The organism is Nocardia sp. NPDC056541, from assembly GCF_042794235.1.
Classification (GTDB): domain Bacteria; phylum Actinomycetota; class Actinomycetes; order Mycobacteriales; family Mycobacteriaceae; genus Nocardia.
Genome location: NZ_JBHTUD010000003.1, coordinates 283,521 through 398,863 on the forward strand (window position 1 = coordinate 283,521; position 115,343 = coordinate 398,863).

Annotated in this window: 101 protein-coding genes and 3 tRNA genes (1 of these 104 only partly in view); 46 read left to right on the top strand and 58 right to left on the bottom strand. The window is 67.7% G+C overall.

Translation table 11 applies throughout. From position 1 onward, the window contains the following. On the bottom strand, positions 1 to 495 hold the 5' portion of the coding sequence (locus ACFQ9R_RS06810; protein ID WP_378989548.1) for a pirin family protein. Its footprint begins 225 nt before the window's first position; only the first 495 of its 720 coding nucleotides appear in the window; its start codon is at positions 493 to 495; the stop codon falls past the left edge of the window. 142 nt (positions 496 to 637) lie between these two features. Here ACFQ9R_RS06810 and ACFQ9R_RS06815 point away from each other — a divergent pair, with 142 nt between their 5' ends. Further along, positions 638 to 1,951, top strand: coding sequence for an MFS transporter (locus ACFQ9R_RS06815; RefSeq protein ID WP_378989355.1), 1,314 nt, complete (start codon positions 638 to 640; stop codon positions 1,949 to 1,951). Here ACFQ9R_RS06815 and ACFQ9R_RS06820 read toward each other — a convergent pair. Beyond that, entirely contained in the window at positions 1,920 to 2,156 is a 237-nt protein-coding gene (locus ACFQ9R_RS06820) for a hypothetical protein (protein ID WP_378989356.1), read from the bottom strand. The genes ACFQ9R_RS06815 and ACFQ9R_RS06820 overlap by 32 nt on opposite strands. Positions 2,157 to 2,248: 92 nt before the next feature. On the opposite strand from ACFQ9R_RS06820, the gene ACFQ9R_RS06825 reads away from it, so the two are divergent. Further along, positions 2,249 to 3,772, top strand: a complete 1,524-nt coding sequence (locus tag ACFQ9R_RS06825) for a DUF4185 domain-containing protein (RefSeq protein ID WP_378989358.1) — start codon at positions 2,249 to 2,251, stop codon at positions 3,770 to 3,772. Position 3,773: 1 nt separating this feature from the next. On the opposite strand, the gene ACFQ9R_RS06830 is transcribed toward ACFQ9R_RS06825, so the two are convergent. The 7 genes from ACFQ9R_RS06830 to ACFQ9R_RS06860 form a co-directional block, all read right to left on the bottom strand. Then, complete coding sequence (locus ACFQ9R_RS06830) at positions 3,774 to 4,631, bottom strand: biotin-dependent carboxyltransferase family protein (RefSeq protein WP_378989359.1); 858 nt, start codon at positions 4,629 to 4,631, stop codon at positions 3,774 to 3,776. Positions 4,632 to 4,700: 69 nt separating this feature from the next. Further along, complete coding sequence (locus tag ACFQ9R_RS06835) at positions 4,701 to 5,375, bottom strand: allophanate hydrolase subunit 1 (RefSeq protein ID WP_378989360.1); 675 nt, start codon at positions 5,373 to 5,375, stop codon at positions 4,701 to 4,703. A 15-nt stretch (positions 5,376 to 5,390) separates the two neighbouring features. After that, a complete protein-coding gene (locus ACFQ9R_RS06840) occupies positions 5,391 to 6,140 on the bottom strand; it encodes a LamB/YcsF family protein (protein WP_378989361.1) in 750 nt (249 codons plus the stop codon). 99 nt (positions 6,141 to 6,239) lie between these two features. Next, complete coding sequence (locus ACFQ9R_RS06845) at positions 6,240 to 7,481, bottom strand: sulfate/molybdate ABC transporter ATP-binding protein (protein ID WP_378989362.1); 1,242 nt, start codon at positions 7,479 to 7,481, stop codon at positions 6,240 to 6,242. Between the two features lies 1 nt (position 7,482). Then, on the bottom strand, positions 7,483 to 8,313 hold the full coding sequence (locus tag ACFQ9R_RS06850) for an ABC transporter permease (RefSeq protein ID WP_378989363.1): 831 nt from the start codon (positions 8,311 to 8,313) through the stop codon (positions 7,483 to 7,485). Positions 8,314 to 8,434: 121 nt separating this feature from the next. Further along, positions 8,435 to 9,178 carry a molybdate ABC transporter substrate-binding protein gene (gene modA, locus ACFQ9R_RS06855; RefSeq protein ID WP_378989364.1) on the bottom strand — a complete coding sequence of 248 codons (744 nt, stop codon included), beginning with the start codon at positions 9,176 to 9,178 and terminating at the stop codon, positions 8,435 to 8,437. After that, positions 9,175 to 9,573: a molybdopterin-binding protein gene (locus ACFQ9R_RS06860; protein WP_378653545.1), complete on the bottom strand. Its 399-nt coding sequence runs from the start codon at positions 9,571 to 9,573 to the stop codon at positions 9,175 to 9,177. The genes modA and ACFQ9R_RS06860 overlap by 4 nt, the downstream gene beginning before the upstream one ends. A 138-nt stretch (positions 9,574 to 9,711) precedes the next feature. Between ACFQ9R_RS06860 and ACFQ9R_RS06865 the strand changes: the two genes are divergently transcribed. Continuing rightward, on the top strand, positions 9,712 to 10,527 hold the full coding sequence (locus ACFQ9R_RS06865; RefSeq protein ID WP_378989365.1) for a hypothetical protein: 816 nt from the start codon (positions 9,712 to 9,714) through the stop codon (positions 10,525 to 10,527). On the opposite strand, the gene ACFQ9R_RS06870 is transcribed toward ACFQ9R_RS06865, so the two are convergent. Beyond that, complete coding sequence (locus ACFQ9R_RS06870; protein ID WP_378989366.1) at positions 10,528 to 11,991, bottom strand: CCA tRNA nucleotidyltransferase; 1,464 nt, start codon at positions 11,989 to 11,991, stop codon at positions 10,528 to 10,530. It abuts the gene before it with no gap. Between the two features lie 243 nt (positions 11,992 to 12,234). Between ACFQ9R_RS06870 and ACFQ9R_RS06875 the strand changes: the two genes are divergently transcribed. Further along, on the top strand, positions 12,235 to 12,690 hold the full coding sequence (locus tag ACFQ9R_RS06875; RefSeq protein WP_228536794.1) for an NUDIX hydrolase: 456 nt from the start codon (positions 12,235 to 12,237) through the stop codon (positions 12,688 to 12,690). Beyond that, positions 12,687 to 15,155, top strand: coding sequence for a DUF6049 family protein (locus tag ACFQ9R_RS06880; protein WP_378989367.1), 2,469 nt, complete (start codon positions 12,687 to 12,689; stop codon positions 15,153 to 15,155). The genes ACFQ9R_RS06875 and ACFQ9R_RS06880 overlap by 4 nt, the downstream gene beginning before the upstream one ends. Positions 15,156 to 15,227: 72 nt before the next feature. Here the strand turns inward: ACFQ9R_RS06880 and ACFQ9R_RS06885 are convergent, their stop codons facing one another. After that, positions 15,228 to 15,833, bottom strand: a complete 606-nt coding sequence (locus ACFQ9R_RS06885) for a hypothetical protein (RefSeq protein ID WP_378989368.1) — start codon at positions 15,831 to 15,833, stop codon at positions 15,228 to 15,230. A gap of 660 nt (positions 15,834 to 16,493) precedes the next feature. Between ACFQ9R_RS06885 and ACFQ9R_RS06890 the strand changes: the two genes are divergently transcribed. The 6 genes from ACFQ9R_RS06890 to ACFQ9R_RS06915 all read left to right on the top strand — a co-directional run bounded on the left by ACFQ9R_RS06890 (position 16,494) and on the right by ACFQ9R_RS06915 (position 24,624). Then, positions 16,494 to 20,111 (top strand): murein biosynthesis integral membrane protein MurJ, encoded by a 3,618-nt coding sequence (locus ACFQ9R_RS06890; protein ID WP_378989369.1) that lies wholly within the window; start codon positions 16,494 to 16,496, stop codon positions 20,109 to 20,111. Positions 20,112 to 20,406: 295 nt separating this feature from the next. After that, a complete protein-coding gene (gene sigM, locus ACFQ9R_RS06895) occupies positions 20,407 to 21,003 on the top strand; it encodes an RNA polymerase sigma factor SigM (RefSeq protein ID WP_378635242.1) in 597 nt (198 codons plus the stop codon). Between the two features lie 96 nt (positions 21,004 to 21,099). After that, a complete protein-coding gene (locus tag ACFQ9R_RS06900) occupies positions 21,100 to 21,840 on the top strand; it encodes a hypothetical protein (protein ID WP_378989371.1) in 741 nt (246 codons plus the stop codon). Between the two features lie 88 nt (positions 21,841 to 21,928). Then, positions 21,929 to 22,915 carry a thioredoxin-disulfide reductase gene (gene trxB, locus ACFQ9R_RS06905; RefSeq protein ID WP_378634632.1) on the top strand — a complete coding sequence of 329 codons (987 nt, stop codon included), beginning with the start codon at positions 21,929 to 21,931 and terminating at the stop codon, positions 22,913 to 22,915. 32 nt (positions 22,916 to 22,947) lie between these two features. Next, complete coding sequence (gene trxA / locus ACFQ9R_RS06910; RefSeq protein WP_189031738.1) at positions 22,948 to 23,280, top strand: thioredoxin; 333 nt, start codon at positions 22,948 to 22,950, stop codon at positions 23,278 to 23,280. A 132-nt stretch (positions 23,281 to 23,412) separates the two neighbouring features. Beyond that, the gene (locus tag ACFQ9R_RS06915) at positions 23,413 to 24,624 is read left to right on the top strand and encodes a peptidoglycan-binding protein (protein ID WP_378989372.1); all 1,212 of its coding nucleotides are present in this window, start codon (positions 23,413 to 23,415) and stop codon (positions 24,622 to 24,624) included. Positions 24,625 to 24,681: 57 nt separating this feature from the next. Here the strand turns inward: ACFQ9R_RS06915 and ACFQ9R_RS06920 are convergent, their stop codons facing one another. The 9 genes from ACFQ9R_RS06920 to rpmH all read right to left on the bottom strand — a co-directional run bounded on the left by ACFQ9R_RS06920 (position 24,682) and on the right by rpmH (position 32,400). Further along, on the bottom strand, positions 24,682 to 25,407 hold the full coding sequence (locus ACFQ9R_RS06920) for a GNAT family N-acetyltransferase (protein WP_378635240.1): 726 nt from the start codon (positions 25,405 to 25,407) through the stop codon (positions 24,682 to 24,684). Positions 25,408 to 25,487: 80 nt separating this feature from the next. Continuing rightward, positions 25,488 to 26,531: a ParB/RepB/Spo0J family partition protein gene (locus tag ACFQ9R_RS06925; protein WP_378989373.1), complete on the bottom strand. Its 1,044-nt coding sequence runs from the start codon at positions 26,529 to 26,531 to the stop codon at positions 25,488 to 25,490. Positions 26,532 to 26,565: 34 nt separating this feature from the next. Continuing rightward, on the bottom strand, positions 26,566 to 27,561 hold the full coding sequence (locus tag ACFQ9R_RS06930; protein WP_378989374.1) for a ParA family protein: 996 nt from the start codon (positions 27,559 to 27,561) through the stop codon (positions 26,566 to 26,568). Between the two features lie 1,477 nt (positions 27,562 to 29,038). Continuing rightward, on the bottom strand, positions 29,039 to 29,785 hold the full coding sequence (gene rsmG, locus ACFQ9R_RS06935; protein ID WP_378989375.1) for a 16S rRNA (guanine(527)-N(7))-methyltransferase RsmG: 747 nt from the start codon (positions 29,783 to 29,785) through the stop codon (positions 29,039 to 29,041). An 84-nt stretch (positions 29,786 to 29,869) separates the two neighbouring features. Continuing rightward, on the bottom strand, positions 29,870 to 30,406 hold the full coding sequence (locus ACFQ9R_RS06940) for a R3H domain-containing nucleic acid-binding protein (protein ID WP_266294803.1): 537 nt from the start codon (positions 30,404 to 30,406) through the stop codon (positions 29,870 to 29,872). A gap of 25 nt (positions 30,407 to 30,431) precedes the next feature. After that, a complete protein-coding gene (gene yidC / locus ACFQ9R_RS06945) occupies positions 30,432 to 31,514 on the bottom strand; it encodes a membrane protein insertase YidC (protein WP_378989376.1) in 1,083 nt (360 codons plus the stop codon). A 4-nt stretch (positions 31,515 to 31,518) separates the two neighbouring features. Continuing rightward, positions 31,519 to 31,818 (bottom strand): membrane protein insertion efficiency factor YidD, encoded by a 300-nt coding sequence (gene yidD, locus ACFQ9R_RS06950; protein ID WP_101465063.1) that lies wholly within the window; start codon positions 31,816 to 31,818, stop codon positions 31,519 to 31,521. Next, positions 31,815 to 32,234, bottom strand: a complete 420-nt coding sequence (rnpA, locus tag ACFQ9R_RS06955) for a ribonuclease P protein component (protein ID WP_378634616.1) — start codon at positions 32,232 to 32,234, stop codon at positions 31,815 to 31,817. Before rnpA ends, yidD begins: the two co-directional genes overlap by 4 nt. Positions 32,235 to 32,256: 22 nt before the next feature. Further along, positions 32,257 to 32,400, bottom strand: coding sequence for a 50S ribosomal protein L34 (gene rpmH / locus ACFQ9R_RS06960; RefSeq protein ID WP_082843828.1), 144 nt, complete (start codon positions 32,398 to 32,400; stop codon positions 32,257 to 32,259). Between the two features lie 648 nt (positions 32,401 to 33,048). Between rpmH and dnaA the strand changes: the two genes are divergently transcribed. The 11 genes from dnaA to ACFQ9R_RS07015 all read left to right on the top strand — a co-directional run bounded on the left by dnaA (position 33,049) and on the right by ACFQ9R_RS07015 (position 46,601). Next, the gene (gene dnaA / locus ACFQ9R_RS06965; RefSeq protein WP_378989377.1) at positions 33,049 to 35,334 is read left to right on the top strand and encodes a chromosomal replication initiator protein DnaA; all 2,286 of its coding nucleotides are present in this window, start codon (positions 33,049 to 33,051) and stop codon (positions 35,332 to 35,334) included. A 786-nt stretch (positions 35,335 to 36,120) separates the two neighbouring features. Continuing rightward, positions 36,121 to 37,296: a DNA polymerase III subunit beta gene (gene dnaN / locus ACFQ9R_RS06970; protein WP_378634611.1), complete on the top strand. Its 1,176-nt coding sequence runs from the start codon at positions 36,121 to 36,123 to the stop codon at positions 37,294 to 37,296. 24 nt (positions 37,297 to 37,320) lie between these two features. Then, a complete protein-coding gene (gene recF, locus ACFQ9R_RS06975) occupies positions 37,321 to 38,523 on the top strand; it encodes a DNA replication/repair protein RecF (RefSeq protein WP_378989378.1) in 1,203 nt (400 codons plus the stop codon). Between the two features lie 132 nt (positions 38,524 to 38,655). After that, positions 38,656 to 39,192 carry a DUF721 family protein gene (locus ACFQ9R_RS06980; protein WP_245914449.1) on the top strand — a complete coding sequence of 179 codons (537 nt, stop codon included), beginning with the start codon at positions 38,656 to 38,658 and terminating at the stop codon, positions 39,190 to 39,192. A gap of 441 nt (positions 39,193 to 39,633) precedes the next feature. Continuing rightward, positions 39,634 to 41,667, top strand: coding sequence for a DNA topoisomerase (ATP-hydrolyzing) subunit B (gene gyrB / locus ACFQ9R_RS06985; RefSeq protein ID WP_378989379.1), 2,034 nt, complete (start codon positions 39,634 to 39,636; stop codon positions 41,665 to 41,667). A 58-nt stretch (positions 41,668 to 41,725) separates the two neighbouring features. Beyond that, positions 41,726 to 44,233 carry a DNA gyrase subunit A gene (gyrA, locus tag ACFQ9R_RS06990; protein WP_378634601.1) on the top strand — a complete coding sequence of 836 codons (2,508 nt, stop codon included), beginning with the start codon at positions 41,726 to 41,728 and terminating at the stop codon, positions 44,231 to 44,233. 42 nt (positions 44,234 to 44,275) lie between these two features. Further along, positions 44,276 to 45,247: a DUF3566 domain-containing protein gene (locus tag ACFQ9R_RS06995; RefSeq protein WP_378989380.1), complete on the top strand. Its 972-nt coding sequence runs from the start codon at positions 44,276 to 44,278 to the stop codon at positions 45,245 to 45,247. A gap of 133 nt (positions 45,248 to 45,380) precedes the next feature. Beyond that, positions 45,381 to 45,454, top strand: a tRNA-Ile gene (locus ACFQ9R_RS07000). A 29-nt stretch (positions 45,455 to 45,483) separates the two neighbouring features. Continuing rightward, on the top strand, positions 45,484 to 45,591 hold the full coding sequence (locus ACFQ9R_RS07005; protein WP_214516728.1) for a DLW-39 family protein: 108 nt from the start codon (positions 45,484 to 45,486) through the stop codon (positions 45,589 to 45,591). A gap of 32 nt (positions 45,592 to 45,623) precedes the next feature. Further along, positions 45,624 to 45,696: transfer RNA gene (locus ACFQ9R_RS07010), tRNA-Ala, on the top strand. A gap of 5 nt (positions 45,697 to 45,701) precedes the next feature. Next, complete coding sequence (locus ACFQ9R_RS07015; RefSeq protein ID WP_378989381.1) at positions 45,702 to 46,601, top strand: acyl-CoA dehydrogenase; 900 nt, start codon at positions 45,702 to 45,704, stop codon at positions 46,599 to 46,601. 62 nt (positions 46,602 to 46,663) lie between these two features. On the opposite strand, the gene ACFQ9R_RS07020 is transcribed toward ACFQ9R_RS07015, so the two are convergent. Then, positions 46,664 to 48,247 carry a serine hydrolase domain-containing protein gene (locus ACFQ9R_RS07020; RefSeq protein ID WP_378989382.1) on the bottom strand — a complete coding sequence of 528 codons (1,584 nt, stop codon included), beginning with the start codon at positions 48,245 to 48,247 and terminating at the stop codon, positions 46,664 to 46,666. A gap of 607 nt (positions 48,248 to 48,854) precedes the next feature. Between ACFQ9R_RS07020 and ACFQ9R_RS07025 the strand changes: the two genes are divergently transcribed. Beyond that, complete coding sequence (locus tag ACFQ9R_RS07025) at positions 48,855 to 49,856, top strand: ATP-binding cassette domain-containing protein (protein ID WP_378989383.1); 1,002 nt, start codon at positions 48,855 to 48,857, stop codon at positions 49,854 to 49,856. Further along, positions 49,853 to 50,707, top strand: coding sequence for an ABC transporter permease (locus ACFQ9R_RS07030; protein ID WP_378989384.1), 855 nt, complete (start codon positions 49,853 to 49,855; stop codon positions 50,705 to 50,707). The genes ACFQ9R_RS07025 and ACFQ9R_RS07030 overlap by 4 nt, the downstream gene beginning before the upstream one ends. A gap of 13 nt (positions 50,708 to 50,720) precedes the next feature. Here ACFQ9R_RS07030 and ACFQ9R_RS07035 read toward each other — a convergent pair whose 3' ends face one another. Continuing rightward, entirely contained in the window at positions 50,721 to 50,870 is a 150-nt protein-coding gene (locus tag ACFQ9R_RS07035) for a hypothetical protein (RefSeq protein ID WP_170112099.1), read from the bottom strand. A gap of 52 nt (positions 50,871 to 50,922) precedes the next feature. On the opposite strand from ACFQ9R_RS07035, the gene ACFQ9R_RS07040 reads away from it, so the two are divergent. Continuing rightward, a complete protein-coding gene (locus tag ACFQ9R_RS07040; protein ID WP_378634585.1) occupies positions 50,923 to 51,456 on the top strand; it encodes a peptidylprolyl isomerase in 534 nt (177 codons plus the stop codon). A 74-nt stretch (positions 51,457 to 51,530) separates the two neighbouring features. On the opposite strand, the gene ACFQ9R_RS07045 is transcribed toward ACFQ9R_RS07040, so the two are convergent. Next, positions 51,531 to 51,980 carry a PH domain-containing protein gene (locus ACFQ9R_RS07045; protein WP_378989385.1) on the bottom strand — a complete coding sequence of 150 codons (450 nt, stop codon included), beginning with the start codon at positions 51,978 to 51,980 and terminating at the stop codon, positions 51,531 to 51,533. An 84-nt stretch (positions 51,981 to 52,064) separates the two neighbouring features. After that, positions 52,065 to 52,328, bottom strand: coding sequence for a cell division protein CrgA (gene crgA, locus ACFQ9R_RS07050; RefSeq protein ID WP_378634580.1), 264 nt, complete (start codon positions 52,326 to 52,328; stop codon positions 52,065 to 52,067). Positions 52,329 to 52,391: 63 nt separating this feature from the next. Between crgA and ACFQ9R_RS07055 the strand changes: the two genes are divergently transcribed. From ACFQ9R_RS07055 to ACFQ9R_RS07065, 3 genes are all read left to right on the top strand, one after another. Beyond that, entirely contained in the window at positions 52,392 to 53,054 is a 663-nt protein-coding gene (locus ACFQ9R_RS07055; protein WP_378989386.1) for an aminodeoxychorismate/anthranilate synthase component II, read from the top strand. Positions 53,055 to 53,062: 8 nt separating this feature from the next. Beyond that, the gene (locus tag ACFQ9R_RS07060) at positions 53,063 to 53,737 is read left to right on the top strand and encodes a RibD family protein (protein WP_378989387.1); all 675 of its coding nucleotides are present in this window, start codon (positions 53,063 to 53,065) and stop codon (positions 53,735 to 53,737) included. Positions 53,738 to 53,881: 144 nt separating this feature from the next. Then, entirely contained in the window at positions 53,882 to 54,340 is a 459-nt protein-coding gene (locus ACFQ9R_RS07065; RefSeq protein ID WP_378989388.1) for a deaminase, read from the top strand. 1 nt (position 54,341) lies between these two features. Here ACFQ9R_RS07065 and ACFQ9R_RS07070 read toward each other — a convergent pair whose 3' ends face one another. From ACFQ9R_RS07070 to ACFQ9R_RS07105, 8 genes are all read right to left on the bottom strand, one after another. Then, positions 54,342 to 54,761 (bottom strand): CBS domain-containing protein, encoded by a 420-nt coding sequence (locus ACFQ9R_RS07070; protein WP_378634571.1) that lies wholly within the window; start codon positions 54,759 to 54,761, stop codon positions 54,342 to 54,344. Positions 54,762 to 54,861: 100 nt separating this feature from the next. Further along, on the bottom strand, positions 54,862 to 56,757 hold the full coding sequence (gene pknB / locus ACFQ9R_RS07075; RefSeq protein ID WP_378989389.1) for a Stk1 family PASTA domain-containing Ser/Thr kinase: 1,896 nt from the start codon (positions 56,755 to 56,757) through the stop codon (positions 54,862 to 54,864). Beyond that, positions 56,754 to 58,283: a protein kinase gene (locus tag ACFQ9R_RS07080; RefSeq protein WP_378989390.1), complete on the bottom strand. Its 1,530-nt coding sequence runs from the start codon at positions 58,281 to 58,283 to the stop codon at positions 56,754 to 56,756. Before ACFQ9R_RS07080 ends, pknB begins: the two co-directional genes overlap by 4 nt. A gap of 37 nt (positions 58,284 to 58,320) precedes the next feature. Beyond that, a complete protein-coding gene (locus tag ACFQ9R_RS07085; RefSeq protein WP_378989391.1) occupies positions 58,321 to 59,793 on the bottom strand; it encodes a peptidoglycan D,D-transpeptidase FtsI family protein in 1,473 nt (490 codons plus the stop codon). Then, the gene (locus tag ACFQ9R_RS07090) at positions 59,790 to 61,262 is read right to left on the bottom strand and encodes an FtsW/RodA/SpoVE family cell cycle protein (RefSeq protein ID WP_378634561.1); all 1,473 of its coding nucleotides are present in this window, start codon (positions 61,260 to 61,262) and stop codon (positions 59,790 to 59,792) included. The genes ACFQ9R_RS07085 and ACFQ9R_RS07090 overlap by 4 nt, the downstream gene beginning before the upstream one ends. After that, positions 61,262 to 62,713: a PP2C family protein-serine/threonine phosphatase gene (locus tag ACFQ9R_RS07095; protein ID WP_378989392.1), complete on the bottom strand. Its 1,452-nt coding sequence runs from the start codon at positions 62,711 to 62,713 to the stop codon at positions 61,262 to 61,264. Before ACFQ9R_RS07095 ends, ACFQ9R_RS07090 begins: the two co-directional genes overlap by 1 nt. Beyond that, complete coding sequence (locus ACFQ9R_RS07100) at positions 62,710 to 63,186, bottom strand: FHA domain-containing protein (protein WP_062992366.1); 477 nt, start codon at positions 63,184 to 63,186, stop codon at positions 62,710 to 62,712. Before ACFQ9R_RS07100 ends, ACFQ9R_RS07095 begins: the two co-directional genes overlap by 4 nt. 168 nt (positions 63,187 to 63,354) lie before the next feature. Beyond that, positions 63,355 to 64,800: a DUF3662 and FHA domain-containing protein gene (locus ACFQ9R_RS07105; protein ID WP_378989393.1), complete on the bottom strand. Its 1,446-nt coding sequence runs from the start codon at positions 64,798 to 64,800 to the stop codon at positions 63,355 to 63,357. A 219-nt stretch (positions 64,801 to 65,019) separates the two neighbouring features. On the opposite strand from ACFQ9R_RS07105, the gene ACFQ9R_RS07110 reads away from it, so the two are divergent. Continuing rightward, positions 65,020 to 65,102: transfer RNA gene (locus ACFQ9R_RS07110), tRNA-Leu, on the top strand. 51 nt (positions 65,103 to 65,153) lie between these two features. Here ACFQ9R_RS07110 and ACFQ9R_RS07115 read toward each other — a convergent pair. The 4 genes from ACFQ9R_RS07115 to ACFQ9R_RS07130 all read right to left on the bottom strand — a co-directional run bounded on the left by ACFQ9R_RS07115 (position 65,154) and on the right by ACFQ9R_RS07130 (position 69,369). Further along, positions 65,154 to 65,690: a TetR/AcrR family transcriptional regulator gene (locus ACFQ9R_RS07115; protein WP_378989394.1), complete on the bottom strand. Its 537-nt coding sequence runs from the start codon at positions 65,688 to 65,690 to the stop codon at positions 65,154 to 65,156. Continuing rightward, positions 65,687 to 66,526: an alpha/beta hydrolase gene (locus tag ACFQ9R_RS07120; protein WP_378989395.1), complete on the bottom strand. Its 840-nt coding sequence runs from the start codon at positions 66,524 to 66,526 to the stop codon at positions 65,687 to 65,689. The genes ACFQ9R_RS07115 and ACFQ9R_RS07120 overlap by 4 nt, the downstream gene beginning before the upstream one ends. A gap of 43 nt (positions 66,527 to 66,569) precedes the next feature. Continuing rightward, entirely contained in the window at positions 66,570 to 67,208 is a 639-nt protein-coding gene (locus ACFQ9R_RS07125; protein ID WP_378989396.1) for a class I SAM-dependent methyltransferase, read from the bottom strand. Between the two features lie 1,126 nt (positions 67,209 to 68,334). Continuing rightward, positions 68,335 to 69,369, bottom strand: a complete 1,035-nt coding sequence (locus tag ACFQ9R_RS07130) for a stage II sporulation protein M (protein WP_378989397.1) — start codon at positions 69,367 to 69,369, stop codon at positions 68,335 to 68,337. A gap of 18 nt (positions 69,370 to 69,387) precedes the next feature. Here ACFQ9R_RS07130 and ACFQ9R_RS07135 point away from each other — a divergent pair, with 18 nt between their 5' ends. Further along, a complete protein-coding gene (locus tag ACFQ9R_RS07135; protein ID WP_378989398.1) occupies positions 69,388 to 70,134 on the top strand; it encodes an RDD family protein in 747 nt (248 codons plus the stop codon). A 178-nt stretch (positions 70,135 to 70,312) separates the two neighbouring features. Here ACFQ9R_RS07135 and ACFQ9R_RS07140 read toward each other — a convergent pair whose 3' ends face one another. From ACFQ9R_RS07140 to ACFQ9R_RS07165, 6 genes are all read right to left on the bottom strand, one after another. Continuing rightward, a complete protein-coding gene (locus tag ACFQ9R_RS07140) occupies positions 70,313 to 71,599 on the bottom strand; it encodes a DUF58 domain-containing protein (protein WP_378989399.1) in 1,287 nt (428 codons plus the stop codon). Positions 71,600 to 71,603: 4 nt separating this feature from the next. Next, positions 71,604 to 72,599 carry an AAA family ATPase gene (locus ACFQ9R_RS07145; protein WP_378634537.1) on the bottom strand — a complete coding sequence of 332 codons (996 nt, stop codon included), beginning with the start codon at positions 72,597 to 72,599 and terminating at the stop codon, positions 71,604 to 71,606. Next, the gene (locus ACFQ9R_RS07150) at positions 72,596 to 73,621 is read right to left on the bottom strand and encodes a DUF4129 domain-containing protein (protein ID WP_378989400.1); all 1,026 of its coding nucleotides are present in this window, start codon (positions 73,619 to 73,621) and stop codon (positions 72,596 to 72,598) included. Before ACFQ9R_RS07150 ends, ACFQ9R_RS07145 begins: the two co-directional genes overlap by 4 nt. Then, the gene (locus ACFQ9R_RS07155; RefSeq protein ID WP_378989401.1) at positions 73,618 to 74,472 is read right to left on the bottom strand and encodes a hypothetical protein; all 855 of its coding nucleotides are present in this window, start codon (positions 74,470 to 74,472) and stop codon (positions 73,618 to 73,620) included. The genes ACFQ9R_RS07150 and ACFQ9R_RS07155 overlap by 4 nt, the downstream gene beginning before the upstream one ends. A gap of 167 nt (positions 74,473 to 74,639) precedes the next feature. Further along, a complete protein-coding gene (locus tag ACFQ9R_RS07160; protein WP_378989402.1) occupies positions 74,640 to 76,253 on the bottom strand; it encodes an adenylate/guanylate cyclase domain-containing protein in 1,614 nt (537 codons plus the stop codon). 163 nt (positions 76,254 to 76,416) lie between these two features. Beyond that, positions 76,417 to 76,962: a TetR/AcrR family transcriptional regulator gene (locus tag ACFQ9R_RS07165; protein WP_378989403.1), complete on the bottom strand. Its 546-nt coding sequence runs from the start codon at positions 76,960 to 76,962 to the stop codon at positions 76,417 to 76,419. An 80-nt stretch (positions 76,963 to 77,042) separates the two neighbouring features. Between ACFQ9R_RS07165 and ACFQ9R_RS07170 the strand changes: the two genes are divergently transcribed. After that, positions 77,043 to 78,554: an MFS transporter gene (locus ACFQ9R_RS07170; RefSeq protein WP_378989404.1), complete on the top strand. Its 1,512-nt coding sequence runs from the start codon at positions 77,043 to 77,045 to the stop codon at positions 78,552 to 78,554. 36 nt (positions 78,555 to 78,590) lie between these two features. Here ACFQ9R_RS07170 and ACFQ9R_RS07175 read toward each other — a convergent pair whose 3' ends face one another. Further along, a complete protein-coding gene (locus ACFQ9R_RS07175) occupies positions 78,591 to 80,414 on the bottom strand; it encodes a DUF4407 domain-containing protein (RefSeq protein WP_378989405.1) in 1,824 nt (607 codons plus the stop codon). 928 nt (positions 80,415 to 81,342) lie between these two features. Between ACFQ9R_RS07175 and gltB the strand changes: the two genes are divergently transcribed. From gltB to ACFQ9R_RS07215, 8 genes are all read left to right on the top strand, one after another. Further along, positions 81,343 to 86,010: a glutamate synthase large subunit gene (gene gltB, locus ACFQ9R_RS07180; protein WP_378989406.1), complete on the top strand. Its 4,668-nt coding sequence runs from the start codon at positions 81,343 to 81,345 to the stop codon at positions 86,008 to 86,010. Continuing rightward, the gene (locus tag ACFQ9R_RS07185) at positions 86,003 to 87,475 is read left to right on the top strand and encodes a glutamate synthase subunit beta (protein WP_378989407.1); all 1,473 of its coding nucleotides are present in this window, start codon (positions 86,003 to 86,005) and stop codon (positions 87,473 to 87,475) included. Before gltB ends, ACFQ9R_RS07185 begins: the two co-directional genes overlap by 8 nt. 256 nt (positions 87,476 to 87,731) lie before the next feature. Beyond that, positions 87,732 to 88,358: a tetratricopeptide repeat protein gene (locus ACFQ9R_RS07190; protein ID WP_378989408.1), complete on the top strand. Its 627-nt coding sequence runs from the start codon at positions 87,732 to 87,734 to the stop codon at positions 88,356 to 88,358. 340 nt (positions 88,359 to 88,698) lie between these two features. Next, positions 88,699 to 89,046 (top strand): hypothetical protein, encoded by a 348-nt coding sequence (locus tag ACFQ9R_RS07195; protein WP_378989409.1) that lies wholly within the window; start codon positions 88,699 to 88,701, stop codon positions 89,044 to 89,046. Next, on the top strand, positions 89,043 to 89,975 hold the full coding sequence (locus ACFQ9R_RS07200) for a hypothetical protein (RefSeq protein ID WP_378989410.1): 933 nt from the start codon (positions 89,043 to 89,045) through the stop codon (positions 89,973 to 89,975). Before ACFQ9R_RS07195 ends, ACFQ9R_RS07200 begins: the two co-directional genes overlap by 4 nt. Continuing rightward, positions 89,972 to 90,448 (top strand): roadblock/LC7 domain-containing protein, encoded by a 477-nt coding sequence (locus ACFQ9R_RS07205; RefSeq protein WP_378989411.1) that lies wholly within the window; start codon positions 89,972 to 89,974, stop codon positions 90,446 to 90,448. Before ACFQ9R_RS07200 ends, ACFQ9R_RS07205 begins: the two co-directional genes overlap by 4 nt. A gap of 10 nt (positions 90,449 to 90,458) precedes the next feature. Beyond that, positions 90,459 to 90,830, top strand: a complete 372-nt coding sequence (locus ACFQ9R_RS07210; RefSeq protein ID WP_378653460.1) for a hypothetical protein — start codon at positions 90,459 to 90,461, stop codon at positions 90,828 to 90,830. 223 nt (positions 90,831 to 91,053) lie between these two features. Then, positions 91,054 to 91,953: a cutinase family protein gene (locus ACFQ9R_RS07215; RefSeq protein WP_378989549.1), complete on the top strand. Its 900-nt coding sequence runs from the start codon at positions 91,054 to 91,056 to the stop codon at positions 91,951 to 91,953. A 54-nt stretch (positions 91,954 to 92,007) separates the two neighbouring features. Here ACFQ9R_RS07215 and ACFQ9R_RS07220 read toward each other — a convergent pair whose 3' ends face one another. The 3 genes from ACFQ9R_RS07220 to lysX all read right to left on the bottom strand — a co-directional run bounded on the left by ACFQ9R_RS07220 (position 92,008) and on the right by lysX (position 96,535). After that, positions 92,008 to 92,628 (bottom strand): histidine phosphatase family protein, encoded by a 621-nt coding sequence (locus ACFQ9R_RS07220; protein WP_378989412.1) that lies wholly within the window; start codon positions 92,626 to 92,628, stop codon positions 92,008 to 92,010. 118 nt (positions 92,629 to 92,746) lie between these two features. Then, positions 92,747 to 93,064 (bottom strand): hypothetical protein, encoded by a 318-nt coding sequence (locus tag ACFQ9R_RS07225; RefSeq protein ID WP_378989413.1) that lies wholly within the window; start codon positions 93,062 to 93,064, stop codon positions 92,747 to 92,749. Between the two features lie 162 nt (positions 93,065 to 93,226). Then, positions 93,227 to 96,535 carry a bifunctional lysylphosphatidylglycerol synthetase/lysine--tRNA ligase LysX gene (gene lysX, locus ACFQ9R_RS07230; protein ID WP_378989414.1) on the bottom strand — a complete coding sequence of 1,103 codons (3,309 nt, stop codon included), beginning with the start codon at positions 96,533 to 96,535 and terminating at the stop codon, positions 93,227 to 93,229. Between the two features lie 121 nt (positions 96,536 to 96,656). Between lysX and ACFQ9R_RS07235 the strand changes: the two genes are divergently transcribed. After that, positions 96,657 to 96,878, top strand: coding sequence for an RNA-binding S4 domain-containing protein (locus tag ACFQ9R_RS07235; protein ID WP_378989415.1), 222 nt, complete (start codon positions 96,657 to 96,659; stop codon positions 96,876 to 96,878). A gap of 22 nt (positions 96,879 to 96,900) precedes the next feature. Here ACFQ9R_RS07235 and rraA read toward each other — a convergent pair whose 3' ends face one another. The 7 genes from rraA to ACFQ9R_RS07270 all read right to left on the bottom strand — a co-directional run bounded on the left by rraA (position 96,901) and on the right by ACFQ9R_RS07270 (position 101,342). After that, positions 96,901 to 97,389 (bottom strand): ribonuclease E activity regulator RraA, encoded by a 489-nt coding sequence (gene rraA, locus ACFQ9R_RS07240; protein WP_378989416.1) that lies wholly within the window; start codon positions 97,387 to 97,389, stop codon positions 96,901 to 96,903. Positions 97,390 to 97,435: 46 nt separating this feature from the next. Next, entirely contained in the window at positions 97,436 to 97,891 is a 456-nt protein-coding gene (locus tag ACFQ9R_RS07245; protein WP_378989418.1) for an SRPBCC family protein, read from the bottom strand. A 65-nt stretch (positions 97,892 to 97,956) separates the two neighbouring features. Then, positions 97,957 to 98,901: a CopD family protein gene (locus ACFQ9R_RS07250; RefSeq protein ID WP_378989419.1), complete on the bottom strand. Its 945-nt coding sequence runs from the start codon at positions 98,899 to 98,901 to the stop codon at positions 97,957 to 97,959. 6 nt (positions 98,902 to 98,907) lie between these two features. Then, entirely contained in the window at positions 98,908 to 99,432 is a 525-nt protein-coding gene (locus tag ACFQ9R_RS07255; protein ID WP_378989420.1) for a copper resistance protein CopC, read from the bottom strand. Continuing rightward, positions 99,432 to 100,085, bottom strand: coding sequence for a YcnI family protein (locus tag ACFQ9R_RS07260; protein ID WP_378989421.1), 654 nt, complete (start codon positions 100,083 to 100,085; stop codon positions 99,432 to 99,434). The genes ACFQ9R_RS07255 and ACFQ9R_RS07260 overlap by 1 nt, the downstream gene beginning before the upstream one ends. 41 nt (positions 100,086 to 100,126) lie before the next feature. After that, positions 100,127 to 100,660 (bottom strand): hypothetical protein, encoded by a 534-nt coding sequence (locus tag ACFQ9R_RS07265; RefSeq protein ID WP_378989422.1) that lies wholly within the window; start codon positions 100,658 to 100,660, stop codon positions 100,127 to 100,129. Between the two features lie 7 nt (positions 100,661 to 100,667). Then, positions 100,668 to 101,342 (bottom strand): DUF6474 family protein, encoded by a 675-nt coding sequence (locus ACFQ9R_RS07270; protein ID WP_378653445.1) that lies wholly within the window; start codon positions 101,340 to 101,342, stop codon positions 100,668 to 100,670. A gap of 134 nt (positions 101,343 to 101,476) precedes the next feature. Here ACFQ9R_RS07270 and ACFQ9R_RS07275 point away from each other — a divergent pair, with 134 nt between their 5' ends. The 4 genes from ACFQ9R_RS07275 (at position 101,477) to ACFQ9R_RS07290 (ending at position 106,565) form a co-directional block, all read left to right on the top strand. Next, entirely contained in the window at positions 101,477 to 103,225 is a 1,749-nt protein-coding gene (locus ACFQ9R_RS07275) for a TM0106 family RecB-like putative nuclease (protein WP_378989423.1), read from the top strand. Between the two features lie 13 nt (positions 103,226 to 103,238). After that, entirely contained in the window at positions 103,239 to 105,200 is a 1,962-nt protein-coding gene (gene htpG / locus ACFQ9R_RS07280; RefSeq protein ID WP_378989424.1) for a molecular chaperone HtpG, read from the top strand. Between the two features lie 100 nt (positions 105,201 to 105,300). Continuing rightward, positions 105,301 to 105,750, top strand: a complete 450-nt coding sequence (locus ACFQ9R_RS07285; protein WP_378989425.1) for a GNAT family N-acetyltransferase — start codon at positions 105,301 to 105,303, stop codon at positions 105,748 to 105,750. An 8-nt stretch (positions 105,751 to 105,758) separates the two neighbouring features. Further along, entirely contained in the window at positions 105,759 to 106,565 is an 807-nt protein-coding gene (locus ACFQ9R_RS07290) for a class I SAM-dependent methyltransferase (protein WP_378989426.1), read from the top strand. 56 nt (positions 106,566 to 106,621) lie between these two features. Here the strand turns inward: ACFQ9R_RS07290 and ACFQ9R_RS07295 are convergent, their stop codons facing one another. Beyond that, complete coding sequence (locus ACFQ9R_RS07295) at positions 106,622 to 107,389, bottom strand: SDR family NAD(P)-dependent oxidoreductase (RefSeq protein WP_378989427.1); 768 nt, start codon at positions 107,387 to 107,389, stop codon at positions 106,622 to 106,624. Positions 107,390 to 107,538: 149 nt separating this feature from the next. Here ACFQ9R_RS07295 and ACFQ9R_RS07300 point away from each other — a divergent pair, with 149 nt between their 5' ends. Next, positions 107,539 to 108,417 (top strand): SDR family NAD(P)-dependent oxidoreductase, encoded by an 879-nt coding sequence (locus ACFQ9R_RS07300; protein ID WP_378637828.1) that lies wholly within the window; start codon positions 107,539 to 107,541, stop codon positions 108,415 to 108,417. Then, positions 108,414 to 109,052 carry a TetR/AcrR family transcriptional regulator gene (locus tag ACFQ9R_RS07305; RefSeq protein WP_378989428.1) on the top strand — a complete coding sequence of 213 codons (639 nt, stop codon included), beginning with the start codon at positions 108,414 to 108,416 and terminating at the stop codon, positions 109,050 to 109,052. The genes ACFQ9R_RS07300 and ACFQ9R_RS07305 overlap by 4 nt, the downstream gene beginning before the upstream one ends. Here the strand turns inward: ACFQ9R_RS07305 and ACFQ9R_RS07310 are convergent. The 4 genes from ACFQ9R_RS07310 to ACFQ9R_RS07325 form a co-directional block, all read right to left on the bottom strand. After that, complete coding sequence (locus ACFQ9R_RS07310; protein WP_378989429.1) at positions 109,049 to 112,633, bottom strand: P-loop NTPase fold protein; 3,585 nt, start codon at positions 112,631 to 112,633, stop codon at positions 109,049 to 109,051. The two genes, ACFQ9R_RS07305 and ACFQ9R_RS07310, sit on opposite strands and share 4 nt — an antisense overlap. Before the next feature lie 117 nt (positions 112,634 to 112,750). Further along, positions 112,751 to 113,458 (bottom strand): TMEM165/GDT1 family protein, encoded by a 708-nt coding sequence (locus tag ACFQ9R_RS07315; RefSeq protein ID WP_378989430.1) that lies wholly within the window; start codon positions 113,456 to 113,458, stop codon positions 112,751 to 112,753. A 359-nt stretch (positions 113,459 to 113,817) separates the two neighbouring features. After that, entirely contained in the window at positions 113,818 to 114,345 is a 528-nt protein-coding gene (locus ACFQ9R_RS07320; RefSeq protein ID WP_378989431.1) for a peptidase, read from the bottom strand. A 271-nt stretch (positions 114,346 to 114,616) separates the two neighbouring features. Then, positions 114,617 to 115,240 (bottom strand): superoxide dismutase, encoded by a 624-nt coding sequence (locus ACFQ9R_RS07325; protein ID WP_194825332.1) that lies wholly within the window; start codon positions 115,238 to 115,240, stop codon positions 114,617 to 114,619. Positions 115,241 to 115,343 lie beyond the last annotated feature (103 nt).

Consider the following 115,343-nt stretch of genomic DNA (forward strand, 5'->3'; position numbering starts at 1 on the left):
GGCGGCATGTGAGGAATTGATCGCGATGGCCGTGCGGTCGCGATAGCGGGGCAGGCCCGACGCGACCGTCACCAGATCGCCGCGCGCGAGTTCGTCGTCGATCTCGAGCTGCTGGTAGCCGGGGTCGACGCCCGGCTCATCCGGAACCACCCACATCTGCACGAAGTGCACCGGCTCGTCGTGGGTCTTGCCGTCGAGGCGCCACGAATCATTCTTCTCCGAGTGCTGGATGCCGGTGCCCGCGCTCATCCGCTGGGCCAGACCCGGATAGATGACGCCGTTGTGGCCGAGCGAATCCTGATGCACGAGGCTGCCGCCGAGCACCCAGGTGACGATTTCCATGTCCCGATGCGGATGGGTGTCGAAGCCCTCGCCGGGCAGCACCACGTCCTCGTTGTTCACCAGCAGCAGCCCGTGATGGGTGTTGTCGGGGTCGTAGTGCTCGCCGAAGGAGAACGAATGCTTGGAGTCGAGCCACGGGATCCGCGTCTTCATCCGGTCGCCACCGCGGTGTAGTTCGATCCGCGGCGGTGTCGTCGATGTGGGCGTCACCCTTCAATTCTGGCACCACTATGGTCATGACGTGTCGACTCATCCCCCTGACGGCTCGAATACGGCGGATGAGCAGCCGATCTCGATGAGACATCTGCTTCGCGACACCCGCGAGGTGGTCCGCCGGAACCCGCGGGTGCCACGTCTGGCCCTGTTGCGGCTGGCCGCGCAGTTCGGTGACGGGATGTTCCAGGCGGCCCTGTCGGGCGCGATCCTGTTCAACCCGGAACGCGAGACCGATCCGCTGGCCATCGCCGCCGGTTTCGCGGTGCTGCTGCTGCCGTATTCGGTGCTCGGGCCGTACGCGGGCGCGCTGCTGGATCGATGGGATCGGCGCAATGTGCTGCTGGTGGCGAGTGTGGCGCGGGCGGTGCTGATCGGCGTGGCCGCGATCGGGCTGTTCGTGGGCGTGGGGGAGACGCCACTGCTGGTGCTGGCGCTGGCGACGGTAGGGATCAGCAGATTCGTGCTGGCCGGTGTGTCGGCGGCGCTGCCGCGCGTGCTCGAACAGCGCTGGCTGGTGCCGATGAATTCGGTACTGGCGACGGTGGCCTCGGTATGTGCCGGGATCGGCGCCGCGGCGTCGGTGGCGGTGATCGCGCTGATCGGCGCGGGTGACGCGGCCTCGGCGGTCGCGGTCGCGTTGAGCGGGATCGGCTCGATGGTCGGCGCGGTGCTGGCCTTGGGGTTCCGCCCGCATGTGCTCGGTCCCGACCGCGGCTCGGCGGGGACCGAGAGCACCGTGCACGCCATCGCGACCGGTCTGCGCACCGGCGCACGAGCCGTGTGGCATTCGGCCCAGGTGACCACGGCGATGATCGGAATCGGCGCGCATCGCGTCGTCTTCGGGATGAACACGCTGATCATGGTGCTGGTGCTGCGTCAGCCCACCGACGGCACCGAGATGAGCGGCGGGCTGGTCGGCTTCGGGGTCGCGATCGGCTTCGCGGCGGCGGGCATGTTGCTGGCCGCGATCGGCGCGCCGATCCTGATTCCGCGCCTCGGCAGGCCGCGCACGGTACTGGTGGGGCTCTCGACGGCGGTGATCGTGCAACTCACGCTCGTGACGCCCATCGCGCTGGCCACCGGGCCCGCGGTCGACAACGCGCACCGGCTGCTGCTGGCAGGCGCGTTCGGGCTCGGCCTCGCCGGGCAGACGATCAAGCTCACCGGCGACGCGAGCATGCAGATCGACATCGACGACGACCAGCGCGGGCAGGTATTCGCCCTGCAGGACACGGTTTTCAACGTCTGTTTTGTCTTGGCGATCGCGGTGACCGCGCTGGTGATCCCGGCCGACGGACGTTCGATCGGGGTGGTGCTGGCCGGCGCCGGGGTGTACGCCCTCGGCATCGCGGCCATCGCGCTCAATTCCCGTCGAGCCAGGGTGGCCTGCTGAGGGTGCCCGCGGTTTCCTGGGCCAGCACCGTGCGGTGATCGGCGGTGGCCAGCGGGATATCGGGGAGGAGCGTGTCGTGGTCGATGCCGGTGTCGTAATCGATCCAGAGGGCATCGACGACGCTCGTGTCGGCCAGTCCGTCGTGGCTCGACCAGTGGTGCACGACCGCGTCGCCGGTTCCGAAGACGTACTCGATTTCGTTCACATGTGTTTGGACGCACGGCAACAGCGATCGGTTCCGGTAAGTTCTCACAAGATCACAGGTGTTCCTCGCCGACACCGATTCGAGGGAGCCAGATGCGCGCAAGACCGGTATCGCACGGAACTGCCGCCGTGGGTGTGGTGCTGTCCGCCATCCTCGCCGTCCCCGCGCAGGCGGGCCCACTGCCGTGGGTGCCTCCGCCGGTGAATCTCTGCGGAGAAACAGGATTCGACCCGGTCAACCGGCTGCCGGACCCGGCCGCACCGCCGGCGCCGGTCCTGCCGCCGAGCATCGACATCCCCGTCTGGGTGCCGCAGCTGACGCCGGTACCGATTCCCGACCCGCCGCACGACAACACGCGCGTTGCACAGGTTCCGCTGCCCACCGATCCGTGCCGCAATCCGTGCCCGGAGGTCCGTGACACGCCGGAACCCGAACCCGAAAGTTCGGACGAGTCCACCTCGACCGGATCGGCGATCGCGTTGCCGCGGATCAGGATCAACCCGGAGATCGAGCCGATTCCGATCCCGGTGCCCGGCGGCGAGAGCGAACCGGCCCAGGAAGCGCCGGAACCGGTGATCCGGCCGATCGAACGTGGCCCGCTCGCGGCGCCGGTCGCGCCTGCGAAGGTGGAGTCCGTCCGCCTCGTGGACCAGGTCACCGGACACGGCTCGACCAACCGGACCGATATGCGCTGGCAGGTCGACGGCACCGACCTCGGGCTGTTCTGGGAAACCGAACCGGGCAAGGTGGCCATGGTGTTCGGCGACACCTTCGGCGAGGGCTGGGCCTACGGCGGCGCGGGCTCCGACGGCGCCGACTGGCGATCGAATGTGCTGGCCTACAGCACCGACAAGGATCTGAACGACGGCATCACCATCGACTCGATGGTGCAGGACAGCCCCTGTCACGCCGCCGAACTCCTCGGCAGCCGCAAGATCAAGAACTGGGAGACCACCACGATCCCGACCTCGGGGTTCGCGCTCGGCAAACGGCAGTTCATGAGCTACATGTCGGTGAACCACTGGTCGAAGATCCCCGGCATGTGGATGACGAACTACGGCGGACTCGCCTACTCCGACGACGGCGGCTCGACCTGGACCAAAGATCAGCATGCCCGCTGGGAGAACATGTTCGGTCTCGGGCAGTTCCAGGTGGCGGCGATGGTGCCGCACGGGGATTACGTCTACATGTTCGGCACGCCCAACGGCCGGATCGGGATGATCGGCCTGGCCAGGGTGCGCAAGGCCGACGTGCTCAACAAGACCGCCTATCAGTACTGGGTGGACGGCAATTGGGCGCCCGCGGCGCAGAACTCGGCGACACCGCTCGTGAACGGGATGGCCAGCGAGCTGTCGGTGCGGTTCGACGAGGAAAGCCGGCAGTGGCAGATGGTCTATCTCGATTCGGCCGCGAGCCAGATCGTGTTGCGGACCGCGGGTCAGCCGCAGGGCGCCTGGACCTCGACCGTGCCGCTGGTGTCCACCGAGATGTATCCGAAGGCGTACGGCGGGTTCATCCATCCCTGGTCGACCGCGCAGGACCTCTACTTCACGATGTCGGCGTGGGACAGCTACAACGTGTACCTCATGCACGCGCGATTGAATCCGCCGCGCTGAGTCAGGACGCCGCCACGAACAGCAGCCGGTCGCCGGGGCGAGCCTGCGCGACACGGTCGACATCGGCATCGAGGACGACGGCGATCACCGGATAACCGCCGGTGATCGGGTGATCGGCCAGGAAGACGACGGGCTGACCGCTCGGTGGCACCTGCACCGAGCCCAGCGCCACACCCTCGGAGGGCAATTCGCGGCCGATCGACCGCACCAGCGGGGGTCCGTCGGCGCGATCCAGCCGGGCGCCGACCCGGTCGGTGTCGGTGGAAACGATCCAGGAACCGCGGAACAGCTGGTCGGGATCGGTGAACCAGTCCGCGCGCGGGCCCGGACACGCTCGGACCGTGAGCACTTTCGGCGGTAGCGGAACCGGCGCGAATTCCACGGTCGGCAGGGTGCGCGGCGGGGGACCGACCGGCAACTGCGTGCCGACCACCAGCGGGTCGGGACCGATGCCGGACAAGGTGTCGCGGCTACGCGAACCCAGCACCTTGGCCACATCGATTCCGCCACGCACCGCCACGTAGCTGCGCAGACCAGTGTTCGCGAGGCCGAGTCGCAGCACCTGGCCCTCGTCGAGTTCGAGCACACTCGCATGCCCGACCGGGGTGCCGTCGACGGTGGCGGGGGCGGGCGCGCCGGTGACCGCGACGGTGAGGTGACCGTCGGCGCGCAGGGCGAGGCCGCCGAGCAGTGCTTCGATGGCGGCGAAGTTCTCCGGATTGCCGACCAGCCGGTTCGCCAGCCGCAGCGACCCGCGGTCGGCCGCACCTGCCTGGCCGACGCCGGAATCGAACCAGCCCTGTCTGCCCAGGTCCTGCACTGTCGCGAGCGGCCCCACCCGTTCGATGAAGATCAGCATTCGATCTCTCCCCGATTCGCTGTCGAGGCGGCGCACCGTTGAGCAGCCCTTGATTTTCCGCCGAAGCAGCTATTCCTCGGAAGCGACGAACCTGATCGCCGAACCCGCCCGCACCAGCGCGGGTGGATCGCGGTCCACCGCCCACATTCGCAGATCGGTGGTGCCGATCAACTGCCAACCGCCCGGCGTGCCGCGCGGGTAGACCGCCGAATATCCGCCGGCCAGCGCCACCGCGCCCGCCGGGATGGCCGTGCGGGCATGGGTGCGGCGTGGCACCGTGAGCCTGCCGTCGGGCGAGGTGAGGTAGCCGAAACCGGGCGCGAAACCGACGAACGCGCACCGCCAGACAGTGCCGGTATGCGCCGCGATCACCTCCGGGATCGACAGGTCGAGCAGCCGGGCCACCTCGGGCAGGTCCGCGCCGTCGTAGTGCACCGGGATCTCCACGACCGCCTCGGTATCCGGCACTGTTCCACGGGAAACATCTGGCGAATCCGCTTGCGGTGGCTCGTGATCCAGCCGGTCGAGCAGCGCGACGAGTTCACGGCGGACCTGCACGCCATAACTCACCGAATGCATGGTGACCAGCACGGTTTCCGCCGCGGGCAGCACATCCTCGACACCGGCTATCGCGTGCACGCGCAGCGCGGAGGCCAACCGCTGTACCGGGCGCGGGTCGTCGAGGGTGATGAGCACGGCGCGGTCACCCGCGGGCCGGATCCGCGCGTTCCAATCGATGTCCATCGTGCCTCCCACCCCTCAGCTGAACGGCTCCACCGGTATCCCGGCTTCGTCGAGCGCCCCCCGGATCCGGCGGGCCATCTCGACGGCCGCCGGAGAGTCGCCGTGGACGCACACGCTGGCCACGGACACGGCGACCGTACCGGGACCGTCTACGGTACGCGCGGTCCCCGACAGCGCAAGAGTTGTCGCCTGGGCCACGGCGTCGTCGGCCGACAGCACCGCCCCGGCAACTCCGCGCGGGGCCAGCGAACCTGTTGCAGTGTAAGCCCGGTCGGCGAATCCCTCACCGACGAAACGCACCCGCTGAGCGGCCCGTTCCAGTTCGGTACCCGCCGGTCCGAGCAGCGCGAGACCGGGTTCGGCTTCGGCCACCGCGGCGACAAGGGCTTCGGCGAGCAGGCGATCGCGGGCGGCCGCGTGGTAGAGCGCGCCGTGCGGTTTCACATAGCGGACCCGGTCGCCCGCCGCCCGCGCGAAGGCCGCGAGCGCGCCGATCTGATAGAGCACCTCGTCGCGCAGATCGGCCGGGGCGATGGCGATATCGCGGCGGCCGAAACCGACCAGATCGCGATAGCCGACGTGCGCGCCGATCCGCACACCCTTGGCCACGGCGAGTTCGCAGGTGCGGCGCATGGTGGCCGGATCGCCTGCATGGAAACCACACGCGATGTTCGCGCTGGTCACGATGTCGAGCATGGCGGCGTCGTCGCCCATCCGCCACGGGCCGAAGCCCTCGCCCAGATCACTGTTCAGGTCCAGCGGCATGTGATGCCCTCCGGTCTTCGCGGGTCACTCGCCGGGAATGTACCCCGGTATTTCGAGCATGAACGCACAGATTCATACCGTTATCACCCGGGGCGTGGTTCAGCAGGCGTACACGCGGACCTCGGTGGCCTTCACCGCGAAGTACACCCGCGCACCGATGGTGAGCTGGAGTTGGGCGACGGCCGCCGGGGTCAGATCGGCGCACAGGCCGGGAGCCCGCGGTGCGTCACCGCGGACTCGGACGATGCCGCCCCGGTCGGTGATCTCCGCGATGTCGACGGTGAAGACGTTGCGTGGACTGCCGCCGGGCCGGGTGCGAAAGACCGACACCGCGGCCGGGGAGAACACCGCGGCCGCGCGGGCACCGGGTACGAAATCCCCGACAACGCGGCCGTCGACGCCGAGGTCTTCGACCAGCACAGTCCCGAAGGCCGGGGCCTGCTCGTCGAGGGGCGTACGCGGCATCGCCGGTTCGTCGGTACCTGGCTGGTCCGCTGAACTCGGCTGATCCCAGGATGGAGCCGACGCAGGCAGCAGCACCGACTCGACCCCGGTGCCGCGCAGGAGGTTGAGGCCGGCGACGCGGGCGGCGAAGGGGTTGCGCGGGTGCGACATCACCTCCGCGACCGGGCCGGACTCGACGATGCGGCCCGCCTCCAGAACGACGAGGCGGTCAGCGAGGGTGATGGCATCGATGATGTCGTGGGTGACCAGGACGGCGCATCGGGGGTGGGCGCGGCCGGGTTCGTCGCGCAGGACACGACGCAGCAGGGTGCGCATGGCCGGGGCCACGTCGACGTCGAGCGCCGACATGGGTTCGTCGAGGAGCAGCAGGTCGGGGTCGACAGCGAGGGCGCGGGCCAGGGCAACGCGCTGAGCCTGGCCGCCGGAGAGGGCACCGGGGTGGCGGTCGGCGAAAGCGGTCGCGTCGACCGCGGTCAGCCAGTCTTCCGCGATTTTCCGGGCGGTGCGGGTGCTCGCGCCGCGGCTGCGCGGGCCGAACGCGACGTTGTCGCGCACGCTGAGGTGGGGGAACAGCAGCGGATCCTGGGCGAGGAGGGAGACGGCGCGTCGATGTGGCGGTAGCGCGATGCCTTCGGCGGTGTCGGTGAGGCTGCGATCGCCGAGTCGTACGTGGCCTTCGTCTGGGACGACCAGCCCGGCGATCACCTGGAGCAGACTGGATTTGCCCGCACCGTTGGGGCCGAGCACGGCAAGCACCTCGCCCGGGGCGACGTCGATCCGCACGTCGAGATCGCGGGCGGCGATCCGCGCCGATACCGACAGACCGGTCGGACAGTTCAATGCCGCAGCGGGCGAGGGCACGGATTCCTCGGTCACTTCACGCCGCCGATCGCTCTCGCGGAGCACCGGCGCCGCTGCGCAGCTGGGTGCCGGGGATCGGGCTGGTGCGGCGGTAGGCGAGCAGGACGATCAGGACGGCGACGACGATCAGCACCACCGACAGGGCGACGGCAGCGTCGGGATCGGCTTCCCGCTGGAGGTAGATCTCCAGCGGGAGGGTGCGGGTGCGGCCTTGGAGACTGCCCGCGAAGGTGAGGGTGGCGCCGAATTCGCCGAGGGCGCGGGCGAAGGCGAGGACCGCGCCGGAGATCAGCGCGGGTCGAAGCAGGGGCAGGGTGATCCGCCACCAGACCGTATTCGGGCCCGCACCCAGCGTCGCGGCGATCTGCTCGTAGCGGCTACCCGCCGTCCGCAACGCCCCTTCGAGGGTGAGCACCAGAAAGGGCAGTGCCACAAAGGTTTGCGCCAGCACGACCGCGGTCGTGCTGAACGCGATCTGAATCCCCGCGGCTTCCAGGTGTTCGCCGAGCAGCCCCCGTCGGCCGAAGGTGTAGAGCAGCGCGATACCGCCGACTACCGGCGGTAATACCAAGGGCAACAACACCAGAGCGCGCAACACCGGCATCCCCGGCCACCGGGCCCGGGCCAGCACCGCCGCCATCGGCACCCCGAACACCAGGCACAGCACGGTGCTCGCGGTCGCGGTGCGCAGGCTCAACCACAGTGCGTCCCTTGATGCTTCGGTACTCACGAGCTCGACGAACCGACCCCACTCCACTCCCCAGGCCAACGCGGCCAGCGGAAGCACCACCAGCGCGAACCCGATGACGGCGGGCACCGGCAACCACCGAGGCAACCCGGTGCTCACGCGACACCGACCCCCGGCCGATCCGGAATCTTCACGACACCAGCCAACCAGCAGGACCGGGCACGGCCCGCGCAACACGCGGCGATGCCGGGTCCGCCTGCGCCGCCGATGCCGACACCGATCACGGCGCGCCGAACCCCGCCGCGGCCAGGGCTGCCCGACCGGTGGGGCCGGTGACCAGTTCGGAGAATTTCTGCGCGTTCGCGGCTTGCTTCGAATCCGCCACCACGGCAATCGGATACGTGTTCACGGCCGCCGACGCCTCGGGCACCGCCACGACGCCCACCTTCGCGCCCGCGGCGGACGCATCGGTGACGTAGACGAAGCCGGCGTCGGCCTGGCCGGAGGTCACCTTGGTGAGAACATCGGCCACGGAGGACTCCTCACTCACCGGACGCAGCGTGGCGCCCGCGGCGTCGGCGACCTTCTTCGTCGCCCGGCCGCACGGAACCTGGGGAGCACAGACCACCAGGGTGGCGTCGGCGAGGTCGTTGATTCCGGTGATGCCCTTGGGATTTCCCGGTGCCGTGACCAAGGTGAGGACGTTGGTGGCGAAAGTGGCCGGGGCCGCGGTGATTCGGCCGCTCTGGACCGCCTTGTCCATGGTCGGCTGGTCGGCCGAGGCGAAAACATCAGCGGGAGCTCCCGCTTGGAGTTGGGCGGCCAGATCCGACGAACCGGCGAACGAGAACTGCACATCCACACCGGGATTGGCGGTCTCGAAGTCTTTCTCCAAACCGGTGAACACGCTCTTCAGTGACGCCGCGGCGAACACGGTGAGCGTGGATTGCTCGGTACCGCCACTCCCGCAACCACTCACGGTGACCAGCACCAGCGCGGCACCGAGCGCGACCCGGCCGATCATTCGGCGGCCTTCTCGACCACCACTGTCGTGGCCTTGACGCTCGCCAGCGCGACGCTGCCCGGCTCGAGCCCCAGCTCGCGCACCGATTCGCTGCTCATCAGCGAAACCACCGTGAAAGGACCGCATTGCATCTCCACCTGTGCCATCACCGTGTCGGTCACCACGCGAGTGACCAGACCCGGAAACCGATTGCGTGCCGAGCTGGCACTACCCACCTGGGTGTGTGGCGTGCGTGCCTGGTCGACGGCGTGTTCGGCCAGCTCCCGGCCGTCCAGCACCAGGCGGCCCGCGGCGTCCTTGGTCGCCGTGAGGGCGCCCGTGTCGATCCAGCGACGCACCGTGTCGTCGCTGACACCGAGCAGATCGGCCGCTTCCTTGATTCGCAGTTTCGCCACCCGATCAGGATATGTCCGCATATTCGGATGTAACAAGAAAACAACTCCGCACCTTCGGAAGCAACCGGTGGTGATATCCCATAATCGGGTCACACTTCATGGCCACCGGCGACGCGGCCAAGTACGCTCGGAGCCATCATGGCCACGTATTTCGATCCGAAGTCCTGGTCACTGGCAGGCGCTGTCGATATGGGCAAACGTCTGCTCGACCCGTCATGGATCGACCAGTGGCTCGGCTTCACCACGTCCTGGGCCGACCCCGTCGCCGACCTCGGTTCCGGCACCGTCACCGCGCTCATGCCCGATGTGCTGATGACCGTGCTCAGCGAGGGCATCCTCAGCCGTTTCGGCGGCCAGGAGATCAGTGCCACGCTGCTCGGGCACGACCTCACCGCCACCCTCGACACGTTCAAGCTGCGCAGACGCGGCGCTCACTTCCAGAGCAAGACCGTGCTGTCGAACCTGGTCTGGGACTCACATCCGTTCGACACGGTCACCGTGGTCGCGCACGGTGTGCGGCTGATTCCCGGTGTGCCGACCAAGGTCCGGGTCCAGCAGCTCGACATCGAGGGCGCCATCGGCATCGGCGCGCTGGCGGACTGGGTGGACGCCCAGAACCTGGATTGGCGGGTGCGCCTCGACCAGCGCGGACAGATCGTCGCGACGCATCGCACGCGCAAGATGCGGGCGGTCGTCGACGGGCAGGTCTACGACAACCTGCTCACCCTCGACATCCGCAAGGCCAGTTGGTACGGCATCCGGCTCCCCAAGCGCGTGGTGCCCGCGCCCGCGCTACTGCTCGACGACCTGCCCAACCGGGCCAGCATCTCCTACGCGCACCGGCGCGGTGACGTGGTGAAATTCCGGCTCGAACTGCCCGAGACCACCGGCTCGTTCGACCTGACCCAGATCCGCGACGCCATCATCGCGGGAACAACGCTGATCGTCTTCTGATCAGTTCTGCGTGGCCCACCATTCCCGCAGGGCGGCTTCGGCCTCGTCGTGGGTCATCGGGCCGCGGTCGAGTCGCAGATCCTTCAGGTACTTCCATGCCTTACCGACCTGCGGCCCCGGCGGCAGCCCGAGCAGTTCCATGATCGCGTTGCCGTCCAGATCCGGGCGCACCCGGGCCAGGTCCTCCTGCTCGCGCAGCGCCGCGATCCGCTCCTCCAGCTCGTCGTAGGTCGAGCGCAGGGCCGCGGCGCGGCGCTTGTTGCGGGTGGTGCAGTCGGCGCGCACGAGCTTGTGCAGGCGTTCGAGCAGGTCGTCGGCGTCGGTGACGTATCGGCGCACCGCCGAATCCGTCCACTGTCCCTTGCCGTAACCGTGGAAACGCAGGTGCAGGAACACCAGGCGCGCAACCTCTTCGGTGAACGCCTTCGGGTACTTCAGCGCTCGCATCCGCTTGCGCACCATCTTCGCGCCGACCACCTCGTGGTGGTGGAAGCTCACGCCGCCCGCGGGCTCGTTGCGTTTGGTGTCGGGCTTGCCGATGTCGTGCAGCAGTGCCGCCCAGCGCAATACCAGGTCGGCGTCGCCTTCCTCCTGGTCGATCGCCTGCTGCAGCACGGTCAGCGAATGCTGGTACACGTCCTTGTGCTGGTGGTGCTCGTCGATCTCGAGCTTCATCGCGGGCACCTCGGGCAGCACGCGCTGCGCCAGACCGGTGTCGCACATGAGGTTGATGCCGTCGATCGGGTGGTCGGCGCCGATCAGTTTGTCGAGTTCGGCGCGCACCCGCTCGGCGGTGATCCGGTCGATCTGATCGGCCATCTCGATGATCGCCGCACGCACCCGCGGCGCGACCTCGAAACCTAGCTGGGCGACGAAGCGCGCGGCCCGCAGCATCCGCAGCGGATCGTCGTCGAACGAATCCTGTGGCGCCGCAGGAGTATCCAGCACGCCTTCGAGCAGCGCTTCGATCCCGTTGAGCGGGTCGACGAATTCCAGCGACCCGTCGGCGGCGATCTTGACCGCCATCGCGTTCACCGTGAAATCGCGGCGCACCAGGTCGCCCTCGAGTGAGTCGCCGAAGGTGACCTCGGGATTACGCGAGACCCGGTCGTAGGTATCGGCGCGGAAGGTGGTGATCTCGAGCTGCTGATCTTTCTTGGCCGCGCTGACCGTACCGAAGGCCAAGCCGCCGGTATCCCACAGGTGGTCGGCCCACCCACGCATCAGCTCCTGCACGACCTCCGGCCGCGCGTCGGTGGTGAAATCCAGGTCGTTGCCGAGCCGGCCGAGCACCGCGTCACGCACGCTGCCACCGACCAGATAAAGACTGTGCCCCTTCTCGGCGAACATCGCCCCCAACGGCGCCAAAACATCATTGAGCTGCCCCAAAGTCACCGCCGCCCCCGCCAGCAGGCGAGCACGACGATCCGCCACAGCATCAGGGACAACATCGGGGGAAACCACGAACGTCGACTTTACCGACCCGGTCCAATCGATTGCGCCCCTGCCGCCTCTGAGCACCCACACATCGAAGGGTTTGCGCCCCCAACTGCGGGACACCAGGGGGCGCAAACCCCGCGGCACCGCAGGTGCCGCAAAAACAAACCCAGCTAAGCTGGCGAGGTGTCTCCTCCGGCCGATCGCGCGAACAGTCGACGCCGCCAGCCGCGGCGGCGCGGTTCGGCGAACAACGCCGGCAAACCCCGCATGCGCACCGTCCGGGAAACCTCGGCGGGCGGCCTGGTCGTCGAAGGGCTCGACGGCCCCAAGGAGCAGCGCACCGCCGCGCTGATCGGGCGCACCGACCGTCGCGGACGACTGTTGTGGTCGCTGCCCAAAGGGCATATCGAAGAGGGCGAGACCTCCGAGCAGACCGCGATCCGCGAAGTCGCCGAGGAAACCGGAATCGACGGGGAAGTGGTAGCCGAGCTCGGCAGCATCGATTACTGGTTCGTCACCGAGGGCAGACGGGTACACAAGACCGTGCACCATTTTCTGCTGCGGTGTCTGGGCGGTGAGCTGTCCGACGCCGACGTCGAAGTGACCCAGGTTGCGTGGGTTCCGTTGAGCGAGTTGGATTCCCGACTGGCCTACGCCGACGAACGGCGGTTGGCCGAAGTGGCGAACCGATTGATCGACCGGATGGAGACCGGCAAGCGATGACGGGTGGACTGATCCGGCTGATCACGGCGGTCCTGACCATCTTGGGTTCGATGACGCTGCTGCCCGCGGTCGCGCACGCTCAAACGGACGGGTCGGGAACGCCGAAGTTTCTCAAGCTGACCCTGGACGCGGTGGCGCCGGGCACGGTCACCACCGGCAGCGACCCGAAGCTGACCATCTCCGGCACAGTCACCAATATCGGCGACCGGGTCGTCGACGATGTGAGCGTGCGGATCCAACGGGCCGCCGCGGTGGCTTCGCCGAGTGGGTTGCGCAGTTCGCTACGGCTGGACCAGGTGAACTACGAGGTGACCGGTCCGTTCCAGGATGTGGCGCCGCAGTTGAGTCCCGGTCAGCGCAAACAGTTCTCGGTGAGCATCGCGTTGCGCGCGGGCTCGGAGGCATCGCTCGGGCTCACCGATCCCGGGGTGTATCCGCTGCTGCTCAACGTCAACGGTGAACCCGCCTACGGCACCCAGGCCAGGCTCGACGACGCGCGCTTCCTGCTCCCCGTCCTCGGACTACCGCCCACCGGTGTGGACGGCAGCGCGGAACCGGCGGTGACACCGCCGCCGGAAGCGTCACCGATCGCGACCACGATGATCTGGCCGCTGGCCGACCGGCCGCGCATGGTCGCGGGCAAGCCCGGCTCGGTGAACGGCCAGGCCGAACTGCTCGATGACGAACTGGCGGCCTCGGTCGGCAAGGGCGGGCGGCTGGAACAGCTCGTCGCCGCGCTGGAATCGGTGGTGCCCGCGCCGGGCAAAGACAGAAGTGTGGCCGGATCGGTGTGTATCGCCATCGATCCGGACCTGGTCTCGACCGTGCAGACGATGACGCGCGGCTATCGGGTGCTGGCCAGTCCGTCGGATCCGAGCGGGGCGACCAGGGAGGGGACCGGGGCGGCCAACGCGCAAGCCTGGCTCGACCGGTTGCGCGCGCTGGCCGGGTCGATGTGCACGGTGGCCCTGCCGTTCGCGCAGGTCGACGTGTCGGCACTGGCCGCGGTGAACGATCCGGGTCTGTCGGCGCGGGCCCTGCTCGCGCCCGCCGACGTCGTGGACTCGATCCTCGGCACGCAGTCGCTGCGCGGGGTGAGCCTGCCCGATTCGGGCAGCATCGACGATCCGGCCGGGCTGTTGTTGCGCGAGCACGGATACGGCACGGCGGTGCTGGCCGGTTCCGCGGTGTCGGGTGACGGGTCGCCCGCCGATACCGACAACGCGCTCACCTCCGCTCCGACCACGCTCACGCCCGATGTGGTCGTCGGTGGGGAACAGTCCGCGCCCGATGTCGTGCGGGTGCCGGGCGTGAGCGTGGAACCGCCCGCCGGCGCCGCCGCCGGGACCGATCCCGCGCTGCGGGTGACCACCTTCGACATCTGGTCGGCGACCGCGCTGGCCGCGGTCGGCTCGAACCCCCCGACGCCGTCGTTCACACCGTCGAAGGTGCGTTTCGACGTCACCAACGACTCACGCGCGGCCCGGTTGCAGGACGCGCTCGGCGCGATGGCCTGGAGTGCGCTCAATCCGTCGCCGGACCGGCCTCGCTCGCAGCTGCTGATGCCACCGCAGCAGTGGGGTGCCAGCCGGGAGGAGGGCGTCGCGCTGCTCAAGCAGGTCGAACTGCTCACCCGCAACAACCTCGCCGGCCCGCGCAGCTTCACCGACCTCGTCACACAGGCACCCGACCCGCGGCCGTTCGCGCTGGAGTATCTGCCGCGCGCCGCCCAGGACGCCGCGCCGGAACAGTTCATCGGACCGGTGCACGACCAGGGTGCCCGGGTGACCGAGCTGATGCGCGCGCTGGTCGAACTGCCCGAATCCGAGCTCACCCCGCACGCGTTCCTCACCCCGGCACGCGAGGATCTGCTGCGCGCGCTGAGCCTGTCCGACCGCAGGGCCGACAACGACACGCTCGCCGACCTGCACGCCCAGCGGCGCATCGACCAGGCGACCCGCGAACTGGACACGATGTTCTCCTCGGTCTCGGTGCTGCCACCGGGCGGGGTGTACACGCTGGCCTCCGAGCAGAGCCCGTTGTTGCTGGTGGCGCGCAATGAACTGCCCGTCGCCATCCGGGTGATGTTCCGGATCGAAGCGCCCGCCGAGACGAACATCACCGATATCGGCGAACAGCTGCTTCCGCCGTCCGGGACCCGGTCGTTCCAGATCCCGACCGAGGTGAGCGACAGCCGTAAGCTGGTCATTCCGATCGCCCTTACCACCCCGGACGGGATAGCGCTAGGAGAGGCGACCTCGGTCTCGGTGCGCTCGAACGCCTACGGTCAGGCCCTGGCCATAATTACCGCATGTGCCGCGATACTGCTGTTGCTGCTGGCCGGGCGCCGACTGCTGCGACGGTTCCGCGGACAGCCCGACCCCGCCGACGAAGGGTTCACCCCGGAGACGGTCGAACGGGCGGGTCGACTGCGGCGGGCACGTCAGCGGCTGCAACGGCAGTGAACACCCGCGCCTGACGCGCGGTCAGGGCACCATGACAGACAAGGACGAGAGTGGCACTGGTGAGCGAAACGCTCATCGGACCGGCGGGATTCGCGGGTTACGCCGGGTACAGGAGGCATGATGGGCGACGATGATTCCGCTCATCGGCGTGACCACGACGACGACCCGACCCTGCGCCGGGCGCCCAGTGCTCCGTGGGAACGCGGGATGACGGCCGGACAGGACGCCGACCGCGACGAGGCCGCACAGCACGTGGATCGGCGGCCCGGCGCGCCTGGTCATCGACCGGACGCCGCGCCTCGCGATGGCCGACCGCCGGTACGCCCCGGTGATCCGACGTTCGAACAGCCCGGTGGATTTCGTCAGCCGGGGAATCGGCCCGCGGTGGATCTGCCCGGCGCGCCACGTCATCCCGGTGCGCCAGGTGCTCGGCCCGGGGTGCGTCCCGAACAGGCCGGATACCGTCCCGGGCCGGATCACGGCGCCGCGCCGGCTCCCGGTCGCCCCACTGAACAGCCACCGGCCGGGTTCCGCCCGGCACAGGGTCAGCCACGCCCGGCCGACTACCGCCCGGATCAGCAGCGCCCGCCCCAGGGCGACCGCCAAGGGCGCGGGCCCGCTCCACGTCAACGACCGCCCGGCCAGGCGAATCGTTCGGGTGAATTCCCGCAGCAGCAACGTCCCGGACCGCCGCCGCGCCCCGGTGTAGGCGGCCCTCCCGGCGCACCGCAGCCCCCTGCCGGTCCGCCCGGCCTGCCCCCGCGCCCCCCTGCTTACGGGCCAGACGGTCGCCCTGTACCTCCCCAGCAACGCCACGCACCTGGTTCCGGCGCGCGCTCGGGCGAATTCCCGCAACAGCAACGGCCCGGACCTGGTTCCGCCGGCCGCTCGGGCGAATTCCCGCAACAGCAGCGCCCCGGACCTGGTTCCGCCGGGCGCTCGGGTGAGTTTCCGCAGCAGCAACGTCCCGGACCGGACGGGTTCGCCCCGCGGCGATCCGGGCCGAACCCGTCGGGCGAGTTCCCCCAGCAACGACCGGTCCCGCCGCGCGGTGGGCAGTCCGGCGCCATTCCGAGACAGGATCGGCCCGATCAGGCCGGTGCCCGCAGGCAAGCTCCGCCGGAGCAGGGACGTCCAATGCCGTCGCGGGGGAGTTTCCCCGGGATGCCCGCCGCGGACCCCGCCCGGGATGGCCGCCAGGCAGGCGCCGGATTCGGCGATCGTGGACGGAACGCGAGCGGTGTGCCCGCCGGCGATCGGTCAGCGGAGCGGACTCAAGTCATCGCCCGGCCGAAGAAGGTAGCGGCCGAACCTGCCGGCAAGGCGGGCGGCGCCCCGATGAGTGCCAACGCGAAGCTGCTCAAGGACTCGGGTTCGATCGCCGTCGCGACGCTGATCAGCCGGATCACCGGATTCGCCAAGCAGCTGCTGTTGCTGACCGTGCTCGGTCCGGCCATCGCGAGTGCGTTCATCTCGGCGAACCTGATCCCGAACATGGTCGCCGAGCTCGTCCTCGGCGCCGTGCTCACCGCCATCGTCGTGCCGACCCTGATCCGCGCCGAGCAGGAGGACGCCGACAACGGCGCCGCGTTCGTGCGCAGATTGGTGACAGCGGCCTTCACCGTGCTGTTCGTCGCCACGGTGCTCACCTTGGCGGCCACGCCGATCCTGGCCGGTCACGTGCTCGTCTCCTCCGACGGCAAGGTGAATACGAACCTGACCGTCGCGCTGACCTACCTACTGGCACCCGCGCTGCTCTTCTATGGCATGTCCGCGCTGTTCACCGCGATCCTCAACACCAGACAGGCGTTCAAACCGGGTGCGTGGGCACCCGTGATGAACAATGTGGTCGCGTTGACGGTGCTGGCGGTCTACGCGCTGACACCCGGCGAGATCACGCTCGACCCGGTGCGCATGAGCGACCCGAAACTGCTGGTCCTCGGCCTCGGCATCACCGCGGGCGTGGCGACACAGGCACTCTGTCTGCTGCCCGCGATCCGCAGGCACGGGATCAACCTGCGTCCGCTGTGGGGAGTCGACGCGCGGCTCAAGCAGTTCGGCAAGATGGGCATCGCGATCATCTTGTACGTGCTGATCAGCCAGGTCGGCTTGGTGGTCGCGAACAACATCGCCTCCTCGGCCGACGAAGCGGGTCCCGCGATCTTCGCGAACGCGTGGGCGCTGTTGCAGCTGCCCTACGGCGTGATCGGGGTAACCCTGCTCACCGCGATCATGCCGAGGCTGAGCCGCAGCGCCGCCGACGACGACACCCCCGCCGTGGTCGACGACCTGTCCGTAGCCACGCGACTCACGATGATCGCGATGCTGCCGATCGTCACCTTCATGACGCTCGCGGGCCCGGAGATCGGCCAGGCGCTCTACGGCTACGCGCGATTCTCCGGTGACGCCGAACGGCTCGGCAGCGCGGTGAGCTGGTCGGCGTTCTCGCTCATCCCGTATTCGCTCGTACTCATCCATCTGCGGGTGTTCTACGCGCGCGAGCAGGCATGGACACCGACCTGGATCATCCTCGGCATCACGACGATCAAGATCCTGATCTCGGCACTGGCACCGGTCATCGCCCGCGACAGCGACGACGTGGTGATCGTTCTCGGTGTCGCCACCGGCCTCGGATTCACCGCGGGCGCGGTGATCGGCGGCGTGCTGCTGCACCGCAGCCTCGGCGACCTGCGAATGGTCAATGTCGGCCGAACTGTGACCAGAGTGTTGCTCGCCTCGATCGCGGGCGGCGCGGTGATGCTGATCGTCGACTCGGTGACCGGACTCGACCGTGTCTCCGGCGGCGCGGGCTCGCTGCTGCGCGTCGTCGTCGATTCGCTGGTCATGTTCTCGGTGGCCTTCGGCCTGATGCGTCTGGCCGGTATCCCCGAGGTCGTCGCCATCACCGTGGCGATCTCGCGCAAGCTCGGCATCACCCCGCCAGCGCCGGATCGCGGACTCGACGACACCCCGGCAGACGACATCTACGCGACCACCGTCCTGCGCCGTCCCGATACCTACGGATTCCCCGCATATGGGCAGTCTTTGGACACCCAGACCATGGTGCTTCCCGTCATTCGACCGGGCGCTGTTGACAGCACCGGTAAAGCACAGTTCCCGTACGCTGTTCCGCAGACCGACACGGGTTTTCAGGCCGAAGGAGGACCGAGGGTGAGCGATGACGCGGTGGGCGGCGTCCCGGCCGCTGATTCTGCGGCGCGCGCGGCAGCAGGAATGTCCACCGAGGTCGGGCCCGATGCGCCGAACTCGACGGATTCCGAACATACCGACGCGCCAGACGAAGGCGATACGCACGAAGACGACGCACGTTCGGCCATGCCGCCGCACGATCCGACATACGACACCGGCATGCTGCCGATTCCCCCGCAGGTGCCCCCGAGCGCCGCGGCCAACCGTGGGCAGCGTGGCCCCAAGCTCATCCCCGGCGCGTCCGTCGCCGGTGGCCGGTACCGATTGCTGGCCGGTCACGGGGGTGCGCGCGGGCTGAAGTTCTGGCAGGCACTCGATATCAAGCTCGATCGCGAGGTCGCGCTGACCTTCGTGGACGCGGATCAGACCTCGGGCGAGAACTCCGGTCACGACGGCCCGCAGGCGGTGCTGTCGCGCACGCTGCGATTGGGCAGGATCAATTCGCCCGGCCTGGCCAGGGTGCTCGACGTGGTCCGTGGCAGCTCCGGCGGCATCGTCGTGGCCGAGTGGACCCCCGGTCGTTCGCTGCGTGAGATGGCCGAGACCGTGCCGTCGCCGGTCGGCGCGGCCAGGGCCATCAGGGCGCTCGCTTCGGCGGCCGAACTCGCGCACCGTGGCGGCGGCTCGCTGTCGATCGATCACCCCGATCGGATCCGGATCAGTGCCTCCGGTGACGCCGTCCTCGCGTTCCCCGGCACCCTCGGCGATTCCGACGCGCAAGGCGACGTCCGCGGCCTCGGCGCGATGCTCTACGCCCTGATCACCGCACGCTGGCCGATTCGCGTCGGTGGTGTCACCGGGTCGGCGGCCACCATCGGCGGCCTGCGACTGGCCGATTTCGGGCCGGACGGCACGCCGGTGGAACCGCGCCAGATCCGGCCGGAGGTGCCGTTCGAGATCTCGGCCGTCGCGGTTCGCTCGCTGGAATCCAACAAGGGCGTGCGCACCGCTGCCACCGTGCAGCACGTGCTCGAGCAGGCCTCGGTCGTCGATCAGAAGACCGACTTCATTCCGGTCTTACGTCTGGGTCAGCGGGCTGTGGCCCCCGGTGCCGATTCACTCGCCGACCCGGAACTGCTCGCGGCCGAGCGGGAACGCTCCAAGCGGATGATGTGGATCATGGTCGGCCTCGGCGTGCTCGCCGCGCTGGTGGTCGGCGTGCTGATCTGGTGGATGGTCAGCATCTTCGCGCCCGGCGCGTCGGACAAGCCGCTGGACCAGCAGATCAATATCGGCCTCACCTCGAGTGTGGCTCCGCCCGCGGCGTCCGCACCGCCCGCCGACGACCCCGCGGCACCGCCGACGAGTGTGCCGGTGCCGGTCACCGGTGCCGCGGTGTTCTCCCCGGAGGGCACCCCCGACGGCGCCGCGGCGGCGGGCGCGGTGCTCGACCACAACGCGGCGACGGTGTGGCGCACCGATCAGTACTTCCAGCAGTTCCCCGCCCTCAAGAAGGGCGTGGGGCTGCTGGCCACGCTGCCGACGCCGGCCAAGCTCACCAATGTGTCGATCACCTCACCCAGTGCGGGCAGCACGGTCGAGATCCGTACCTCGCCCACCGAGGCGCCCACGCTCGACCAGACCCAGCTGATCGGTTCGGCCAAGCTCGGTGACGGCGTCACCGATATCGCCGTGCAGACCGATCAGGCCGCTCGTTTCGTGCTCGTCTGGATCACCGGACTGGCGAATTCCGGCGGTCAGTTCCAGACCGCGATCGCCGACGTCCGCTTCGACGCGGCCCCTTAGTCTCATCGCGCCGTAAAACCCTCCCACCTCTGCTATCTGCGCAGGTGGTCGATCATTTCCGGGCCCATTGCCGATCTTCATCGAACCGCGGTCCGGTTGGTGCGTAATTGTTATCAACGATATGATCCCCCCGCGCTCTCGGTTGAGAGTTACCCAGGATTTGTTGACGTCGATCCTGGACGTCGCGTTGTAGTCAGGTGATGGATCGGCCTTGTTCGTCGGCTCGAAGTCGCCGTAATGAGCGCTGTCCAAGGGGTCAGTTTTGTCGCCGGATGTCAACGAGCAAGTCCGCGGTGTGCCACCGCGGCAGGTCGCGCCCAGCGTCCGCTCGTTCCTGGAGAACGGCAGCGACAAGCAACTGCTTGCCGCCCACGTTCGCGGGGAACCGTATGTCTTCGCCGAACTGCTGCGCAGGCATTCCGACCATCTCTGGCAGACCGCGCTGCGCACGTCCTACAACCGCGAGGACGCCGCCGACTGTCTGCAGGACGCCTTGTTCTCGGCCCATCGCACCGCCGACTCGTTCCGCGCCGAATCCGAGGTGCGTAGCTGGCTGCACGCGATCGTGGTGAATGCCTGCCTCGACCGGATCCGGCGCAACAAGACCCGTCGCGCCGTGTCGATCCTGCCCGACACCATGCCCGAGGCGGTCGACCCGCACGACGCCTTCGCGCATTACGAACTGTCCACCGTCGTGAGCGAGGCGCTGTTCACCCTCCCTGACGAACAACGATTGGCCCTGGTCATGACCGAGATGGAGGGCCGCAGCGTCGCCGAAACCGCCGCTGCGCTCGGCGTGGCGCCGGGCACGATCAAGAGCCGATGCGCCCGAGCGCGCGTACGTTTGCAAGAACGTTTGGAATTTTTCCGGGATCCAGGGAACCGGATGTAGTCGGGATGCGTCATTAACAGTGACGAACAAGTCAGCGATGTAAATCCTGCGATCCGATATCGACAGAACAGGGGAGGTGCGAGGGTGTCTCGATCCGTGCCGCAGCCTCCGTTCCCGTCGGAACTGCTGGCCGATCTGCATGCCGACAACCTCGCGCCCGAATTGTGCGAGCAGCTGTGGCCCGTGGTCCGCACCGACGAAGACGCGCTGCACTACCTGAACAAGCTCGACGAGGTGAACACCCACCTCCGCACGCTCGCCACCGACGAGCGGGTCATGCACCGCATGCCCGACGACGTGGCCGACCGCATGTTCCGATTCGTCGCCGAACTCGACGCGGGGGAGGGCCCGACCGAGCGCATCACCCCGCTCGCTGCTGTTCCCCCCGCACCGGCCGGCGAGGCCCCGATCTCGCTGGATCGCTACCGCTCCCGGCGCCGACTGGGGCTACTCGCCGCGGCCGCCGCCACCGTGGCGGTCCTGGCGGGCGCCGGCGCCGTGTTCAGCACGTTCGACACCACCGAGGGCACCCCCACCGCCGCGCCGTTCACCGAACCGGCGGCCGCCGACGAACTCACCACCGCCGCCGCACTCCGCGCACTGGGCAAACGCGACGTGATCGGCCCGCTGGCCGACGAAGCGGCCCTCACCCGCTGCGTGCAAGCCAACGGCATCGACCGCGCGGTGCTGGGAGCGTCGAATATCACTTTCCGTGGCTCCGACGCCGTCCTGGTCCTCGTCCAGGGCGAGCAGGCCCCCACCATCACCGCCCTGGTGGTCGGTACCGGCTGCACCACCGGCACCCCGGAACGGCTCACCCTGCGCGACATCGGTTGAGGGACCAGCCGCAAAGAAATACCGGGAACAACACCGTTTAGGCTGTTGTTGACCGACACGTCCCAGCTTTACTTCTCGGAAGGTCCCCATGAGCACGCCAGTTCGCGACCTGATCATCGTCGGCTCAGGACCCGCCGGCTACACGGCGGCCGTCTACGCCGCCCGCGCGGAGCTTTCGCCGCTGGTCTTCGAGGGCACCCAGTTCGGTGGCGCCCTGATGACCACCACCGAGGTGGAGAACTTCCCCGGCTTCCGCGACGGCATCATGGGCCCCGACCTCATGGAGCAGATGCGCGACCAGGCCAAGCGTTTCGGCGCCGAGCTGCGCACCGAGGACGTCGACGCGATCGACCTGTCCGGCCCCGTGAAGAAGGTCACCGTCGGTGACGAGACCTTCGAGGCCTACGCCGTGATCCTCGCGATGGGTTCGGCCGCGCGCTACCTGAACGTGCCGGGGGAGCAGGACCTGCTCGGCCGCGGTGTGAGCGCCTGCGCCACCTGCGACGGCTTCTTCTTCAAGGGCCAGGACATCGTCGTGGTCGGCGGCGGCGACTCCGCCATGGAGGAAGCGACCTTCCTCACCAAGTTCGCCGCGAGCGTCACCATCGTGCACCGCCGTGAGGAGTTCCGTGCGTCACGGATCATGCTCGAGCGCGCCAAGGCCAACGAGAAGATCAAGTTCCAGCTCAACTCCGAGGTCGTGAAGGTCAACGGTGAGAAGAGCGTCACCAGCCTCACCCTGCGCGACACCCGCACCGGCGCGGAGTCCGAGCTCGACGCGACCGGCCTGTTCGTCGCCATCGGGCACGATCCGCGCAGCGAACTCGTCAAGGGCCAGGTCGCACTCGACGGCGAAGGCTATGTGCAGGTGACCGATCCGGGCACCGCCACCGATGTCGCGGGCGTTTTCGCCGTGGGCGACCTCGTCGACCACACCTACCGGCAGGCGATCACCGCCGCGGGCACCGGCTGCCGTGCCGCGATCGACGCCGAACGCTGGCTCGCCGAGCAGGGCGACATCACCGCCAACACGCTCGACCACGCCGACGGCCCGGCCGCCGTGCGCGCCAACTGATTTCGAGTTCCACCCCTGTCGAGGAGACACCCATGGCCGAGAGTGCCAACACCATCACCGTCACCGACCAGTCCTTCGCCGACGACGTCCTGCTCAGCGAAAAGCCGGTGCTCGTCGACTTCTGGGCCGACTGGTGCGGCCCGTGCAAGATGGTCGCCCCCGTGCTGGAGGAGATCGCAGGCACCCACGCCGACAAGCTGACCATCGCCAAGCTCGACACCGAGGCCAATCCCGGCACCGCCCGCGACTACCAGATCCTGTCGCTGCCCACGATGATCTTGTTCCAGGGTGGCAAGCCGGTGAAGCAGATCGTCGGCGCGAAAGGTAAGGCCGCGCTGCTGCGCGAGCTCGACGGTCTCATCTAACACAGAGCATCCGATAAAAGCGTCTCCTACCGGCCGACGCGCCGTAGGATGCCTGGACCCGGGATTCCCGCAAAGCGGCCCGGGTCTGAGACAATCGACGGACGCTCCGGCCGAAGGAAAGGGCTCTTACGCATGCACCGACTTCGTCACGGCGATTCAGGACCAGCCGTCGCAGAGGTTCGGAGCACCCTCGCAAGCCTCGGTTTCCTGCATCTCCCACACGTCGAATCCACTGACGGACCGGAGTATTGGAAGGACACCGAGGCGGTGTTCGATCGGCCCCTCGATTCGGCGATCCGCGCGTTCCAGCAGCAGCGCGGTCTGCTCGTCGACGGCGTGGTCGGTCCGGCCACCTATCGCGCGCTGAAGGAAGCCTCCTACCGGCTGGGTGCTCGCACGTTGATCTACCAATTGTCGGCGCCGCTCTACGGTGACGACGTGGCCACCCTGCAGCGCAAGCTGCAGGATCTCGGCTTCTACGTGTACCGGGTGGACGGGCACTTCGGCCCGCACACCCACGACGGGCTCAGCGCGTTCCAGCGCGAGATCGGCCTGTCCGCCGACGGTATCTGCGGACCCGACACCTTGCGCTCGCTGGATCTGCTCGGCGCGCGCGTCACCGGCGGCAACCCGCATCGCATCGCCGAGGAAGAAGTGGTGCACCGGGCGGGCCCGCAGCTCACCGGCAAGCGGATCGTCATCGACCCCGGATTCGGCGGCGCCGACAAGGGTTTCGCGGTACCCACCGAATACGGTGACGTCTACGAGTCGGAGATCCTGTGGGATCTCGCTTCCAGGCTCGAAGGCCGGATGGCCGCGACCGGTATGGAAACCTTCCTGTCCCGGCCGTGGGGCGCCAACCCCACCGATGTCGAACGCGCCGACACCTCCAACGCCTTCGATGCCGACCTGATGATCTCGCTGCGCTGCGCGACCAGTGACAACCCGTCCGCGAAGGGAGTGGCCGGTTTCTACTGGGGCAACTCGCACGGTTCGGTGTCGATGATCGGTCAGGTACTGGCCGGTTTCATTCAGCGCGAAGTGGTGGCCCGAACCTCGGTGCAGGACTGCCGGACTCATCAGCGCACCTGGGACCTGTTGCGCCTGACCAAGATGCCGACCGTGCAGGTCGACCTCGGCTACCTCACCAACGACTACGACGCCTCGGTGCTCACCAACCCGCGCATGCGCGACGTGATCGCCGAAGCGATTCTGATCTCGGTGAAGCGGCTCTATCTGCTCGGCCAGGACGACCAGCCGACCGGCACCTACACCTTCGCCGAGTTGCTCGCCGAAGAACTGGCGGCCGCCGACGCTGGCAACGTTCCCGCCCCGCGCGTCTAGCCCACACAAGACCAACGGCCCCGCGATTGTCCGCGGGGCCGTTCTTGTTGTCTCGGGTCAGTGCGCGCCGACGCGCGAGGGCGGTTCCATCGACGCCGCCGCCAGGAGTTGGTCGAGCGCGCGCTCGACATCTTCCTTCCAGCCGTGATCGGAGTCGAGTTCCAGGCGCAGCCGGGGGAAGCGGTGGTGCGGGGCCACCACTTCGAAACCGACCTCGGCGAGGAAATCCGCGTCGATCATGCAGGTTTCGGGAGTGCACCTCGTCGCGGACGACGGGTCCCGCAGCGGCGCCGCGATCCGTTCCATCAGCCGCATCGACGATCCGAAGCCGCGATCGGCTACCGAACTCGACGGTGGGCCGTTGCGAATGCCGAATGCTTCCAGCGCTCGCACGCCACGACGCACCAGATCGGCCACCACGGCCTGAACAAGGCGATGGGCTACATCGGCCTCATCGTAGGGGAATTCGGCCTGCAGCGTGGTCAGCAGGACCGCGTCCGGGCTTACTGGGGACGTGGGGAACAGCGCGGAACGTGGCACGGCACTCGGGGGGGAGTACAGCGCACAGCCCGCGAGGTTGTTGTCCACGTGGGCCACCTGCCCGCACGAACCCCACTCGAGCATCACCGTCGAGAGCCAGGCTTCCTTTTCGAAGACCGGATCGCTGAACGCGTGCGAGTCCGCGGCGACGGCCGGGTCGAGCTCCCAGAACACACACCGCCGGGTGTGCGCCGGGAGCTGACCGAGCCCGTCGAGAGTCAAAGCCGTGACGCTGGTCGACACCGCTCTGTTCAGCCTCCAGCTGTCGGATTCATCCACGCTCACGCCACATCACTATCCACAGTACGTGCCGCCTCTTTCAGTCACAGTGACGTTTCGGGGCCGACTTGCTCCATCAGCGCCACGATGCGCTCGAGATCTTCGACGGACCCGAACTCGACAACGATCTTGCCCTTGTTCTTGCCGAGGCTGACCGTGACTCGGGTGTCGTAGGACCCCGACAGTCTCTCGGCAACATCTTGCAGACCCGGCATGTGGATCGGTTTGCGCTTCGGTGCCGGGGGAGCGGTCGGCGTGGGCTCGCGGTTCGCGAGTTGCACCGCTTCCTCCGTAGACCGAACCGACATTCCCTCACGAACGATTCGTGCAGCCAATTCTTCCTGTGCGTCCGCGCCGGCATCCAAGCCGAGCAGCGCCCTGGCGTGTCCGGCCGAGAGCACCCCGGCGGCCACCCGACGCTGCACGGGAATCGGCAGCTTCAGCAAACGAATCATATTCGTCACCACCGGCCGCGAGCGACCGATTCGCGAAGCCAATTCCTCGTGCGTGACGTCGAACTCCTCGAGCAGCTGCTGATAGGCCGCCGCCTCCTCGAGGGGGTTCAGCTGCACGCGGTGGATGTTCTCCAGGAGCGCGTCGCGCAGCATCGAGCCGTCGTCGGTGTCCCGGATGATGGCCGGGATCGTGGCGAGTCCGGCCTCTTGGCATGCGCGCCAGCGGCGCTCGCCCATGACCAACTGGAACTTGTCGACGCCCGGTTCGACGCGGCGCACGACGATCGGCTGCATGAGACCGAACTCGCGAATCGAGTGCACGAGCTCCGCGAGTGCGTCTTCCTCGAAGACCTGACGCGGCTGCTTCGGGTTCGGCTCGATCAGGTCGGCGGGGACCTCGCGGTACACCGCGCCGCCGGGGGAGACCAGATCGGATTCGGGCTCGGGCTCGGGCTCCGGCGCGGGCTCCGCGTCCGGAACACGATGCAGGAATGCCTCGGCCGGTTGCGGGCCGATCGGGTTGATTCCGATCACGCTCGCGGCGGCACTGCTCAAGCCCGGCGCCACTGCCGGACCCGTCGGGATCAATGCGGCCAACCCGCGACCGAGACCGCCCTTTTTCGCCTGACTCATCGGCTACCGATCCCTTCCTCGTTCCAACTCACGCTTAAGACGCGTCTTGCTTCAGCTGCGCACGAGCGGCCAGCTCGCGCCCCGCGTCCATGTAGCTCATCGCACCGCGCGAGCCTGGATCGTAATCGAGCACGGTCATCCCATAGCCCGGCGCCTCCGAGACCTTCACGCTGCGCGGGATCATCGACTTGAGGACCACATCGCCGAAGTGATTACGCACTTCCTCGGCCACCTGGTCGGCCAGCTTGGTGCGGCCGTCGTACATCGTCAGCAGGACGGTCGACACGTGTAGCTCCGGGTTCAGGTGCGCCTGCACCAGCCCGATATTGCGGAGCAGCTGACCGACACCCTCCAGCGCGTAGTACTCACACTGGATCGGAATCAGCACCTCCTTGGCCGCCACGAGCGCGTTGACCGTGAGCAAACCGAGGGAGGGCGGGCAGTCGATCAACACGTAATCGATGTCGAAGCCGACCATGCCCGCCTCGCGGATCGCGGTCTTCAACCGGCCTTCCCGGGCGACCATCGAGACCAGTTCGATCTCCGCGCCGGCCAGGTCGATCGTGGCCGGGACACACAGCAATCGCTCGCTGTGCGGGCTCACTTGGATCGCGTCCTTGACCGTCACCTCACCGATCAGGAGCTCGTAGCTGGACGGCACACCCGAGTTGTGTGCGACGCCCAGCGCCGTACTCGCGTTGCCCTGCGGATCAAGATCGACCACAAGGACCGTCATTCCCTGGTGCGCTAGCGCCGCAGCGAGATTGACCGTCGTAGTCGTCTTACCGACGCCGCCCTTCTGGTTGGCGATAGTGATGATCCGTTGCTCGCGAGGTTTCGGCACAGTGACCTTTCCTGGATGCAGAATCTGGCTGGCGCGTTGCGCTTCCGCCGCGATCGGGGTCTCGGCCGGGGAGATGTGCCCGAAAGGAGTATTCCCGAACGTCTCCGCGTCGAAGCTGCTGGAATCCAGCATCCCCGGGACCCGCGACGCTGTTTCCCGTGAAACATTCGCCGGACCGCTCGACATAGATTGCTCCTAACCCGAGAAACTTCAGATCACGTATCCCCGACGAACGTCGGCGCCTTGTCGTCACAAACTAACTGTGTCGGTGGAGAACTCGAAGACTCGAGGAGGGTGGCTCACTCCCGCCCGACTCTGACAGCTTGCCAGCCTCGAGACACTTAGGAAAGCTGAATCGCGGCACGCCGACAAGGACACACCCAACACTCACAAATTAGCGCCCGCGATCGATGTTTCACGGGAAACAACGGGGGAGCGGGGCACCACATCAGACGGCCGATGAGTGCCGCAACGCATGGTCCGAGCTCGCCCAAGAGCTCCCACACTCAGCCCGTCCCATCCACCCCTGCCCTCAAATCCATCTGGGGTCCGCACTCCCACCCAGCATCCAGACCGCGCACCGCACTCCCATCCAGACAGCACGCCCCGCCACACCGCACTCCCCAGATCCGCCATGACCGCACACCCAACCCCGCACCCGCGACCCCTAGGGAGCGGCGGCCACGAAGTGGCCGGTCCGCGGCCGGGTCGCCCCTCAGGGCCGCGGACACGCGCGCGCCAGCGCGCCAAAAACACAGCCTCAAACCCCTGGGACTACCGAACACCCAATCCCAGCCACAAATCCCACCCGCACTCCCCATCACCCACGCACCCCGGAGTCAGCCGAGAAGCACCCCCTCAGCATCAGCACAGCACCCCAACCAATTCACCGCTCGCCCCGCGCCCCATCTCACACAGATCCACATGAGTCATCGGCTCACAGTCCCAGCCCGTCTCGCCGACATCCGACTCGCCAAGTTTCTGACCCCACCCCTACGTGGACCAAACGACGCCCGATCACCACCAGACTTCTCCGCACCGATCCCACACACCCAAGCGATCGACGAGCGTCCGGCCGAACACGTCGCCCGCGACGACCACCGTGTCGCTACTCAACGAGAGAAGCGGAGCCCAGCTGCCGCCGAGAAGAACCGATGCCACACATCTTCCGATAGGACACCAACGCCCATTGCTGATCGGCAAACACACGCTGCCGAACACGCTCGCTCACGGCAACTTCCATCCCAGGAACTGCCACACAACAGACGACCAGATTCTCCCTCGACTTCGCCGACGCTCACCCACCCAACGGACGCCCGACGATCACCCCCACCCGTGAGCCCGAAGATTCGATCTCACCAGACCTGCCTCGACTCACAGGCAACGCACTTCCCGGACAGATCGCGTTCCGCTTCAAACCGAGCGAGCGAATCCACCACGATTAAACCCGACTGGCGAAGTCCGCCCGACGCATACGAAATTCGATCAACAACGAAGTGGATCGGCTGTCGCGTTCCACGTGAAACACTTCCGCTCCCCGAACGCGACACCCATCCGCAACTACCGAAAATAGACCCGCCTCAAGCCCATACAACGACCCTCGGCATGATTCGTCACGTTACGAAACGCGCGAACTCGCTAGATGGAAGAGATTTCAGGTCGATCAGGATTCGCGACGCTTCCGAGCCTTCTTCTCCACTCCGGCGGCCTTCCGTTCACTGCGACGAGTCGGACGCTCGGCGCGGGGGAGTAGCTCGGCACTGATGACAAGAGTGGGGATTTCCACGATGCCGGCGCCACACCCGACAACCCGGAGATCGGTCGCACCGTCACGAATCAGCTCGGCACCGTCGCGCTCGAGTTCTTCGGCGGCACTGGTTCCTTTGAGAGCGAGCATGCGACCGTGGTCGCGAAGAAGGGGGAGCGACCAGTGGGCGAGCTTGGCGAGAGGAGCCACCGCGCGCGAAGTGACGACATCCGCGCCGCCCGCTTCTTTGATCACGCCGGACTGCTCCGCCCGACCGCGAACCACCGTGACATCCAACCCGGCTTCTTCGATGAACTCGCTCAGGAAGATCGTCCGCCGCAGCAGCGGTTCCACGAGAGTGATGCGAAGGTCGGGCCGGGCGATCGCGAGGGGGATTCCGGGAAGCCCGGCACCGCTGCCGATATCGACAACCGAAGCGCCTTCATCGATCAGCTCGCCGATGACGGCACAGTTGAGAATGTGGCGCTCCCACAGCCGGGGAACCTCACGGGGACCGATGAGACCGCGTTCCACACCGGCCGTCGCCAGCGCCGCGTAGTACCGGCGGGCGATGTCCAAGCGGTCGCCGAACACTCGGGCAGCGGCGGCGGGCGGTTCCTGCTCGTCGGACGGCGCACCCAGTTCTCGTTCCACGTGAAACATCCTTCCGAGTGATGGCAATGAAAAAGCCCCCGGTCCGAGACCGGAGGCCTAATCACATCGTTCGTGGTTACGGCGGAAGTCAGCCTACTCGGGCACTACCACCACATGACGATTCGGCTCGACGCCTTCGCTCTCGCTCGCTACGCCATCGATATCGGCGACAGCATCGTGCACGATCTTGCGCTCGAACGGAGTCATCGCGGACAGCGCTTCGGGTGCGCCCGACTCGAGCACCCGCTTCGCGGCGGCGACGCCGATCTCGCTCAGATCGGTCCGGCGCTGTGCACGCCAGCCGGCCACATCGAGCATCAGACGGCTACGCACGCCGGTCGCCTGCTGCACGGCGAGCCGAGTCAGCTCCTGCAGCGCGTCGAGCACTTCACCGTTTCGCCCGACGAGCTTGGTCAGATCACGGCCGCCGTCGATGCTCACGATGGCGCGGTCGCCCTCGACATCGAGGTCGATATCGCCGTCGAAGTCGAGCACATCGAGTAGCTGCTCGAGGTAGTCGCCCGCGATCTCGCCCTCTTCGATCAACGCTTCTTCGGCGTCGTTCACGACGTCAACAGCAGTCGTCGCCACAGTGGCGTCCCCTCCGTCGGTCTCGGTCTCAACAGTCATTGGATTCCCTCTATCCGATCGCGTCTCAGCGCTTACGCTTCTGGTTCGCACGGCCACGGTTACCCGGCCGCTGCTGCCCGCCGGGCCTGCGCTTGCCACCGCCCTGCTTGGCCGACTGTTTAGGAGTGGTGCCGTTGGTCGCCGCGGTGCCGTTCACCGAAGGCTCGTCATCGACGGCCGGGGCGTCCTGCTTCTTGCGGACGTCGACCGGCTTGGCACCGGGCTTGGGCGCGTTCTGCGACCGCAGCTCCAGCTTCTTCTGCTTACGCTCTTCGTCTTCCTTTTCCATCCGGCCGAACACCAGGTGCTGCTGTCCGTAGGTCCAGATGTTGTTGGCCACCCAGTAGAGCAGGATGCCGATCATCAGGAAGGGGCCACCGACCATCACGCCGAGCGGGAAGACCCACAGCGACAGCTTGTTCATGATGGCGGCCTGCGGGTTGGCGGCGGCTTCGGGAGTCTGCCGCTGCACCGAGGCGCGGGCGTTGAAGTGGGTCGCCAGACCGGCGATGATCATCAGCGGCACGGCGACGAGAGCGATGTTCAGCTTCGTGGGTGTACCGCCCCAGTCCGCGAAGGCTTCCAGCTGCTCGGGCGGCGCGGTGATGAACGCCGCGATCGGCGCACCGAAGATACGGGCACTCAGGAACGACTGGACGTCGGCCGCGCTGAAGATGTAGTTCGCGGTATGCGCGTTGTCATAGTTCGACATCCCGACCTGGCCCCAGCCGGTGCCGGTTCGGTTGAACGAACGAAGCACGTGGAACAGACCGAGGAAGACCGGCACCTGCACCAGGACGGGCAGGCAGCCCATGAGCGGGTTGAAGCCGTGCTCCTTCTGGAGCTTCTGCATCTCCTTCGCCATGGTCTCGCGGTCGTTCTTGTACTTCTTCTGCAGCTCCTTGATCTGGGGCTGCAGCTCTTGCATCTGTTTGGTTGTGCGTACCTGCTTGACGAACGGCTTGTACAGCACCAGGCGCAGCGTGAACACGAGGAACACGATCGCCAGTGCCCAAGTGAGACCGCTGTCAGGCCCGAACACAAAGCCGAAGGCTTTGTGCCAGAACCACAGAATTGCGGATACCGGCCAATAGATGATGTCGAGCACGGCTCTAGGTACTCCCGTCGTTCGTATCGCCGATCAGCGCGGGCGATGACTTTGTGCAGGCATTCGACCCGCGCTCTGGCACGGGATCCCACCCTCCAGGGTGCCAGGGCGCGCATTTCGCGAGCCGCACGACCGTGAGGGCCGATCCGACGACCAGCCCGCGGGTACGCAAGGCAGTCACCGCGTACTCACTGCAGGTGGGGGTGAACCGGCAGATCGGCATTCGGGTGGGGGAGACATAGGTCCGGTAGAGCTCGATCAGGGCGATCAGGGCTTTCGCGGGCAGGCGGGTGAGGGTCCTCATCGCCGTTCACCGGCCGAGGTGCGACCGAGCGCGAGCTCCGGTTCCCCGCGCAAGCCGAGCTTGCGCAGGCCGGTGCGCAGCTGGCGCAGCAACTCGGCGGAATCGGCGGTGGCGGCGCCGGGCAGTGCCCGGATCACGACATCGGTGCCGACCGGCAGTTCATCGACCACCTGGGCGCACATATGACGCAGGCGGCGGGCCACCCGGTGGCGAACCACCGCGTTTCCCACCGCCTTGCTGACAATCAGTCCGAACCGAGGACCACCTACGCGGACCAGAGAATCGCCGTCGGCGACATCGTCGTACGCGTGCGTGAGCGCGTGTACGACGAGATCTCGCCTCCCGATTCGCTGACCGCGGCGCACCGTGCGGGAGAATTCGGCACGGTGGTGCAACCGATACGGCTCAGGCAACACCCGAGCGTCCGACTACGCGCGATCAGGCAGTCAGTTCGGTACGGCCCTTACGGCGACGCGCCGCAACGATGGCGCGGCCCGCACGGGTCCGCATCCGGAGACGGAAGCCGTGGACGCGCGCCCGACGACGGTTGTTCGGCTGGAACGTCCGCTTGCCCTTGGCCACGGTCAACACTCCTGTAGTAGGTGGGCACCATTCGGCGCCCGAAGTCTGTACAAATGATTTGTCTGCGCTGCGGACCGCGGTCTACGCACAGATTGCCTTGGCGATCGATGTGCAGCAGACAGCCGCCAACCGCGCCAAGGGGTGACTGTACGAGGGTACTTATCCCGAAGGAACGGGTCAAACTCGGCCCCCACGTACCTGTCACCGGCACAGGTCAAGGCTACCGGACGCCCGAACGGACCAGAGGTCTGGCCCGACCAGGCACGACACGCCCGGGCCGCAGTGACGCATGCGGCCACTTTTCGTGAGTTCTTCCACACCCCTGGCGTTGTGCGGCGCGGCCAGCTAGCCTCTGTAGCCGGGGGATTGCTGAAGAACCGCAGGTCCAGCCCCATTCACTGCCACACGCTGGCAGAATTCCTTTATCCCCAGGTTTGTCCACATCTGTGGATAATTATGTGGACAGACGGCCGCAGTGGCATATTCGTAAGGCCGTCGGTGCCCGCGCCGCAGTCCGAATTACCGGGCCACAGCGTTCGAACCGGCTTCGGTTGTACGCAGGATCACTGGATTACACCTGTTCACGGGTGCTTTCCGGCGTGCGCGAAGGCCGTGGGCCCCAACAAACCGGTCCGGGGAGGACGCTGTATGGACGACGAGCAGAACGTGCTGGCCACAGTGTGGCCGGAGGTGGTTGCCGAGCTCACCACCGGCTCTGCCGACGGCGCCATCCCCGCGGTGAGTCGTGCACAGCAGGCCTGGTTGAAGCTGGTGAAGCCACTCACCGTCGCGCAGGGTTTCGCGTTGCTGTCGGTCCCGTCCTCGCTGGCACAGGAGGCGATCGAGCGTGATCTGCGCGAGCCGATCCTGCGATCGCTCGGCCGTCGGCTGGGTCCCCAGGTGGAAGGACTCGGGGTGCGCATCGCCGCGCCGAGCCCGGCCGCGGGGGAGCGGGCCGGTAGTTCGCCCCGGCATGCCAGGATGACGAGCAGGCCGGAGCGTCCGCGCGAGCAGGTGCGCCCACCCGCCGGTTATCCCGGTCCCGATTTCAGTGTTCCCGATTACGCCACCCGTGGTGAGTACGGCAGGCCGCGCTACGGCGCGGGCGAGTACCCCGGCCAGGGTGGCGAGTACGGCAACGACTATCAATCGTCCCCCGACTATCCGGCCAACGGCGAGTACCCGAGCAGCTACGGCGGCCGTGAGTACCCCGGGCAGGCCGGCGAGTACGGCGAGCGCAACGACTACGCGGGGCACCGCGAGTACCCGGCCGAATCGGAATACCAGCAGCAACAGCCCGATTACCAGCAGCAGCCGGAGTACCAGCAGAATCCGTCGGAATTCGGCCAGCAGTCCGAATACCAGCAGGCACCGCCGGAGTACGGCCAGCAACCGGAGTACAAGCAGCCGCCCGCGGAATACGGCCAGCAGCCCGAATACCAGCAGGCACCGTCCGATTTCGGCCAGCCTGCCGAGTACCAGGGCGACCGCAACGAGTTCCCCGGCACCGATTTCGAGCCGACTGGGGCGTACCCCGTCCCCGACTATCCCGGCGCCGAGTTCGGTGGGCGCGGTGAGTTCCGTGGCGCGCGTCCGGACCAGCGAGTTCCCGAGACCGCACCGCCCGCCCGCCGCGAGCAAGCCGCGGCACCGCGTCGCGACCACTCCGGCCAGGAGTCGCTGTTCACTCCCGACCCGGCGCCGCAGCGCGCGCCGAACCGCGGCAGGCCGTCCGAAGAGCCCGCCGCCGCTCGTGCCGAGGAACCGAGCGCCGAGGGCCAGGACAAGCCGTTCCCCGGTCAGCCCGGCGCGCAGCCGGCCGACGACGAACCCGTGGTGAGCAACCGCAACAACTGGCCGACCTATTTCAGCAAGTCGCCCGAGGCGCCGCCGCAGTCCTCCTCGTCGGCCAGTCTCAATGCCAAGTACACGTTCGAGACCTTCGTCATCGGCGCGTCCAACCGGTTCGCGCATGCTGCCGCGGTCGCCATCGCGGAGGCGCCTGCGCGCGCCTACAACCCGCTGTTCGTCTGGGGCGCTTCGGGATTGGGCAAAACCCACCTGCTGCACGCGGCGGGTCACTACGCACAGCGGCTGTTCCCCGGCATGCGGGTGAAGTACGTCTCGACCGAGGAATTCACCAACGACTTCATCAACAGCCTGCGCGACGACCGCAAGGTCGCGTTCAAGCGGCGCTACCGCGAGACCGACATCCTGCTGGTCGACGACATCCAGTTCATCGAGGGCAAGGAAGGCATCCAGGAGGAGTTCTTCCACACCTTCAACACCCTGCACAACGCGAACAAGCAGATCGTGGTGTCCTCGGACCGCCCGCCCAAGCAGCTGGCCACCCTGGAGGAACGGCTGCGGACTCGCTTCGAGTGGGGCCTGATCACCGATGTGCAGCCGCCTGAGCTGGAGACTCGCATCGCGATTCTGCGCAAGAAGGCGCGGATGGACCGGCTCGATGTGCCGCACGACGTGCTCGAGCTGATCGCGAGCCGGGTGGAGCGCAATATCCGCGAGCTCGAGGGTGCGCTGATCCGGGTGACGGCGTTCGCCTCGCTCAACGGTCAGCCGCTCGACCTCTCGCTGGCCGAGGTGGTGCTGCGCGACCTGATGCCCGACACGGCGGCACTGGAGATCAACGCGGCGACGATCATGGCTGTCACCGCCGAGTACTTCAACACCACGCTCGAGGAGCTGACCGGCCCTGGTAAGGCGCGTCCGCTGGCGCAGGCCAGGCAGATCGCGATGTACCTGTGCCGCGAGCTCACCGATCTGTCGCTGCCCAAGATCGGGCAGGCGTTCGGTCGAGACCACACCACGGTGATGTACGCGGAGAAAAAAGTCCGCAAGGAGATGACCGAGCGCCGTCGGGTCTACGACCAGGTCCAAGAACTCACAGCCCGAATCAAACAGCGCTCCCGCTGATTTCATCCCCAACCCGGAACACCGCCCTGACCTGGGGCGGTGTTCTTTTTTGCCCTGTGGATTCCTCGAGGAATTCCTGTGGATTCCTCGAGGAATCCACACCTTTGTGCACCGGTCGGTGCACAGGGTGTTGGGCGAGGGTGTGCAGCGTTCATGCACAGGCAGTTGTCCACATCATCCACAAGACGCTCCACTAACACCTGTGCACTAGCGTTGACCTGCGGCGTCACCGAATCCGGCCTGTGGATTCCTCGAGGAGTCCCTGTGGAGTCCTCGAGGAATCCACACCGTTGCCACCAGGCTGCCCCGACGTGTGAACAACTGGGTGAATCCGGTGGAACAACTCGAGGACAACTCGAGGATGGAATGGGGACAACTTCACGCCTCCACAGCCACCGCTGATTCATCCTCGAGTCACCCCAAGGCCATCCCCATGCCATCAAGCGCTCTGACCTGCGGATTCGGGCGAAATCCACAGATTCCACAGTGCCTACTACTACTTCAGTTCTCCTTCTAGAGAGAACTCTTTTAAAACAGGGTGTGTGGAAACTCGGTTGGGGAGGCTCAAGTCGAGCGGTCGTTCACTCACAGACAGGCAAGGAGGAACGGAGTGGTTCGACGAGCGGGAATCGACCGGGAGGGTCGATGCGGAGTTCGCGCACTGCACGGGTACCGTTTGGTTGTCGGTCGGTTGTGCGAGACTCAATGCGCGGCCGACACAGCAGTTCAACTCCGCTGACACACACCCGCACACGGATTCGAAACTCGGAGAGGACAAATCGGGCGATGGAGCTTGCGAGCATGAAGTTTCGGGTCGCCCGAGAGGACTTCGCCGAATCGGTGGCCTGGGTGGCGCGCAGTCTCCCGTCCCGGCCTCCGGTGCCTGTTCTGGGCGGTGTGCTGCTGGTGGCCGACGAGAACGGCCTGACGGTCTCCGGGTTCGACTACGAGGTCTCCGCGCAGATGCGTGTCGCGGCCGAGGTCGCCGGTCCCGGCCAGGTGCTGGTCTCGGGCCGCCTGCTCGCCGACATCACCAAGTCGCTGTCGAACAAGCCGGTCGATGTCTCCGTCGACGGCACCCGTGTGCTCATCGCCTGTGGCAGCGCGAAGTTCTCGCTGCCGACCATGCCGGTCGAGGACTATCCCCAACTGCCCGAGGTGCCGCAGCAGACCGGTGAACTCACCGTCGACGTGTTCGCCGAGGCGGTCGGCCAGGTCGCCGTCGCCGCGGGCCGTGACGACACCCTGCCGATGCTCACCGGCATCCGGGTCGAGATCGAGGGCAACGATGTGGTGCTCGCCGCCACCGACCGTTTCCGACTCGCTGTGCGCCACTTGCAGTGGAACCCGACCCGCTCCGACATCGAGACCGCGGTGCTCATCCCCGCGCGCACGCTGTCCGAGGCCGCCAAGACTCTCGGTGCCGCCGAGGCCCCGGTCCAGCTGTCGCTGGGCAGTGGTGGCGGCGCCGACGGCCTGCTCGGCATCGTCAACGGCGGCCGGCGGACCACCACCCGACTGCTCGACGCGGAATTCCCCAAGTTCCGCCAGTTGCTCCCCAAGGAGCACACCTCCATCGCCACCCTGCCCGTCGCGGTGCTGTCCGAGGCGATCAAGCGTGTCGCCCTGGTGGCCGAGCGCGGTGCCCAGGTGCGGCTCGAGTTCTCCACAGACGGCGTGCTGCTGTCGGCGGGTGGGGACGATGCGGGCCGGGCCGAGGAATGGCTGGAAGCCGATTTCCGCGGCGAACCGCTCACCATCGCGTTCAACCCCGGCTACCTGACCGAGGGCCTGGCCGCGCTGCACACCGACCGGGTCACGTTCGGGTTCACCACGCCCAGCCGTCCGGCGGTGCTGCTGCCCGCCTCCGACGAGGAGCCCAAGGTGCTCGAGTCGGGTGCGTTCGCGGCGCTGGAGAGCCAGTACATCTACCTGTTGATGCCGGTCCGGCTGCCCGGCTGAGCAGGCAGGGGCGGCTAGGCCTACATGTTCATCCGTGAGCTGTCGGTCCGTGATTTCCGTTCGTGGGAACACGCCGATCTCGAGTTGTCCCCAGGGCGCACGGTGCTCCTGGGGGCAAATGGCAACGGCAAGACGAATCTGCTCGAGGCCGTCGGTTATCTGGCGACGCTCGGCTCGCACCGGGTCTCCGCCGACGCGCCGCTGATCCGGATGGGCGCCACCCAGGCCAGGATCGGGGCCACCGTGGTGAACACCGGGCGGGAACTGCGCGTGGATGTGGAACTCAAGGCGGGCAGCGCCAACCGTGCGCAGATCAATCGCTCGCCGGTGCGCCGCTCGCGCGAGATCCTGGGGATTCTGCAGACCGTGTTGTTCGCGCCGGAGGATCTGGCGCTGGTGCGTGGGGATCCGGGGGAGCGGCGCCGGTTCCTCGACGAGTTGTCCACAGCCCGGTTGCCCAGGCTCGCGGGTGTGCGCGCCGATTACGACAAGGTGTTGCGGCAGCGTTCGGCGCTGTTGAAAACCGCTGGGCGCCAATCGCGTTCACGTGCCGATCTGGGCACCCTCGACGTGTGGGACGGGCACCTCGCCGATCATGCGGCGGTGCTGCTCGCCGAACGATTGCGCCTGGTCCACGACCTGTATCCCCATCTGTCCCAGGCATATCGGTCGATCGCACCCGAATCACGTCCTGCCGCAATCACTTACCGCTCCGGGTATCTCCCACCGGAACTCCTCGATCCGGCCAGAGTGCCCGCGGCCGGTGACGCACAGCTGCTGCACGAGATCATGCTGCGCGAGCTGGCCGCTGCGAGGAACCGGGAACTCGATCGCGGGGTCTGTCTGGTCGGCCCGCATCGCGACGATCTCGAGTTACTGCTCGGCAGCGCACCGGCGAAGGGATTCGCCAGTCATGGGGAGTCCTGGTCGTTCGCTCTCGCGCTGCGGTTGGCCTCGTTCGAGCTGTTGCGCGGAGAAGGTTCCGAACCGGTGCTGCTGCTCGACGACGTGTTCGCCGAGCTCGACCGCCGGCGGCGCACCGCGCTCGCGGAGGTGGCCGCGGGTGCCGAGCAGGTGTTGATCACGGCCGCGGTGGCCGAGGACGTGCCGTCGGAACTGGCCGCCGAACCGTTGCGTGTGCACACGACCGGCGAGGCGGACCGGCGTACCTCACAGATCGTCCCCGAAGTCGTCCAACACGCCGAAGATATGCACAGATCGCGATAGTTATCCCCAGCCCCTGTGGAAAACCGGCAACATGCTGGATATATGCCGGATCGGTGCTCGACGAGCCCGTCGGCGCCCCGGCGTAGACTCCATCCACACTCGGCCACCCTCGACACCGGAAGGCGGAAACCCGTGCCGGAAGAACCCGCACCGGAGCTGCGCGGCATCGATCTGGCCCGCCGGGCGCTGGAAGAGGCGCGGGCCGCGGCCAAGGCCAGCGGCAAGTCCGTGGGGCAGGGCAGGGCCTCGCCGGTACGCAAGCTGCGGGCCGGTGGCAGGCGCCGTAGTGGTTGGTCCGGGTCGGGTCCCGATGCCCGTGATCCCCAGCTCCTCGGTGCGCTCAGCGGCACGCTCGCGAAGAATCGTGGCTGGTCAGGCAAGGTAGCCGAGGGCACGGTGTTCGGCAGCTGGCCGCGGGTGGTCGGTGAGGACATCGCCTCCCACGCCACTCCGGTGACCTTGGAGAACGGTGTGCTCAAGATCGCCGCCGAGTCCACCGCGTGGGCCACCCAGCTGCGCATGTTGCAGAGCCAGATCCTGGCCAAGATCAATGCCGCGGTCGGTCATGGCGTGGTGACGTCGCTGCGCATCACCGGCCCCGCCGCGCCGAGCTGGCGCAAGGGCGATCGCCACATCAAGGGCCGTGGCCCGCGCGACACCTACGGGTAGCCGCGCGGTGACCGGAGCGAGATCCGTTGCGCCCGCGCCGCTCTCAGGCCCCAAGTTGTGGACATGTGCATAGAGCCTGTGGATAACTTCGGAGGCGACATCTGATCCCGCGCAGACACGGGTAACTCCCCGGGAACCCCACACATCTCACGCGTCCCGGCAGCCGGTCCGAGGACATACTCTATTCGCGCCTACGACCGGCAAAATACCCGAGGAGGCGGAACCGCCTCGCGGTCGGACGATTTCTTGCATTCACGGCGAAGCCAGGGGTGTCGTAGGTGCACTGTAAGTTGGGCTTACCAGTAGGATGGTGACGTAACCAGCGGCGAACCCTCGGCGCGTGCTGTGCAGTCCGTGATATTCGATGGCTCTTTCCGAGCCGTGCGCGTGCTGCCCGGATCGCTGTGCCAGGGATCAGCAAGTAAGGAGAGCTACCGAGAAGTGGCTGCCAACGACTCCAACGCATCGGGCAACAATTCAGGCTACGGTGCCTCTTCCATCACGGTCCTCGAAGGCCTCGAGGCGGTGCGCAAGCGCCCTGGCATGTACATCGGTTCCACCGGTGAACGCGGTCTGCACCACCTCATCTGGGAGGTTGTGGACAACTCGGTCGATGAGGCGATGGCCGGCTACGCCACCAAGGTCGAGGTGACCTTGCTCGCCGACGGCGGCGTCGAGGTGATCGACGACGGCCGTGGTATCCCGGTCGGGATGCACGCACAGGGCGTGCCCACGATCGAGGTCGTCATGACCCAGCTGCACGCCGGTGGCAAGTTCGACTCCGACTCCTACGCGGTGTCGGGTGGTCTGCACGGTGTCGGTATCTCGGTGGTGAACGCGCTCTCGACCAAGGTCGAGGTCGAGATCGACGTCGACGGCTACCACTGGACCCAGACCTACAAGGACGCCAAGCCCGGCAAGCTGGCGCAGGGCGAGCCGACCAAGGTCACCGGCACCACGGTGCGATTCTGGGCCGATCCCGACATCTTCGAGACCACGACCTACAACTTCGAGACCGTGGCGCGGCGCCTGCAGGAGATGGCCTTCCTGAACAAGGGCCTCACCATCAAGCTCACCGACGAGCGGGTCGCCGTCGGCGACGTGACCGACGAAGTGGTCAGTGAGACCGCCGAGGCGCCCAAGCACGCCGAGGAGGTCGCCGCCGAAGCGGTCGAGCACAAGGTGAAGACCCGCACCTACCACTATCCTGGCGGCCTGGTGGACTTCGTCCGCCACATCAACCGCACCAAGTCGGCCATCCACAACTCGGTCGTCGGCTACACGGTCAAGGGCACCGGCCACGAGCTCGAGGTCGCGATGCAGTGGAACTCGGGCTACTCCGAGTCGGTCCACACCTTCGCCAACACGATCAACACCCATGAGGGCGGCACCCACGAAGAGGGCTTCCGCGCGGCGCTCACCACGGTGGTCAACAAGTACGCCAAGGAGAAGAAGCTCCTCAAGGAGAAGGACGGCAACCTCACCGGTGACGACATCCGCGAGGGCCTGGCCGCCATCGTGAGCGTCAAGGTCGGCGAGCCGCAGTTCGAGGGCCAGACCAAGACCAAGCTCGGCAACACCGAGGTCAAGTCGTTCGTGCAGCGTGCCTGCAACGAGCACCTGCAGCACTGGTTCGAGGCCAATCCGGCCGACGCGAAGACCATCGTGCAGAAGGCGGTGTCCTCGGCGCAGGCCCGCATGGCCGCCCGCAAGGCGCGCGAGCTGGTGCGTCGCAAGTCGGCGACCGACCTGGGCGGACTGCCGGGCAAGCTGGCCGACTGCCGGTCCAAGGACCCGGGCAAGTGCGAGATCTACATCGTCGAGGGTGACTCCGCCGGTGGCTCGGCGAAGTCGGGCCGCGACTCGATGTACCAGGCGATCCTGCCGCTGCGCGGCAAGATCATCAACGTAGAGAAGGCCCGCATCGACCGCGTCCTCAAGAACAACGAGGTCCAGTCGATCATCACCGCGTTCGGCACCGGTATCCACGACGAGTTCGATATCGCCAAGCTGCGCTACAACAAGATCATCCTGATGGCCGACGCCGACGTGGACGGCCAGCACATCGCGACGCTGCTGCTCACGCTGCTGTTCCGCTTCATGCGTCCGCTGGTCGAGCACGGTCACGTGTTCCTCGCACAGCCGCCGCTGTACAAGCTCAAGTGGATGCGGTCCGATCCCGAGTTCGCCTACTCCGACCGTGAGCGCGACGCGCTGGTCGAGGCCGGGCTCGCCGCGGGCAAGAAGATCAACAAGGACGACGGGATCCAGCGCTACAAGGGTCTGGGCGAGATGAACGCCAAGGAGCTGTGGGAGACCACGATGGATCCCTCGGTGCGGGTGCTTCGTCAGGTGACGCTGGACGACGCGGCCGCGGCCGACGAGCTGTTCTCCGTGCTGATGGGCGAGGACGTGGAGGCGCGTCGCAGCTTCATCACCCGCAATGCCAAGGACGTCCGTTTCCTCGATGTGTAAGCGGCGCTGCGCCTGATAGGCGCGCCCGCTCGCATGTCGGCCCCTCGAAGGAGATTTGATGACTGAGACCACGCTGCCCCCGTCCGGCGGTGCGGGCGACCGGACCGAACCGGTCGATATCCAGACCGAGATGCAGAACAGCTACATCGACTACGCGATGAGCGTGATCGTCGGCCGTGCGCTGCCCGACGTGCGCGACGGCCTCAAGCCGGTGCACCGTCGCGTGCTCTACGCGATGTACGACAACGGCTACCGCCCGGACCGCGGCTACGTGAAGTCCGCGCGCCCGGTCGCCGAGACCATGGGTAACTACCACCCGCACGGCGACTCGTCGATCTACGACACCCTCGTGCGCATGGCTCAGCCGTGGTCGCTGCGCTATCCGCTGGTCGACGGCCAGGGCAACTTCGGTTCCCGCGGCAACGACGGCGCGGCCGCCATGCGCTACACCGAGTGCCGCCTGACGCCGCTCGCGATGGAGATGCTGCGCGATATCGACTCCGAGACGGTCGATTTCGTCCCGAACTACGACGGTCGCTCGCAGGAGCCGACCGTGCTGCCCGCCCGCGTGCCCGCCCTGTTGATGAACGGCTCCAACGGCATCGCGGTCGGCATGGCCACCAACATCCCGCCGCACAACCTCAACGAGCTGGCCGACGCCATCTACTGGGCGCTGGAGAACTACGAGGCCGACGAGGAATCCACCCTCGCCGCCTGCATGGAACGGGTCAAGGGCCCCGACTTCCCGACGCACGGCCTGATCGTCGGCAGCCAGGGCATCCACGACGCGTACACCACCGGCCGCGGTTCCATCCGCATGCGCGGTGTGGTGGAGATCGAGGAAGACGCGCGTGGCCGCACCACGATCGTCATCACCGAACTGCCGTACCAGGTCAACACCGACAACTTCGTCAACTCCATCGCCGAGCAGGTGAAGGACGCGAAGATCGCGGGTATCTCCGATATCCACGACGAGTCCTCGGACCGCGTCGGCATGCGCATCGTGGTCACGGTCAAGCGTGACGCGGTGGCCAAGGTGGTGCTGAACAACCTCTACAAGCACACCCAGCTGCAGACCAGCTTCGGCGCGAACATGCTCTCGATCGTCGACGGTGTCCCGCGCACGCTGCGGCTGGATCAGATGATTCGCTACTACGTGAATCACCAGCTCGAGGTCATCGTGCGGCGCACCCGCTACCTGCTGCGCAAGGCCGAGGAGCGGGCCCACATCCTGCGCGGCCTGGTCAAGGCACTGGACATGCTCGACCAGGTCATCGCGTTGATCCGCGGCGCGGCCAACACCGATACCGCGCGCACCGGCCTGATGCAGTTGCTCGACATCGACGAGATCCAGTCGACCGCCATCCTCGACATGCAGCTGCGTCGCCTGTCGGCCCTGGAACGTCAGCGCATCATCGACGATCTGGCCAAGATCGAGATCGAGATCGCCGACTACAAGGACATTCTCGACAAGCCCGAGCGTCAGCGCGCGATTGTGCGCGACGAGCTGGCCGAGATCGTCGAGAAGTACGGCGACGACCGCCGGACCAGGATCATCGCCGCCGACGGTGACGTCGCCGACGAGGATCTGATCGCCCGCGAAGACGTGGTGGTCACGATCACCGAGACCGGCTACGCCAAGCGCACCAAGACCGACCTCTACCGCTCGCAGAAGCGCGGCGGCAAGGGCGTGATGGGCGCGGGTCTCAAGCAGGACGACATCGTCAAGCACTTCTTCGTGTCGTCCACGCACGACTGGCTGCTGTTCTTCACCAACAAGGGCCGCGTCTACCGGGCCAAGGCGTACGAGCTGCCCGAGGCCAACCGGACCGCGCGTGGTCAGCACGTGGCCAACCTGCTCGCCTTCCAGCCGGACGAGAAGATCGCCCAGATCATCCAGCTCAAGACCTACGAGGACGCGCCGTACCTCGTGCTCGCGACACGCGCGGGTTTGGTGAAGAAGTCGAAACTCACCGATTTCGACTCCAACCGCTCCGGCGGCATCGTCGCGGTGAACCTGCGCGATGACGACGAATTGGTCGGTGCGGTGCTGTGCTCGTCCGACGATGACCTGCTCCTGGTCTCGGCGCACGGTCAGTCGATCCGCTTCGCGGCGACCGATGAGGCGCTGCGTCCGATGGGCCGCGCCACCTCCGGCGTGCAGGGTATGCGCTTCAACACCGACGACGAGCTGCTCTCGCTCAATGTGGTGCGTCTGGAGACATATCTGCTGGTCGCGACGGCCGGCGGGTACGCGAAGCGGACCGCGATCGAGGAGTACACCGCGCAGGGACGTGGCGGAAAAGGCGTATTGACAATCCAATACGATCCGAAGCGTGGCAGCCTGGTGGGTGCGCTCATCGTCGACGACGAGGACGAGTTGTACGCGATCACTTCCAGTGGTGGCGTCATCCGCACCGCAGCCAAGCAGGTTCGTAAGGCCGGACGCCAGACCAAGGGCGTGCGATTGATGAACCTCGCGGATGGCGATACCTTGCTAGCGATCGCGCGCAACGCCGACGAGCCCGATCCCGATCAGCTCCTCGGCGACGTGGCTTCGGAGTAACACACCAAATAGCGGCGGCAACGAACGGATCTGAGGATTCCATTGACCACACCGAATCAGTCGAACGACGATCGGAACCAGACCAACGGCGTCACCGAGCGGATCGCCACGTCTCCGATCCCGCCGCGGCCGATCCCACGCCAGGGCGGTCCGGCCGAGGGCGCGGCGCCGGAATCCGGTGCGGCCGGGACCGATTCGTTCGACGGCAAGGGCAGCAAATCCTCGCCCTACCAGGACGGGTGGGCTCAGCTTCCGCAGCGTGAACCGCAGTCGAACCTGTACCGGCCCGGCGAATCGCCGAGTCAGGGGCGGCCTTCGTCCGGGGCACCGGGCGGCGGCGGTCTCAAGGGCAGTGGGGCGTCCAACGCCCGCACCACCGCCGACCTGGCGGCCAAGGCGGCTCGCAAGGAAGCGGCGATGGTGAAGTCCGTCGGGATCGACGGGCCGACCCGCAGCATCGCGCGTCCGGAGCTGGTCAAGGACATGCCAGACCTGTCCGACGTGCGCCACCCGGCACCCGAGGCGCCGGTGGCGCCGCCCGGGCTGCCGATGGCGCCGCAGCCCCAGCACAACATGGGGCCGAGCGCGCGGGCAGCCGCGGCGGGCAGCGTCTCGCCCGCGGTGCCGGTGGCCATCGCGGCTGCCGCGTCGGGTGAGCCACTACGCGCGACCGTGCAGATCCGCCGGATCGACCCGTGGTCGACCCTGAAGATCACCCTGGTGATCAGTGTCGCGCTGTTCTTCGTGTGGATGCTGGCCGTCGGTCTGCTCTACATCGTGCTGGCGGGCATGGGCGTGTGGGACAACCTGGACAACTCGCTGGGCGAGATGCTGAACCAGGAGGGCAGCTCGTCGAGCCTGATCGACGCAGGCACGGTGTTCGGCTACGCGGGTGTGATCGGCCTGATCAACGTGGTGCTGTTCACCGCGCTGGCCACGGTCGGCGTGTTCATCTACAACCAGTGCTGCGATCTGGTCGGCGGCATCCAGATAACCCTGGCCGATCCCGACTAGGAGCAGGTTTCCGGTACGGCCGGTCGGTCCCAGGAAACTGGGTCTGACCGGCCGTTTTGGTTATCGGCAGGCAGGTAAGGTAACCTCGTTTCTCGTTGCGGTTCACTGCTCCGGCGGGGATCGAAACGAGTTCGGGCCTATAGCTCAGGCGGTTAGAGCGCTTCGCTGATAACGAAGAGGTCGGAGGTTCAAGTCCTCCTAGGCCCACTCCCGAACAGCACAGTAGGGTGGGAATCATGAAGATTGTCCTCATGGTCGGTGTTGTGATCGCCGTTCTCATCGGTGTCAACAAATTCCGCAAGCGCGACGACGCAGACCTCTGGCGCGAGGTCACCACCCGCTGATTTCGGGTTGCCAACCGGTCGATGACCGGTAAGGGGCCTTAGCTCAATTGGCAGAGCACTGCCTTTGCAAGGCAGGGGTTAGGGGTTCGATTCCCCTAGGCTCCACATCTGTGTATTCCTCGGTATTCGATTTTCTTCTCACCACCACTCCCGCCGACGCCGTTTCGGCTGATTTCGCGGCGGACTGGGCGCGACACCGCACCAGGACAGCCGGGTTCGCGAGTTCGCTCGATCGGGCCGCGATCGCCGGATTCGACGGTGCGGGAACAGGTCCCGCCTTCCTCGGTGGCTATCAGGAAGCCCTGCACGCGCTGGTTCCCTCGCTCGATCCCGCCGAGCTCTCCTCGATGTGCGCGACCGAGGGCGCCGGTGCGCGACCGTCGACGATGACGACAACAGTGCGCGAGGACGGCACCGTCAGCGGCACCAAATCCTTCGCCACGCTGGGCGCGTTCGCCGATCGGTTCCTGGTGATCGCCCGCTCCGGCACCCAGCCCGACGGCAGGTCGCTGCTGCGCGCCGTGCTCGTCGGCGCCGGTGCGTCCGCCGCGGTGACGCCGCTGCCCACGCTGCCGTTCGCGCCGGAGATCCCACACGCGGAAGTCGTCTTCGATGCCGCGCCGGGCGAGCTGCTGCCCGGTGACGGCTACGCCGACTACCTGAAGCCGTTCCGGACGGTCGAGGACCTGCATGTGGTGGCCGCTGTGCTCGGTCAGCTCGTTCGGGTCGCCCGGCTAGCGCAGTGGCCCGCGGAGCCCGTAGAACAGCTGCTGGCGCTGTTTGCGGCGGTGCGTGGGGTCGGTGCCGAGGATCCGAGCTCCCCGGGTGTGCACATCGCGCTCGGCGGCATCTTCGATCGGCTGACCGGTCTGCGTACCGAACTGGAGCCGCTGTGGGCGCCGGTGGATCCGGAGGTCAGGAAGCGCTGGGAGCGTGATGCGCCGCTGCTCGGGGTCGCGGGCAAGGTGCGGGCGGCGCGCCTGGCGACCGCGTGGCGCACGCTCGCCTGATCGACCGGTTCCGGTGCTGTGTCACTCGCTCTGGTGCTGCGTCACTTCGTTCTGGTGCTGCGTCATTTTGTTCTGGTGAACGTGCCGAGACCGCTCTCGTCGAAGTAGTCGATGGTCAGTGTGCCGTCGGCGAACCGTGCCGAGGTGACGCTGCCGGGCGGGGCGTTCTCGCCGCTCAGGTCGAAGGCGAAGGTGTCGCCGTCCCAGTGCCGGAGTTGATAGGTCCGCTGCTCGGGGCCGATGGTCAGGCGCAAGCCGGTATCGGTCGCGACGATCGTGGCGGGTCCCCAATAGGCGCTGTCGTAGCTGCCCTCGTAGGTCGGTAGCGGCTGTGCGGGGGCTGGATTCGCCGGGGCGGGCCGACCGGACAGGGCACCTTCCGGATCGTCGATGGCGGCGAAAGCGTCGCGGTACAGGCCGCGCCAGTCCTCGCGCACCTCGCCGAACTGCACCAGATCGGCGAACTCGGCGGTCAACGTCTCCGGGATGCCGAGCGGCGCGGCGTTCGTCAGCGCGACGATGGCCACGTCGGCGGACGGGATCACCAGGAAGTTGGTCGCCGCGCCGAGGCCGAAGGCGCCGGAATGGCTGGTGACGGTGCGCCCGGCCGCGGAGACCGACACATTGAAGCCGTACCCGTAGCTGCCCGCCCGCGCGGTGGGGGAGGCGGGCGGCGCCGAGACGATCTGGGGTGTGACGGCGGGCAGCAGCGCTTCGGGCGGGGCGATGGTTGTCGCGCCCGCCGTGCCGTTACCGAGCAGCATCGTGAGCCAGCGGGCCATATCGTTCACCGAGGAGCTCGCCCCGCCGGCGGGGGACTGGGGGTCGGGGTCGCGCACGTAGCGGGCCACCCAATCGCCGTCGATGTTCACGTGTCCCACCGCGTGATTCGGCCGGGCGAGGAAGTCGTCGAAGCGAGAGCTGGTGTCGCGCATGCCGAGTGGGGTGTAGAGGGCATCCGACGAGAGTTGGGCCCAATCCTTCCCGGCCGCCGCGGCCACGGCTTCGGCGCCGGCGGTGAGTCCGAAGTTGGTGTAGTGATAGGTGATCCGGAAGGGGTCGAGGGGCTCGAGGCGCAGCTTGTCGAAGATCGCGGCCTGGTCGTAGCCGAGGTCTTCGAGCCGGTCGCCCGCGTGATCGGGCAGGCCGCTGCGATGCGCGAACAGGTCGCCGACGGTGAGCTGGGCGGTGGTGGCGGGATCGGCCAGCGCGAACGACGGGAGGTGGGCGACCACCGGGGTCGTCCACTCGATCGTGTCCGCGCCGACCTGATTGGCCACGACGGTCGCGGCGAGCGACTTCGACACCGAGGCGAGTTGGAAGACGGTGTCGGCGTCGACCTTGTCGGGTGTGCCTGCCGCGCGAACACCGAAACCCTTGGCGTACAAGGTCTTTCCACCATGGACCACGGCGACGGCCATGCCGGGAATGCGGCTGGAGTCCATCAGCGAGCCCACCAGTTCGTCGAGCTGCCCGACGGCTTTGCCGACCGCGTCGGCGGGCAGGGCGACGCCTGCGACTTGATTCGGGGGGAGCTCGGCGGTGGTCGTCGTAGTGGTGTGCGTGTCGTCGGTGGATCCGCTACAACCAACGAGGATCGTCATCGAGAGGACGACCCCGGCGATCGCACCGCGACCAGGCACCATGGGCCGACGATAACCCTGGTTGCCGGGTGATCGCCGGAACGTGGCCGGACTGTGACGCCCGGCGTTGCGGTGCGCTTCGGCTGATCTGCCGAGCTGCGACCTTGCCGGAAAATGGGGAGCGGGCCTCGGCGAAGGGGGGGAGTTAGCCGAGGCCCGCGTAGGGTCGGCCCGGGGGGGAGGGGCCGACCTGAACGATCCTACGCGATACGCGCGGAATTCGTGTACGCGCACCGGGCGAGTTCACGAGATTTTTCGGGTGCCGGTGCGGGTGTCGGCGGTGGTCCGGGGTGCGGCGATCGGCCGGTGCGCGCTCCCGGTACCTGTCAGGTGTCTTACGAACATCGGAATCGGCTGGTACGCAACGTTTTACGGGGAATCAACGGTGAACATGTTCTCGTCTCGCGTGTGGCGACCGTCCAGCGAACAGGCGCTCTTGTTCGTGTCGGGAGACAGAAAATCAGTCCGATTCGCCGCGTGTCGCGACGCGTCGGCATGTCGAACAATTGTGTACATCTGACTTGCGGTCGCGCGGAAATTTGGGATGCGACTTGTCGGTGGGTGGGGCAATACTGGGCACAGCATCGCCAACCACGACTTCAGGAGAATCATGCCCGACGCAATCGTCGCCGAGGGTCTGGTCAAACGGTATGGGCAGCTCGTCGCCCTCGACGGACTCGACCTGTCCGTTCCGGAAGGTACCGTCACCGCGCTTCTCGGCCCCAACGGCGCGGGAAAGACCACGACTGTTCGCGTTCTCACCACGCTGCTGATACCCGACGAGGGCACCGCCACCGTCGCCGGTATCGATGTGCTCGGCAATCCACAGGCCCTGCGCTCGCGCATCGGCGCCTCCGGCCAGTATTCCGCCGTCGACGAATACCTCACCGGTTTCGAGAACCTCGAAATGGTCGGCAGGCTCTACCACCTCGGCACCCAGCGAAGTAAGGAGCGGGCCCGCGAACTGCTCGACCGCTTCCGCCTCAGCGACGCCGCCGACCGGCCGGTGAAGGGTTACTCGGGCGGTATGCGCAGGCGCCTCGACCTGGCAGGCGCCCTCGTGGCCAACCCGCCGGTGCTGTTCCTCGACGAACCGACCACGGGTCTGGACCCGCGTGCCCGGCTCGACCTGTGGGACGTCATCGAGGAGCTGGTCGCCGGCGGCACCACCCTGCTGCTCACCACCCAGTACATGGACGAGGCCGACCGCCTCGCCGATTCGATCGCGGTAATCGACCACGGCAAGGTGATCGCCCGCGGCACCGCCGACGAACTCAAGGCCCTCGTCGGCGGCGACCGGATCGAACTCACCGTCGGCGCCGCCGACCAGCTCGCCGTCGCCCAGCAGGTGCTCAGCGGGCTCGCCGACGGCGAGATCCATCTCGAACCCGGCCTGCGCAAGCTCATCGTGCCGGTCGCCGACGGGTCACAGGACCTGGTCACCGCCATCGGCAGGCTCACCGAGCACAAGGTGGACATCAACGATGTCGCCCTGCGCAGACCCTCGCTCGACGACGTCTTCCTGACGCTCACCGGGCACGAGGCCGAAGAACTCGTCAACGGCGATCGCGAGTCGGAGACCGTGGGCGCCGCGGAAGGAAAGAACCGATGACCGTCGCACTCGACAAGGCCGAGCTGCACCCTCCCAGCCTCGGCGAACGACTGTCGATGGTGGTGAGCGACAGCATCACCATCGCCAAACGCAACGTCATCAAGATCAAGCGCGTACCCGACGTGCTGATCTTCACGACGCTGTCGCCCATCATGTTCGTGCTGCTGTTCGCCTACGTCTTCGGCTCGGCGATCTCGATCCCCGGGCTCGAAGGTGGCTATCGGGAGTTCTTGATCGCCGGCATCTTCGCCCAGACCGTGGTGTTCGGCGCCACCTTCACCGGTGCGGGCCTGGCCGAAGACATGCAGAAGGGCATCATCGACCGGTTCCGGTCGCTGCCGATGGCGCCGTCGGCCGTGCTGGTCGGGCGCACGATCAGCGATGTGGTGATCAACGTGGTCAGCCTGGTAGTGATGTCGCTGACCGGTCTGGTCGTGGGCTGGCGGATCCGCGGATCGTTCCTCGACGCGGTGCTCGCGTACGCGCTGATGCTGCTGTTCGCCTACGCGCTGTCGTGGATGATGGCCGTGGTCGGCCTGATCGTGCGCGCGCCGGAGGTGTTCAACAACGCCAGCTTCATGGTGATCTTCCCGCTGACGTTCCTGTCCAACGCGTTCGTTCCGCTCGACAACATGCCTGCTCCGCTGCGGGTCTTCGCCGAATGGAACCCGGTCTCGGCGCTCACCCAGGCGGTGCGTGACCTGTTCGGCAACGTCAACCCGATGGCGCCGCCCTCGGACGCGTGGCCGATGCAGCATCCAGTGACCACCACGCTGATGTGGATCGTGGTGATCCTGATCGTCTTCGTGCCGCTGGCTCAGATCCAGTACAAGAAGTCGGTCAGTCGCTGAACAACAGCCGGAACTAGTGCGCCGAGCCGTTGCGGGAATACCCCAGACGCGGCGGCTCGGCGGCGGGTTCCGGCAGTTGTGGACGCTTGGCGCGGGCCAGGTAGGCCAGGGCGCCCGCCCCGGCGAGCGCGATCGACGCGAGCAGCGGATTACGAAGCTTCATTCGACCACTGTGGCACAAACAGATTCGACGTGTCGCGTGGCACCATAACTGCGTGACCTCACCCAACCAGACGGCCGTGGCAACTCTGCACACCAACCACGGCGATATCAGGATCGCGCTTTTCGGTAACCACGCCCCGAAGACGGTGCGCAACTTCGTCGGTCTCGCCGACGGCACCGCGCCGTACTCCACCGTCAATGCCGGTGGGACGGAAAGTGGCCCGTTCTACGACGGCGCCGTCTTTCACCGGATCATTCCGGGGTTCATGATCCAGGGCGGCGATCCGACAGGCACCGGCCGTGGTGGGCCGGGCTTCGAGTTCGCCGACGAGTTCCACCCGGATCTGCGCTTCGACCGGGGCTATCTGCTCGCGATGGCGAATGCGGGCGCCGGCACCGAGACCAACGGTTCGCAGTTCTTCATCACCGTCGGCGCGCAGCCGCACCTCAACCGCAAGCATTCGATCTTCGGGGAGGTGGTCGACCCCGATTCGCGCAAGGTCGTCGACGCCATCGCCTCGGTGAAGACCGATCGCAATGATCGACCCGACGAGCCGGTCATCATCTCGGCCGTCACGATCGACTGATCAAGGCCATACACAGAACTCCCCGCCGCGGACCGTCGCGGCGGGGAGTTCTCTTTGCTTCACGTGAAACAACGTCAGTCCGAAGTCACCGAGGCGAAGCCGTTGACGACCAGAGCGTCGTACACATCGTGGGGATTGGTACCGAGGTCCCAGCGGCCGAAGATCAGCAATCGCTCGGTGTCCTCGTGGCGCACGTCGACCTCGAGCATCGCGGATTTGCGGCCGATGCGGCGGTAGGAGACCATCCGGATCCGGTCGATCCGGTCGAGTGGGTAGTCCTTCGGGCCGGTGAGCGTGCCGACCACCAGGCGCGGCGCGGGGCCGGGAACCATGGTGAGCCGAGGGCGCTGCCGGATGCCGAGTGCGGACATCGCCAGCACGGCGACGGCGGCGATGCCGATGAGCAGCCTGCTCGGGCCGTCCTGGGCGAGGACTGCCAGCACGGCCAGCAGGATTCCGCCACCGCTGATGGCGAGCAGACCTGCGACAGGGGTGGACCACGAGACGGGTTGTGCATCGTTCACGCGGTTGTTCGCCCCTCTATCCTCGAGTTGTGCACAGGGTTATCCACAGGTGTGCATGAATAACACCGGTGTAATCCGCTGCGATCAGCGCCATCGCATGGTCATGACCAGGCCGATGACCATCAGGCCGAACCCGATCAGGAAGTTCCAGGCGCCCAGATCGAGCATGAAGCCGATGTGGTCCTGCGCCAGGTAGTAGACGATCAGCCACACCAAGCCGGCGAGCATGAAGCCCAGCATGATCGCGACGTACCAGACCGGCGACGGCCCCGCTTTCACCTTCACCGGCGTGCGGCTGGCGGGGCTCGGGGTGTAGTCGGCCTTCTTGCGGACCTTGGACTTGGGCATGACGTCCTCGAATTCGGAGTACAGGTAACTCCTAGGCTATCGCAACTCCCGTACCCTCGACGCATGCGTGTATTGGTCGTCGACAACTACGACAGCTTCGTGTTCAACCTGGTGCAGTACCTCGGCCAGCTTGGTGCCGACGTCGTGGTCTGGCGCAATGATGACCCCCGCCTCGACGATCTGGACACCCTGCTCACCGTCGGGGACGAGGGTGGAGCGTTCGACGGCGTGCTGGTGAGCCCCGGCCCAGGCAGTCCCGACCGGGCGGGCGCGAGCATCCCGCTCGTGCACGCGGCGGCCCGGCACAACAAGCCACTGCTCGGCGTGTGCCTCGGGCACCAGGCGATCGGCGAGGCATTCGGCGGCACCGTCGACCGGGCGCCCGAATTGCTGCACGGCAAGACCAGTGATGTTTTCCATCTCGGGTCCGGCGTGTTGGCCGGCCTGCCCGACCCGTTCACCGCCACCCGATACCACTCGCTGACGGTTCTCCCGGAAACCATTCCCGAGGAGCTGGTGGTCGTCGGCCACACCGAGAGCGGCATCGTGATGGCGATGCGTCACCGCACGCTGCCCATCCACGGCGTGCAGTTCCACCCCGAGTCCGTGCTCACCCAGGGCGGCCACCGGATGCTCGCCAACTGGCTCGAGGTCTGCGGCGAACGTCCGTCCGAGGCACTCGTCTCCGCGCTCGAGGCGGAGGTCGCCGCGCTGGTCACGCAGTGAGGCCGTGGGTGCGGTTGTCGGTGGCGGCGAGTCTGGACGGCTATATCGACGACGCGAGCGCACAGCGCCTGCTGCTGTCGAACACTGCCGACTTCGATCGGGTCGACCAGATCCGTGCCGAATCCGACGCGATCCTGATCGGAGCGCACACGCTGCGCACCGACAATCCCCGCCTGCTGGTGAACAGCGCCGAGCGCCGGGCCGCTCGGGTGGCGGCGGGCGAACCGGAGTTCCCGGTGAAGGTGACCGTCACCGATTCCGGTGATCTCGATCCGGGGCTGCGCTTCTGGCACACCGGCGGCGACAAACTCGTCTACACCTCCGATGCGGGTGCCGGGAGGCTGGGCGACCGGCTCGACGGACTCGCCGAGGTGGTCAGCCTCGGCGAGCGTCTCGCGCTCCCGGCCCTTGTCGCCGACCTCGGCGCGCGAGGTATCCACAGGCTGATGGTCGAAGGGGGTACCGGCATGCACACCGGCTTCCTCGCGGCCGATCTGGTCGACGAGATCCGGCTGGCGATCGCGCCGATCCTGGTCGGCGATCCGGCGGCGCCGCGCTTCGTCGGACCGGCGCAGTTCCCCGGCGGGGCCGGTCGCAGGTTGCACCTGGCGGGTGTGGAACAACTTGGGGATGTCGCTGTGCTGAACTACCTGGTCAGCCCCGATCCACAGCCCCGCAACTAACTGATACCGCGAACAGAATCACTGCATTGACCTGGGAAAATTCAGCTGTCCACAGTTCACGGACAACTTTGCTCCACACCTGAACATGACCGATTCCACATCACGCGAGAGTTGTGGATAACTCGCCGACCACAGGGAAACGACATGAGCCACGACGACACCGACCACCGGTTCATGCACAGGGCGATAGCGCTCGCCAAGAACTGTCCGCCCAGCGAGACGGCCTATTCGGTCGGCGCCGTGATCGTCGCCGACGGGGTGGAGATCGCGACCGGCTTCTCTCGCGAAACCGACGAGAAGGTGCACGCCGAGGAGTCCGCGCTCAACAAGCTCGACCCCGACGACCCCCGCCTGACCAGGGCCACGATCTACAGCACCCTCGAACCGTGCTCCACCCGCGCCACCGCCACCCGGCTGCCGTGCACCGATCGCATCCTGGCCGCCGGCATCCCCACGGTGGTGATCGCCTGGCGCGAGCCGAGCCTGTTCGTCGCCGCCTGCGAGGGTGTGGACAAACTCCGCACCCATGGCGTGCGTGTGGTGGAGCTCACCGACCTGGCCGCGGAAGCCAAGTCGATGAACACCCACCTCGACCTCAGTTAGCTCAGGGCCGCCCGTAGATGGCGGTCACGAATTCGCCGAGCTGATTGTCATCGAGGTGCCGAGCCAGATCGGCCTCGCTGATCATCCCGACCAGGCGCTTGTTCTCGATCACCGGCATCCGCTTCACGCGGTGCGATTCCATCTGGTCGAGCACGTCTTCCACATCGGCGTCCGCGCTGACCCACCGCGGCGTCGACTCGCAGAGTTCCGCCGCTGTCGTCAGATCAGGTGACAGACCGAGCGCGACGCACTTCACCACGATGTCGCGGTCGGTGATGATGCCGCACATGCGCTCGTCGTCATCGGCGACGACGATCGATCCGACCCCGAGATCGGCCATCGCCGTCGCCGCGGTCGTCACGGTGTCACCACGGGTGATCCACTGCGCACCGGGCTTCATGATGTCCCTGGCTGTCGTCATAGGGGGCTACCTCCTCGTCAGCAACGCTGGATGGGATGAAAGCAGCCTCATTCTGCGCCCGCGCGGACGCGGCGGGCGTGTTCGCCATCCAATCGAGACCTCATCGCGGAATCGGCGACGCTCCCACGTGCAGCACCACATTGCCGTTGATCGTCACTGCCGAACCGGCCGCCGGATTCTGCCCGACGACCTTGCCCGAGGCATTGCCGTCGAGCGTGATCACCGTGGTCTGGCTGAGCTGACCGGTCCACCCGAGCCCGCGCAACGTCTCCTGCGCCTGCACCGGCGTGAGCCCGGTCAGATCGGGGACGGTGATCCGGTCACCGGCGGAGACCTGGACCGTGATGGTCGAGCCCTTCTCCGCGTTGCTGCCGCCGGCCGGGTTGGTGGCGAGCACCTGGCCCTTGGGCAGCGAGGACTTCACTTCCTGGATCTCGACCTTGAAACCGGCGGAGGCGACCAGGTTCGGCTGAGCGATGGAGATGTCCTGGCCCACCACGGTCGGCACACGCACCTCTTCCGGCCCGCCGCCGATGGTGACGACGATCGGCCGGTCGATGTCCACCCGCACACCCGCGCTCGGGTCCTGGGCGATCACCTTGTCGGTCTCGGCGGTGCTCGACGGTTTGCGCACCACATTCGGATCCAGTTGCAGACCGAGCGAATTCAGCTTCTGCTCGGCATCGGCCTGACTCATCCCGATCAGCCGCGGCAACTGCACCTGCGTGGGCCCGGTCGAGACCTGCAACGTCACCGTGCTGCCCTTGTCGATGCGTGAACCGCCGAGTGGCTGGGTCGCGATCACATTGCCCGGCGCCACCTTGCCGTCCGGCTTCTCCAGCCTGGCCACGTGGAAACCGGCCTGCTGGAGGTCGTCCTGTGCCTGCTGTGCGGGCTTGCCCGACAGATCGGGGACGGCAACTTGATCGGCCCGGCTACCTGGACCGACCAGCACCCAGAACAGGCCGAACGCCACAGCGAGCGCGGCCGCGACACCGAGCGCGATCAGCCCGGTGCGGTTACGTTCCTCGCCGTCGGGCCCGACCACGGGATGCTCGGAGGTGTCGTCGCGGCGGTCGTGGAAACTCCGCGGGCCCGGTTCGTCGTCGTAATCGGTGCGGTCTTCCTCGTTCATCACCATCGGCGCGCTGGGCTTCTGCCCGCCGAGCACCCGGATCAGGTCGGCGCGCATCTCCGCTGCCGTCTGGTAGCGGTTGGCCGGGTTCTTGGCCATCGCCTTGAGGATCACCGAATCGAGCTCACGCGGCACGCCGGGATTGACCGACGACGGTAGCGGCGGATCCTCCTTCACATGCTGGTAGGCCACCGCGACCGGCGAATCACCGGTGAACGGCGGCTGCCCGGTGAGGATCTCGAAGAGCACGCAGCCCACCGAGTACACGTCCGAGCGCGCGTCGACGGTCTCGCCGCGCGCCTGCTCGGGCGAGAGGTACTGGGCGGTGCCGATCACCGCGGCGGTCTGGGTCATCGGGTTGGCGCTGTCGGCGATCGCGCGCGCGATGCCGAAGTCCATCACCTTCACCGCACCGGCGCGGTTGATCATGATGTTGGCCGGCTTCATATCGCGGTGCACGATCCCGGCTTTATGGCTGAAGTCGAGCGCGGCGCACACGTCGGCCACGACTTCCATCGCCTTGCGCGGCGCGAGCGGTCCCTTGCCGCGCACGATGTCGCGCAGGGTGTCGCCCTCGACGTATTCCATGACGATGTAGGGCAGCGGCCCGCCGTCGACGGTGGCTTCGCCGGTGTCGTACACGGCCACGATGGCCGGGTGGTTCAGCGCGGCCGCGTTCTGGGCTTCGCGCTTGAACCGCAGGTAGAACGTAGGATCGCGGGCCAGATCGGCCCGCAGCACCTTGATCGCCACGTCACGCGACAGCCGCACGTCGCGGGCGCGGTGCACCTCCGACATGCCGCCGAACCCGATGATCTCGCCCAGCTCGTACCGCGAGGAGAGGTTCTTCGGGGTCGTCATGGTTGTCCTATGGTCGGGCCTACCGCCGTGTCGCCATCGGGGAACGGCAGGTCGAAGGTGGGCAGCCGGGGACGACCGACGGTGGTGGTGCCCGCGGCCGGCGCCGTGGTGGTCGGCTCCGGTTTGGTCGGCTTCGGTGTGGTCGTCGGCTTGGTCTTGGTCGTGGTGGTCGGCGGCACCGTCGTGGTGGTCGGCGGCTCGGTGGTCGTCGTCGGCGGCTCGGTGGTCGTCGTCGGACGTTGCGTGGTGGTCGGCGGTTCCTCGGTGGTCACCGGCGGCGGCGGGACCGGCCGGGTGGTGGTCACCGGCGGCGGCAGCGGTTTGGTGGTCTGCACGGTGGTGGTCGTGGTCCCCGAATCCCGGTTCGGTTCACCGCCGAACAGCAGCCACAGCACACCACCGCCGAGCAGCAGCGCGCCGACACCGAGCGCGATCAGCCACTTCTGGTTGTTCTTGGCGTTGCTCGCGGGTACCGGCGCGGGCGCGGAAGCCTGGGTGGCCGGACCGCCGTAACCGCCGGTGGGCGGACCGACCGGACCGCCGGGCTGATGGCCGAAGCGCATGGTCGCGCCGTCGTAGTCCGCCGCGGCCGCGGCTGCCGCGGCGGCGGGGAGCACCACGGTCGGGCCGGGCGGAAGTACCCGGGTGGCCCCGGTCATCGACGGACCGGTGGCGCCACCGGGGAGCGGCGGCATGTGCCCGGCACGCACCGCGGCCACGGCATCAGCGAACTCGCCGCCGCTGCGGTAGCGCTGCAGCGGGTCCTTGGCCATGGTGATGGCGATCAGTTCGTGCACGTTCGCGGGCAGGTCGTCGGGCATCGGCGGCGGTGCGTCGCGTACGTGCTTCATCGCGACGGTGATCGCGCCCTCCCCGGTGAACGGGCGGACGCCGGCCAGTGCTTCGTAGCCGACGATGCCGAGGGAGTAGACGTCCGACGCCGCGGTGGCGTCCTCGCCGACGGCCTGTTCGGGCGCGATGTACTGGGCGGTGCCCATCACCATGCCGGTCTTGGTCACCGGTGAGGCGTCGACCGCCTTGGCGATGCCGAAGTCGGTGATCTTCACCTGTCCGGTCGGCGTCACCAGGATGTTGCCCGGCTTCACGTCACGGTGCACCACCCCGGCCGCGTGGGCGACCTCGAGCGCGCGTCCGGTCTGCTCGAGCATGTCGAGACCCTGGACGACCGAGAGCCTGCCCATCCGGTTGAGCACCGCGTTGAGCGGTTCGCCCTGCACGAGCTCCATCACCAGGTAGGCGGTCTCGCCGCCCGACGGGTCGGTGGTCTCGCCGTAGTCGTAGATGCCCGCGATCCCGGGCGCGTTGAGCTGCGCGGTGGTTCGCGCCTCGACGCGGAACCGCGCACGGAAGGTCGGGTCGGCGGAGAACTCGGTCTTGAGGACCTTGACCGCCACCCGGCGGTCGAGCCGGGTGTCCATCGCCTCCCACACCTGACCCATACCGCCGGTGGCGATGAGCCGCTGCAGGCGGTAGCGGTCGGCGATCATGGCGCCGTTGTTCAGCATCGGGGCCCCCGTGTTGTCACTCGCACACTCATTTCGTTCAGCCCCCTGCCAGGCCCGCGTCCAGTACCGACCTGGCGATCGGCGCGGCTACCGAACCTCCGGTGGCCGCCAGGGCCCGATCGCCGCCGTTCTCGACGATCACCGCGATGGCGATCTTCGGGTTCTGCGCGGGCGCGAAGGCCATATACCAGGCGTGTGGCGGGGTGTTACGGGGATTACTGCCGTGTTCGGCGGTTCCGGTCTTGGACGCGATCTGGTACGGCGACCGTCCGCCGCCCGCGGTATTGGCTTCCGAGGCGACCATCAGATCCGTCAGGGTCGACGCTACCTGGGGGCTCACCGCCTGCCCGACGCTGACCGGCTTGGTCTTGCTGAGCTCCGACAGATCGGGCGCTTGGGTCTGATCGACCAGATACGGCTGCATCCTGGTGCCGCCGTTGGCGATGGTCGCGGCGATCACCGCGACATTGAGCGGCGTCACCGACACATCGCGCTGGCCGATGCTCGACTGGCCGAGCGCGGCGTTGTCCGGGATCGGGCCGACGGTCGATTCGGCGACCGGGATCGGCACACCGGGCGGATCCTCGACTCCGATGCCGAACGCGGCGGCCTCGTCCTTGAGCTTCGCCGCGCCGACCTTCACGCCGAGTTCGACGAACGCGGTGTTGCACGAACGCCGGAACGCGTCGTACAGGCTGGCCGTCGGCTGGTCGCCGCAGGTGCTGCCGTTGTAGTTCTCCAGCGTGGTGCTGGTTCCGGGCAGGGTGATGTTGGGCGCGGCTGTGAACTGGTCGTTCGGACCGGCGACGCCGTTGGACAGTGCGGCCGCGGTGACGACGGTCTTGAACGTCGACCCCGGCGGATAGGTCTGCGAGACGGCGCGATTGAGCATCGGCTGACTCGGATCGGTGCTCAGTCGTTCCCAGGCGGCGCGACCCGCCGCGCCGTCGTGGCCCGACAGCTCGTTGGGGTCGTAGCTGGGCGTGGAGACCATGGTCAAGATCTTGCCGGTGCTCGGCTCGATCGCCACGACGGCGCCGGTGTAGCCCTTCGACGTCATCTGTTCGTAGGCGACCTGCTGCATCATCGGATTCAGCGTGGTGAGCACATTCGCGCCGCGCGGATCGCGTCCGGAGAACATGTCGATGAGCCGGCGGCCGAACAGGCTCGAATCGTTGCCGGAGAGCAGCGGATCCGCGGCCAGCTCGAGCCCGGTCTTGCCGTACTGCATCGAGTAGAAACCGGTGACCGGCGCGTACGCCGACGGGTCGGAGGGGTATTCGCGCAGGTACTTGTACCGGTCGTCGGTCGCGACGGAGCCGGCGAGCACCGTGCCGCCCGCGGAGATCTGACCGCGCTGGCGTGAGTACTCGTCGAGCAGCACCCGCGAGTTGCGCGGATCGCTGCGCAGGTCGTCAGCCTTGACCACCTGCAGGTAGGTCGCGTTCACGAGCAACGCCACCACCATCACCATCACGGCGACGGCGACGCGACGCAGAGGTGTGTTCATTCGCTCACCCTGCTTTCCGGCCTGCGGACCAGTTCGGTGGCCGCGTCCGCGATCGGGGCGGGCGCGCGCTTACGGGCCGGTGCCGGTGCGCGGGCCGCATCGGAGATCTTGATCAACAGCCCGAGCAGCGCGTAGTTCGCCAGCAGCGACGAACCACCATAGGAGATGAATGGCGTGGTCAGACCGGTGAGTGGAATCAGTTTGGTGACACCGCCGACGACCACGAAGATCTGGATCGCGATGGTGAACGACAGGCCCGCCGCGAGCAACTTGCCGAAGCTGTCCCGCACGGCCAGCGCGGTGCGCAACCCGCGGACGATGAAGATCAGGAACAGCATCAGCACCGCGGTGAGCCCGATCAGGCCGAGTTCCTCGCCGATGGTGGTGACGATGAAGTCGGTCTTGGCGAAGGGCACCTGCTGGGGCCGTCCGCTGCCGAGGCCGGTGCCTGCGAGTCCGCCGGTGGCGAAGCCGAACATCGACTGCGAGATCTGGTACCCGGTGTTGTGGTAGTCGTCGAACGGGTGCAGCCAGGTGTCCACGCGCACGCGCACGTGCCCGAACAGTTCGTAGGCGAACACGAATCCGAGCGCGAGCAGGCCGCCACCGATGATCAGCCAGCCCACCCGTTCGGTGGCGATGTAGATCATCACCAGCACCGTGCCGAAGATGAGCAGCGAAGTACCGAGGTCTTTTTCGAGCACGAGCACGCCGATGCAGACGATCCACACGATCAGGATCGGGCCCATATCGCGCGGTCGCGGCCATTCCATGCCGAGGAAGTGCTTGCCCGCCGCGGTGAACAGGTCACGCTTGGCCACCAGCACGCCCGCGAAGAAGATGATCAGCAGGATCTTCGCGAATTCGCCCGGCTGCATGCTGAATCCGGGCAGCCGGATCCAGATCTTGGCGCCGTTGACTTCGGAGAACCGGCTCGGCAACAGTGCCGGAATCGCCAGCGCGACCAGCCCTACCAGGCCTAGTGTGTAGGTGTAGCGCGCCAGCGTGCGGTAGTCCCGCAAGACGATGAGCAGGCTGATGAACACCACGATGCCGAGGCCGGTCCACATGATCTGCTGGTTGGCGTCGGGGGAGGGGACCGATGTCGCGTCGTACGCCGCCTTCTGCGCCTCGGCGAGATCGAGCCGGTGGATCAGCACCAGTCCCAATCCGTTGAGCAGCGCCACAATCGGTAGTAGGAGCGGGTCCGCGAACGGCGCGAACCGGCGCACCGCGAGATGCGCGATCCCGAACAGCGCGAGGAAAGCCACCCCGTACTTGGCGATGTCGGTGGTGATCGACTGTTCCTGGCTCGCCTCGACGATGAACAACGACACCGTGGTGATGCCCGCCGCGCCCGCCAGCAGCAGCAACTCCTGGTTGCGTCGCGTCGACGGCGGCGGCGCCGGCGCGAATCCACCAGGGGGACTGGGGAACGCCCCAGCCGACGGCGGTGGCGGTGCGGACATCAGTCCGTCACCCGGCAGTTCTCCCCTGAGATCTGCGGGGTTGTCGGGGGGACTGTGGTGGTGGTCGGGGCAGGCGTGGTCGTGGTCGGTGTCGCGGGCTGGTCGGGGCCGGGAGTCGGTGCGCCGCCGGGGATCACCGGGGTCTGCTCGGGCGGCAGCACGCCGGGCTGCGGTACCGATTCCTTCTTCGGGCACGGCGGCAGGAGCTCGTTCTGCGCCAGCACCTTCATGCTGCCGCGCGCCTTGTCCAGCGAATCCGGCGGCAGGCCCTTCTGCACCTGGTCGCGCCCGGTCTGCTTCAGGTCACTGACCAGCAGCGGCTTGCACCCACTCGGCGCGGACTTGCCGACCTCGACGAGCGTGAGCTCGCTCTTGCTGTTCACACAGCCCGTCAGCTCCACATCGTGGATCGAGTAGCCGAGGATCGAACCGGGCAGGCCGCGCATCACGACCACCTTGTCGTTGTCGGCGCCCACGTAGTAGTTGCTGCGAATCATCTTGTAGCCCACCACGAGTCCGACGGCGACCGCGGCGATCAACGCCAGCGACAGCAGCAGCCAGCGCAGCTTGTGCGACTTCGTCTCCGGCGGCGGTGGTGCGGCGGCTGCCCGGCGCGGTTGCGCCCGCGGCGGACGCATCGCGGCGGCACGCCCTGCCGCGGTGTTCGGCGGCGGGGAGTCTTCCTCCTCCTCGGTGGAGGCGGCGCCCGCGAGAATCGGGTGGCTCTGGCCGTAGTCGAGGTCGATCACATCGGCGACGACAACGGTCACATTGTCGGGCCCACCACTGCGCAGCGCCAATTCGATGAGCCGGTCGGCGCACTCGTCGGTGTTGCCCTCGCGCATGGTGTTGCCGATGGTCTCGTCACTCACCACGTCCGAAAGTCCGTCGGAGCACAGCAGATAACGATCACCGGCGCGGGCTTCGCGCATGATCAGCGTCGGCTCGATCTCGTTGCCGGTGAGGGCACGCATGATCAGCGAACGCTGGGGATGGGTGTGCGCCTGTTCGGCGGTGATCCGGCCCTCGTCGACGAGCGACTGCACGAACGTGTCGTCGCGGGTGATCTGGGCGAGTTCGCTGTCGCGCAGCAGGTAGGCACGCGAGTCGCCGATGTGGACCAGGCCGAGTTTGCGGCCCGCGAACAGGATGGCGGTGAGCGTGGTGCCCATGCCGTCGAGTTCGGGTTCGGCCTCGACGTGGTCGGCGATGGCGGCGTTGCCGGAATGCGTGGCGTGGTCGAGCTTGCCGAGGATGTCGTCGCCGGGCTCGTCGTCGTCGAGATGCGCCAGCGCGGCGATCATCAACTGGGAGGCCACTTCTCCGGCGGCGTGCCCACCCATGCCGTCGGCCAGCGCTAGCAGGCGTGCGCCCGCGTAGACCGAATCTTCGTTGTTGCCCCGGACGAGTCCGCGGTCGCTTCGCGCGGTGTAGCGCAGAACAAGTGTCACGATCGCAGCTCGATCACTGTTTTGCCGACTCGCACAGGAGTGCCGAGCGGAACACGGACGGCGGTGGTGACTTTCGCGCGGTCTAGATATGTGCCGTTGGTGGAACCGAGGTCTTCCACGTACCAGTCGTCACCACGCTGAGACAGTCGCGCGTGCCTGGTCGAGGCGTAGTCGTCGGTGAGTACCAGCGTGGAATCGTCGGCGCGTCCGATGAGGACCGGTTGCGTGCCGAGGGTGATTCGAGTGCCGGCGAGTGAACCATGAGTCACCACTAGATACTTGGCGCCCTTCTGGCTTCGGCTGAAGGAGGGCAGACCGATGGATCCGCGATTTCCGCGGGTTGCCCTCGGCTGTATCCGTATGCCGGATGCCGCGTAGATATCGCTGCGCAAGGTCCGCAGAACGGCCCAGACGAACAACCAGAGCAGCAGCAGGAACCCCGCGCGGGTCAATTGCAGGATCAATCCCTGCACGGCGTTCCACCTCCTGTTCGCCCGGGTACGTCGGTACGGCAGGTGCGGGGCGAACCACCCCCACCAGCGTGCTGGCTTGCGGGCCCCGAGGTCGGGACCGTGCGTGTAATGGCAGCATCATAGAGCCGACAGCGTCGACTCGTGACGTGCACCGCGCAGCTTACGGGATCAGACGATCCGGATCAGGATCTCGGAATGTCCGGCCCTGATGACGTCGCCATCGGCGAGCTGCCAATCCTGCACGGGGGAACCGTTGACGAGCGTTCCGTTGGTGGAACCCAGGTCGGAGAGCATGGCCGTCTGGCCGTCCCAGCGCACCTCGATATGGCGACGCGACACCCCCGTGTCGGGTAGCCGGAAGTGGGCGTCCTGGCCGCGGCCGATGATGTTGGAACCCTCGCGCAGCGCGTAGGTGCGGCCGCTGCCGTCGTCGAGCTGGAGCGTGGCCGAGTAGCTCGACTGGGCGGCGCCGTAGCCCGCGCCCTGCTGCTGGCCGTAGCCCTGCTGGCCGTAACCGGCGGCGGGCTGGGCGTAGCCGCCCTGCTCCTCCTGGCCGTAGGCGGGCTCGGCGTAACCGGGCTGCGCGCCGTATCCCTGCTGGCCGTAGCCCTGCTGCTGGGGTTCGGCGTAGCCCTGCTGGCCGTAGCCGCCCTGCTGGTCGTAGCCCGGGTCGGCGTAGCCCTGCTGGCCGTACCCACCCTGCTGGCCGTAGCCCTGCTGCTGGGGTTCGGCGTAGCCCTGCTGGCCGTAGCCGCCCTGCTGGTCGTAGCCCGGGTCGGCGTAACCGGCCTGGCCGCCTTGCGCGCCGTAGCCGCCCTGCTGGCTGTAGGCCTGCTGGCCGTAGCCGCCCTGCTGGCCGTAGCCGCCCTGCTGGTCGTAGCCGGGCTCGCCGTACGCGGGCGCGGCGCCGTAGCCACCCTGCTGGCCGTAGCCCTGCTGGGCGGGCGCGGCGGGGTCGTAGCCGTTCTGGTATTCGCCGCCCTGCTGGCCGTATGCGTCGCCGTATCCGGGCTGCGCCTCGGGCGCGCCGTAGCCGCCACCGCGGCCGTAATCGTCGGCCGGGTAGGAAGCCCCTGGTGCGCCGGCGGGCGGCGGTGCGTACCCGCGGCTGCGTGGATCGGACTCCGCGGGCTCTCGGCCGGGCTCGTAGCCTGAGTTATGCGTCATGGGGCCAGCTCCTGGTTGCGGGTGTGCGGGTCGTTGTGGCGGTCCGGGGCGAGGTGGGGCCGTCCCACGACCGGCGTCGGGGTCGACGCGGCCGCTCGCTCTGAACATTCCGGTGTGCAGCGTAGGTGATGCCTCGAACGCCACGTGTACTTCGCCGTAGGTCTGCCAGCCCTGCTCGCGGATGTAATCCTGCAGATGTTTGGCGAACGCTTTGGTTGTCAGGTCGTGATCGGCGTCGAGCTTGCCGTGATCGGTCTCGTTGATCGTGATCACGTAACTGTTCGGCGCGAGACGGTGCCCGCCTTCCAGATCCTGGATCTGATCTGCGGCTTCCTGCTGCAGCGCGGCCTCCACTTCCTGGGGAACCACACTGCCGCCGAACACCCTCGCGAACACGTCACCGACAGCGCCCTGTAAGCGACGTTCGAATCTCGACACGATGCCCATCACAGCCCTCCCTTCGGTGCGCGTGTCCGCCCTCCTCGACACGCTGGTTACGGCGTGTCCGGACCCGACCACGTTCCTTGCATGATATCCACGATCCTCTACCTGGGTAACTCCCGGCGGCGTGACCCAGTTCCCGCGCCCTTTCAATCGGCATCGCCGCAGGTCAGGGAATCGATTTTATTTTCGGCCGCGGGGCATGTTAGATTTTTCCAGTCGCTCGGGCGAGTGGCGGAATGGCAGACGCGCTGGCTTCAGGTGCCAGTGTCCGTAAGGACGTGGGGGTTCAAGTCCCCCTTCGCCCACAAGACTAAAGGCTCGATCCATCTGGATCGGGCCTTCGGTCGTTTCCGGGGTCAGTGACGGGCGATGCGAAACAGGGCCGCCCGCAGATCCGGCCGGGGCGACTGTGCGTCCAGCTCGAGTAGGGCCGTTTCGGCTATCGCGGCTACCAACAGGACGGCGACGGGCGCGGCGTCGGACCAGCCCATCGCCGTGAGGTTCGTGGCGAGCAGGCCGGCGGCGGCGGAATTGCGGGCGCTCACCTCGGTGGCCAGACCCGCGTCGGTTCTGGCCTGTACTAATAGGCCCTTCGTCGCGGGGGCGGCCAGACAGCCGTCGAGGTAGGCGGCGATCCCGGCCGCGAGGCGTGCTTCGCCGGGTGGGAGGTCGGCGGTCGCCGCGCTGACCTGGTCGTCGAGATCGTCGTGGAAGGCGCGGTGCAGGGCGAGTATGTAGGACTCGCGGCTCGGCCAGTGCTGGTAGAAGCTGCCCTTGGCCATGTTGGCCTCGGCCGCGATCGCGTTGACCGAGAGCTTGCTCAGATTCTCGGTGGCCAGTAGCTGCCTGCCCGCGTTCAGGAGGGCGCGGCGCCCGGGTTCGGCGGATCTCATTGCGGCATTTCAGCACGGGCGGTGAGGAACTCGCCCACGGCGTCGAGGAACAACCGGGGCGCCTGAGCGAACGGTTCGTGCCGCGTGGGCAGTACGGCGACCGGCGCGCCGGGCAGGGCGCGGGTGATGCCGCGCCGGTTCATCAGCCAGGGATTGGTGGGGTCGTCGCGGCCCCAGACGACCTGGACGGGTAGCCCGGGCAGCAGTGGGGCCGCGGCGGGCAGGTCGACGCGCGGGTCGTCCAGGCTCCGCCAGAGGCTGCGATATACGGCGAGCCGGATCGGATCGCCGGATACCTCGCGTGCCCGCTCGAAGAGGGGGCGAACACCCTCGTTGCGCAGCGAGCCCAGGTAGAGCCGCGCGTGCGGGACGACGAACCGCCGGGCTACCGACGGGCGCGCGATCAGCCCGAACATGGCTCTGGTCAACGGATTCAGCGGTGCGAACCCGGCCGACTGCACCAGGACCAGCCCGCGCACCAGGTCCGGTGCGCGCTCGGCCAACCGCACTGCGGCGTATCCGCCGACGCTGTTGCCGATCACGGTGAGGGAACCGAAACCGATCTGCGCCAGCGATGTCGACACCCGCACGGCGATGTCGCCGAGCGCGTCGACGGTGACGGCGTTCGGGTCGGTGACCGTGGACGCGCCGTAGCCCGGCCAGTCGACCGCGGCGACGGCCCATGTCTTGCCCAGCGTCGGCACGATCTGATCGAAGTCGCGATGGTCACCTGGATTCGCGTGCAGCAGAAGCAGTCCCGGTGCGTCGTCGGGCGAGCATCCGCTCAGGTGTACCGCGATCTCGCCGTACCGCGTGGTGACGGTGAACGGTGTCATGGACCGACGGTAGCCATGACCGACCGGTCGGTCAAGGCTTGGGTCAGGCCTTGCGGGCGATCAGCAGGTGGTGGGGGATGGGCGGATTCGGCAAGGTGCGCTGCTCCACCGTCAGTCCCGCGGAACTCAGCGCCGCCACCACATCGGCGACCGGGCGCAAGGTGAATCCATAAGGGGTGAAGGGCATTCTGGCCATGGCGTCGGGATCTCCGATGCCGATCACCGCGACGCCGCCCCGGCGCAGGACGCGGGCGAGTTCGGTGCAGGCGGCCGGGAGATCGGCGAGGAAGTAGATGGTGTTGACGGTGATCGCCGCGTGCAGGCTCGCGTCGGGCAGTGGGAGCGCGGTGAGTGTGCCATCGGCGAGGAGGAGGCGGCCCTCCGCGACCTCCACCGCGAAACGACCACGGGCACGGGCGAGCATGTCGGGGGAGGGCTCGATGCCGTGCACCGCGCCCTCGGCACCGACGCGCGCCAGCAGCAACTCCAGTCCCACCCCGCCGCCGAAGCCGATATCGGCGACCGTCGCTCCGGTGGGCGGCGCCGCGGCATCGACCGCTGCCGCGATGGCCCGCTTGTTCCCGCGATTGAGGACAAACGCCACGCCCTTACCGAGCACACCGTGCGGATTGCCGAGCTGTCCGGCGATTGTCGTGAGCAGGCGATCTTTGACCCCGGTCATTTCGCCATCGTAGGCGGCGTTTTCGCGCCGCCGTCGGCCGTCGGCCGAGGGCGGCTTGCTCGGCGCGGTGGTACGCCTCTCTCGGCAACGGGGGTCGGCTGGTCGTCGACGGCGGCATCCGCACCCGGCGGCGCATCGGGGCCGACGCGACAACCCCCCTCGACGGATTCGACTCTGCCGTTGTCGACCCCTCGACCGGCGCCGTACGCCCCTCGACTCCGCTGCCGGGCACGGTCGCCGGGGACCCGCTACAGCGAGCCGCGCTCATCACCAGGGGCGGCGGCTCCGGCAGGCAACGTCACCGAGGTCGTTCGAATCGGCTGAGCCCCTCTCGCGCGTTGAACCCGACCTCGCGTCTGTTTCGGCGGCCCGATGACCACCGTGGCCTGCCGGTATCGCTGCTGCCCCTGCCGAGGCGCACATGCCCGCTCGCGCCGTCGGATACTCCTGATCCTCGCAGGTGAGGCGAAGGTCACACTGCCTGTGCAACCTTGTATTCCGGATGTTCTTCTGCCGATTTCTGTCCGTTCGGCGGACCGTTCGCAACCAGTCGTTCGTCCAGTTTGAGGCGATGAATTCGGTGTTTCACTGTGATTGCTGGGCGCGCATCTCGTTTGCAACGTAGTTAACAAACCTGAGGTTTCTTTTAACGTTTCAAGTAGGCGGCAACCGTAATTCCGTTGCCGAAACCCCAGGTGACAGCTATGTCTTGGCCTCAGTGTGATCCGAAGCAACCTTGCCCGACATTCGCGAGCGGGACCCGTCGAGGGTGCGTGATTCGTTATCGAAGGTTTGCTCGGGGTGAATTCTCGGTGCCGCCGACTGCTCGGTGAGGGGCGCGCCAGAAGTTTGCTAGAGGTGTGAAAATCGGTGCGTCCACAGGGCTTTGCAGGTTCACAATTCCTACCCCGGACCTGCGCGTTGGGGGTTGCGTGGGCATAACGATTGTGTACAGTTGACGGTAACGCTGGCCGCAGTTCGAGCCCGACTCACTGCGGCCAGCGGAACTCAAATGGGGGAGTTCGTCACCGTCTCTTAACCTTCTGTAGCTGCCGATTGTCCGGTGCTGTCCCGACGCGGTGTGCTCGGAGTTGTCGGCCTCACAAATGCACGCACAGTTGCGAACTCACGCCCGGTCAACGGCCTTCGCCGGCGTCATCAGCCACCGATCGGCCGGATCCGCCGCCGCGACCGGCACCGCCGCCGCGGCATCCTGTTCCTCGGCCACCCGCCTGCCGATCCCGAACACGTAGTAGAGGAACAGCGCCTCGGCCGCGAACCCCAGTGCGATCCGTACGGGCGCAGGCAGCGGACTCGGCGTCACGAAACCCTCGAGCAGGCCGCATACCAGCAGCACGCACACCAGCCCGAGGGCCACGGTCGCGGTCGCACGCCCCTGCCTGGCCATCGCCGCCGCCCTGCTGCGCCGACCCGGGTCGACCAGCGTCCACCCGAGCTTCAACCCCACCCCGCCCGCGACGAACAGCGCGGTGAGCTCCAGCGTGCCGTGCGGCAGGATGAAGCCGAAGAACGAATCCAGTCGCCCCGCCTCGGCCATCAATCCACCGGTTATCCCCAGATTCAGCGCATTCATGAACAGTGCGTACACAGCCGGGAGGATCAGGACACCGGTGAACAACGCGATCGCCGATACCAGCGAATTGTGTGTCCACACCTTCGCGGCGAAGGCCTCGTTGGGGTGGGCGGAGTAGTACGACTCGAACGAACCCCCAGGTCCGGTGACATCCGACAGGTCGCCCTCCGGTATCCCCAGCGCATCGCGGGCCGCCGCCGAACGATCCACAAGCACGCCGATCACGCCCGCGACGCCGAGGAAGATCGCAGTTGTCCCCAACCACCACGGCCAAGCTCTGTACACAGCCGCGGGAAAGTGCCGGGTGAAGAACCGGCCGACTTCGCGCCACGGCTGCGACCGCGCCGCCAGCACCCGCCCACGGGCCCGCGCCAGCAGCGCGCTCAGCCGGCCGACGAGCTCCGGATCCGGGTGGTGCCCCTGCAATCTCGCCAGCTGCTGCGACGTGGACCGGTACAACCGGACCAGCTCGTCGGCCTCCGCGCCGGACAGCTTGCGCTGGCGGACCAGCTGATCGAGCCGATACCACGACCGTTGACGTGCCCAGCTGTAGGCATCGGTGTCCATATCGGGAATGCTAGCCACATGGCTGAATTCACCACCGGCGAAGCGGTGGCGCTCGATCTCCCCATCGCGCGCATTCCCAGCCGTGCGGGCGCTTTTCTGCTCGACCTGATGCTCCAGTTGGCCCTCGCCGCGACGCTGGAATATGTCCTGATGCTCGTGCTGTTGGCCACCGATGCCGACTCGGCCTGGTTCTCGGTGACGGCGGTCGTCACGCTGGTGGCCGTGCTGATCGCCTATCCGGTGGTCAGCGAAACCGTCTCGCGCGGCCGATCACTGGGCAAGCTGGCCTTCGGCCTGCGTGTTGTGCGCGCCGACGCCGGGCCGATCGACTTCCGGCACGCGCTCACCCGCGGCCTCGCGGGCGCGATTGTGGATTTCTGGATGCTCGGTGCGTTCGGCGCGGTCGCGGTTGTCACGTCGCTGTGTTCGCGCGAGGGCAGACGAGTGGGTGACGTGCTCGCCGGGACGGTAGTTGTGCACACCCGCCAGACCATGCCGGCACCGTCGCTGGCGGTCGCCCCGCCCTGGTTGACAGGCTGGTCGGCGCAGCTGGATCCGAGCGGGATCTCCGACGAACTGGCCGCGGCAGCACGGCGGTATCTGACCAGGCTGCCCACGCTGACGCCGCCCACACAGCACTATCTGGGCACCCAGCTCGTCGAGGCCATGTGCGCCGCACTGCGCTGCCCGGTGCCCGTCGGCTACCCGCCCTATCACGTGCTCGGCGCGATTCTCGCTCGGCGACAGCAGCTTTCACGGGTCTAGCTCCACAGCCTGTGGATGAATCGCCTGTGCACGAATCAGGTTGCGCGGGAACCCACCTGTGCACAAACCCACCTGTGGATGAATCTGTTGGTGAGTCGGTGGATGAACTGTGAGTACCGGTGGAAACTGCGGTTATCCACAACCACGTGCGGTTGTGCACAATTCGCGATGCCACCGATCACAGCGAGCCGGACTGCTTGAGCTCGAGGTATTCGTCGGCCAGCGCCTCGGGCAGTCGATCGGGTGCCGCGGCCACCACGGCCACCCCGCGCCGCCGCAGCGATTCCTGCACGAGCGCACGCTCGGCCAGCACAGTCTCGGCCGCGGCCGCCGTGTAGACCTGCGAACGGTCACTCGCCGCCGCCGCGATGTCGGGATCGATCACAGAGACGATCAGCACCCGATGACGCCGTGTCAGCGTCGGCAGCGCGGGCAACAGGTGCTCGGTGACGGTCGGCCCGTCGAGACTGGTGAACCATACGATCAATGCCCGCCGTCGAACCCGCGAGATCACGGCGCGTACCAGCCCGTCGGTGTCGGTGTCCACCAGCTGTGGAGTAACCCCGGCGAGGGTGTGCATAAGTTTCAAAGGCAGCTGATTACCGCCTACGCCACTCACTTCCGCGCGGACTCGGCGGTCGTAGGCCAGCAGGTCGACCGTGTCGCCCGCGGCGGCGGCCAGACCACCGAGTAGCAGCGCCGCTTCGATCGCGCTGTCGAGCCGTGTTCCCTCACCGACCCGGCCCGCGCCGGCCCGTCCGGTATCGAGGACCATCAGCATGTGCCGGTTGCGTTCCGGCCGCCACGTCCGCACCAGCACGTCGTTCGCGCGCGCAGTGGCCCGCCAGTCGATGCTGCGCACGTCGTCGCCCGCCACGTACTCGCGGAACGAATCGAACTCGGTGCCCTGCCCGCGCGTATTGGCGACATTGCGCCCCTCGAGATGATGCAGCCGCTTCACCTTCGAACGCAGCAGCCGCTCACTGCGAAACGCGGGCAGCGCGCGCACCCTGGCAGGCACGTCGATCCGGCTCTGCCGTCCGGCCAGACCCAGCGGACCGAGCAGCCGCACCGTCACCGGGCCTGCGACCCGATCACCGCGATAGGTGGGAGTCAGGCTGGTGCGCAGCCGGATTCGGGTGTGCGGGGCCAGATCCAGCTGGTGTTCGCGGATGTCGGCACGCGCGCTGTCGGGCCAGGCGTCCCACAGCAGGCCCCGCACCGTGGCCGTGCCGGTATTGGTGACCGCCAGCTCCACCTCGGTGCCGCGTCCCAGCCGCACCACCGTCAGCGGATCACGGGTCAGCGACAGCGCATCCGCGCGCGCGGTGAGCGCGATATCGGTCAGCAGCAGCGCCACCAGCACCGCGCAGGCGCCGAGCACGCCGGCCCACGTGGGCACCACGAACATCACCACCGCCGCCGCGACCGTGGCGAGCAGCGCGAACCGGCCTGTGACCACCACGTCGCTAGACCGGAACCGGCACCGAGACCAGCAACGACGAGAGCACGCCCTCGGTGCTCACCCCGTCCAGCTCGGCCTCCGGCCGCAACTGCAAGCGATGCCGAAGTACCGCCATCGCCACGGTTTTCACGTCGTCGGGCGTCACGTACGCGCGGCCGTTGAGCCAGGCGAAGGCGCGGGCGGCGGCCAGCAGCGCGGTCGCGCCACGGGTGGACGCGCCGTGCGCGACGGCGGGGGAGGAGCGGGTGGCACGGCACAGATCGACGATGTAGGCCAGCACCTCCGGGCTCACGGTCACCTGGCCCACCGCGGCGCGCGCGGCCGCGATGTGTTCGGGTCCGGCGACCGGGCGCAGTCCGGCGGCGCCGAGGTCGCGCGGATCGAAGCCGCTCGCGTGGCGTTGCAGGATGCGGAACTCGTCGTCGCGGTCGGGCAGCCGGATGTCGACCTTGAACAGGAACCGGTCGAGTTGCGCCTCGGGCAGGGGATAGGTGCCCTCCTGCTCGATCGGGTTCTGGGTGGCGACCACCACGAACGGATCGGGCAGCGGACGCGGCTGACCGTCCACCGAAACCTGGCGCTCCTCCATCGATTCCAGCAGCGAGGACTGGGTTTTCGGTGGGGTGCGGTTGATCTCGTCGGCCAGCAGCAGGTTGGTGAAGACCGGACCCTTGCGGAAGGTGAACTCGGCCGAATGCGGGTCGTAGATCTGGGATCCGGTGACATCGCCCGGCATCAGGTCCGGGGTGAACTGCACGCGTGCGTGCTCGAGCGCCAGCGAGGTGGCAAGGGCGCGCACCAGCAGCGTCTTCGCCACGCCGGGAACACCTTCGAGCAGCACATGACCGCGGCACAGCAGGGCGAGCACGAGGTACAGCACGGCCTGGTCGTTGCCGACCACTGCCTTGCCGATCTCGGTGCGCAGTGCGGCCAGTGCCGCCGCGGCCTCCTGCGCGCTCGGCGTCTCGAGCAGCACAGCGTCCTTGGAAATATTTGTCATCCGAGCTCCGTCTCGATCCATTCGAGGTGTGCGGCAATGTAATGGAGGGTTGTCTCGTCCGGCACCTCGCCGAACAGGACAGTGCCGATCTGCCGACCGGGTACGCCGAGACGGCTGGACACGGCTTCGACGAGTTGATCGCCGGTGAGTTCGCCGCCCAGCCGCGGTGTGATCCGGCGCAGCGTCGCCGCGCGCAGGACATGGGCCACATGGGCCACGTCGCCGGAGCGGCGATACAGGCCCGCCTGTCCCGCGAGCAGCTCGTTCGCGGGGACCTCGACCGGGCGCGGCTCGCCGACCAGCGCGCCACGCCTGCGGGCCCGCCACCAGATCAGCGCCACGAAGGCGAGCAGGAACTGCAAGCCGCCGAACGCCAGCCAGCCGGGCAGGCGGGTGAAGATCGAGTCCTTGCCGCTGCCGAAATCGAGGTCGTTGTCATCAGGAGGTGGCTCGGGCGGGTCGGGTGGGTTGGGCAGATCGGGCGGGTGGGGTGCGTTGGGGGCGCCGCACGACTGCATGGTGGCGTAGACCAGCAGGGCGATGGCGAGTCCCGCCGCGAGCACCGCCCAGAAGCGGGGGCTGCGCAGGATCGGGGGCAGGGGTGGAAGCTTCCTGCGCTGCTTGGGTTCTCGCTCGACCACCTCGACCTCGAGCGGATCGAGAACGGGAGGTGGTGCGGACTGGGAGTACCGGTCGGCGTATTCGAGCCGGCGGTACTCGTCCTCGGTGGCGCTACGTCCGCCGTAGACGACCTCGTCGAAACTCCTTGCCGCCGGATGCAATTCGGTGGACTGCTCCAGCGGCAATGCCGTGGTCGCGTCGTCGGCGGTCTCCTGCGCGGTGCGCGAGCGGCGCACCGGCAAGCTGCCGTCCTGTTCGAGTCCGCGCAGGACGGCGCGGAAGCGTTCGCGCAGTGCGCGGTCGTAATCGCGGCGGCCCGCGGCGTTCTCGGCGGCGGCGCGATGTTCGGCGGCGGCGCCGAGACGGGGCTGCGGTGGGACGCCGTCAGGGAACTCGGTCACCGGCGATCACCGGGAATTCGAATGTCCATGCCTTCGCGCACACACCGCCGGCTGATGTAGCACAGCACGCGGCTGGTCGCCTCGACGATCTCGCTCACGGTCACCACCAGCAGAAACCCGCCGACGAGCAGGGTGATGAAAGCCCAGCGATGAGTGCCGGAGAAGTCGGAGAGGAAGAACGGAATTCCGAACGCGGGCACCGCGAGGACCGCGAAGATGCACCGCTGGGTGAGCCACAGACCCGCGGTCGACCAGTCGGCACCCTGCACGAGCTCCTTCGAACGGGCAACGCCCACACCGAAACCCGCGTGCTCGGCCACGATCGCCGGTTCGGTGACGAACCGCCGCGCCCGGACATACGAAAGCCAGATCAGCGCGAGCGGATAGGTGATCACCAGAATGCTGCCGAGCAGCAGCACCCCGATCCCGGTGAGCGTGAACATGATCTGCGCGAGCACCAGCGGCGTCGCCTGCCTGCCCGCGGCCCGCAACCCGTCGAGCACGCCGTAGCGCACCCCGTGGAAGTCGGCGAGCGCGATCGCGACGGTCGCGCCGCGCAGGACCAGGCGAACCACCCACACGCAGGCCGCGGTCGCCAGGATCGCCGCCCACGCGGTGCCCGCGTCGGAGCCGTCGGTGAGGTGGGAAACCAGACCGGTCACCCCGAGCGCGACGAGCACACCGATCACGAGCGCACTGCCGCCGAGCACCGCGAAGGTCCGGATATGGGCCTGGATCAGGGCGAACGGCTCATCGAGCAATTCGCGGAAACGCAAGGGGCGGATCGGCACCGTCGGCGGTGTTGGCGGCCCCGGCGCAGGCACCGGTGCCGGATCGACTCCCGCCCTCACGACGCCAACCGTATCGGCGGGACGCACGGGCCGAGTCTAGTCAATCCCGTCCGCCCCGCCCGGTATGTCTTTACCGAGAGGGGCCCGCCCCGACTCGAGCGCGTCAGCGCTCCGGCAAACACAGCGAGGTACACCCGCCCCTGGCCCGGTTTTACGGTTGACAATTCCTACCGAACATCGGCGGACCCGCGCCCGACAGCTGACCGCTCATCAACCGACGCCGATACCCTCGGCAGCGCAACCTGCGTGGGCTTCAAACGCCCACGCAGCGTGACCGTCTCACCGAGAATCCACTGCGCGGATTCTGAGTCGGCCGCAGCGGCAAGCGTGGTCGCCGACGTGAGCAAACGTTCGTCGTGCTGCTTGGACAGCTCGCACAGCCGAGCCGCCTCGTTCACAGCGTCACCGATCACCGTGAACTCGTACCGATTGTGCGTACCGACGTTGCCCGCGACCACCCGCCCCGCCGCGACGCCGATACCCGCGTCGAGATCGGAGGCGTCGCGCAATCGGCGCTGGATCGCCCGACCGCACGACAGCGCCGATCCAGCCAGGTCGTCGAGCGGAGCGGGGGTACCGAACACCGCCAGCGCCGCGTCGCCCTCGAACTTGTTGAGCAGCCCGCCGTGCCGTTCCACCTCGTCGACGACGATGTCGAAGAACCGGTTGAGAATGCCGACGATCTCGGGTGCGGGCAGGGTGGCCGCCATCGTGGTGGAGCCGATGATGTCGATGAACAGGGCCGCTGCCTCGGTTTCGGTGCCGCCGAGCACCGGCTGGGAGGCGATCGCCGCCATCGCGACATCGTGGCCGACATGCTTGCCGAACAGGTCCTCGATCATCGCCCGCTCGCGCAGCCCGTGCACCATCGTGTTGAAGCCGCTCTGCAGTTCGCCCAGTTCGGTGCCGTCGTAGAGGGCGATCTCGGCGTCGAGGTCGCCGTTCTCCACGCGCCGCAGCGCCTGGCGCACCCCCTTGATCGGGGCCACTGTCGCCGCGACGACCTGGGCCATCAGGATCAACCCGAACACCAGCGCGGAGCCGCCGAGGCTGAGCATGCACACCGCCAGCCTGGCCTTGCTCACCGCGGGATCGGCCAGCGCCCACACCGCCACCGTCATCGTGAGCGCCACCGGTACGCCGACCCCGACGAACCACGACAGCATGGTCCGGCCGAACACGCCGATGCCACGGCGGCGGTGCGGGTCGGCGGCCAGCACGCGCGCGGTCACCGGGCGCAGCGCGAATTCGATGATCAGGTAGCTGTTGGCGCACACGACGATCGCGGCGGCGCCGGTGGAGAGGATGACCTTGGGGATCAGCGCCGGTTCGAGCACCCCGTAGACGATGGTGAGCACGGTCAACGTCAGCGTCCACAGGATGGCCTGCTGCAGCACCATCCAGCGCGGCGCCGACACGGTGACCTGCTGTTCGGCCGGCGTCGGCACGTGCTCGGGATCGGTGGCCCAGCCCATCGAGCGCACCCCGGCCACGGTGCCCCACACGGTGCCGCCCGCCAGCGCGAGCGCAGCGCACAGCGGTGTGAACACGCTGTTGACCAGCAGGAGTTGCCGAGTGAACACGGTGGGACCGGGCAGCACGAAGCCCGCGAGCACCACCACCATGGCGATGCCGATCAGATTGGCGATGAGCAGCGGGACGGTGAGTAGTAACTGCACCCGAACTCGACGGATCTTCGATGCCTCGTCGACTGGCCCGAGCAGCGGCGAGCCCCATGGCGCTGATCGTGCCGCGCCCGCCGGTCCATCGCGGTTGATCACTTCTGAACTGTAAACCGGTGAACCCGGTGTCGGCCACAGAGTTGCGCAGGTCACTGCATCAGTCAGGCGGCTATACCAACTGGTCGCACCCAGTTTTGTGACCGCCCACCGGTCTGTCGACCGCCCTGTTGTCCGCGGCTTCGTTCGGTGTACAAATGTGCACTCAACCCTGGAGCAGGTTGTCGACGACGGCCCGGTAGCGCGCGGGTTCGATCTGCGGCAGACCGAGCAGGGCGCGCAGGTAGACCCCATCGCCCACCAGTCGGATGGTGTCGGCGCGGACGGGGTCGTCCACCTCGGTCTCGAGGTTGTCCGACCAGGCCGCCATCACCGCGTCGAGCGCGCGGTGCACCTCGTCGGGTTCGCTGCTCGCCGACGCGTCGATCGTGCGCATGGTCGCCAGCAGTGAGCGGTACAGGGCGAGTTCTACAGCGTCGTCCTGCGCGGTGGGGTCGGGCGTCTGCAGGTACCACTCGGCGATGGAGCTCCCGCTCGATCTGGCGTCGTCGAGTTGGGTGCGGGCACGCTCGCCGAGCCGCTGGACCAGGCCGACGAGCAGGGCGTCCTTGCTCTTGAAGTGGTAGAGGAGCCCGCCCTTCGACACGCCCGCCGCGGCGGCGACGTTGTCGAGGGTCATCTGTGCCGCGCCGCGTTCGAGCAGCAGGGTCTCCAGGGCGTCGAGGATGCGATCGCGGGTGTCAGAGCTCACGGCAATCACTGTACCGTCTGGACGGTTTTCTTGTTACTGTACCGTCTGGACGGTTTACCAACCCGAAAGACGAGAGACCGATGAACACCCCCACAGCACTCACCCCGACGCGCGCCACCCCGCGTGAGTGGGCGGGCCTCGGCGTACTCGCCCTGGCCCTGCTGCTGCTCGCCGTGGACGCGACCGTGCTGGACCTGGCCGTGCCCGCGATCAGCGCCGACCTCGCCCCGAGCACGCCACAGCTGCTCTGGATCATCGACGTGTACTCCTTCGTGCTCGCCGGTCTGCTGGTGGTGATGGGCAATCTCGGCGACCGGATCGGCAGGCGCAAGCTCCTGCTGATCGGTGCGGTCGGCTTCGGCATCGCCTCGGCGCTGGCCGCGTGGGCGGTGTCGCCGGAGATGCTGATCGCCGCGCGCGTCCTACAGGGCGTCGCGGGCGCCACGCTGATGCCCGCCACGCTCGGCCTGATCCGATCGATGTTCCAGGACCCGCGTCAGCGCACCGTCGCGATCGGTGTGTGGAGCGCGATGGCCGGTGGTGGCGCCGCGGCCGGTCCGCTGGTCGGCGGCTGGCTGCTCGAGCACTTCTGGTGGGGCTCGGTGTTCCTGGTGAACCTGCCGGTGATGCTGGTGCTGCTCGCCCTCGCCCCGCTGCTCATCCCCGAGTCACGTGATCCGAACCCGGGCCGGTTCGACGCGCTGAGCGCGCTGCTGTCGATGCTGGCGCTGGTGCCGGTGGTCTACGCGGTGAAGGAAACCGCCGCGCACGGTCCGGCGGTGAGCGCGCTGCTGGTCGGCCTGGTCGGTGTGGTCTCGGCCGTGCTGTTCGTGCGCAGGCAGCGTCGCCTGACCGATCCGATGCTCGACCTGCGGCTGTTCGAACTGCCGCGGTTCCGGGTGGCGGTGTTCACCAACCTGCTCGCGGTGTTCGCGCTGGCGGGCGTGCTGTTCTTCGGATCGCAGTATCTGCAGCTGGTGCTCGGCCGCACGCCCTTGGAGGCGGGTCTGCTGATGCTGCCGGGGCTCGCGGCGAGCGTGTTCGGTTCGCTGGCGGCGGCCTGGCTCGTGCGGCGCTGGCGCGCGGCGCTGGTGCTGGCCGGTGCGCTGGTCGTCACCGCGATCGGCGCGGCGGCCTTCCTCGCGGTCGACGCGGTGAGCGGCGCCGAAGCGTTCGTGCTCGGGTTCGTCGGCATCGGTCTCGGTGCCGGTGTGGCCATGACCGTGGCCGCCGACCTGGTCGTCGGATCGGCGCCGGAGGAACGCGCCGGTGCGGCCGCGGCGATCTCGGAGACCGCCTACGAAACGGGTCTTGCCCTGGGTGTCGCCCTGCTCGGCAGCACCGTGATGGCGATCTTCCGGCGTGGTCTGGACGTGTCCTTGCTGCCGGATGACGCCGTGGCGGCCGCGTCGGGTTCGCTCAGCGGTGCCGTCGAGGTGGCCGGTGAGCTGCCCGCCGCGGTGGCGGCGGAGTTCCTGTCGTCGGCGAACCAGGCGTTCGTCAGCGGCATCCATCTGACGGTGCTCGGCATCGTCGCGGTGCTGTTGTTCGCGGCCTACAGCGCGGTGCGGACGAAGACCACGCGCGGCTGAGCCGGGGTGGCCGAGATTGTCGGCCACCCCGTGCGATCAGCGGGCGGGCGGCAGCTGACGCCGGTTGCCGGGCAGCTCGTTGGCGTTTCCGCCGGCGAGCTCGCCGTGGCTGTCCGCCTCGGGCAGGCCGTTGCCCTGACCGGCGGGCAGCGCGGTGTAGTTCGGCGCCGAGGGGTACTGACGCGGGTCCGGGTGGAAGCGGCTCGACGGCGCGTCGACCACGTTCGAGGCGATCTGCTGGGCGTACGGCTGGTACGGCTGCTGGTACTGCTGCTGCGGGTAGGCGCCGGGCGGCAGGAAACCCTGCGCGGGCTGACCCTGCAACTGATATCCGGCGGGGACCTGCTGTTGCTGCGCGGAATCCTGCGTGTCGACGGTGACCTTGCGCGTGCGGCGCAGCGTGAACGTCACTTCTTCGACCTCTTCGAACGCCTGCCGCGCGGTCCGCATCGGGTGGGTGGCCGAGTCGAAGGCATTGGCCACGAAAGCCGGTACCAGCGGACGGATCCAGCGGGCGGCGGTGTCGGTGAACGGCACCGTCCCGATGATCGGCAACTCCAAACCGCCACCGCCGGCCGGTGCTTGCGCGGGCGGCTGCTGGGTGGGCGTCTGGTGGGCGGGGACGAGAGCCCCGGCGGTGCCGGCGGGCAGCGCGTGCTGGACGTACCCCGCGGGCAGCTGCGATGTGACGTTCGGCTCCAGAGACACGGAGTCGTCCTTTCGATGCGGCTCGGTGAACCCGAGCTCGAAACCGCCGATCGCGGCGATGATCCTGGTGCGCTGACGTTCTCGATCGATCACGGTATCGGCTTCGATGGCCAGTTGCGCGGCGGTGAGCTCGTGTTCGGCGCGCAAGGCGGCCGTCTCGGTGCGCACTTCGGCGCGTTTCACCGCGATGGCGGCGTCGGCCTCGCGCTGGGCCCGATCGGCCACCTCCGCGGCGTCGACCCGGCGGTCGAGCGAGGTTTCCCCGCGCCACCAGCGCAGCAGCAGCGGCAGCAGGGCCACGACGATGCCCGCGAGCAGGATGAGCAGGCGCAGCGCGGCGGCGCCCGCGTGTGACGCGGTGTAGCTGTTCATGGCCAGCCAGCGGGCGCCCAAGCCACGGTCGCCGTCGGCGAACGCGCTGGTCCGCGCGGTGGCGAGCGCGGCGGACTCGGTGCGAACCCGCTGGTCGAGGCCCTCGATGCGGCCCTGCGCCGTGGCGAGCTGTTTGCGGGCGTCGTCGAGCATCTCGTTGGCGGTCTGCGTTTCCGGACCGCGACCCGGTACCCCGGTGATTCTGGTCCGCGGGCATTCCGCGGTGGGGTTGTACTCGCAGCGGGCGATCACCAGCGCGCGGTCGATGTCGGCCTGCGACTTGGCGATACTCAGATCGAGCGCGGCCCGGTCGGCGGTGGCGAGGTCGAACGAGGTGCGGGCGGCGACCACGGCAGGCGCGTTCTCGGCACTCGCCTGGGCGCGCACATCCAGTTCCCGGTCGACGGTCCCGCCGAGCAGCACGGTGGCGGCGAGTTCGGCCACGAAGACCCCGGCCAGCACCCCGACCCCGATCCGGGCCGCGATACCGAACCGATCGTCGTCCGCACCGGGCCGCGTAGTCGCCTGCGCCCGGCCGAGCGCTCCCGCGGCGACGGCGATGACCAGCGCGAACAGCACCGCGACGAGCACGGCAGCGTCGGCGGCGAGCAGTGCGGACATCGCGACGAGACCGGCGATCACGGCGAACAACGTCACGGCGGCACCGGTGACGAGATAACGGCCCTGTTCATGGCTGAAAGCCAGGTCGGCGCCCGATTCGTGGTCCCGGCGCCGTGGCGAGGCGAGGCCTCCGCCGAGCCAGGTGAGTAAGCCGGTCATGAGTTCTCCCCGGGTCGTGCGCTCCACTGGGCATGGCGAAACTGATAGATAAGGCGAAACTGGCATGGATTCGTTGTGTCAGCGTGACAGGCCGGACACCGACACACCGAGTGCCGAGGTACTGCTTGTGGTCAGCCTCACAGTGGATGGGTCCACTCATCGCGCTGACCGAAACATTTCTGTGCCGACCTCGGCGTGTCGCGCGCGGCGAGCCGGGCCGCACCGCCGTCTGTGCCCGATTTGTGTCGAACGACACTGCCAGAAATTTGCCAGCAGTGTGCTGTGGCGCACATTTCGCAATACAGACCGTACGGTCGGCTGACTGGAGCGCTTGTGGGGGCCCGTGTCGGGAATATCTCACAGTCCCCACCCCTGGTTAGCGGAGGTGGGAGGTTTGACCAGGGCATCTGCAGGGAAATCTGCTGCGGTGCAGGTGAGTTCAGCTTTCGGCCCCCGGCCGACGGTGGAGCCGAGTCTGCTCGTCGACTGTGTTCACGCAGGTAGGCGGGGGTTGTCCGGGATCGATCCGGTCCCCGGTCTGCTTTACACTGGACGACGCGCGCGACGATGCAAGCAGCCGTTACAAACCCCAGCTAGACGGGTTACTTAGCACAACCTTAGTTGGTTGGGTCTGCGGTCTGACTTATCGTTTGCTCTTACGCCGAACGCACCCAGTTCGGCACAACCACCTGTTCGAGGTCCGGTGAAACCGGGCCAAGAGTAGCGGGTGAAACCCCGCGCAGAGGTAAGGGAGAAGTAAGCATCCCGTTACCTCTGAGCACCCCAACTACGTCAACGCCGCAAACCACCACCGTCGCTGGTTTCGGATCGTACGGACGCAGTCTTGACGGAGGCGAAACGACGAAGGGCCCACGCTCAGCTTGCTGGGTGGCCGACATCGACAGCCGACTTTCTTGAAGGCAGAGGCATGACGCAACTTCCTGGCCACAGGTCACCCGGAGTCACCGGGCTCTACGATCCGGCATTCGAACACGACGCCTGCGGCGTCGCGTTCGTTGCCGACATGCATGGACGACGCAGTCGAGACATCGTCGACAAGGCCATCACGGCCCTCCTGAACCTGGAGCACCGCGGTGCTGCGGGTGCCGAGCCGAACTCCGGCGACGGCGCGGGCGTCCTGCTGCAGCTCCCGGACAAGTTCTTCCGTGCGATCCTCGCCGAAGAAGGCGCCGCTTTCGAGTTGCCCCCGGAAGGCTCCTACGCCTCCGGTATCGCCTTCCTGCCGCAGGCCCGCCGCGAAGCCGCGCGGGCCGCCTACGGCGTCGAGAAGATCGTCACCGAAGAGGGCCTGGCCGTGCTCGGCTGGCGCGAGGTGCCGATCGACGAGACCTCGCTCGGCGCGCTGGCCCGCGATGCCATGCCCACCTTCCGGCAGATCTTCATCGGCTCGCCGAAGAACTCCGCCGAGCAGCTCTCGGACATGGACCTGGAGCGTCGCGCCTACGTGATCCGCAAGCGGATCGAGCACGAGCTCGGCAAGGCTGGCCCCGGCGAGGGCACCGTCGGCAAGGAATCGGTGTACTTCCCGAGCCTGTCCGGCCAGACCTTCATCTACAAGGGCATGTTCACCACGCCCCAGCTGCGTGCGTTCTACCTGGACCTGCAGGACGAGCGCGTCGAGTCGGCCATCGGCATCGTGCACTCGCGCTTCTCCACCAACACCTTCCCCTCGTGGCCGCTGGCGCACCCGTTCCGCCGGGTCGCCCACAACGGTGAGATCAACACCGTCACCGGTAACGAGAACTGGATGCGCGCCCGTGAGGCGCTGCTGCGCAGCGACGTGTTCGGCAAGGACGAGGCGGGCAAGGACCGGCTGCAGAAGATCTTCCCCGTCTGCACCCCCGGCGCCTCCGACACCGCGCGTTTCGACGAGGTGCTCGAACTGCTGCACCTGGGCGGTCGCGAACTGCACCACGCCATCATGATGATGATTCCCGAGGCGTGGGAGCGTAACGAGAACCTCGACCCCGACCGGCGCGCGTTCTACGAGTACCACTCGATGCTGATGGAGCCGTGGGACGGCCCGGCAGCGGTGTGCTTCTCCGACGGCACCAAGATCGGCGCCGTGCTCGACCGCAACGGTCTGCGCCCGGGTCGCATCTGGGTCACCGAGGACGGCCTCGTCGTGCTCGCCTCCGAGGTCGGCGTGCTCGACATCGACCCCGCCACCGTGGTCCAGAAGATCCGCCTGCAGCCGGGCAAGATGTTCCTGGTCGACACCGAACAGGGCCGCATCGTCACCGACGAGGAGGTCAAGTCGGAACTGGCCGCGGCGCAGCCGTACCAGCAGTGGCTCGACGAGGGCGTCAGCCGCCTGGCCGACCTGCCCGACCGCCCGCACGTGCACATGTCGCACGACCGCGTGCTGATCCGTCAGCAGATCTTCGGCTACACCACCGAGGACCTGAACCTGCTGATCACGCCGATGGCCAAGACCGGCGGCGAGGCACTGGGCTCGATGGGTACCGATACGCCGATCGCGGTGCTGTCGAACCGTTCGCGTCTGCTGTTCGACTACTTCTCGCAGCTGTTCGCGCAGGTCACCAACCCGCCGCTGGACGCCATCCGCGAGAAGGTCGTCACCAGCCTCAAGCGCAACCTCGGCCCCGAGGCCGATCTGCTGCATCCGGGTCCCGACTCCTGTCGCATGATCGCGCTCGAACAGCCCATTCTCGACAACGACGAGCTGGCCAAGCTCGTCCACATCAACGACGACGGCAGCCAGCCGGGCCTGCGCTCGGTGGTCGTGCGCGGTCTGTACCCGGTCGCCGAGGGCGGCGAGGGTCTGCGCAAGGCGCTCGCGGCCATCAACACCCAGGTCTCGGCCGCCATCGACGGCGGCGCGCGCATCATCGTGCTGTCCGACCGTGAGTCCAACGAGAAGCTGGCGCCGATCCCGTCGCTGCTGCTCACCTCGTCGGTGCACCACCACCTGGTGCGCGAGCGGACCCGCACCATGGTCGGCCTGGTCGTGGAGGCCGGTGACGCCCGCGAGGTGCACCACATGGCCCTGCTGATCGGTTTCGGCGCCGCCGCGATCAACCCGTACATGGCCTTCGAGACCATCGAGGACATGCTCGAGCGCGGCTCGCTGCAGATTCCGGGCAGCACCGGCGATCTGGGCGCCGACTTCCGCAAGGCCGTCGCGAACTACTGCACCGCGGCCAGCAACGGCGTGCTCAAGGTGATGTCGAAGATGGGCATCTCCACCCTGGCCTCCTACAACGGCGCCCAGCTGTACCAGGTCATCGGCCTGGCTCAGGACCTGGTCGACGAGTACTTCACCGGCCTGCGCTCCGCGCTGGGCGGCATCGGTCTCGACGAGATCGCCGAAGAGGTGGCCATCCGCCACCGCGTCGCGTTCCTGGAGAACCGCAACGAGCGCGCGCATCGCGAGCTCGAGGTCGGTGGCGAGTACCAGTGGCGTCGTGAGGGCGAGTACCACCTGTTCAACCCGGACACGGTGTTCAAGCTCCAGCACGCGACCCGCACCGGCCAGTACTCGATCTTCAAGGAGTACACCAAGCTGGTCGACGATCAGTCCGAGCGCTTGGCGGCGCTGCGTGGCCTGTTCAAGTTCAAGTCGAACCAGCGCGCGTCGATCTCCATCGACGAGGTCGAGCCCGCGAGCGAGATCGTGAAGCGTTTCTCGACCGGTGCGATGAGCTACGGCTCCATCTCCGCCGAGGCGCACGAGTCCCTCGCCATCGCGATGAACCGCATCGGCGCTCGCTCGAACTCCGGTGAGGGCGGCGAGAGCCCCGCTCGCTTCGAGGTCGAGGAGAACGGTGACTGGCGTCGTTCGGCGATCAAGCAGGTCGCGTCGGGTCGCTTCGGTGTCACCGCGCACTACCTGACCAACGCCACCGACATCCAGATCAAGATGGCCCAGGGCGCCAAGCCGGGCGAGGGCGGCCAGCTGCCCGCGCACAAGGTGTACCCGTGGGTCGCCGAGGTGCGTCACTCCACGCCGGGCGTCGGCCTGATCTCGCCGCCGCCGCACCACGACATCTACTCGATCGAGGATCTGGCGCAGCTGATCCACGATCTGAAGAACGCGAACCCGCAGGCTCGGATTCACGTGAAACTTGTCGCGGAGCCGGGTGTCGGCACCGTCGCCACCGGTGTGTCCAAGGCACACGCCGACGTCGTGCTCATCTCGGGCCACGACGGCGGCACCGGCGCGTCGCCGCTGACCTCGCTCAAGCACGCGGGTGGACCCTGGGAGCTCGGCCTGGCCGAGACCCAGCAGACCCTGCTGCTCAACGGCCTGCGTGACCGCATCGTCGTGCAGGTCGACGGTCAGATGAAGACCGGCCGCGACGTGATGATCGCCGCCCTGCTCGGCGCCGAGGAGTTCGGTTTCGCGACCGCGCCCCTGGTGGTCTCGGGTTGCGTCATGATGCGCGTGTGTCACCTCGACACCTGTCCGGTCGGCATCGCTACCCAGAACCCGGTGCTGCGCGAGCGCTTCACCGGCAAGCCGGAATTCGTCGAGAACTTCATGATGTTCATCGCCGAGGAGGTGCGTGAGCTGCTCGCCGAGCTGGGCTTCCGCACCCTCGACGAGGCCGTCGGCCGGGTCGACCTGCTCGACACCGCCAAGGCCAAGCAGCACTACAAGGCCGCCAAGCTGGACCTGTCGCCGATCCTGGACATGCCGGAGACGGCGTTCATGAACCAGAACACCCGGTGCACCGGTACCCAGGACCACGGTCTGGACAAGGCTCTCGACAACGAGCTGATCGCGCAGAGCGCTCCCGCGCTCGAGCGTGGTCAGACGGTCAAGATCGAAACCAAGATCACCAACGTGAACCGCACGGTTGGCACCATGCTCGGCCACGAGGTGACCAAGCTCTACGGTGGCGCGGGCCTGCCCGACGACACCATCGACATCACCTTCACCGGTTCGGCGGGCAACAGCTTCGGCGCGTTCGTCCCGGCCGGCATCACGCTGCGGGTCTTCGGTGACGCCAACGACTACGTCGGCAAGGGTCTGTCGGGTGGCCGCATCGTGGTCCGCCCGTCGGCTTCTGCTCCGGAAGCCTTTGTCGCCGAAGACAACATCATCGCGGGCAACGTGATCATGTTCGGCGCCACCAGCGGTCGCATCCTGATCAACGGTGTCGCGGGCGAGCGCTTCGGCGTGCGTAACTCCGGTGCCACCGCGGTCGTCGAGGGTGTGGGCGACCACGCGCTCGAGTACATGACCGGTGGCCGCGTGGTCATCCTCGGTGACACCGGCCGCAACCTCGGTGCCGGTATGTCCGGTGGCGTCGCCTACTTCTACGACCCCGAGGGCAAGCTGCCCGGCCGGGTCAACCCGGATCAGGTCGACGCGATCGAACAGCTCTCCGGTGACGACTTCACCTGGCTGCGCGACATCATCGCGACCCACCGCGACGAAACGGGATCGGCTGTGGCCGAACGCATCCTGAGCGACTGGTCCCAGCAGGTGAACCACTTCGTGAAGGTCATGCCCCGCGAATACAAGAAGGTTCTACTCGCCATTTCCGAAGCCGAGAAGGCCGGCAAGGACGTGGATACCGCGATCATGGAGGCGGCTCGTGGCTGACCCACAGGGATTTTTGAAGCACACCTCGAGGGAAACCCCGGCCCGTCGTCCGGTCGAGCTGCGTCTGCTCGACTGGAAAGAGGTCTACGAGGAGAAGAAGTTCTCCCAGGACACCTTGAAGACCCAGGCCAGCCGCTGCATGGACTGCGGTATCCCCTTCTGTCACAACGGCTGTCCGCTCGGGAACCTGATTCCCGAGTGGAACGACCTGGTCTACAAGGGCGCGTGGCGCGAAGGCATCGACCGCCTGCACGCCACCAACAACTTCCCGGAGTTCACCGGCCGCCTGTGCCCGGCTCCGTGTGAGGCGTCCTGCGTGCTCGGCATCAACCAGGAGCCGGTCACGATCAAGCAGGTCGAGGTCGAGCTCATCGAGAACGCCTTCGACGAGGGCTGGGTCACCCCGGTGTACCCGACCCGTCTCACCGGCAAGAAGATCGCTGTCGTCGGCTCGGGCCCGGCCGGTCTGGCCGCCGCCCAGCAGCTCACTCGCGCCGGTCACACCGTGACCGTGTTCGAGCGTGACGACCGCATCGGCGGCCTGATGCGCTACGGCATCCCGGAATTCAAGATGGAGAAGTCGGTCATCGACCGTCGTCTGGCCCAGATGGAAGCCGAAGGCACCATCTTCAAGGCAGGCGTCAACGTGGGTGTCGACATCACCGCCGAGCAGCTGCGTGAGCGTTTCGACGCGATCGTGCTGGCCGGTGGCGCCACCATCGCCCGCGATCTGCCGATCCCGGGCCGCGAGCTCGACGGCATCCACCAGGCGATGGAGTTCCTGCCGCTGTCCAACCGGGTGCAGCTCGGTGACGACATCGCCGACTCCGACGGTCTGCCGCCGATCCACGCCAAGGGCAAGAAGGTCATCATCATCGGCGGTGGCGACACCGGCGCCGACTGCCTGGGCACCTCGCACCGCCACGGCGCCGAGTCGGTGCACCAGTTCGAGATCATGCCGCGTCCTCCCGAGGAGCGCGCGGGCTCGACCCCGTGGCCGACCTACCCGCTGATGTACCGGGTCGCCTCGGCGCACGAAGAGGGCGGCGAACGTCTGTTCTCGGTGAACACCGAGCGTTTCGTCGGCGCGGACGGCAAGGTCACCGGTCTCGATGCGCACGAGGTCAAGATGGTCAACGGCCGTTTCGAAAAGGTCGAGGGCACCGACTTCACCCTCGAAGCCGACCTGGTCCTGCTGGCCATGGGCTTCGTCGGTCCCCAGAAGCCGGGCCTGCTCACCGATCTCGGTGTCGGCTACGACGGTCGCGGCAATGTCCAGCGCGACAAGAGCTGGGCCACCAACATCCCCGGCGTCTTCGTGGCCGGTGACATGGGCCGTGGCCAGTCGCTGATCGTCTGGGCCATTGCCGAGGGCCGCGCCGCCGCGTCGGCCGTCGACAAGTTCCTCGAGGGCGAGACCGCGCTGCCTGCGCCGATCCCCCCGACGGCTGTCGCCCAGCGCTAGCCGCGCAACCAGTAAGGCGCCCGCAGGCTTTCGAGCCCGCGGGCGTCTTTTTTTGTCATTCCCCCCACACGAGGCAGGTGTCCCGCCGAATCCGGACGCCTTGCCAGATACCTGCGGGTTTGCGGGGAATGTGCGTAGGGGGGTGAACGGGGAAGGGGTGCAAGGGGTTCGGTAGGCGAGCGAACGACGTGGCTGATCTTCCCTGCAGCACATAGACTTTCCGTGTCGAGGTGTACGGGAGATCCGAGGGGGAGCTGTGCCGTTGCCGCCGGAAGCGTTGGCGAACCTTCGCCGCGCCGCAGAGCGTGGTGACGGTACCGCCATGCACAATCTCGCCCACTTCTACCACGACCACAGCGATTTCGAAGCCGCCGAGTACTGGTTCCGGCGCGCCGCCGCCGCGGGGCACACACGCTCGATGAACAACCTGGCCGTGTTGCTCGACCAGTTCGGTGAACTCGACGAGGCCGAGTCCTGGTACCGCCGTGCGGCTGTCGCGGGCAATGCCAACGCCATGTTCAATCTGGCCACCATGCTCTACCAGTGCGGTGACCGCCGGGACGCCGAAACCTGGTACCACCACGCCGCGATGGCGGGCCATGTCGACGCCATGTTCAATCTCGCGCGACTCCTCCAGGATCAGGACCGCCTCGACGACGCCGAAGCCTGGTTCGGCGAGGCCGCCGACCACGGCGACATCGACGCCGTGAACAACCTCGGCATCCTGCTGCGCCACCGCGGCGCCATCACCGAGGCCCGCCGCTGCTTCCGTCGCGCGGCCGATCTCGGCCACCCGCGGGCCATGGCCAACCTCGCCGCCCTGCTGGAATCCCAAGGCGCCCACCGCGAAGCGGAAACCTGGTACCGCCGCGCCGCCGGCTGATCGCACACTCCGAGCACATCGGTGGGGAACCGCTGTGCGTCGGGTTCGGCGAGGTCTGCGAAGACACAATTATCGATGTTTACGCGATGATCGCTGGCGGGTGGAACAGGCGAGTGATCACCGGTTATAGCTGCTCGCAGCGAATGGGCGCCGAAGTTACTCAAAAGTATTGATACCGAGCGGTTTTCCAGCAACCATCAGCAAACATATTGTGCGGCAGCAATTTTCCGGCGTTCAAGATGCGAGGAATAGCGGAGGGGTATAACGTCTCGTCTCGATCAATAGTCGATGACGGTTCGGGGGCTCGGTGAATTCTCTTGATGGGTGTCTGAAACGCATCATGGATATTCCCGGGGCGCGCAGTGTGACGCTGGTGGACGGGGCGAGCGGGTTGGCCGTCGCCGGTGCAGGCGAGCGCCGAGGCGTCGACGAGCACGAGGACGCGGCGGGGACCACCGATGTGATGCGGGCCGCGCTCGCGTGTCCGGCCCTGGGGAGCTCCGACGACGACCTCACCGAGATCGTGGTGTGCCGGACCAGGGGATTTCACCTCCTCCACCTGGTCGACGGCGATTTCGACGGCAGGTTGTTCATGCATGTCGTCTTCGACGGCGACACCGGCAATCTCGGGATGGCCCGCTATCAGCTCAGGTCGGCACTGCAGGAATTGACGGGCGGGGATCGATGAGTGTCGCGCTCGCCGATGAATTGCATCGGCTCGGCGAAGAAGGCTCGACCGGAGTATTGCGCGCAGGCGACGGCGAATTCCACTTGGTGCGCGGCACTATCGCCTCGGTCGGCTGCGGGCGGACCATCGGACTCGACAGATTGGTCGTCGAAGCGGGCGTAGCAACGGCGGAGGATTGGCGTCGCGCCGGTGCGGGCGACCCGGGTCCGCTGCTGGACCAGCCACAACTGGAAACCCTGGCGCTGCTGTCGGTGTTCGACGCCGCCTATTTTTTGCTGGCCTCCGCGGGTGAGCCGGAATTCCGTCCGACCACCGAACACTGGCTGGCGCCGGTCTGCCACATCGCGCCCCGCGCGCTTGTTCACGAATGCGAACGCCGCACCGACAACGAGTACGGCCCGTGGACCGCCGACCTCGTCACCCTGGTTCCGGTGGTCCCGGCCCGCCGGATCAAGCGGAACCAGGTGGTACTCACCGGAAGTCAGGCAGAGGTTCTCGCCGCCGCCGACACCCGCCGCAGCATCGCCGACATCGCCCGCGATCTGGGCCGCACCACCTACGGCTGCCTCGTCGCGGTCCGCGACCTGACCACAGCGGGCCTGATCGAAGCGCCGGAACCCGTCGCGACCGAACAACCACCGCGCGGGCGCCACCTCGCCCTCGCACCGGACCCGGCCGACCACCGGAGCTCGACTCGGTCGACAACATCCGTGCCCACGCTGCCCCGACGCGTTCCGGGCAGCGCGGGACCGACCCGCCCCCAGCAGGAGACGGGTGCACGACAGGGCAGGCACGCGATCGACGAGGAAGCGACCGCGACCGCCCGACACCGCGGAAAACCGGCCGGCGCAGCGGAACCCGAACGCTGGCAGCAGGTCGACCGCGAAACACTCATCCGGCTCAGGGCGGCGTTGGAGGAGCTTGCGTGACCGTGCGGAAGAAGCTGCTCGGTGATTGGAGGGGAAGGTTGACCAAGGTGGCGATGACCACACCCGAACCCAGGGCGCCCGAACACACAGCGCCCCAGAACTACCCGGCTGTGCAGGCCGAACTGCAGTCGTTGCGCGAACGGCTACCTCAGCTCACCGGGTCGCTGGTGGCCTCCAGCGACGGGCTGCTCATCGAACACGACCTCCCCGCCCATCTCGAACCCGCGGGCCTGGCCGCGCTGTCGGCCGCGCAGTTGTCGCTGTCGTACCGGCTGGCGAACACCGCGCACGGCGGCGGGTTCAGCGAGGTCGTCGTGCACGGCACCGAGGGGCAGGTGGTGATCTACGCCGCCGGGCGCACCTCGCTGACCGTGCTCGCCGGACCCGAAGTGAATGTCGGTCGACTTCATCTGGAGTCGCGACCGGTAGCTCGCGCGATCGCCGGCCATCTGGCGGCGGCGCACAACGATTGAAAGGCACACGATGTCGAATATGGATCTGGCTCTGAAGGACATGATGGTGATCGAGGGCGCGATCGGCGCCGCGATCGTCGACTACAGCAGTGGCATGGCCCTCGGAATGCTCAGCAGCACCAAGTCGCTAGACCTGCAGGTCGCCGCGGCGGGCAACACCGAGGTGGTGCGGGCGAAGATGCGCACCATCGAGCAGCTCGGCCTCAACGAGGAGATCGAGGACATCCTCATCACCCTGGGCACGCAATACCACCTGATCCGCCCGATGACGGGGCGCAAGTCCAAAGGGCTGTTCCTCTACCTCGCCCTCGATCGCGGCCGGGCCAATCTGGCGCTGGCGCGGCACAAGCTCAAGGGCATCGAAGAAGACCTGGAGGTGTGAGTTTCGCGAACGGGGGGCGTGTCGGCGGTGACGTGCCGCCGACATCCCGTCATCGGCGGGGTGAACCCTGCGCGATCAGTCGGTGCGACCCATCACAAGATCGAGAGGTTGTGTGGCATGGGATGGCTCGTACGCCTATTGTGATTCGCGGCGAGGTCTGGGGCCACAACGTCAGTAATCGGGGTTGCTCTCACATCGACGAGCAAGGGTGAACTGGAGCGGTATGCAGTTGAAGAAGGTTGTCGCGGCTCTGGGAGCGTCCGCGGCGATGATGTCCGGAATTGTTGTCGGCAGCACGAGCGCGAGCGCGGCGCCCGCCTGCCCGAGTCTTTATGTCGTCGCCATTCCCGGCACCTGGGAAACCGGCCACGAGAAGGCCCCCGGCCCCGGCATGCTCGCCGGCGTCACCAACGGCCTACCGAGAAACACCGACGTCGACTACGTCACCTATGCCGCGACCGCGTTCCCCTGGGAGGGCGATGTCTACGGCAACTCCAAGAAGCAGGCGGTCGACGCCGCCCGCGGGCTGATCAGCGAGAAGCTGGCCTCCTGCGGCAACACCAAGGCCGCGATCGTCGGCTACAGCCAGGGTGCCGACGCCGCAGGCGATCTGGCCGCCGAGATCGGCACGGGTATCAGCCCGATCCCGCAGGACCGGGTCGCCGCTGTCGGCCTCATCTCCGATCCTCGTCGTTCGCCGACCGATATCCAGGTCGGCCCGCATGCCGCGGGCGCCGGTGCCGGTGGCGCTCGGCCGGGTGGCTTCGGTTGGCTGAGCGACCGCACCCGCACGATCTGCGCGGTCGACGATCTGTACTGCGCGACCGCTACCGACGACTTCGTGACGCGGTTCGCCGGCTTCCTCGCACAGAGCTCGGACGCGAACCCGGCCAACCTGTGGCGCTACCAGCTCGAGGCCGGAGCGATCGTGAGCGACCTGATGTCGTTCGGCGGCATCCCGACGCTGGGGGCGCAGCTGACGGACGCGGCCAACCAGAAGCGGGCCAAGGACCTGGAGCAGTTCTACCGTTCGCAGGCGCACACGCTGTACGGCAGTTACTCGGTGGGTGGCGGGCAGACCGCCATCAGCTGGATGCACAACTGGATCGCTCAGGCGGCCTGAGTCGTTCGCGCAGAGCCCGGTATCGCTTCGGCGGTGCCGGGCTCTTTCGTGGATCTAGGGCGTGGTTCGGGACAGGTACCTGGGGAGCAGGTTCCAGACGTGGGCGTTCTCGTTGATGGTGGCGGCGGTGCGGGTGCCGGTGCGGGAGTAGAGGATTCGGGTGATCGAGCAGTAGTCGATCGGGAAGGTGAGGGGGCGGGGGAGGGCCAGGATGTCGGCCAGGAGGACGTTGATGACGCCACCGTGGGCGAAGGCTACGACGGTGTCGCCGGGAGCTGTGGTGGCGACCAGGGTTTCGACGGCGGTGAGGACTCGCGTGGTGAAGGCGGGGCCGTCGATCTGGTCGGGGAGATGGCCCGCCTTGATGCGGGCGTAGGCGTCGGCGAATTCGGTTTTCGCGTCTTCGATCGGAATGTAGGCGGGCAGGTCGCGGTCGTACTCGGCGAGGTCGTCGATGACGTCGACCGGCAGGTCGCGTGCGGTCGCGGTGGGGAGCGCGGTGTCGCGGGCGCGGCGCTGGGGGCTGCTGACGATGCGAGCGATCTCGTGGGGTGCGAGCGCGGCGGGGACGCGGTCGGCTTGGAGCTTGCCGATGTCGGTGAGGCCGGGGTCGGCGGCGGTGGTGTCGCCGACTACGCGTTCGGGTTGGGCATGACGCACGAGTATCAGCTGCACGGTCAACACTCTGCCCTATCCGCCGGATACCAGGGCTCGGGGCCACCCACAGCCGAAACGGACTCGCGGGGATGCCTCGTCGTCGACCGAGGGTATCGCCGCGAGTCCTCCGGCTAGGTCAGGACTGGCCGTAGGGCGGCTGGCCGTAAGGCGGCTGACCACCCTGCGGGCCGTTGTAGGGCGGCTGACCACCGTTGTACGGCGGCTGGTCGCCCTTCTTCTTGTTCTTGAGCAGGAAGATGCCGCCGACGATGAGCACCACGATGATCAGGCAGCAGATGCCGCCGATGATCAGGCCGGAGCTGTTCTTCTTTTTCTTCTTGGCCGCGAGTTCCAGCGCGGTGTTGACTGCGTCCGAGCTCGCCAGGGTGTCGAAACTGCTGGTGAACATGTGCGGATCGACGAGTGTGGCTGTGGTCAGCAAGTCCAGATACATGAAATCCCATCCCGATGTGTTGGTGGTCCGGCATCCTCCCGGTGCCGGAACTCCGAGAGTAACGGTCTCACTGTGGCTTTCGGTTCGAAAGCCTCGCAAGCGCCACACAGAGCATGTGTTGATCGCGAACGCGTCGCGATCCGTATACACCTGTACCCGATTTCACCGCGGTTTCACCAACGGGAACGGCAGCGTCTCACGGATGCTGCGCCCGGTGATCAACATGACCACTCGGTCGACGCCCATCCCGAGTCCGCCGGTGGGCGGCATCGCGTGTTCGAGCGCGGTCAGGAAGTCCTCGTCGAGTTCCATCGCCTCCGGATCGCCACCGGCGGCCAGCATCGACTGCTCGGTGAGCCTGCGCCGCTGGTCCACCGGGTCGGTGAGTTCGCTGTAGGCCGTGCCCAACTCGACGCCCCAGGCCACCAGGTCCCAGCGCTCGGCCACCCCCTCGATGCTGCGGTGCGAGCGGGTGAGCGGGGAGACCGAGGTGGGGAAGTCCAGGTAGAAGGTGGGGTAGGTGGTCTGCGACTCCACCAGGTGCTCGTACATCTCCAGCACCACTTGGCCCGCGTCCCAACCGTGTTGGTAGGCCACGCCCGCCTCGTCGCACAGCTCGCGCAGCCGGGCCAGCTCGGTCCGCGCGGTCACCTCGGCGCCGATCGCCTCGGAGACCGCGCCGTGCACGGTCTTCACCCGCCACTCGCCGGAGATGTCGACGGTGTCGAAGCCGCCGTCGTCGTTGGGCCGCAATGCCACCTCGGCACCGTTGGCGGCCATCGCCGCGTGCTGGATCAGCCTGCGGCACAGATGCATCATCTGCTGGTAATCGCTGTGTGCCTCATAGGCTTCCAGGATCGTGAACTCGGGATTGTGGCTGAAGTCGACGCCTTCGTTGCGGAAGGTACGGCCGATCTCGAACACCTTCTCCATGCCACCGACGCACAGCCGTTTGAGGTAGAGCTCGGGGGCGATGCGCAGGTACAGGTCGAGGTCGTAGGCATTGATGTGGGTGCGGAACGGAGTGGCGTTGGCGCCGCCGTGCACCTGTTGCAGAATCGGCGTCTCCACCTCGAGAAAGCCCCAGACATAGAGCGAATCGCGCAGTGAGTGCAGGACCGCGCTGCGCTTGGCCATCACCTCGCGGGTCTCGGGGTTGATCGCCATGTCCACATAGCGTTGCCGGACCTTCGCTTCCTGATCGGCCAGCCCACGCCACTTGTCGGGCAGCGGATGCAGGCATTTGCCGTTCATCCGCCAGTCCTGCGCGAGCAGTGACAGCTCACCGTTGCGGCTGGCGCCGATCTGCCCGCTCACCTCGATGAGATCGCCCAGGTCGAAGAATTCGGTGAACTCGTTGCTGCGATCGGCGCCCACCCGTTCGCGATCGATCACCAGCTGGATCTCGCCGGTCCAATCGCGGACCAGCGCGAAGATCACGCCGCCGTAGTCGCGAATCCGCAAGAGCCTGCCCGCGATACGCACGGTGGTGCCCTTGGGGCAGCGTCTGGCCTCGGCGATGTCGTGGGTCGGCGGGTAGGCGACCGGATAGGCATCGATGCCCGAAGCCGTGAGCCGGTCGAGTTTGTCCAGGCGCACCCGCACCTGTTCGGGCCTGCGTGGACCCTGTTCGGCGTCGGCGCCCTCCGGTGCGTCCGGTGCGCTGCCGTCGGCGTGCAGGCCGGTGACCGTCGCGGGGACCGCCGCCGTCGTGCCGGTGTGCACGCCCGCGTCGGGCGCCTTGCCGATGCGCGGCAGGAACCCTTCGGCCAGCCCGCTCGCCGTGGCCACCCGCGGCAACTGCCTGCGTTCCTCGAACAGGAAGAACCGCGGCACCCAGCGCGGGTGGTATTTCACGTTCGACCGGTACAGCGCCTCGAGCTGCCACCAGCGCGAGAAGAACAGCAGCACCCCGCGCCAGGCCCGCAGGATCGGACCGGCGCCGATCCGGCCGCCTTCCTCGAACACCGATCGGAACACCGCGAAGTTCAGCGACACCTTGGTGATGCCGTACTGGTCGGAGTTCAGGGCGAGCTGCGAGATCATCAGCTCCATCACGCCGTTCGGGCTCTGCGGGTCGCGGCGCATCAGTTCCAGCGAGACGCCGGTGCGCCCCCACGGGACCAGCGAGAGCATGCCGTGCACGCGGTCGTCGTGGTCCACCGCTTCGACCAGCAGGCAGTCGCCGTCGAGTGGGTCGCCGAGGCGGCCCAGCGCCATCGAGAAGCCGCGCTCGGTCTCGGTATCGCGCCAGGCGTCGGCCCGCGCGACGATTTCGGCGAACTCGGTGGCGGGAATGTCGCGGTGCCTGCGGATCCGCACCTCGAGGCCGTTCTTGCGCAACCGGTTCGCGGCCTGACGCACCTGCTTCATCTCCGGGCCCGCCAGCGAGAACGTGCGGGTGTCGAGGATCGCCTCGTCACCCAGCCGCAGCGCCGACAGGCCCGCCTTGCGGTACGCGGTGGCGCCGAGTTCGCCGGCGCCCATCACGGCCGGCTGCCAGCCGAACCGGTCGGCCTGCTCGAGCCACGCCTGAATCGCCTGTGGCCACGCCTGTTTCGGGCCGATCGGATCGCCACTGGCCAGGCACACACCCAACTCGACGCGATAGGTGATCGCCGCCTTGCCGTTCGGCGCGAACACCACCGCCTTGTCGCGACGGGTCGCGAAGTAGCCGAGTGAGTCCTCGACATCGCTGCTCGCGAGCAGGCCGCGGATCGCCGACTCGTCCAGCGCGGTCATCGCGTTGTCGGCGCGCTGCGAGCGCAACAGTACGACCACCGCGGCCAGCAGCGCGATCGCGCCGAACAGGCCGAGCAGGAAGTTCACCCAGGCTCGCGGATGCCCGTCGAAATGCTCGTTGTTCACCAGCACGGCGGCGGTGACGCGATACACCGCCCACAGCGGACGCTGCACACCCGCGGGCAGCGAACCGGGGAACAGTTCGACCAGGCCCCAGCCGAGCAGGCAGCCGAGCGCGAGCCCGGACACCAGGACACCCAGCGCCTTCCACAGCGCGCCGGGCCGAACCCGGGTGTAGAACTCCTTACGCGCGGCCACCAGTATCGCGATGACCACCACATGCACGACGAAGGCGACCAGCGCGTCCACATCGTCGTCGGCGAAGAAGTCCAGGATGTTCGCCACCGCGTACAGCAGCAGGTACACGACCAGCAGCCACCAGGCGATCCGCTTGCGGGCCGCGGTCGCCCCCGCGAGCAAGCCGACGATCAACGCCCACACGAGGCTCGTGTCGGGGGCATCGAAATAGTAGGTGTCCACATAGTGCCGCGGCACCTGCGTGAGGATCCGCAGGCTGGGCGAAACACTCCACAAGAACAGCAGCACCGCGAACACACCGAGGACCAATCCGGCGATGTGCGGTACCTCGGACAACTTGCCGTGCGCGCGATGGGGCACCGGCGTGCGGTCCTCGACGATGGGGTGCTGCTCGGCCTGCGTGGAAGTCACCGATCCAGTGTGCGTCCAATCGAGCCGGAACCGGGTGGCGGTGGCTGCGGCGTGTTCGTCACCACCCGCAACGCCGGGGCCGGTGGTGACCGGTTTCGCGCGACGGGGTAAGTATTAGCGCATGTCGGAACCAGTTGATGTGCCGATCGATGACGCTGTCATCCGGCTCGGGCAATTCCTGAAACTGGCCAACCTGATCGATTCGGGTTCCGAGGCCAAGACGGTGATCGCGCAGGGCTTGGTGCGCGTGAACGACGAAGTGGAGCTACGCCGCGGCAGGCAACTCGAGATCGGCGACATCGTCGTCCTGGCCGGCAACAAAGTACGGGTGTCCGAGGGCTGACCCTCGAACACCCGCGTCGCCGTCAGTCTTCGGCGCGAACGACCACGCCGTCGGAGTCGCTGTAGAGCATCTCGCCCGGCACGAAGGTGATGCCGCCGAACTCGACGGGCACATCCTGCTCGCCGCTGCCGGTCTGGGTGCTCTTGCGCGGGTTGGTGCCCAGCGCCTTCACCCCGATGTCGAGGGTGCGCAGGATCGCGGAGTCGCGCACGGCGCCGTTGACGACCACGCCGGCCCAGCCGTTGTCCACGCCACGGCCGGCGATGATGTCGCCCACCAGCGCGGTGTGCACGCTCGCGCCGCCGTCGACGACGAGCACCTTGCCCTCGCCCGGCCCGCTCAGTGTCTGCTTGACCAGCAGGTTGTCCTGGAAGCAGCGGATCGTGGTGATCCGGCCCGAGAATTCGGCGCGGCCGCCGAACTGGATGAACTGCGTATCGCAGCTACGGATCTCGGGGCCGATCTCGTCGGCCAGATCGGCGGTGGCCACAACATTCGCTGATTCGGTCATGGATCAGATTGTGTCAGGCCCGCCCGGCCGCGCCATTCGTAGGCTCTCAGACCTGCTCGCTGTGTGATTTCTCGATCTCGCGAATGAGCGCGTCGGTGGTGTGCTGAACCGCGATCTTCACGAACGGCTCGATCGTCTTGCCGAGCATCTTGCCCGTGATGCCGCCGCCGACGGAGAAATCGATGTCCGCGTCCACGGTGCACGCGATCTCACCCTTGGGAATGAACCTGAAGGTCGCGACGATCTCGATGCCCTTGATCGACTTGGTGGCGATCAACCGGCCCTCTTCCCAGCCGACGACCTCGACGCGCGAGGTCAGCGACGCGGGGCCGAGCTTCATCTTCCCGTCGAACGTCGCGCCGAGGCCGTCGGTCTGCGCGGTGAGGGGTGTGAAGGATTCGATGCCGTACCAGAACTTCGGCAGATTGCGGTAGTCGTTCATGAACGCGAACGCCGCTTCGGCGGGCGCGGCGCAATCTTCGGCGATCCTCACTTCGGTCATAGCGGCCACTCTAATCGGTGGAATCGAGGCCGAACGGCACTCGACACCGAACGTGATCGAGGTGACTACCCGGTCACGGCCAGCGTCGCTGCCAGGCCGAATGCCACCGCCATCACCAGTACCTCGGCCGCCGCGTTGCGCAGGGAGACCTCGGCGGTCACGCGGTGGTCGCCGGCCTTGGGGACCCAGGATCGACGCCACCACCAGCCCAGCGCGACGAGCACACCCAGGATGATGAGCTTCGCGAGCAGAATCCGTCCGTAGCCGCTGGTCAGCAGCGAGGTGATGCCGCCGAGGCGGACCAGGCCGTTGATCAGGCCGGTGAGCGCGACGACAACGACCAGGGGCGCGGCGAGCCTCGAGTAGTGCGGCAGCGTCGCGGCCCATTCGCCCCGGGTGCGCAGCACCAGGACCATCGCGAGCAGCAGGCCGAGCCACAAGGCGGCGGCGAGTGCGTGGACCGCGGCGAGTACCGAGCCGAACATCTGCTGGGACATGTGCCCGGTGATCGGCCGCAGCGACAGCGCGACCGCCGCGAACACGAGCACCAGATCCGCCGACGCGGTGTCGGGTCTGCGGAAGGCCAGCGCCGAGTAGCAGGCGATCGCGCCGGTGCAGAACAGGATCGCGATCCCGATCTGGCCGCCGCTGAGCCTGCCGAGGAAGGTGATGAAATCGCCCGCGTCGAGCTGGGTCACGGCGACGCCGACGATCTCGGCGGCCTCACACACCAGCACGGTGAACTCGGCGGCGAACCAGACACCGGCCAGCGCGGCCAGCGGTCGCCAGGTGACCGTCAGCCGGTCGTTGAGCCGGGGCAGCGCGGCCAGGCCGAGCACCACCGCGCCCACGCCATCGGCGAGCACGCGCGCGAACGCCACCCACGCGAACCCGCCGGAGCTGCGCAATATCCAGGCCAGCACCACCCCGAGCAGCGCGGCGACCACGACCGGCACCAGGACACGCCACTGCCGCAGCGCGGCACCGGGCACCCGGCGACCGGTCGTCATCGTCGACTACTTCTTGCGGCCGGACCGGCCGCCGAGCAACGCCACCGCGAGGCCGGCGCCGAACAGCACCACGCCGCCGGCGATGAACACCCACACGGGCACCCCGCCGTCGCCGCCGTCGTCGGCCGTGTCCGCACCCGGACGCGCGCCCGGCGTGCCGGTGCCCGCCTTGCTCAGCGTGAAAGTCCGCGTGCCGCTCACGGGATGACCGTCGGCCGAGGTGACCCGGAACGCGATCGTGTACTCGCCGACCGGCCCCAGCTCACCCAGTTCCACACTCACACTGCGTCCTTCGACCAGCGCCTTGCCCTTCGACCACAGCCTGCCATCCGGGCCGACCACGGTCAGCGACGGAAAGTTCTGCTGCAGTTCCTCATTGAAGGTGACGCTGGCGCGCGCCGGTCCGGCCTCGACGGTCGAACCGTTCTCGGGAACGCTGCTCACCGCGCCGGAATGCGCACTCGCCGTGCCTGCCGCCGCGAAGGCGCAGGCGAACAGCACCGCGAGCAGGCCGACGAGCATCTTGCGCATCACGACGACCGCCGGGAGCGCACGACCAGGCCGAGGCCGAGCGCGGCGGCGAACAGGCCGAGGGCCAGGCCGATGCCACCCATCCAGCGGGCGACGTTGTCGGTCTCCGACTGGGTCGATTCGCCGGAGGCGACCTGGTGATCGCCGCCCTCGGCGCCGCCCTTCGCGGTCAGCGTGATAACCGGCGCGGGGTGCTCGGGCTCGGCGCCGCCGGTGCTCAGCTGGTTCCAGGCCACGACCTTGCCGTCGCTGTAGGTCTGCTGGGTCGGGAAGTTCACGGTGTCCTGGGTCGGCAGCGGGCCGAGCGAGAGCACGAACCGCTGGAACTGACCGGGTCCGACACCGGGATTACCCGGATCGGCGGACCACGCGACCGCTACCGTCTCGCCCTTGTCGTTGCGCTCGACCTTCGACGTCCAGCCCGGCATCGGCTCGGTCCGAACACTTTTCAGGTTCGGCACGGTGACGCGCAGCGCGGTGGTGGACGCGGTATCGGATTCGGTCGGCACCTTGAAGGTGGCGACGGTGTACTTGCCCTGGGCGGCGCCCGGAGCGTCGACGGTGACGTGCGCGGCCGCCGAACCGCAGGCAGCGAGGACCAGGCCCGCCGCGAGAGCGACGGTGCCGGTGCCGCGGGTGATGAAGTTGTGCATGGAATGCCTTGTCGTCCGAAGAATTCTGAGGTGGTCGCGATTCAGGCGAACACCGGCGGTGCGCGCGGACATCGCGCACCCCTCGGACGAGTCCCGCGCGCGACGGCGAGCGGGCCGAACCAGCGAACGGTCGGGTGGACAACAGCGAAGGGACTGCCGAGTACAGCCCGAATCACGCTCGACGCAACGAGGTACAGCCGCTCGGCGACGAGAATCAGTGCGGCACAGGCACATGCTGCCACCAGGTGTGCGGCGATCATCGGCAGGCTCGGCAGATGCAGTAGTCCGTGATGGTCGAGTGTCGCCGACAGCGCGAAGTGCCCGGCCCACTGACCACCGATCAACGCGGCGGCCGTGCGCATCGTCGCGGCATTCGCGAATCGGGCGGAGGGCCCGCGTGGCCCGGTGCCATGGGCGAACATCCCGGCGGTCAGCGAAACCAGCAGCAGCAGTGCGATTTCCGACGACCGCGGTACCCCGCCGCCGCCGATCCCGTGGGCGGCCACCGCCAGCCCGCCCACGAGTACGCCGCAGCCACCACCGCGCAAGCGGGAGGTGAGCTGCGGCGTTGTCACGGCAGGATCAGCGGACGCCGAGGCGGGCGAGCACGTCGTTCTCCAGCACGGACAGCTCGGCCGAGATCGACGCGTGCACGGCCTTGCGACGCGCGGCAGGCATCTGCTCGGCCGTGCGCACGGCCACGTTCAGATCGGCCATGCGCGAGCGGGCCGCTTCGACGAACTTCGTGGTGTCGGCATCGCCCGCCTTGTCGGCGGCGATCTTGTCGAGGGCTTCTTCGGTGTTGGTGATGCGGGCCTGCAGGCGCGCTCCGTGCCCGCTGAACTCGCTCAGCTGGTCCATGCCGATACCGAGCTGCTGGGCCTTGCGCGCGTCGAGCTGCCCGCGCACCATCGTCGCGCCGCGGTAGGCCAGCGGGGCGAGTACCGGGATCAGGACCCGGGCCACGCCGATGTACTTGCGGATCTGGCTCGCGCTGAACAGTTCGCGATCGGCCTTCGCGGCCGCCTTCTGCGCGGCCTTCTCCTCGGCCTGCAGGGTCGCGATCTGCGCCTTGGCCACCTTGTCGGCCGTGCGTGCCTGAGCCTTGGCCGCGCGCCGGGTGACGCGCTCGCCCGCCTTGGCCGCCTTGCGCTCGTTCTTGGCGCTCAGCTTCGCCTCCACCGCGGCTTTGTGCTTGAGTGCTTTCGCCTCAGCGCGTCGGCTCGGCCGCCGCTTCCGCTTGCTGAACAACCCCATGGGATCAGGCCCTCCGTCATGCTCGCCAAGTCATGAGGCAGGACCGCCTTCAAGCGGCCTGCCGTTCTTCGTAGCGTAGTGGGATGAGGGTAGCGATTGGGCATTGTGTCGGGGGTAAGGCCCATACTGCTTGCGTGCGTGCAGCCGAGGACGACTTCGACGGCGGGCCGGTGCGTAGCCCGGTCCCCGCTTCCGCTGCGGATTTCCGCATCGCCTTCCTGGACGCGCGTTCACTGATCGGATGCAGGCATCGTCTGCGCCTCGATGCCGAGAATCCGGGCGTGCTCGCCGAGGTGCGCGAGGATCCGGGCGTGCAGCAGCGGCGCGACGCCGCCACCGCCCATCGCACCAAGGTCCGCGACGAACTGGTCGCGGCCGCCCCCGCCGACTGGGTGGTGATCGACCCGGACCTGCGTGGCGCCGCCAAGGCCGCGGCGACGATGGCCGCCATCGAGGCGGGCGCCCCGCGCATCTGGGGCGGGCTGCTGCCCCAGGAAGCCGATACCGGGCGACGCGGCGGTGTCGAGATCCTGCTGCGCGACGACGATCGTGGCGGCTATATCCCGATCATCGTGGTGAACCACAAGGTCACCGACCCGCGCAGGCCCGACCCGGCCGATTTCCACCCACTGACCTCGGACCTGTTCCGCTGGCAGCCCCGCCGCGACAAGCACGTGAAACTGCGCCCGCAGCCGCGCGACCAGCAGCGCCTGGCCCACCTGTACCGCATGTTGCAGCGCTACGGAATGGCCAGCCCCGCCCTGATCGGTGGCGCGATCGGCCTGGTCAGCGACCGCATCCTGGTGCACGATCTGACGAATGTGCTGGCCGATTACGACCAGCGCTACGCCGACCGTATCGCGGTGGTGCGCGGCGAACTGCCGACCCAGCCGTCGAAGGTGCCCGAGTGCAGGCAGTGCCCGTGGTGGGTGCGCGGGCCCGACGCGCAGCGACCGGCGGGCCCGGAGGCGGTAGCGGAGCGTGACCACGCAGGGCCCTCGGGAGCGCAGCAGTCAGGCACAGCCGAGCCGAGTTGTGAGGCCACGCTGGCGCAGATGCGGGATGTGAGCCTGGTGGCGCCGGGTTCTCGGGCCGACGTGCTGCGCCTGCACGGGATCGAAACGGTCGACGAACTGGCCGCGTGGGAAGGCGACGATCCCGACGACTGGCAGCACGGACCGTTCGCCGAAACCGTCGTCACCGCACGCGCCTGGATCGACGGCGCCCCGCTCGTGCGCCGGTTCGAGCAGGTCAGCGTGCGTCGCGCCGATGTGGAGATCGACGTCGACCTGGAGAGTTACCAGGAAGACGGCGCCTACCTGTGGGGCACCCTGCTCGACGACGTCTACCGCCCGTTCGTCACCTGGGATCCGCTGCCCACCGAGGACGAGGGCCGCTCGTTCGGCGAGTTCTGGACCTGGCTGATGGAGCGGCGCGCCGAAGCCCACGCCCAGGGCAAAACCTTCGCGGCCTACTGCTATTCGCGAACCGCCGAGGACAAGTGGCTCTACGAATCGGCCCGCCGGTTCGCCGGCCGCCCCGGCGTGCCTACCCACGAGGAAGTGCGCGCGTTCGTCGACTCCAAGGAATGGGTCGACATGTTCCAGGCCGTCACGGAGCAGTTCATCTGCCCGAACGGCAAGGGGCTCAAGAAGATCGCGCCGGTCGCCGGGTTCGGCTGGCGTGATCCGGAAGCGGGCGGCGAGGCGTCGATGGGCTGGTACCGCCGGGCCGTCGGTTACGACGACGACATCGACATGTCGCAGCGCACCCGCCTGTTCGTCTACAACGAAGACGATGTCCGCGCCACCCAGGTGCTGCGCGATTGGATGTCGAAGCGGGCCGTAGCCGAGGTTCCCTCACTGGCCGATTTCGGACGGTAATAACATCGGGGGCGTGACTGAGCAGCACGTCGAAACCCTCGAGTTCCAGGCCGAAACCCACCAGCTCCTCGAGCTGATGATCCACTCGGTCTACTCCAACAAAGACACCTTCCTGCGGGAGCTGATCTCGAACGCTTCCGATGCGCTGGACAAGCTCAAACTTGCCGCTTACCAGGACAAAGACCTGGGCGCAGACACCTCCGACCTGCACATCGAGCTGGAGGTCGACCAGGACAAGCGAGTCCTGACCGTCCGCGACAACGGCATCGGCATGTCCCGCGCCGAAGTGATCGACCTGATCGGCACCCTCGCCAAATCCGGCACCGCCGACCTGCGCCGCAAGCTCACCGAGGCCAAGTCCGACGCCGCCGCCGAGGAGCTGATCGGCCAGTTCGGCATCGGCTTCTACTCCACGTTCATGGTCGCCGACAAGGTCGTCCTCACCACCCGCAAGGCGGGCGAGACCGAAGGCACCCGCTGGGAAGCCGCCGCGGGCAGCTCCACCTACTCCATCGACACCGTCGCCGACGCACCGCAGGGCACCTCGGTGACCCTCGAGCTCAAGCCCGCCGACGAAGACGATCACCTCTTCGATTACACGCAGGAATGGAAGCTGCGCGAGATCGTCCGCAAGTACTCCGACTTCATCGCCTGGCCGATCCGCATGCAGGTCGAGCGCACGGTGACCGAGGGGGAAGGCGAGGACAAGGTCGAGAAGACCGTCGTCGAGGACCAGATCCTCAACTCGCAGAAGGCGTTGTGGACGCGACCGCGCAGCGAGGTGAGCGACGAGGAGTACAAGGAGTTCTACCACCACGTCAGCCACGCCTGGGACGAGCCGCTCGAGATCATCCCGATGAAGGCCGAAGGCACCTTCGAATACCAAGCGCTGCTGTTCGTTCCGTCGATCGCGCCGTTCGACCTGTTCACCCGTGAGCACAAGCGCGGTGTGCAGCTCTACGTGCGTCGCGTGTTCATCATGGACAACTGCGAAGAACTGATGCCGGAGTACCTGCGTTTCGTCAAGGGCGTCGTCGACGCCCAGGACCTCTCGCTCAACGTCTCCCGCGAGATCCTGCAGCAGGACCGCCAGATCCAGATGATCCGCAAGCGCCTGGTGAAGAAGGTGCTGTCCACGGTCAAGGACATGCAGGGGGCCGAGGACCAGACCAAGTACCAGACGTTCTGGGCGCAGTTCGGCCGAGTCCTCAAGGAGGGCTTGCTCTCCGACACCGACAACCGCGAAACCCTGCTCACCGTCTCGTCTTTCGCCTCCACGGCCTCGGAGTCCGAGCTCACCACGCTCGCGCAGTACGTGGAGCGGATGAAGGACGGGCAGGACTCGATCTACTACATGACCGGCGAAAGCCGTGCGCAGGTGGAGAATTCGCCGCATCTGGAAGCCTTCACGGCCAAGGGTCGCGAGGTACTGATCCTCACCGATCCGGTCGACGAGATGTGGGTCGGTTCGGTGCCGGAATTCCAGGGCAAGACCTTCCAGTCCATCGCCAAGGGCGAGGTCGACCTGGAAACCGAGGACGAGAAGAAGGAAACCGAAGCCCTGCGCGAACAGCAGGACAAGGACTTCGGCGACCTGCTCACCTGGCTCGGCGGCACGCTCACCGACGTCGCCAAGGAAGTCCGCCTCACCAACCGTCTCACCACCTCGCCCGCCTGCCTGGTCGGTGACGTCTACGACTTCACCCCCATGCTCGAGCGCATGTACCGGGCCTCGGGCCAGGCCCTGCCGGAGTCCAAGCGCATCCTCGAGCTCAACCCGGCCCACCCCCTGGTGACGGGCCTGCGCGACGCCTACGACGCCCGCAAGTCCGACGCGGACGAAGGCAAGGTCCCCGAGCTCGCCGAAACCGCCGAGCTCCTCTACGGCACAGCGGTTCTCGCCGAGGGCGGCGAACTCAAAGACCCCGCCCGCTTCGCCCAGCTGCTGACCGAACGCCTGACCCGCACCGTCTGATCTGGAAATACTGAACTGCCCGCTGCCGTTTCGGTGGCGGGCAGTTTTGTTCACCGGCAATTCTGGTGCTGACTGGTCACATCGGGGTCACCATGGAGTGATGGTGGGGCACGAGATTCGTCGCGCAAGACCCGGCGACTACGACAGCATCATCGGCGTGGTCGACAACTGGTGGGGAAGAGCGGCCGTCCACAACCTCCCCCGCATGTTCCTCGACCACTTCCATCGCACCAGCCTGATCGCCTCCGACGACAACGGAATCTCCGGTTTCCTGGTGGGTTTCGGCTCACCCTCCGACCCCTACACGGCCTACATCCATTTCGTCGCCGTCCGCCCGGATGCTCGCAAAGCCGGCCTGGGCAGAACCCTCTACGAAGCGTTCTTCACCATCGCCCGCTCCGACAACCGCACCGTCGTCACCGCGATAACCTCGCCCGCCAATTACACCTCGATCGACTTCCACCGCAGCCTCGGTTTCGCGGTCGCAGGCCCCATCCCGGACTACAACGGCCCCGGCCGCGCCCTGATCACCTTCTCCCGCCCGGTATGAATGTTGTTATGTCAGAACAGTTGTCCTCCGATGTTCGTCCGTGGGACCTCGTCGCCGAGGGATATGCCGAGACCGGTGCGACCGTGCTCGCGCCCTTCGCCGCGCACGCACTCGAATACGTCACTCTCAGCTCGGAATCGGAGATCGTCGACATCGCGGCGGGTACCGGGTTGCTGAGCATCGCCGCCGCCGAGCTCGGTGCCCGAGTGCAGGCCATCGATCTCTCGCCGTCGATGATCGACCAGCTGGTCGCGGCGGCCGCCGACCACCCCACGGTCACCGCGCAGGTCGGCGACGGACAGGCCCTGCCCTACGAAGACAACCGATTCGACGCGGGCTTCTCCCTGTTCGGGCTGATGTTCTTCCCCGACCGGCCCGAGGGCTTCGCCGAGCTGTGCCGCGTCCTGCGCCCCGGCGCCACCGCGGTGGTCGCCGCCTGGGCGCCCGCGGCCGAATCCTCCCTCATGCGAGCGTTGTTCGGCGCCCTGACTGCGGCGGACCCGACAGCCACACTCCCGCAACCGAATTCGCGCAGCCTCCAGAATCCCCGAGTGTTCGGCGCGGAGATGCGCGCGGCGGGCCTGCTCGACGTGCGGATCCAGCAGCACACCGCCGAGCTCTGCTACCCGGACGCCACCACCCTGTGGGAATCCCTGACCCGCAGCAGCGCGCCGCTGGCTGTCGTGAGAGACGAAGTGGGCGAGGAGGAATGGCAGCGCCGCAGCGAAGCGGCCATCGCCCACCTCACCGTCACCTACCGCCCGAACACCCCGCTGCGCACCACCGCCCTCTTCGGCATCGGTACCGCACCCTGAGACGCCGACGGCGCCCTGCCCGGGTGGGCAGAGCGCCGTGTGGGTGTGCCGCGTGACTAGCGCGGGGCCATGCGCAGCGCGCCGTCCATGCGGATGGTCTCGCCGTTGAGGTAGTCGTGGGACGCGATGTACTCCACCAGCTGGGCGTACTCGTCCGGACGGCCGAGACGCGACGGGAACGGGACGCCTGCTTCGAGGCCCGCGCGGTACTCGGGGGTGACGCCGGCGAGCATCGGGGTGTCGATGATGCCGGGGGCGATGGTGTTGACGCGGATGCCGAACTGGGCGAGGTCGCGCGCGGCGGGGACGGTCATGCCGTGGACGCCGCCCTTGGACGCGGAGTAGGCGATCTGACCGACCTGGCCCTCGAAGGCAGCGACCGAGGCGGTGTTGATCACCACGCCGCGCTGGCCGTACTCGTCGACCGGCTCGGTCTTGGCGATGGCGTCGGCGGCCAGGCGCATCACGTTGAACGTGCCGAGCAGGTTCACGGTGATGACGGTGCGGAACAGCTCCAGGTCGTGCGGGCCGTTCTTGGACAGGATGCGACCCGCCCAGCCGACACCGGCACAGTTCACCACGATGCGCAGCGGCGCCGGGCCCTCGGTGATCTGGGCGATCGCCGCGGCGACCTCGTCACCGCTGGTCACGTCGGCCGCGATCAAGGTGACGCCCACGGGCACGTTGTCGCCCGCGCGCTCGATGGACGCGGGTACATCCAGCCCGAACACAGTGGCGCCCGCGTCGGCGAGGCGCTTGGCGGTGGCGGCACCGAGACCGGACGCGCCTCCCGTAACGATGGCAGCGGAACCCGAAATCTCCACGACAAATCCTCCTGTATTGAATGGCGGCTTATTGTGCCGCTTGCCAATAGTGGCACCCTAGCGTGAACCGGGTGTGGTCTGGAACACGCAGCCACAGCGCTGGGGAAATCGTCGTGAACACCGGTGTTTACCGGTGGTAGCGTGCCGTCATGAGATCGTTCGCCGGTCCGTCGGTAGCCGGACGCAGGGTCCTGATCACCGGGGCCGCTCGTGGGATCGGTGCCGCGCTCGCCCGCAGACTGGCCGCGCGCGGGGCCCACGTCGCCTTGCTCGGGCTGGAGCCGGAACTGCTGGCCGAAGTGGCCGCGGAATGCGGCGACGTGCCGTGGCGGTATTGCGATGTGGCCGATCGGGGGCAGGTCGAGCGGGTGGTCGAGGTACTGGTCGCCGAACTCGGCGGCCTCGATGTGCTGGTGGCCAACGCGGGAGTCGCCAAGCAGATGGCGATGATCGGCGGGGATCCGTCGGTGCTGGAGGAAACCCTCGCGGTGAACGTGCTCGGGGTCGCCTACACGGTGTCGGCGGCGGGTGCGCATCTTTCGCATCCGGGCGGGTATGTGCTGATGATGTCGTCTATCTCCACCGCCGTGCAGTTGCCGCTGGGCGGGGCCTACAGCGCCTCGGCGGCGGCGGTTGCCTCGCTCGGCGCCACGCTGCGCGCGGAACTCCGGTCGACCGGGGCCAAGGTGGGGGTCAGCTATTTCGCCGGGATCGATACCGACATGACGGCGCGTGGATTCGGCACGGCCGCCGCGCACACCGTGCTGGGGGAGACCAGCCTCACCGGGAGCTCACCCGTCGGTCCCGCCGTCGAAGCCCTGGAACGCGCCATCGCCCGACGACGCAAGACCGTGGTCTCGCCCTGGTGGGTAGCGTTGGTCCGCCCGTTCCGGCTGCTGGCCCAACTGGTCGTGCAGCGCGTGCAGGGCGATCGCCTGGCCCGCGCCATCGACATCGCCCGCACCGAGGATGTCCCCTTCACCACCGAACAGCCGGCCCGGCCCCGCAGAATGGAACGGCAATCATGAGCGATTCGACCCTGCGGCAACAACTTCCGCGTGGACGCCACCACCTGTCGCGCGAAGAAGTGATCGCCTCTCAGCGTGAGCGCATTCTCGTCGCGATGGGGGAGGCGATGACCGTGGGCGGCTATGTCGGCACGCCGGTGGCGGCCGTGCTCAAGCGCGCCGGGGTTTCCCGGGAAACGTTCTACGAGCTGTTCCGGTCGAAGGAGGACTGCTTCAACGCGGCCTTCGACCGGGTGTCGAGCGCGCTGGCCGAGAAGCTCCGGACGGTGATCGCCGACTGCGCCGACACCGACGCGCTCACCAGAATGGACCGCATCCTCACCGCCTACTTCGACCACATGATCGACGACCCGGCCTCGGCCCGGCTGTTCCTGGTGGAGGTCTACGCGGTCGGCCCGTCGGCCATCGAGGCACGGATGGACTTGCAACATCGATTCGTCGAGGTGGTCTCCACCATGCTCGGCGCCGAATCCGAGGACCAGCGGTTCGCCTGCGCGACCCTGGCCGCCGCGATCGGCGCCATGGTCACCGGCCGGATCGCCGCCGACGACCCGGAAAGTCTGCGCGGCATCAAGGATCAGCTGATCGCATTGGCCCGCCGTTCCGGAACGCTCTACGGCAGCGCGTTCGCTTAGGTTCGGTGGCGGCTGAGCCCGGAAATCACCCGGCCCGCCGGGAACGACAGCCTGCCGACCTGCTGCACCCACCGCTGCCACGCCGTGATGCTCTCGGGCAACACGATCCCGGCCTGCCCGGCGCGTGCGGTGATATCGCGCAGCGAATCGGACAGCAGCCGCCACGCCTGCGCCTCGGTTGCCGTGAGCCTGGCGTCGGCGGCATTGGCCCAGTGTTCGGTCGACGATCGCGGGCAGAGCCCTTCGACGAATTCCGTCCAGGTCGAGGTCGGCGCCGCAGTGTGCAGATGCGTGAGCAGCACCGGGCCCAACTGCGGGAACGCGACGAGGGCGCCGAGCAGGACGAGCGCGGGCAGACGAGCTTCGTCGGAGCCCTCGTCGGATCGGAGCCGTTCGATCGCGGAGAACAAGCCGTAGCTGTTGGCCAGCCGTTTGACCGAGCGCGGAGTGTTGATCAGTGGGGGACCGAGGAGCCCGAGCAACGTGATCTCGTTGTCGCCCATCGTCATCGGCGCGATGGTCTCGGTGAGTTCGAGGCGGCCGAGGTCGGGAACGGTGGTGGTGCGTTGCGGTGCGGGCAGAGATTCCTGGCGACGAGTCGGCGACGGTGGCGGGGGAGTCGTTGTCGCGGTGGACTGTTCGACCGGAACAACCGTGCTCGGCGCCTCGGCCCGGCGGCCGACGAGGGTGTTCATCATCGAGAGATAGCCGCCCGTTGCGAGCGGCGGCAAGGTGAACACCACCTGAAAGATCTTCTCCAGGTACTGCGGGGGCGTCGACGACCAGTGACCGTCATCGTCGGGGTCGACGACCAAACCGTCGGATTCCGGTCCACCCATGAGCATTTCGCGGTAGTGCGTGGCGATCGAGCGCAGCATCCAGCGCGGGTCGACGGCGACGACAACGACGAACAGTTCGACCGCGAGCAGGAGGTGGATGGCCTCGAGCAGTTGCACCACCCGCTGCGGCGGACAGCGATCGAGGTCGTCGATGTAGAGGACGATGCGGTCGATCGACGGAAACTCGTCGCCGACCGAATCCCGTGCGTTCCGCGGTGATTCGGTGTCGTTTGCGAGCAACAGCCGCGACATCTTGTCGAAGTCCTCCCGGATGCGCGTCATCACACCGAGGCTGCTCCGATAGCCGCCCTCGGCCGCACGGTCGGTGACCAGACCTGCCAATTGGCCTGCGGCGGTGAGGTTGTGCTTCTCGCGTCGCAAGGCGTCGAGGTTGGCTCGGCTGACCGCCAGCGCGGTCGCGCGCTTACTCGCGATGCGTGCGCGTTCGACCTCGACGTTGCGCATGAGCTCGGCGACCGAGTCGGTGTAGCGCTTGCTCATGTGGTGCAACCGTTGCAGGAAGGCGATGGCTAGCACCACCGCCGCGGTGCTCGCGCCACGGGCCAGGTCGGAGAGGAAGAACAGGCCGACGACGCCGGCGATCACCAAGATCAAGGTCAGTGCCCAGCGGACGCGGTTGCCCTTACCGCACAATGCCGCGGTTTCGCGGGCGTTCTGCCACCACTTCTCGTCGGTGGCGGCGCCCGCCCGCTGGTCGAGGGCGTCGCGCTGCTGTATCGCCCGCTCCCACAGCGCGTTCGAGAAGGCGGCACGCAACGCCAGCAGTTCCATCTGCCATCGCGGCGTGGCGGACGGCTCGGCTTCCAGCTCGGCGATCCGCTCGGACTCGGCGGCGATCCGCTCATCGATGTGATGCGCGGCGACGAGGGCGGTCTCCAGCCGCGACATCTGACGCTGCGCTGTCGCGGGATCGATGCCTTCGGTGCGAGACAGCTGCCCGAACATCTCGGTGACCAGGCTCGACCACAGATCGGTCTCGGCGTAGTGCCAGGCATTGAACCGCACCTGCCGCACATGGTGACACGCCCACTGCTGCTTCATGGCGTCGCGCACCCGGTCGTGCAGGAGTCCGAGGAAATGACTCTTGCCCTCACCCCACTCACCGAAGAGGCCGACAGCCAACGGCAGGCTGGTCGAGGCGGAGGTGAGCAGCTCGGCCAGCGCTGTGGCCTCGGTGGTGCGGTCGAGTTGGTCGACGGTGGTGGTGTTGTCGGTGCGATAGGCCGGCAGGCGCGGGTGTTCGAGCTCGGCCTCGAGTCGCCGGACGGTGACGGTGCCGGTGGCGGCGTCGCCGGTGGTGAGGGTGGGTTTGCCGTCGATCAGCTGCCAGATACCCCAATTGCCCTGGGGACGGGTCGTTGTCAGATCGACCACGAGTCGTCGATCGAAGAGTTGCAGCTGCACGACACCGCCGGCATAGCCCGTCGCCAGCACGGGAAGACCATTGATTCTCGCCCACGATCCCCAGGTGCTCGGCCCGGCCGAGGAAGCCGGGACCGCCATGTGGGAATCCGCGAACCTCGCGGGGTTCATCGGCGACGTCTCCGAGCGGGCGCCGACGGTGAAGTGGCTGATGCGGGTAATGACGGTCAAGCCGTCGTCGAAGCCGCACGCGAGCCAATAGCGAGGTTCCTCCGGCGAGCTCGAGCCGTCGGCGGGGAACCTGTCATCGAACGTGGCCAACCAGCGGGCCGGGCCCAGGTGACCGCCCTGCGAGCTCGCCGCACCCGGTTGCCGCGCCGGGTGGTTGTCGAAAAGCGACGTGCGCTGGAGCTGGTCGTACCCGACGGACAGGTACACCTCGACCTCTCCTCGGCCGGTGCCGACCATCAGCAGCCTGCCGTCTTCGGTCTCGGCGATCCAGGCACCGCAGGTGGCAGCGCTGCCGACCTCGACCCGCCCCACCGCTTCCCATGGTTCGGGGGCGTTCGGCTGAATTCGCCAGACGATGACGACGCCGTCGTCGTCCCCGGTGGCGAGCAGATCGGTGCCCGCGTTCCACGCCCCCCACCGCACCTCGGCGAGATGACCGCGCAGCAGTCGTTCGATGTATGGCGCGGTCGGATCGTCCGCACCGGAAGGGGGCCGCTTGACCGGCACCTGACGCACCACCACCGCGCCGTTGCCGTATCCGCAGGCCAGGGTCGGTCGCCCGGCGATCGTGGTCCACGCGCCCCATCGCGCCGGTCCACCCGGTTGGTCACTGAACACCCAGAGCGGGTCGAAGAACGAATCCGCGATATCCGCGGAGGTCCGCCGTACCGGCGGCGCCGCGAAGTCGCGCCACTCGGGTGCCGACCAGACGCGTACCTCGCCGTTGCCCATCCCGACCGCGAGCAACCACGCGCCGTCCACCTCGGTTTGCGTGCCCCACAGTGCCGGCCCGCTGCCGTCGGTCCGCAGGTATATCGACCGCCCGTCGGGCGCTGTCCGTGACTCGCTTCGGCTGATGGCGGTCGCGGTGGATCCGGACGACAGTCTGCCCGCCGGGATATCGGTAGCCCCGGACTGAAACCGCAAGGTCCCGTCGGCGCAGCCACAAACGAGCACCTGCCGACCTTCGATCGTCGCCCACAGGCCCCATTCGGTGGGTGACGCGGCCAGGCTGTCCGGGTCGTCGCTGCCGAAGTAGGTGGCCGACGGCGTCAGCCGTAGGTGGTCGAAAGCTGTCGCCGGTTCACCGGTTGCCGCTGAGCCCGCATCGCCTGCGGCCGCTGTCATCGGATAATTCAACCGCCGAATGCCGCGGCCCCGCAACAGATTCGCGCGTATCGAGGGGGGTGCACAGCAGCGGCGCGACACCGTGTCGGTGCCGCGCCGCTGCGAACCGGCGTGAACTCAGCGTGCGGTCTCGGCCAGCTCATCGCCGTGCACGGCGGGCTTCGCACGCGTGCGCCAGACGGCGACACCGAGGCCGAGCAGCGCGGGTGCGATCAGGGCGAGCACGGCCGAACCCCAACCGCCCAGCTGGGGCGCGAACGCGTCGAGCACGGTTTTGCCCGCGAAGAACAGGAACAGCAGGCCCGAGGCGATGGCGATGCCGCGCTCGGGCAGGTGCTTGCCCGCGAACTTGCCGACCAGGATGGCCAGTCCGCCCGCGGCGACCATGCCGGCGACCGAGCCGATCCAGACGGCCAGCCAGTTGTTGTTGGAGGCGAGGGCGGCGGCGGCGAACATGGTGCGGTCGCCGAGTTCGGCGAGGGTGAAGGCGGAGATGACCACCAGGAAGGCGTTGCGGGCGCTCGGCGGCTCCGGGGCCTCGTCGGAGTCGCTGTCGCTACTCAGCGCGTCGTGCAGGGTCCAGAGGCCGACTACCAGCAGGGTGAGCGCGGTGATGACGGCAATCGCGTTCGCGGGCAGGGCGGTGCCGAGGAAGTGGCCGACGCCCGCGGCGATGAGGTTCACGGCGACGCTGGCGACGCTGATGCCTGCCAGCACCACCCACCAGCGGTAACGCAGCGAGAAGGTCAGCGCCATGAGTTGGGATTTGTCGCCGAGTTCGGCGAGGAAGAGCACGCCGAAGCTCAGCAGGATCGTGGCGATCATGAAGTCAGCTCCCAGGAAAATACTCCGGCCTGTGGCTGAAAGACGGGTGCGCCTTCAGCCACACCGGTCGACGGATCGGTTCGTGGCCGAAGGTCTCGCCCACCGGTGGTCACCGGTTCACGCAGCCGGACCGCGCCGAGTTCGGCGGCGATCAGTATGTCGACTGGGCGATTGCGGGCTACTCCCCTTCGCTGTTCACCACTCTAGTCCGGTTGCTCCCGGTATGCCAAGTCCTGGTAATCCAAATCTCAATGGGCACAATAAGTTTGGGTGTGCGGCGGTGATAGTTCGGTTTCCCTGATTTCAGTGGCACGCAGACCCGTTGCCGAACATTCGCCCGCCCGTCGCGGGCGAAAGAGTCAGGCCGCCAGCAGCATTGCGAGCACGGCAGTATCGGGATCGCTGATCAGATCCATCCCGACCCGGCTCACCAGCGAGGTGATCGTGCCGTCGAGTTCGGCCTCGGCCCATGCCGCGCGATGCTCCAAACCGAGGTGTGGCACGCCGGGCAGCAGCACGCAGCCCGAGGCCGCGCCCGCGCATTCGGGCAGCGACGGACGGGTCTCCGACGGTGGGTGCAGCATCAGCAGCGCCGGCGGGGTGTGCGCGGCGAACCGGCCGGGTTCGATCGCTTCGTCGCCGAGTACCGGCCCCTCGGCCATCACCAGGCCCACCGTGCCCGGTTCCGGGTCGTCGGGTAGCTCCTCGCGCACCCCGAACACTGTGCTGGTCACCAGCAACCCCGGCATCGACGCCACCCGCACGGCCAGCACCAGCACCTGTGCCCATTCCTTGGTGGTATCCGGCCACCGCCCCGACACCACGAACCCGCTCAATCGTCCCCGCGCCTGAAACGGCGTGATCCCGATCGGACCCTGTGTATTCATGATGGCCTCCCGACTAACGGGGGCGACTGTGCCCGTATGACAGGAATAACCCCAAACCCGTCTGGCACACAAGTACCAGTGAGTGCCAGAACGGGCAATCCACGCAAAAGACCTCCCAGTCGATGACCGGGAGGTCTTTCGCGCAACGCCTGATTTCGCAAGAACATGGGTAACTCGTCGGGCACGCCCAGAAGCCTGGGGCACACGACCGCGAGTCCGGTCAAGAACCCGTGGAGCTACCTACGACCGGCAAAATACGCGGAGAGGCGGATCAGCCGAAGATGAGGCCCTTGCCCTGGCCGACGGCCCGGGCGAAGCGGTCCTGCACGTCGGCCCAGTTGACGACGTTCCAGAACGCGGTCACGTAATCGGCCTTGACGTTCTTGTACTGCAGGTAGAACGCGTGCTCCCACATGTCCACCTGCAGCAGCGGGATGATGCCGGTGGGCACGTTGGCCTGCTGGTCGTACAGCTGGAAGGTCAGCAGCTTCTGGCCCAGGGTGTCGTAACCCAGGACGGCCCAGCCGGAGCCCTGCAGCCCGTTGGCGGCAGCGGTGAACTGCGCGCGGAACTTGTCGAATGAACCGAACTGGTCGGCGATGGCCGCGGCCAGGTCGCCGTCCGGCTGGTCGCCGCCGTTGGGGGAGAGGTTCTTCCACCAGACGGAGTGGTTGTAGTGGCCACCGAGGTGGAAGGCCAGGTTCTTCTCCAGCAGCAGGATGGCAGCCAGGTCGCCGGACTCACGGGCTTCCTCGAGCTGCTCGAGTGCCTTGTTCGCGCCTGCGACGTAGGCGGCGTGGTGCTTGGTGTAGTGGATCTCGTTGATCTCACCGGAGATGTGAGGCTCCAGTGCGCCGAAGTCGTAATCCAGTTCCGGCAGCGTGTAGACGGCCACGATGTCCCTTTCCGTGTGTCGGGCTGTGTGCGCCCAGTTCGGACGACAACACCAACCATCATTCGTACACCCGCTCGCTGCAACCCCGCACACGCGGTTCCGC

Excerpts from the sequence above, each read along its gene's own strand:
- ACFQ9R_RS07145 (WP_378634537.1), bottom strand. The coding sequence starts at position 72,599 with ATGACAAATATTTCCAAGGACGCTGTGCTGCTCGAGACGCCGAGCGCG.
- ACFQ9R_RS07320 (WP_378989431.1), bottom strand. The coding sequence starts at position 114,345 with ATGAATACACAGGGTCCGATCGGGATCACGCCGTTTCAGGCGCGGGGA.
- ACFQ9R_RS06835 (WP_378989360.1), bottom strand. The coding sequence starts at position 5,375 with ATGGACATCGATTGGAACGCGCGGATCCGGCCCGCGGGTGACCGCGCC.
- gyrA (WP_378634601.1), top strand. The coding sequence starts at position 41,726 with ATGACTGAGACCACGCTGCCCCCGTCCGGCGGTGCGGGCGACCGGACC.
- ACFQ9R_RS07175 (WP_378989405.1), bottom strand. The coding sequence starts at position 80,414 with ATGACCGGCTTACTCACCTGGCTCGGCGGAGGCCTCGCCTCGCCACGG.
- ACFQ9R_RS07170 (WP_378989404.1), top strand. The coding sequence starts at position 77,043 with ATGAACACCCCCACAGCACTCACCCCGACGCGCGCCACCCCGCGTGAG.
- ACFQ9R_RS07020 (WP_378989382.1), bottom strand. The coding sequence starts at position 48,247 with ATGGTGCCTGGTCGCGGTGCGATCGCCGGGGTCGTCCTCTCGATGACG.
- ACFQ9R_RS07065 (WP_378989388.1), top strand. The coding sequence starts at position 53,882 with ATGAGCCACGACGACACCGACCACCGGTTCATGCACAGGGCGATAGCG.
- ACFQ9R_RS07105 (WP_378989393.1), bottom strand. The coding sequence starts at position 64,800 with ATGGGCATCGTGTCGAGATTCGAACGTCGCTTACAGGGCGCTGTCGGT.
- ACFQ9R_RS07255 (WP_378989420.1), bottom strand. The coding sequence starts at position 99,432 with ATGCGCAAGATGCTCGTCGGCCTGCTCGCGGTGCTGTTCGCCTGCGCC.
- ACFQ9R_RS06930 (WP_378989374.1), bottom strand. The coding sequence starts at position 27,561 with ATGTCGAGCGGTCCGGCGAATGTTTCACGGGAAACAGCGTCGCGGGTC.
- ACFQ9R_RS06880 (WP_378989367.1), top strand. The coding sequence starts at position 12,687 with ATGACGGGTGGACTGATCCGGCTGATCACGGCGGTCCTGACCATCTTG.
- trxB (WP_378634632.1), top strand. The coding sequence starts at position 21,929 with ATGAGCACGCCAGTTCGCGACCTGATCATCGTCGGCTCAGGACCCGCC.
- ACFQ9R_RS07250 (WP_378989419.1), bottom strand. The coding sequence starts at position 98,901 with ATGACGACCGGTCGCCGGGTGCCCGGTGCCGCGCTGCGGCAGTGGCGT.
- ACFQ9R_RS07090 (WP_378634561.1), bottom strand. The coding sequence starts at position 61,262 with ATGTCCGCACCGCCACCGCCGTCGGCTGGGGCGTTCCCCAGTCCCCCT.
- ACFQ9R_RS07025 (WP_378989383.1), top strand. The coding sequence starts at position 48,855 with ATGCCCGACGCAATCGTCGCCGAGGGTCTGGTCAAACGGTATGGGCAG.
- ACFQ9R_RS07030 (WP_378989384.1), top strand. The coding sequence starts at position 49,853 with ATGACCGTCGCACTCGACAAGGCCGAGCTGCACCCTCCCAGCCTCGGC.
- ACFQ9R_RS07300 (WP_378637828.1), top strand. The coding sequence starts at position 107,539 with ATGAGATCGTTCGCCGGTCCGTCGGTAGCCGGACGCAGGGTCCTGATC.
- yidD (WP_101465063.1), bottom strand. The coding sequence starts at position 31,818 with ATGAGGACCCTCACCCGCCTGCCCGCGAAAGCCCTGATCGCCCTGATC.
- ACFQ9R_RS07080 (WP_378989390.1), bottom strand. The coding sequence starts at position 58,283 with ATGCTGAACAACGGCGCCATGATCGCCGACCGCTACCGCCTGCAGCGG.
- ACFQ9R_RS07210 (WP_378653460.1), top strand. The coding sequence starts at position 90,459 with ATGTCGAATATGGATCTGGCTCTGAAGGACATGATGGTGATCGAGGGC.
- rraA (WP_378989416.1), bottom strand. The coding sequence starts at position 97,389 with ATGACCGAATCAGCGAATGTTGTGGCCACCGCCGATCTGGCCGACGAG.
- ACFQ9R_RS07270 (WP_378653445.1), bottom strand. The coding sequence starts at position 101,342 with ATGGGGTTGTTCAGCAAGCGGAAGCGGCGGCCGAGCCGACGCGCTGAG.
- ACFQ9R_RS07235 (WP_378989415.1), top strand. The coding sequence starts at position 96,657 with ATGTCGGAACCAGTTGATGTGCCGATCGATGACGCTGTCATCCGGCTC.
- ACFQ9R_RS07305 (WP_378989428.1), top strand. The coding sequence starts at position 108,414 with ATGAGCGATTCGACCCTGCGGCAACAACTTCCGCGTGGACGCCACCAC.
- ACFQ9R_RS07285 (WP_378989425.1), top strand. The coding sequence starts at position 105,301 with ATGGTGGGGCACGAGATTCGTCGCGCAAGACCCGGCGACTACGACAGC.
- ACFQ9R_RS06875 (WP_228536794.1), top strand. The coding sequence starts at position 12,235 with ATGCGCACCGTCCGGGAAACCTCGGCGGGCGGCCTGGTCGTCGAAGGG.
- ACFQ9R_RS07245 (WP_378989418.1), bottom strand. The coding sequence starts at position 97,891 with ATGACCGAAGTGAGGATCGCCGAAGATTGCGCCGCGCCCGCCGAAGCG.
- ACFQ9R_RS06940 (WP_266294803.1), bottom strand. The coding sequence starts at position 30,406 with ATGACTGTTGAGACCGAGACCGACGGAGGGGACGCCACTGTGGCGACG.
- ACFQ9R_RS06865 (WP_378989365.1), top strand. The coding sequence starts at position 9,712 with ATGGCCACGTATTTCGATCCGAAGTCCTGGTCACTGGCAGGCGCTGTC.
- pknB (WP_378989389.1), bottom strand. The coding sequence starts at position 56,757 with ATGACGACCCCGAAGAACCTCTCCTCGCGGTACGAGCTGGGCGAGATC.
- ACFQ9R_RS07120 (WP_378989395.1), bottom strand. The coding sequence starts at position 66,526 with ATGACACCGTTCACCGTCACCACGCGGTACGGCGAGATCGCGGTACAC.
- ACFQ9R_RS07310 (WP_378989429.1), bottom strand. The coding sequence starts at position 112,633 with ATGACAGCGGCCGCAGGCGATGCGGGCTCAGCGGCAACCGGTGAACCG.
- ACFQ9R_RS07130 (WP_378989397.1), bottom strand. The coding sequence starts at position 69,369 with ATGGACACCGATGCCTACAGCTGGGCACGTCAACGGTCGTGGTATCGG.
- crgA (WP_378634580.1), bottom strand. The coding sequence starts at position 52,328 with ATGCCCAAGTCCAAGGTCCGCAAGAAGGCCGACTACACCCCGAGCCCC.
- ACFQ9R_RS07215 (WP_378989549.1), top strand. The coding sequence starts at position 91,054 with ATGCAGTTGAAGAAGGTTGTCGCGGCTCTGGGAGCGTCCGCGGCGATG.
- ACFQ9R_RS07070 (WP_378634571.1), bottom strand. The coding sequence starts at position 54,761 with ATGACGACAGCCAGGGACATCATGAAGCCCGGTGCGCAGTGGATCACC.
- ACFQ9R_RS07260 (WP_378989421.1), bottom strand. The coding sequence starts at position 100,085 with ATGCACAACTTCATCACCCGCGGCACCGGCACCGTCGCTCTCGCGGCG.
- ACFQ9R_RS07315 (WP_378989430.1), bottom strand. The coding sequence starts at position 113,458 with ATGATCGCCACGATCCTGCTGAGCTTCGGCGTGCTCTTCCTCGCCGAA.
- ACFQ9R_RS07115 (WP_378989394.1), bottom strand. The coding sequence starts at position 65,690 with ATGAGATCCGCCGAACCCGGGCGCCGCGCCCTCCTGAACGCGGGCAGG.
- ACFQ9R_RS06890 (WP_378989369.1), top strand. The coding sequence starts at position 16,494 with ATGAGTGCCAACGCGAAGCTGCTCAAGGACTCGGGTTCGATCGCCGTC.
- ACFQ9R_RS06925 (WP_378989373.1), bottom strand. The coding sequence starts at position 26,531 with ATGAGTCAGGCGAAAAAGGGCGGTCTCGGTCGCGGGTTGGCCGCATTG.
- ACFQ9R_RS06825 (WP_378989358.1), top strand. The coding sequence starts at position 2,249 with ATGCGCGCAAGACCGGTATCGCACGGAACTGCCGCCGTGGGTGTGGTG.
- rsmG (WP_378989375.1), bottom strand. The coding sequence starts at position 29,785 with ATGTTTCACGTGGAACGAGAACTGGGTGCGCCGTCCGACGAGCAGGAA.
- ACFQ9R_RS06915 (WP_378989372.1), top strand. The coding sequence starts at position 23,413 with ATGCACCGACTTCGTCACGGCGATTCAGGACCAGCCGTCGCAGAGGTT.
- ACFQ9R_RS07290 (WP_378989426.1), top strand. The coding sequence starts at position 105,759 with ATGTCAGAACAGTTGTCCTCCGATGTTCGTCCGTGGGACCTCGTCGCC.
- ACFQ9R_RS07005 (WP_214516728.1), top strand. The coding sequence starts at position 45,484 with ATGAAGATTGTCCTCATGGTCGGTGTTGTGATCGCCGTTCTCATCGGT.
- gltB (WP_378989406.1), top strand. The coding sequence starts at position 81,343 with ATGACGCAACTTCCTGGCCACAGGTCACCCGGAGTCACCGGGCTCTAC.
- ACFQ9R_RS06830 (WP_378989359.1), bottom strand. The coding sequence starts at position 4,631 with ATGCTGATCTTCATCGAACGGGTGGGGCCGCTCGCGACAGTGCAGGAC.
- dnaN (WP_378634611.1), top strand. The coding sequence starts at position 36,121 with ATGGAGCTTGCGAGCATGAAGTTTCGGGTCGCCCGAGAGGACTTCGCC.
- ACFQ9R_RS07125 (WP_378989396.1), bottom strand. The coding sequence starts at position 67,208 with ATGACCGGGGTCAAAGATCGCCTGCTCACGACAATCGCCGGACAGCTC.
- ACFQ9R_RS07135 (WP_378989398.1), top strand. The coding sequence starts at position 69,388 with ATGGCTGAATTCACCACCGGCGAAGCGGTGGCGCTCGATCTCCCCATC.
- ACFQ9R_RS07225 (WP_378989413.1), bottom strand. The coding sequence starts at position 93,064 with ATGTATCTGGACTTGCTGACCACAGCCACACTCGTCGATCCGCACATG.
- ACFQ9R_RS07035 (WP_170112099.1), bottom strand. The coding sequence starts at position 50,870 with ATGAAGCTTCGTAATCCGCTGCTCGCGTCGATCGCGCTCGCCGGGGCG.
- recF (WP_378989378.1), top strand. The coding sequence starts at position 37,321 with ATGTTCATCCGTGAGCTGTCGGTCCGTGATTTCCGTTCGTGGGAACAC.
- dnaA (WP_378989377.1), top strand. The coding sequence starts at position 33,049 with ATGGACGACGAGCAGAACGTGCTGGCCACAGTGTGGCCGGAGGTGGTT.
- ACFQ9R_RS07085 (WP_378989391.1), bottom strand. The coding sequence starts at position 59,793 with ATGAACACACCTCTGCGTCGCGTCGCCGTCGCCGTGATGGTGATGGTG.
- ACFQ9R_RS06840 (WP_378989361.1), bottom strand. The coding sequence starts at position 6,140 with ATGCCGCTGGACCTGAACAGTGATCTGGGCGAGGGCTTCGGCCCGTGG.
- ACFQ9R_RS07055 (WP_378989386.1), top strand. The coding sequence starts at position 52,392 with ATGCGTGTATTGGTCGTCGACAACTACGACAGCTTCGTGTTCAACCTG.
- ACFQ9R_RS06815 (WP_378989355.1), top strand. The coding sequence starts at position 638 with ATGAGACATCTGCTTCGCGACACCCGCGAGGTGGTCCGCCGGAACCCG.
- ACFQ9R_RS07195 (WP_378989409.1), top strand. The coding sequence starts at position 88,699 with ATGGATATTCCCGGGGCGCGCAGTGTGACGCTGGTGGACGGGGCGAGC.
- trxA (WP_189031738.1), top strand. The coding sequence starts at position 22,948 with ATGGCCGAGAGTGCCAACACCATCACCGTCACCGACCAGTCCTTCGCC.
- ACFQ9R_RS07200 (WP_378989410.1), top strand. The coding sequence starts at position 89,043 with ATGAGTGTCGCGCTCGCCGATGAATTGCATCGGCTCGGCGAAGAAGGC.
- modA (WP_378989364.1), bottom strand. The coding sequence starts at position 9,178 with ATGATCGGCCGGGTCGCGCTCGGTGCCGCGCTGGTGCTGGTCACCGTG.